The organism is Duganella sp. S19_KUP01_CR8, assembly GCF_036688705.1.
Lineage (GTDB): Bacteria > Pseudomonadota > Gammaproteobacteria > Burkholderiales > Burkholderiaceae_D > Rugamonas.
Window position 1 is genome coordinate 112,297 of sequence record NZ_JAQQPR010000010.1, and the last position, 90,264, is coordinate 202,560.

The 90,264-nt window shown below is 64.2% G+C and carries 63 protein-coding genes, 4 tRNA genes and 2 riboswitches (1 of these 69 only partly in view); of the genes, 46 read left to right on the top strand and 21 right to left on the bottom strand.

Going from position 1 to position 90,264, the window contains the following annotated elements:
* Window positions 1–337, bottom strand: the 5' portion of a protein-coding gene (locus V6M89_RS12430) for an LpxL/LpxP family acyltransferase (RefSeq protein WP_332853461.1). It extends 542 nt beyond the left edge of the window; only the first 337 of its 879 coding nucleotides appear in the window; its start codon is at window positions 335–337; its stop codon lies beyond the left edge, outside the window.
* Window positions 334–1,197 carry a lysophospholipid acyltransferase family protein gene (locus V6M89_RS12435; RefSeq protein ID WP_332853462.1) on the bottom strand — a complete coding sequence of 288 codons (864 nt, stop codon included), beginning with the start codon at window positions 1,195–1,197 and terminating at the stop codon, window positions 334–336. The genes V6M89_RS12430 and V6M89_RS12435 overlap by 4 nt, the downstream gene beginning before the upstream one ends.
* Before the next feature lie 195 nt (window positions 1,198–1,392).
* On the opposite strand from V6M89_RS12435, the gene metK reads away from it, so the two are divergent.
* Window positions 1,393–2,559, top strand: coding sequence for a methionine adenosyltransferase (gene metK, locus V6M89_RS12440; RefSeq protein WP_116993739.1), 1,167 nt, complete (start codon window positions 1,393–1,395; stop codon window positions 2,557–2,559).
* A 147-nt stretch (window positions 2,560–2,706) separates the two neighbouring features.
* On the opposite strand, the gene V6M89_RS12445 is transcribed toward metK, so the two are convergent.
* On the bottom strand, window positions 2,707–3,225 hold the full coding sequence (locus tag V6M89_RS12445) for a hypothetical protein (RefSeq protein WP_332853463.1): 519 nt from the start codon (window positions 3,223–3,225) through the stop codon (window positions 2,707–2,709).
* Window positions 3,226–3,333: 108 nt separating this feature from the next.
* A riboswitch (S-adenosyl-L-homocysteine riboswitch) is annotated at window positions 3,334–3,402 on the top strand.
* 28 nt (window positions 3,403–3,430) lie between these two features.
* Between V6M89_RS12445 and ahcY the strand changes: the two genes are divergently transcribed.
* From ahcY to metF, 3 genes are all read left to right on the top strand, one after another.
* Window positions 3,431–4,858: an adenosylhomocysteinase gene (gene ahcY, locus V6M89_RS12450; RefSeq protein WP_332853464.1), complete on the top strand. Its 1,428-nt coding sequence runs from the start codon at window positions 3,431–3,433 to the stop codon at window positions 4,856–4,858.
* A gap of 108 nt (window positions 4,859–4,966) precedes the next feature.
* A complete protein-coding gene (locus V6M89_RS12455) occupies window positions 4,967–5,317 on the top strand; it encodes a phage holin family protein (RefSeq protein WP_026334838.1) in 351 nt (116 codons plus the stop codon).
* A complete protein-coding gene (metF, locus tag V6M89_RS12460) occupies window positions 5,310–6,140 on the top strand; it encodes a methylenetetrahydrofolate reductase [NAD(P)H] (RefSeq protein WP_332853465.1) in 831 nt (276 codons plus the stop codon). The genes V6M89_RS12455 and metF overlap by 8 nt, the downstream gene beginning before the upstream one ends.
* Here the strand turns inward: metF and V6M89_RS12465 are convergent.
* A complete protein-coding gene (locus V6M89_RS12465; RefSeq protein ID WP_332853466.1) occupies window positions 6,109–6,615 on the bottom strand; it encodes a 5-formyltetrahydrofolate cyclo-ligase in 507 nt (168 codons plus the stop codon). The two genes, metF and V6M89_RS12465, sit on opposite strands and share 32 nt — an antisense overlap.
* 194 nt (window positions 6,616–6,809) lie before the next feature.
* Here V6M89_RS12465 and V6M89_RS12470 point away from each other — a divergent pair, with 194 nt between their 5' ends.
* From V6M89_RS12470 to dsbD, 11 genes are all read left to right on the top strand, one after another.
* The gene (locus tag V6M89_RS12470; RefSeq protein ID WP_332853467.1) at window positions 6,810–8,735 is read left to right on the top strand and encodes a lytic transglycosylase domain-containing protein; all 1,926 of its coding nucleotides are present in this window, start codon (window positions 6,810–6,812) and stop codon (window positions 8,733–8,735) included.
* 26 nt (window positions 8,736–8,761) lie between these two features.
* Window positions 8,762–9,478 carry a glutathione S-transferase family protein gene (locus V6M89_RS12475; RefSeq protein ID WP_332853468.1) on the top strand — a complete coding sequence of 239 codons (717 nt, stop codon included), beginning with the start codon at window positions 8,762–8,764 and terminating at the stop codon, window positions 9,476–9,478.
* Window positions 9,479–9,483: 5 nt separating this feature from the next.
* A complete protein-coding gene (locus V6M89_RS12480) occupies window positions 9,484–10,755 on the top strand; it encodes a multifunctional CCA addition/repair protein (protein WP_332853469.1) in 1,272 nt (423 codons plus the stop codon).
* Window positions 10,752–11,429, top strand: coding sequence for a GNAT family N-acetyltransferase (locus tag V6M89_RS12485; RefSeq protein WP_332853470.1), 678 nt, complete (start codon window positions 10,752–10,754; stop codon window positions 11,427–11,429). The genes V6M89_RS12480 and V6M89_RS12485 overlap by 4 nt, the downstream gene beginning before the upstream one ends.
* Window positions 11,430–11,516: 87 nt before the next feature.
* Window positions 11,517–11,861 carry a JDVT-CTERM system glutamic-type intramembrane protease MrtJ gene (gene mrtJ / locus V6M89_RS12490; RefSeq protein ID WP_332853471.1) on the top strand — a complete coding sequence of 115 codons (345 nt, stop codon included), beginning with the start codon at window positions 11,517–11,519 and terminating at the stop codon, window positions 11,859–11,861.
* A 21-nt stretch (window positions 11,862–11,882) separates the two neighbouring features.
* Window positions 11,883–14,024: a choice-of-anchor D domain-containing protein gene (locus V6M89_RS12495; RefSeq protein ID WP_332853472.1), complete on the top strand. Its 2,142-nt coding sequence runs from the start codon at window positions 11,883–11,885 to the stop codon at window positions 14,022–14,024.
* A 1-nt stretch (window position 14,025) separates the two neighbouring features.
* Window positions 14,026–14,520, top strand: a complete 495-nt coding sequence (locus tag V6M89_RS12500; protein WP_332853473.1) for a TlpA family protein disulfide reductase — start codon at window positions 14,026–14,028, stop codon at window positions 14,518–14,520.
* The gene (locus V6M89_RS12505) at window positions 14,517–14,732 is read left to right on the top strand and encodes a DUF4266 domain-containing protein (protein WP_116993748.1); all 216 of its coding nucleotides are present in this window, start codon (window positions 14,517–14,519) and stop codon (window positions 14,730–14,732) included. The genes V6M89_RS12500 and V6M89_RS12505 overlap by 4 nt, the downstream gene beginning before the upstream one ends.
* Before the next feature lie 8 nt (window positions 14,733–14,740).
* Complete coding sequence (locus tag V6M89_RS12510) at window positions 14,741–15,883, top strand: DUF3570 domain-containing protein (protein ID WP_332853474.1); 1,143 nt, start codon at window positions 14,741–14,743, stop codon at window positions 15,881–15,883.
* Window positions 15,884–15,890: 7 nt separating this feature from the next.
* Window positions 15,891–16,787 carry an FAD:protein FMN transferase gene (locus V6M89_RS12515; RefSeq protein WP_332853475.1) on the top strand — a complete coding sequence of 299 codons (897 nt, stop codon included), beginning with the start codon at window positions 15,891–15,893 and terminating at the stop codon, window positions 16,785–16,787.
* Between the two features lie 11 nt (window positions 16,788–16,798).
* Complete coding sequence (dsbD, locus tag V6M89_RS12520) at window positions 16,799–18,631, top strand: protein-disulfide reductase DsbD (RefSeq protein WP_332853476.1); 1,833 nt, start codon at window positions 16,799–16,801, stop codon at window positions 18,629–18,631.
* Between the two features lie 11 nt (window positions 18,632–18,642).
* On the opposite strand, the gene V6M89_RS12525 is transcribed toward dsbD, so the two are convergent.
* Window positions 18,643–19,164, bottom strand: a complete 522-nt coding sequence (locus tag V6M89_RS12525) for an Lrp/AsnC family transcriptional regulator (RefSeq protein WP_008444048.1) — start codon at window positions 19,162–19,164, stop codon at window positions 18,643–18,645.
* A gap of 126 nt (window positions 19,165–19,290) precedes the next feature.
* On the opposite strand from V6M89_RS12525, the gene hppD reads away from it, so the two are divergent.
* The 3 genes from hppD (at window position 19,291) to V6M89_RS12540 (ending at window position 27,142) form a co-directional block, all read left to right on the top strand.
* A complete protein-coding gene (gene hppD / locus V6M89_RS12530; RefSeq protein WP_116993752.1) occupies window positions 19,291–20,403 on the top strand; it encodes a 4-hydroxyphenylpyruvate dioxygenase in 1,113 nt (370 codons plus the stop codon).
* A 328-nt stretch (window positions 20,404–20,731) separates the two neighbouring features.
* Window positions 20,732–24,301: an indolepyruvate ferredoxin oxidoreductase family protein gene (locus V6M89_RS12535; RefSeq protein ID WP_332853477.1), complete on the top strand. Its 3,570-nt coding sequence runs from the start codon at window positions 20,732–20,734 to the stop codon at window positions 24,299–24,301.
* Between the two features lie 144 nt (window positions 24,302–24,445).
* Window positions 24,446–27,142: a TonB-dependent receptor domain-containing protein gene (locus tag V6M89_RS12540; protein WP_332853478.1), complete on the top strand. Its 2,697-nt coding sequence runs from the start codon at window positions 24,446–24,448 to the stop codon at window positions 27,140–27,142.
* Here V6M89_RS12540 and V6M89_RS12545 read toward each other — a convergent pair.
* Together V6M89_RS12545 and V6M89_RS12550 are read right to left on the bottom strand one after the other, a co-directional pair.
* On the bottom strand, window positions 27,139–27,399 hold the full coding sequence (locus V6M89_RS12545; protein WP_332853479.1) for a hypothetical protein: 261 nt from the start codon (window positions 27,397–27,399) through the stop codon (window positions 27,139–27,141). The genes V6M89_RS12540 and V6M89_RS12545 overlap by 4 nt on opposite strands.
* A gap of 89 nt (window positions 27,400–27,488) precedes the next feature.
* Window positions 27,489–28,712, bottom strand: a complete 1,224-nt coding sequence (locus V6M89_RS12550; RefSeq protein WP_332853480.1) for an MFS transporter — start codon at window positions 28,710–28,712, stop codon at window positions 27,489–27,491.
* A 111-nt stretch (window positions 28,713–28,823) separates the two neighbouring features.
* On the opposite strand from V6M89_RS12550, the gene V6M89_RS12555 reads away from it, so the two are divergent.
* From V6M89_RS12555 to V6M89_RS12565, 3 genes are all read left to right on the top strand, one after another.
* Window positions 28,824–29,735, top strand: a complete 912-nt coding sequence (locus V6M89_RS12555) for a LysR family transcriptional regulator (RefSeq protein WP_332853481.1) — start codon at window positions 28,824–28,826, stop codon at window positions 29,733–29,735.
* A 60-nt stretch (window positions 29,736–29,795) separates the two neighbouring features.
* A complete protein-coding gene (locus V6M89_RS12560) occupies window positions 29,796–31,331 on the top strand; it encodes a S41 family peptidase (RefSeq protein WP_332853482.1) in 1,536 nt (511 codons plus the stop codon).
* 87 nt (window positions 31,332–31,418) lie between these two features.
* Window positions 31,419–33,200: a M14 family metallopeptidase gene (locus V6M89_RS12565; protein ID WP_332853483.1), complete on the top strand. Its 1,782-nt coding sequence runs from the start codon at window positions 31,419–31,421 to the stop codon at window positions 33,198–33,200.
* Between the two features lie 38 nt (window positions 33,201–33,238).
* On the opposite strand, the gene ttcA is transcribed toward V6M89_RS12565, so the two are convergent.
* Genes ttcA through V6M89_RS12580 form a run of 3 tightly spaced genes read right to left on the bottom strand, consistent with a single transcriptional unit; the run spans window position 33,239 to window position 35,380 of the window.
* Window positions 33,239–34,162, bottom strand: coding sequence for a tRNA 2-thiocytidine(32) synthetase TtcA (gene ttcA, locus V6M89_RS12570; protein WP_332853484.1), 924 nt, complete (start codon window positions 34,160–34,162; stop codon window positions 33,239–33,241).
* The gene (locus tag V6M89_RS12575; RefSeq protein ID WP_332853485.1) at window positions 34,159–34,560 is read right to left on the bottom strand and encodes a dihydroneopterin aldolase; all 402 of its coding nucleotides are present in this window, start codon (window positions 34,558–34,560) and stop codon (window positions 34,159–34,161) included. Before V6M89_RS12575 ends, ttcA begins: the two co-directional genes overlap by 4 nt.
* A 31-nt stretch (window positions 34,561–34,591) precedes the next feature.
* Window positions 34,592–35,380 (bottom strand): SDR family oxidoreductase, encoded by a 789-nt coding sequence (locus V6M89_RS12580; protein WP_332853486.1) that lies wholly within the window; start codon window positions 35,378–35,380, stop codon window positions 34,592–34,594.
* Window positions 35,381–35,510: 130 nt separating this feature from the next.
* On the opposite strand from V6M89_RS12580, the gene V6M89_RS12585 reads away from it, so the two are divergent.
* Both V6M89_RS12585 and V6M89_RS12590 read left to right on the top strand, forming a co-directional pair.
* Window positions 35,511–36,662 (top strand): class I SAM-dependent methyltransferase, encoded by a 1,152-nt coding sequence (locus V6M89_RS12585; protein WP_332853487.1) that lies wholly within the window; start codon window positions 35,511–35,513, stop codon window positions 36,660–36,662.
* 123 nt (window positions 36,663–36,785) lie between these two features.
* Window positions 36,786–37,802, top strand: coding sequence for a J domain-containing protein (locus V6M89_RS12590; protein ID WP_332853488.1), 1,017 nt, complete (start codon window positions 36,786–36,788; stop codon window positions 37,800–37,802).
* 6 nt (window positions 37,803–37,808) lie between these two features.
* Here the strand turns inward: V6M89_RS12590 and V6M89_RS12595 are convergent, their stop codons facing one another.
* Together V6M89_RS12595 and V6M89_RS12600 are read right to left on the bottom strand one after the other, a co-directional pair.
* Entirely contained in the window at window positions 37,809–39,527 is a 1,719-nt protein-coding gene (locus tag V6M89_RS12595) for a methyl-accepting chemotaxis protein (RefSeq protein WP_332853489.1), read from the bottom strand.
* Window positions 39,528–39,548: 21 nt separating this feature from the next.
* A complete protein-coding gene (locus V6M89_RS12600) occupies window positions 39,549–40,031 on the bottom strand; it encodes a chemotaxis protein CheW (protein ID WP_332853490.1) in 483 nt (160 codons plus the stop codon).
* Window positions 40,032–40,270: 239 nt separating this feature from the next.
* Between V6M89_RS12600 and V6M89_RS12605 the strand changes: the two genes are divergently transcribed.
* Both V6M89_RS12605 and V6M89_RS12610 read left to right on the top strand, forming a co-directional pair.
* Window positions 40,271–41,854 carry a DUF3369 domain-containing protein gene (locus V6M89_RS12605; protein WP_332853491.1) on the top strand — a complete coding sequence of 528 codons (1,584 nt, stop codon included), beginning with the start codon at window positions 40,271–40,273 and terminating at the stop codon, window positions 41,852–41,854.
* A 43-nt stretch (window positions 41,855–41,897) separates the two neighbouring features.
* A complete protein-coding gene (locus V6M89_RS12610) occupies window positions 41,898–43,430 on the top strand; it encodes an HDOD domain-containing protein (protein WP_332853492.1) in 1,533 nt (510 codons plus the stop codon).
* Window positions 43,431–43,512: 82 nt separating this feature from the next.
* On the opposite strand, the gene V6M89_RS12615 is transcribed toward V6M89_RS12610, so the two are convergent.
* Window positions 43,513–46,773, bottom strand: a complete 3,261-nt coding sequence (locus V6M89_RS12615; RefSeq protein WP_332853493.1) for an EAL domain-containing protein — start codon at window positions 46,771–46,773, stop codon at window positions 43,513–43,515.
* A 206-nt stretch (window positions 46,774–46,979) separates the two neighbouring features.
* On the opposite strand from V6M89_RS12615, the gene V6M89_RS12620 reads away from it, so the two are divergent.
* The 14 genes from V6M89_RS12620 (at window position 46,980) to V6M89_RS12685 (ending at window position 61,953) form a co-directional block, all read left to right on the top strand.
* A tRNA-Tyr gene (locus V6M89_RS12620) sits at window positions 46,980–47,063 on the top strand.
* 57 nt (window positions 47,064–47,120) lie between these two features.
* A tRNA-Gly gene (locus V6M89_RS12625) sits at window positions 47,121–47,194 on the top strand.
* A 29-nt stretch (window positions 47,195–47,223) separates the two neighbouring features.
* Window positions 47,224–47,298 (top strand) — tRNA-Thr (locus tag V6M89_RS12630).
* 108 nt (window positions 47,299–47,406) lie between these two features.
* Entirely contained in the window at window positions 47,407–48,597 is a 1,191-nt protein-coding gene (gene tuf, locus V6M89_RS12635; RefSeq protein ID WP_020704295.1) for an elongation factor Tu, read from the top strand.
* Window positions 48,598–48,663: 66 nt separating this feature from the next.
* Window positions 48,664–48,739: transfer RNA gene (locus tag V6M89_RS12640), tRNA-Trp, on the top strand.
* A 36-nt stretch (window positions 48,740–48,775) separates the two neighbouring features.
* On the top strand, window positions 48,776–49,159 hold the full coding sequence (gene secE, locus V6M89_RS12645) for a preprotein translocase subunit SecE (RefSeq protein ID WP_008444107.1): 384 nt from the start codon (window positions 48,776–48,778) through the stop codon (window positions 49,157–49,159).
* On the top strand, window positions 49,159–49,773 hold the full coding sequence (gene nusG / locus V6M89_RS12650; protein ID WP_332853494.1) for a transcription termination/antitermination protein NusG: 615 nt from the start codon (window positions 49,159–49,161) through the stop codon (window positions 49,771–49,773). The genes secE and nusG overlap by 1 nt, the downstream gene beginning before the upstream one ends.
* Window positions 49,774–49,894: 121 nt before the next feature.
* Complete coding sequence (rplK, locus tag V6M89_RS12655; RefSeq protein WP_008444110.1) at window positions 49,895–50,326, top strand: 50S ribosomal protein L11; 432 nt, start codon at window positions 49,895–49,897, stop codon at window positions 50,324–50,326.
* A 2-nt stretch (window positions 50,327–50,328) separates the two neighbouring features.
* Window positions 50,329–51,024: a 50S ribosomal protein L1 gene (rplA, locus tag V6M89_RS12660; protein WP_020704298.1), complete on the top strand. Its 696-nt coding sequence runs from the start codon at window positions 50,329–50,331 to the stop codon at window positions 51,022–51,024.
* Window positions 51,025–51,279: 255 nt separating this feature from the next.
* Window positions 51,280–51,819: a 50S ribosomal protein L10 gene (gene rplJ / locus V6M89_RS12665; protein ID WP_217943558.1), complete on the top strand. Its 540-nt coding sequence runs from the start codon at window positions 51,280–51,282 to the stop codon at window positions 51,817–51,819.
* 92 nt (window positions 51,820–51,911) lie between these two features.
* Complete coding sequence (gene rplL / locus V6M89_RS12670; RefSeq protein WP_116993689.1) at window positions 51,912–52,283, top strand: 50S ribosomal protein L7/L12; 372 nt, start codon at window positions 51,912–51,914, stop codon at window positions 52,281–52,283.
* A 269-nt stretch (window positions 52,284–52,552) separates the two neighbouring features.
* Window positions 52,553–56,659 carry a DNA-directed RNA polymerase subunit beta gene (gene rpoB, locus V6M89_RS12675; RefSeq protein WP_116993680.1) on the top strand — a complete coding sequence of 1,369 codons (4,107 nt, stop codon included), beginning with the start codon at window positions 52,553–52,555 and terminating at the stop codon, window positions 56,657–56,659.
* Window positions 56,660–56,730: 71 nt separating this feature from the next.
* Window positions 56,731–60,963, top strand: a complete 4,233-nt coding sequence (gene rpoC / locus V6M89_RS12680; protein WP_332853495.1) for a DNA-directed RNA polymerase subunit beta' — start codon at window positions 56,731–56,733, stop codon at window positions 60,961–60,963.
* 381 nt (window positions 60,964–61,344) lie between these two features.
* A complete protein-coding gene (locus V6M89_RS12685; protein WP_117012696.1) occupies window positions 61,345–61,953 on the top strand; it encodes an ArsR family transcriptional regulator in 609 nt (202 codons plus the stop codon).
* Window positions 61,954–61,961: 8 nt separating this feature from the next.
* Here V6M89_RS12685 and V6M89_RS12690 read toward each other — a convergent pair whose 3' ends face one another.
* A complete protein-coding gene (locus tag V6M89_RS12690) occupies window positions 61,962–63,368 on the bottom strand; it encodes a sensor histidine kinase (RefSeq protein WP_332853496.1) in 1,407 nt (468 codons plus the stop codon).
* A 122-nt stretch (window positions 63,369–63,490) separates the two neighbouring features.
* Between V6M89_RS12690 and V6M89_RS12695 the strand changes: the two genes are divergently transcribed.
* Window positions 63,491–64,024: an acyl-CoA thioesterase gene (locus V6M89_RS12695; protein ID WP_332853497.1), complete on the top strand. Its 534-nt coding sequence runs from the start codon at window positions 63,491–63,493 to the stop codon at window positions 64,022–64,024.
* Between the two features lie 38 nt (window positions 64,025–64,062).
* Here V6M89_RS12695 and V6M89_RS12700 read toward each other — a convergent pair whose 3' ends face one another.
* The 3 genes from V6M89_RS12700 to V6M89_RS12710 form a co-directional block, all read right to left on the bottom strand.
* A complete protein-coding gene (locus tag V6M89_RS12700) occupies window positions 64,063–65,880 on the bottom strand; it encodes a DUF885 domain-containing protein (protein WP_332853498.1) in 1,818 nt (605 codons plus the stop codon).
* A gap of 232 nt (window positions 65,881–66,112) precedes the next feature.
* Window positions 66,113–67,276, bottom strand: coding sequence for an HPP family protein (locus V6M89_RS12705; protein ID WP_332853499.1), 1,164 nt, complete (start codon window positions 67,274–67,276; stop codon window positions 66,113–66,115).
* 62 nt (window positions 67,277–67,338) lie between these two features.
* On the bottom strand, window positions 67,339–67,815 hold the full coding sequence (locus tag V6M89_RS12710) for an Lrp/AsnC family transcriptional regulator (protein ID WP_332853500.1): 477 nt from the start codon (window positions 67,813–67,815) through the stop codon (window positions 67,339–67,341).
* Between the two features lie 135 nt (window positions 67,816–67,950).
* Between V6M89_RS12710 and V6M89_RS12715 the strand changes: the two genes are divergently transcribed.
* Window positions 67,951–69,996 carry an aminotransferase class V-fold PLP-dependent enzyme gene (locus V6M89_RS12715; protein WP_332853501.1) on the top strand — a complete coding sequence of 682 codons (2,046 nt, stop codon included), beginning with the start codon at window positions 67,951–67,953 and terminating at the stop codon, window positions 69,994–69,996.
* A 62-nt stretch (window positions 69,997–70,058) separates the two neighbouring features.
* On the opposite strand, the gene V6M89_RS12720 is transcribed toward V6M89_RS12715, so the two are convergent.
* Window positions 70,059–71,951 (bottom strand): right-handed parallel beta-helix repeat-containing protein, encoded by a 1,893-nt coding sequence (locus V6M89_RS12720; RefSeq protein ID WP_332853502.1) that lies wholly within the window; start codon window positions 71,949–71,951, stop codon window positions 70,059–70,061.
* A 218-nt stretch (window positions 71,952–72,169) separates the two neighbouring features.
* Here V6M89_RS12720 and V6M89_RS12725 point away from each other — a divergent pair, with 218 nt between their 5' ends.
* Together V6M89_RS12725 and V6M89_RS12730 are read left to right on the top strand one after the other, a co-directional pair.
* Entirely contained in the window at window positions 72,170–80,830 is an 8,661-nt protein-coding gene (locus V6M89_RS12725) for a GH36-type glycosyl hydrolase domain-containing protein (protein ID WP_332853503.1), read from the top strand.
* Window positions 80,831–81,044: 214 nt separating this feature from the next.
* On the top strand, window positions 81,045–83,207 hold the full coding sequence (locus V6M89_RS12730; protein WP_332853504.1) for a CehA/McbA family metallohydrolase: 2,163 nt from the start codon (window positions 81,045–81,047) through the stop codon (window positions 83,205–83,207).
* 6 nt (window positions 83,208–83,213) lie between these two features.
* Here the strand turns inward: V6M89_RS12730 and V6M89_RS12735 are convergent, their stop codons facing one another.
* The gene (locus V6M89_RS12735; RefSeq protein WP_332853505.1) at window positions 83,214–83,456 is read right to left on the bottom strand and encodes a PEP-CTERM sorting domain-containing protein; all 243 of its coding nucleotides are present in this window, start codon (window positions 83,454–83,456) and stop codon (window positions 83,214–83,216) included.
* A 107-nt stretch (window positions 83,457–83,563) separates the two neighbouring features.
* Window positions 83,564–84,139 carry a TMEM165/GDT1 family protein gene (locus V6M89_RS12740; protein ID WP_332853506.1) on the bottom strand — a complete coding sequence of 192 codons (576 nt, stop codon included), beginning with the start codon at window positions 84,137–84,139 and terminating at the stop codon, window positions 83,564–83,566.
* A 21-nt stretch (window positions 84,140–84,160) separates the two neighbouring features.
* Window positions 84,161–84,333: riboswitch (yybP-ykoY riboswitch) on the bottom strand.
* 90 nt (window positions 84,334–84,423) lie between these two features.
* Between V6M89_RS12740 and V6M89_RS12745 the strand changes: the two genes are divergently transcribed.
* Window positions 84,424–86,268, top strand: coding sequence for a M1 family metallopeptidase (locus V6M89_RS12745; protein WP_332853507.1), 1,845 nt, complete (start codon window positions 84,424–84,426; stop codon window positions 86,266–86,268).
* 2 nt (window positions 86,269–86,270) lie between these two features.
* Window positions 86,271–87,869 (top strand): serine hydrolase, encoded by a 1,599-nt coding sequence (locus tag V6M89_RS12750; RefSeq protein ID WP_332853508.1) that lies wholly within the window; start codon window positions 86,271–86,273, stop codon window positions 87,867–87,869.
* A gap of 25 nt (window positions 87,870–87,894) precedes the next feature.
* On the opposite strand, the gene V6M89_RS12755 is transcribed toward V6M89_RS12750, so the two are convergent.
* On the bottom strand, window positions 87,895–89,634 hold the full coding sequence (locus V6M89_RS12755) for a GGDEF domain-containing protein (RefSeq protein WP_332853509.1): 1,740 nt from the start codon (window positions 89,632–89,634) through the stop codon (window positions 87,895–87,897).
* 201 nt (window positions 89,635–89,835) lie between these two features.
* Between V6M89_RS12755 and panD the strand changes: the two genes are divergently transcribed.
* Entirely contained in the window at window positions 89,836–90,192 is a 357-nt protein-coding gene (panD, locus tag V6M89_RS12760; protein WP_116993687.1) for an aspartate 1-decarboxylase, read from the top strand.
* Window positions 90,193–90,264 lie beyond the last annotated feature (72 nt).

Sequence of the window (90,264 nt, forward strand, 5' to 3'; positions counted from 1 at the left end):
GCGGGCATAGCAGGATGGTCGGCTTGGACGTCATTTCCTCCACCGGCACCGGGCCCGGCTCGATTGTGATCAGGCGCCGCAGTCTTTCCTCCGAGGCCCACCACAGGACGCCGCGCTCCCACACGCTGCGCGAATACGCCTGGAAGTGGCGGCGGGCGATGCCGGTGCGCTCGGCTTCGCTCAGCTCCGGCATGCACAGGCGCAGATTGGTCAGCGTGATATGGCGGCGCGAGCGCATCACCACGAACAGCAGGCTGCCGACGGCGTCGCCGAAACGGCCCAGCACCGGCAGCGGCAGCCAGTGCAGCAGCCACATGATTCCTAACAGCAGTTTCATGCCGGTTCTCCCGTGGAGGGGGCCGAACCCGGTGCATCGATGCCGGCCGGCACCTTGTAGCGGTTGTAGCTCCAGAAATACTGGGTCGGGCTGCGCGCGATCAGGCGCTCCATCGCGTGGTTGATGGCCTGCGCCTGCTCGGCGGCGCTGCCGTCCAGGGTGCCGTCGAAGGGCACGAAGCGGATCACATAGCCTTTGCCGCCCGGCAGGCGTTCGGCGTAGGTGACGATGATGGTGGCGTCGCCCAGCTGCGCCAGCTTGGCCGGCAAGGTCATGGTGTAGGCGGCGCGGCCGAAGAAGCTGGCCCACACGCCTTCGCCTTCCTGCGGCACCTGGTCCGGCAGCAGGCCGATCGGCTTGCCTTTCTTGAGGCACTTGGCCAGCATGCGCACGCCGGACATATTGGCCGGCGCCAGCAACAGGTTGTCGCGCGCGCGGGCGCCTTCGATCAGCGGTTTGAGCGCTGCTTTCTTAGGCGGACGGTACATCACCATCAGCTCGGTGCGCAGCGCGATTTCCTGCGCGACGATTTCAAAGCAGCCCAGGTGCGGGGTCAGGAACACGATGCCGCGGCCGGCGTCCAGCTCGGCCTGGACGATGGCCCAGTTCTCGTCGGTGGCGTGGCGCGATACGCGCTCCGGCCTGGCGCACCAGATGAAGGGCAGCTCGACGATGCTCTTGCCCGCTTCGGCGATGGCGGCCGACAGGTGCTGGGAATAGCCGGCCTGCGCCATGTTGTCGCGCATGCGGCGGCGATAGGAAGGCGAGCTCAGGTAGACCAGCCAGCCCAGCGCGGCGCCCATTGCGTGTAGAAATGGCAACGGGAAGATTGAGAGAAATCGAAAAATTGGTACAAGCATGAGTAATTCGTCTAATAGAAGGGTATCTTGGCTTCTGTTGCTCTGCCAAAATTTTTTAAGAAGCGTAAAATAACACGTATGGAGTATCCGCTGAGTTAACAGACAACTTGCGAAGCGGAATATAAATATCGCTAAAGCGTCGCAAGCCGTATTGGTTAGCGACAAAACATTCTTAACCAGTATCAGGAGCTTGCGATGTCTAACGATTATCTTTTCACTTCCGAATCCGTCTCGGAAGGCCACCCGGACAAGGTCGCCGACCAAATTTCCGACGCGATTCTGGACGCCATCCTGGCCCAGGACCCGAAGGCCCGCGTTGCCGCAGAAACCCTGTGCAACACCGGCCTGGTGGTGCTGGCCGGCGAGATCACCACGTTCGCCAACGTTGATTATATTCAAGTTGCGCGCGAAACCATCAAACGCATCGGCTACGACAATACCGACTACGGCATCGACTACAAGGGTTGCGCCGTGCTGGTGGCCTACGACAAGCAGTCGCCGGACATCGCCCAGGGCGTGGACGAAGGCGCGGGGATTGATCTGGATCAAGGCGCCGGCGACCAGGGCCTGATGTTCGGCTACGCCTGCGACGAAACCGCGGAACTGATGCCAGCCGCGATCCACTACGCGCACCGCCTGGTCGAGCGCCAGTCGCAGCTGCGCAAGGACGGTCGCCTGCCTTGGCTGCGTCCGGATGCCAAATCGCAAGTCACGCTGCGCTACGTCAACGGCCGCCCGGTCTCGGTCGACACCGTCGTGCTGTCCACCCAGCACGCGCCGGAAATGCAGCACAAGCAGATTGAAGAAGCGGTGATCGAAGAGATCATCAAGCAGGTGCTGCCGCGCGAGTGGCTGGTCGACACCAAATACCTGGTCAACCCGACCGGCCGCTTCGTCATCGGCGGTCCTCAGGGCGATTGCGGCCTGACCGGCCGCAAGATCATCGTCGACACCTACGGCGGCGCCAGCCCGCACGGCGGCGGCGCGTTCTCCGGCAAGGATCCTACCAAAGTGGACCGTTCGGCCGCCTACGCCGCCCGCTACGTGGCCAAGAACGTGGTGGCCGCAGGCCTGGCGCGCCAGTGCCAGGTGCAGGTCAGCTACGCCATCGGCGTGGCGCGTCCGATCAACATCACGGTCTACACCGAAGGCACGGGCGTGATCCCGGACGACAAGATCGCCGCGCTGGTGATGGAGCACTTCGACCTGCGTCCGAAAGGCATCGTGCAGATGCTGGACCTGCTGCGTCCGATCTACGCCAAGACCGCCGCCTACGGCCACTTCGGCCGCGAAGAGCCGGAATTCACGTGGGAACGCACCGACAAGGCCGCGATCCTGCGCGCCGCAGCCGGCCTGAAGTAATCGCCGTCCGCTGAATCAAAACGCCCCGGCCTGCGCCTGCAGCCGGGGCGTTTTGTCATTTGGGCCGCAGCGGCGGCGGCGGCGGCGGATTCGGTGGCAGATACTTACGGCGGAAGTCATCGTTATTCATGCTCTTTCCTTTCCCTGTCAGCGTGGCGTGGCGTCCAGCATGGCGTTGAGCCGTTGCTGAGTTTTAACGCGCAGCGCGTGCGTCAACAGCAAATCGTACGGCAGCTTGGTGTATTCAATGCCGTACTTGTCCAGCGATCCCAGTAATTTTTTCTCGAATTCAGCGGTCGAAAAGTCGGTGTTGATCTTCATCCGAACAATCAGGCTGGAGATATTGACGGCCAACGCCGACATCCCAACCGCCGACGTCGCATGTCGCTTGAGTTTGTCCGCGACGGACAGTTGCTTGGATACGATGGCGAGCAGCGTACTCGCCGACGTAAACAGCGGCCATAGAAAAGTATAGTCGCTGTTCTTCCAGAATACGAGGCCGGCCAGCGCGCCGCCACCGGATGAGATCGCCACGGCGATTTTGCTGATGCTGTCCAGCCATGTCCAGCGCGCCAGCAGCGCCTTCTCGATTTCCTCGGCATACCGTGTGTTGTAAAGCAAGGCATGGGTTTCATTCCAGATTGCATCGCGTGGGTCGAGTGGCATGGCGTGCTCCGGGCAAAAGTTCACTATAGGCTGTCTGTATATGGTCTATTTGCGCAGGCTCAAAGTAGAATTTCTTGTGCCTGTCATACGCAACGGTGCTAAAATGCGCCTTCCGAGGAGCGTTGCGACGAATCATGAATTCGCCAGGCTCGGAGTCCCAAACCGCGCTCACGTTACTTTTTTCAACACATGAAAGGAGGGCGTGATGAACGCCGTACTCAAATCCGCACAAGACTTCCTGGTCGCCGACATCTCCCTGGCCGCCTGGGGCGACAAAGAAATCAAGATTGCCGAAACCGAAATGCCTGGCCTGATGGCCATCCGTGAGGAATTCGCCGCTACGCAACCGCTGAAGGGCGCGCGCATCACCGGTTCGCTGCACATGACCATCCAGACCGCCGTGCTGATCCAGACGCTGGAAGCGTTGGGCGCCAAGGTCCGCTGGGCATCGTGCAACATCTACTCGACCCAGGACCACGCCGCCGCCGCCATCGCCGCCGCCGGCACCCCGGTGTTCGCCATCAAGGGCGAAACCCTGGACGAATACTGGGACTACACCCACCGCATCTTCGAATGGCCAGCCGACGCTTCGGGCAACGCGGTTTACTCGAACATGATCCTCGACGACGGCGGCGACGCCACGCTGCTGCTGCATCTGGGCGCGCGCGCTGAAAAAGATCTGTCGGTGCTGGCCAACCCAGGCTCCGAAGAAGAGATCTGCCTGTTCAACGCCATCAAGACCCACCTGGCGATCGACCCGCTGTGGTACTCCAAGCGTCTGCCGCAAATCCTGGGCGTGACCGAGGAAACCACCACCGGCGTGCACCGCCTGTACCAGATGCACAAAGAAGGCAAGCTGGCCTTCCCTGCGATCAACGTCAACGACTCCGTCACCAAGTCCAAGTTCGACAACCTGTACGGTTGCCGCGAATCGCTGGTCGACGGCATCAAGCGCGCCACCGACGTGATGATCGCCGGTAAGGTCGCCGTGATCGCCGGTTACGGTGACGTCGGCAAGGGCTCGGCGCAAGCCATGCGCGCGCTGTCGGCGCAGGTTTGGGTCACCGAAATCGATCCGATCTGCGCACTGCAGGCGGCGATGGAAGGCTACCGCGTCGTCACCATGGACTACGCTGCGGAACACGGCGACATCTTCGTCACCTGCACCGGCAACTATCACATCCTGACCGAGAAGCACATGCTGGCCATGAAGGACCAGGCCATCGTCTGCAACATCGGCCACTTCGACAACGAGATCGATGTCGCCGCGCTGAAGAAGTACACCTGGGACAACATCAAGCCGCAAGTCGACCACGTGATCTTCCCGTCGGGTAAACGCATCATCCTGCTGGCCGAAGGCCGCCTGGTCAACCTGGGTTGCGGCACCGGCCATCCGTCGTATGTGATGTCGTCGTCGTTCGCCAACCAGACCATCGCCCAGATCGAGCTGTTCGCCAACACCGACAAGTATCCGGTCGGCGTGTACGTGCTGCCTAAGCACCTGGACGAGAAAGTGGCGCGCCTGCAGTTGAAGAAACTGAACGCGCAGCTGACCGTGCTGACCGAAGAGCAAGCGTCGTACATCGGCGTGTCGCAGGCCGGCCCGTACAAGCCAGACCACTACCGTTACTAAAACCGTTGTCGTCCCCGCGAAAGCGGGGATCCATGCTGAGCGTCCAAATCCGGCGTTCTATGGACTCCCGCCTGCGCGGGAGCGACGCATCTTGCAGCGAGTTCACTTATGCGTTTGGTCCTTACCTGGTTAATCAATGCAATTGCCTTGCTGGCAGTTCCCTACCTGATGCATTCCGTCGATGTCACAAGCATAGGCGCAGCCCTCGTCGCGGCTCTTGTACTGGGCCTGGTCAATACGCTGATACGCCCCGTGCTGTTGTTGCTGACGCTGCCCGTGACCGTGGTGTCGCTGGGCCTGTTCATCTTCATCATCAACGGCTTCATGTTCTGGCTGGTCGCCCAATGGGTGGACGGCTTCCACGTCGACAGCTTCGCTTCGGCGATCGGTGGCGCACTGTTGTACAGCGTGATTTCCTGGGCCCTGTCTACCTTACTTTTGAAGAAGTCAGATGGCTAATCATAATTTCAGTATCGAGTTCTTTCCGCCCAAGACGGCGGAGGGGGCGGAAAAGCTGCGCGTCACGCGCGCCAAGCTGTCCGAGCTCAAACCCAAATATTTTTCCGTGACCTTCGGCGCCGGCGGCAGCACGCAGCGCGGCACGCTCGACACCGTGGTGGAAATCCTCGCCGCCGGTGAAGACGCCGCGCCGCACCTGTCCTGCGTCGGCGGCACGCGCGAATCGATCCGCGAGATCCTCACGGAATTCAAGGCCCACAACATCAAGCGCATCGTCGCGCTGCGCGGCGACCTGCCGAGCGGCTACGGCGCGGCCGGCGAGTTCCGCTACGCGAACGAGCTGGTGGAGTTCATCCGCCAGGAGACCGGCGAATGGTTCCACATCGAAGTGGCGGCCTATCCGGAAGTGCACCCGCAGGCCAAGTCGCCGCAGGACGACCTGCTGGCGTTCGAGCGCAAAGTGAAGGCCGGCGCCAATGCCGCCATCACCCAGTACTTCTACAACGCCGACGCCTATTTCCAGTTCGTCGAGCAGACCCGCAAGCTTGGCATCGACGTGCCCATCGTGGCCGGCATCATGCCGATCACGAACTACACGCAGCTGATGCGCTTCTCGGACATGTGCGGCGCCGAGATCCCGCGCTGGGTGCGATTGAAGCTGGCCAGCTTCGGCGACGACAGCGCCTCGATCAAGGCCTTCGGCCTGGACGTGGTGACGGCGCTGTGCGAACGCCTGCTGGCGGGCGGCGCGCCCGGCCTGCACTTCTACAGCATGAACCAGGCCGCGGCGACTACCGCGTTGTGGCAGCGTCTAGTTCCGTGATAATGCGGTCCAGCGCCACATCGTGACCGTCGCTGTCGAACTGTATCTGCAGGCACTGGTAGGCTATTCCCAGTGTCTGCGGACGCGGTGAGCGCGCCAGCGTGCGGTCGTAGAAGCCGCCGCCATATCCCAGCCGGTAGCCCTGCGGATTAAACCCCAGGCACGGCACCAGCAGCGCCGGCGGATACGCCGCCTGCAAGCGCAGGTCGGCCGGCACCGCCACCCCCATCGCATCCTTGACCATCGCCTCGCCGATGCGCCATTCGGCAAACTCCAGCGCCGCATGTTTTTCCACCACCACCGGCAGCAGCAGCTTCGCGCCCAGGCGCGCCAGCTCCACGTAGGCCGCCTGCAGGTCCGGCTCGTCGCGCAGCGGCCAGTACACGCCCAGCGCCGCCGGCTGCGCCGCCTTCCACCAGGCGATCACCTGCGCGCCGATCGCATCGTCCCACGCGGCGCGCGTGGCGGCGTCCACAGCACGCCGCGCAGTCAACAATTGCTTGCGTAAATCGGCCTTTTGCGGGGCTGGCGGGACTGGTGGTGCAGTCGTGGCGCGTGGTATTCTAGGGTCGCTGGTCATAGGTTCAGATTTTCAAGACTTTAGAGAGTTGCACATTGATTTCCGCTTTAAAATGGATTGCCGGCGCCGCCGCCTTTGCCGCAGTGGCCATGAGCTCCCTGGCCCACGCCGACGACATTGGCGATGACGGCCGCAGGGCGGACGATTCCTTCCTGCTGCTGCGCGACGCCGTGCGCCAGGACGATGCATCCAAGGCCGATTTCTACGCCGCCCGCCTGGGCGATTATTCCATTCCGTCTTACGTCGATTATTATCGGCTGAAACCGCGCCTGAAGGATGCTTCGCAAGCGGAAATCCGCGATTTCATGAAGCGCTACGAAGGCCAGGCCATCGTCGACCGCCTGCGCAACGACTGGCTGCTGGAGCTGGGCCGCAAGCGCGACTGGGCCACCTTCGACGAACAGCTGCCGCTGTTCGTGCTGAACGACGATACCCAGGTCAAATGCTACGCGCTGCAATCGCGCGCGCTCAAGGGCCAGAAGGTGGCGGGCGAAGCGCGCGAGCTGCTCACCGCGCCGAACGGCTACGGCGAACCGTGCGCGGGCCTGATCGCCACGCTGTACGGGGCCGGCCAGTTCAATATCGACGACCTGTACGCGCAGCTGCGCCTGTCCGGCGAGTACAACGCCACCGGCCAGGCGCGCCGCATCGTCGCGCTGTTGGACGGGAACGAGAAGAAGGCCGTGCAGGCGGTCGACCTGCCGGCCATCGCGCTGGCCAAGGGCGTGGGCAACGGCCGCGTCGAACACGAAATCTACATCGTCGCCATCGGCCGCATGGCCAAGACCAGCACCAAGCTGGCGGTGCTGGCGCTGAACAAGGCCGCGTCCAAACTGACCCCGCAGGAACAGCAGGAAGCCTGGGCCGCGGTGGCGCTGCAATCGTCGTATTCGCTGTCGCAGGAAACCACCGAGTACTGGCAGAAATCGAACGGCGCCGCGCTGTCGATCGACCAGATCCAGTGGAAGACCCGCATCGCGCTGCGCAACGGCGACTGGAAGCAGGTGGAGAAGAACATCCGCAGCATGCCGTCCGCGCTGCGCGCCGATCCGGCCTGGGTCTACTGGCTGGGCCGCGCGCTGATGGCGCAGGCGGGTTCCATCCAGGCGACGGGCGAAGCGATGCAGCTGTTCCGCAGCATCTCGGACCAGCCCAACTTCTACGGCCAGCTGGCGCTGGAGGAAACCGGCAAGCTGATTACCATTCCGCTGCCAGGCCTGCCGATCGCCCAGTCCGAGATCGTGCCGATCGCCGCCAATCCCAACTTCCAGCGCGCCATCAAGTTCTTCAGCATGCGCCTGCGCTTTGAAGGAACGCGTGAGTGGAACTGGGGCCTGCGCAGCCTGAGCGAACGCGAACACCTGGCCGCCGCCGAATTCGCGCGCCAGAACAATATCCTCGACCGCATGGTCAACACCTCGGACCGCACCCGCATCCAGGTCGACTACACGCAACGCTTCCCGTCGCCGCACATCGACATCATGCACCCGACCACGCAGACGCTGGGCCTGGACAAGGCCTGGGTGTACGGCCTGATACGGCAAGAGTCGCGCTTCATCATGGACGCGCAATCGCATGTCGGCGCCTCGGGCCTGATGCAGGTGATGCCGTCCACCGGCCGCTGGGTGGCCAAGAAGATCGGCCTGACCGACTTCGCGCAGGACATGCTGAGCGACGTGCGCACCAACATCCTGCTGGGCGCGAACTACCTGAACATGGTGCTTGGGAATATGGACGGCTCGCAGGTGCTGGCCACCGCCGCCTACAACGCCGGGCCGGGCCGCCTGCGTTCGTGGCGTTCGACCTTGACCAAGCCGATGGACAGCGCGGTCTTCATCGAGTCGATTCCGTTCGTCGAAACCCGCACCTACGTCAAGAACGTGATGTCGAACACCACCTACTACGCGGCCTTGTTCGAAGGCCGCCCGCAATCGTTGAAGGCGCGCCTGGGCAACGTCGCGCCGAGAGGCTACACCGAACAGGAACAGCAGGAGTCGAGCTTCGGCTCGCGCTGACAACTACAACCACCTTTGGACGCATCATGCAGACCACTCAACTTGATCCCAGCCTGTCGCAATCCCTGGCCGCCGCGCGCGAGCCGGGCCTGACGCTCATCATCGGCAACAAGAACTATTCGTCGTGGTCGATGCGTCCGTGGGTGGCGATGACCGCCTTCGGCATCCCGTTCCAGGAAGTGCGCGTGCTGCTGGACCAGGACGACACCGCCAACCGCATCTGCGGCTACTCGGCCAGCGGCCGCGTGCCGGTGCTGCTGGCCGGCGAGATGACGATCTGGGACAGCCTGGCGATCTGCGAATACCTCGCCGAGCAATTCCAGGAGCTGCACCTGTGGCCGCAGGACGTGGCCGCGCGCGCGATGGCGCGTTCGGTGTGCGCCGAGATGCACGCCGGCTTTGCCGACCTGCGCACCTCGATGTCGATGAACATCCGCGCCAGCTATCCGGGCAAGGGCCGCACCAACGGCACCCAGGCCGACATCGGCCGCATCAGCGAAATCTGGGAAGAGTGCCTGTCGCGCTTCGGCCACCACCAGTTCCTGTTCGGCGATTTCTCGATCGCCGACGCCTACTACGCGCCGGTCGTCATGCGCTTCCGTACCTACGGCGTGTCGCTGGCGCCGGCGCTGGACGCCTACTGCCAGCGCGTGCTGGCCCATCCCGCCGTGGCCCGCTGGGTCGAGGAAGCGATGGCCGAAACCGAAACGGCGCCCAAGCACGACGCCGAAATGCCGGACTGACGACTATGCGGATTTATGTAGTCGGCGGCGCCGTGCGCGATGAATTGCTGGGCCTGCCGGTCAAGGACCACGATCACGTCGTCGTCGGCGCCACGCCGGACGACATGCTGGCCAAGGGCTTTCGCCCGGTCGGCAAGGACTTCCCGGTGTTCCTGCACCCGAAGACGCAGGAAGAATATGCGCTGGCCCGCACCGAGCGCAAGACCGCCCCGGGCTACAAGGGCTTTGTGTTCCACACCTCGCCCGACGTCACGCTGGAAGACGACCTGGTACGCCGCGACCTGACCATCAACGCCATCGCCCGCGCCGACGACGGCACGCTGACCGACCCATATGGCGGCCGGCGCGACCTGGAGCGGCGCATCTTCCGCCACGTATCCGAAGCGTTTGCCGAAGACCCCGTGCGTATCCTGCGCGTGGCCCGTTTCGCCGCGCGCTTCAGCGACTTCCGCGTGGCGCCGGAAACCAATGCGCTGATGCGGCAGATGGTGGAGCAGGGCGAAGTCGATGCGCTGGTGCCGGAACGCGTGTGGCAGGAACTGTCGCGCGGCCTGATGGAAGACAAGCCTTCGCGCATGCTGGAAGTGCTGCGCGATTGCGGCGCGCTGGCGCGCATCCTGCCGGAGCTGGACGTGTTGTGGGGCGTGCCGCAGCCGGAGAAATGGCATCCCGAGATCGATACCGGCGTCCACATGCTGCAAGTGATCGACTGCGCGGCGGAGGCGGGCCACGAACTCGCCACGCGCTTCGCCTGCCTGATGCACGACCTGGGAAAGGGCGCGACGCCTCCCGAGAACTGGCCCGCGCACCATGGCCACGAAGGCCTGGGCGTCAAGCTGGTGGAGCAGGTGTGCAAACGGCTGAAGGTGCCGACCGAATGCCGCGACCTGGCCGTGATGACGGCGCGCGAACACGGCAACGTCGGCCGCGCCCTGCAGCTGCGGCCCAACACCATCGTCACCCTGCTGGAGCGCTGCGACGCCTTCCGCAAGCCGGCGCGCTTCTCGCAGATGCTGCTGGCGACCGAATGCGATTCGCGCGGCCGCATCGGCCCAAGCGCCAGCTTCCGCGATGCGCCGTTCCCGCAACTGGCGCACCTGGAGACGGCGCTGGCCGCCGCGCGCGGCGTCAACGCCGGTGAAATCGCGCAAGGCTGTACCGCCAACCCGCAACGCATCCCGGAACTGGTGCACCGCGCGCGCGTGACGGCGGTGAAAGTGGCGCTGCGTGCCGCCGATGCCGACGACGAGGACGAAGCGGGCATGCCGATCATATGAGCTCGATCGACCTTTTCCAGAATCCGCTGCGCCGCTGGGGCAAGCACAAAGACGGAAAACGCCGTCCGACGGTTCTGGTCAAGGAGCTGCGCGAACGCGATCGGCGGCGCATGGTCAAGCACTTCCTCGGCCTTGAGGACAGCGACCGCCTGCTGCGCTTCGGCACCGTGCTGCCGGACGAGCAGGTGGCGAGCTACGTCAACCGCATCGACTTTTCGCGCGACATGGTGTTCGGCGTGTACAACCGGGTGTTCAAGCTGGTGGCGGTGGGCCACCTGGCGTTCGCGCCGCGCGATGAATCGAGGAGCGCCGTCACCGACAAGGAGCGGGTGGCGGAATTCGGCGTGTCGGTCAGCCGCTCGGCGCGCGGCATGGGCATGGGCACCAAGTTGTTCGAGCGCGCCGCCATCCACTGCCGCAACAACGATGTCGACACGCTGTACATGCACTGCCTGTCGTCCAACAAGACCATGATGCACATCGCGAAAAAAGCCGGCATGGAAATCCATCGCGACCATGGCGAAGCGGACGCCTACCTGAAACTGCTGCCGGCCAATCCGGCCAGCATGCTGCAAGAAGCGCTGGACGAGCAATTCGCCACGCTGGACTACACCCTCAAAGCCAACAAGCGCATCGCCGCCAAATGGTTCGACCGCCTGCTCGGCCGAAAATAAATCTCTCCCCGTTAGAACCTTTGCTGATCGGCCGGGTATGAACGGTCGGACAAGATACGCAACCGGCAGCAAAACCAACCAAATTCCGTGTCGTCGATTACTCATTTTTGCAGCACGCAGTTGCAGGCGCCGGACTTCGCCGTCTGCCTTCGCTTGCTGCTGCTCTCGCCCGCGCTGGAAGAGTGTGTGGTCAGGGCCGGGCTGCAGGAGTGGCTGACGCGCCAGCAGCCGTTGGCGAAGGCGGGGCCCGTGCTGGTGTCGACGGCGGTTTTCGGCTTGCTGCATATGGGCTCCGGCTGGCAGCACGCGCTGGCGGTGCTGGCGCCGGGACTGGCGCTGGCGCTGCTCTACCAGCGCAGCCGAAGCTGGACCTGGTGCGCGCTGGCGCACAGCGGCATGAATGCCTTTGCGATCTCTGTCTGCGGCTTTTAAATCAATCTTCAGGAGAGTGTCATGACAGGCTTGTTAGCAAAGGTATTCCGGCTGCGGTGGACTGCGGTCCTGCTGGTCGGTGTGATGGGGCAGGGCGCCTATGCGGCAGATGCCTTGAACGGCAAGAGCCTGTATCTGAACGGGCCGGTGTCCGGCGGCGCTTCGTGCGCCACCTGCCACAGCTCCACGCCGGCGAATAACGTCAACGGCATCCTGGCGGCGGCCAACCAGCCGTCCGTGATCCAGAACGCCATCGCCACCAACAAGGGTGGCATGGGTAGCCTGTACAACGGAAAATTCAGCGCGACGGAGCTGGCCGATTTGGCGGCCTTTATCGGCAATCCGAACGTGGTGGCCGCGCCGGCAGCCTCGCTGGCGCCGGCCAGCCTGACCTTCAGCGGCACCAGCATCGGCCAGACGGCCGGACCGCTGGCCGCCACCTTGAGCAATACCGGCAACGCCACGCTCAATATCGGCAACATCTCCATCGCCGGCGCGGCAGCGGGCGACTTCAGTGTCGCCGGCGGCAGCTGCGCCAATGGCGGCGCCGTCGCGGCGGGCGCCAGCTGCACCGTGCAAGCCAGCTTCAAGCCGACGGCGGCAGGCGCGCGCGCGGCCTCGCTGACCATCACGCACAACGCCACCGGCGGCAGCAGCAGCGTCGCGCTCAGCGGCACCGGCAACGCCACGCCGCAGGCCACCATCGCCCTGTCTGCGGCCAGCGTCAATTTCGGCACGCTGCTGACGGGCACTCCTTCCGCCGTGTCGACCATCACCGTCAGTAACAGCGGCCAGGCCGCGCTGACCTTCAGCTCCATTGCGCTGGGCGGCGCCAATGCCGGTATCTTCACGCTGGGCGGCAGCTGCGCGGTCGCCACACCGGTGCCTGCGGGCGGCAGCTGCACGGTGACGCTGCAAGCGCTGCCGGTTGCAGCCGGCGCCTTCTCCGCCAGCCTGACGCTGGCCTCCAACGCATCCAACGGCAACGCCACGGTTGGCCTGTCCGGCAGCGCCGCCACGCCGGCGCCGGCATTGACGGCCACGCCGTCGGCCATCGCCTTCGGCACGCAGACCATCGGCGCCGCCGCAGTGGCGCAGACGGTCACGCTGGCCAACACCGGCAACGTCGCCATCGGTTTGAACAACATCGGCTTGACTGGATCGGGCGCGGCCAGCTTCAGCCTGGGCGGCAGCGATTGCGGCGCCAGCCTGGCGGTGGGCGCCAGCTGCGCAGTGCCGGTGCGCTTTGCACCGACGGCGGAAGGCGCGGTCACGGCGGCGCTGGCGGTGAGCTCGAATGCGGCTGCGCTGCAAGTCGGCATCACCGGGACCGGCACCAAGCAGGCCACGGCGACGCCGCTGCTGTCCGAAGCCGGTCCGATTGTCTTCGCCGATACGCAAGTCGGCAGCAGCGCGGCGGTTCATACGACCACGTTGTCCAACAGCGGCAACGCCTCGTTGAGCATCGCCACGCTGACGCTGGGCGGCAACCAGCCGGGCGACTTCGTCCTCGGCGGCAGCTGCGTCGCCAGCGCCACCGTTGCTCCGGGCGCCAGCTGCACGCTGACCACCGCGTTCAAGCCTGTCGCCGCCGGCGCCCGCAGCGCCGACCTGCTGCTGGTGACGGACGGCGGTGCGCAGTTCCACCTGGCGTTGAAGGGCAACGGCGTGGCCGTCGTCATCACCGCGCCGACGCTGACGATAGCGCCGCAGAGCTTCGACTTCGGCGCCGTCGTCATCGGCAGCGCCGCGCCGACGCGTCGCTTCACGCTGACCAATAGCGGCGCCGCCGCCGTCACGCTGGCCAGCGCCGCCTACACCGGCCCGTTCGCCGCCGTGGCGGACAGCACTGGTTGCGCGGCCTTCCCGGTCACGCTGGCGCCGGGCGCCTCGTGCGACCTGGTGGTGGGCTACACGCCGGTCAACGCCGGCAGCAGCAGCGGCAGCGTGGTGATACAGGCCGGCGTCGCCGGCAGCAGCTGGACCATCGCGCTGAGCGGCCAGGGTACGGCGGCGGCAAGCAACGCCGCGCCGACTAACAAAGGCGGCGGCGGTTGCTCGGCCTCGGACGATGTCAACGACCCGATGATGGTGTTCCTGATCGTCGCGGCGGCCATCGCCATCGGCTGGCGCCGTCGCCAATCGAAACGCATCGGAGGCTGACATGAAACCGATATCGATCGCCATGCTGCTGGCCGCCGCGCTGGGCGCGGCCCAGGCCTGGGCACTGGAGAAGGGCGTGGCCGCGCCGCAGTTCGACCTGCAAGGGGTGGACGGCGCGGTGAAACTGGCCAGGCTGCAGGGCAAGGTGGTGTACGTGGACTTCTGGGCTTCGTGGTGTGGCCCGTGCCGCCAGTCCTTCCCGTGGATGAACGAGATGCAGGCCAAGTATGGCGCCAAGGGCTTGCAGATCGTCGGCGTCAACGTCGACGCCAACAGCGCCGATGCGCGCCAGTTCTTGACGACGACGCCGGCGCGCTTCGCCATCGGCTTCGATCCGCAGGGCGCCACGCCGCGCAGCTACGGCATCAAGGGCATGCCGAGCAGCGTGTTGATTGGGCCGGACGGCAAGGTGTTGCTGGAGCACTCCGGCTTCCGTGACACCGACCGCGCCGAGTTGGAAAGCAAAATCCAGAACGCATTGGGAGCCGTAAAATGAAATCGCTACTGTTGATCGCGCTGGCGGCCGGCCTGTCCGGCTGCGCCTCGCTGGGCAATGTGCAGCCTTGGGAAAAGGGCACGCTGGCGCGCACCGAGATGACCTTCGGCGACGGCCATATGTTCACACGCTTCGACGACCATATCTACACCAGCCGCGAGGCCTCGTCCGGCGGCGCCGGTGTGGGTGGCGGCGGTTGCGGCTGCAATTGAGGACCACCATGACGAGTAAAGAAGACCAAGCATCGGGACGCGGCCTGGCCGCCTCCATCATGACGGCGGCGCTGATGCTGCCCGGCGTGCAGGCGCATGCCGAAACGCCGCCGGCCAACGGCAACATCACGCTGGGCTATTTGAACTACAAGGACAGCCAGTCCGGCCTGGACCGCGTCACCGTGCACTCGCCGTCGGTGGCTATCACGGCGCCGGTGGCCGGTGTGTGGAGCATCGGCGCCTCGCTGGTGTCGGACGATGTGTCGGGCGCTTCGCCGCGCTACCACACGGCCATATCGGGCGCCTCGCACATGCAGGACCACCGCACGGCGGGCGACGCTTCGGCCACGCGCTACTTCGAGCGAGGCAGCGTGACCGTCGGCGCGGCGTATTCGACCGAGCACGATTACGTGTCGCGCGCACTGTCGCTGCAAGGTAGCCTGGAGAGCGAGAACAAGAACACCACGTGGACCGTCGGCCTTGGCCACTCGGACGATCGCATCGATCCCGTCAACAAGATTGTCACTAACGAGAAGAAGCGCACCAGCAGTCTGCTGCTGGGCGTGACGCAGGTGCTGACGGCCAACGACATCGCCCAGCTGACGCTGACGCACAGCGAAGGCGAGGGCTATTTCTCCGATCCGTACAAGGCGCTGGACAACCGGCCGCGCAGCCGCAACGAGAGCACGCTGCTGGCGCGCTGGAATCACCACCTGGCGTCGACCGGCGGCACCAGCCGGCTGTCCTACCGCTACTACCGCGACAGCTTCGGCGTGCGCGGACATACGCTGGGGGCCGAATATGTGCAGCCGCTGCCGCAGGGCTGGACCGTGACGCCGGAGGTGCGGCTGTATTCGCAGAGTGCGGCCAGCTTCTACTACGATCCGCTCTACGACGCGAAACTGGGCGCGCCGTTCCCGCCGGGGTACAACGGCAGCGGCTACATGTCGGCCGACCAGCGCCTGTCCGGCTTCGGCGCGGTGACGTTGGGCCTGAAGGTCAGCAAGCAGCTGGACAAGTTGTGGTCCATCGATGTGAAAGCGTCGGTGTACCAACAGCGCGGCAGCTGGCGCCTGTTCCACCAAGGCAGTCCTGGCCTGGATACGTTGCGGGCGCAGACGATACAGATAGCGATCAACCGGCAATGGTAGACGCCAAATGGTAGACGCAATCCACCGCACCACGTTCCAGGCCATGGCCAGCCGCTGCGAGTTGCGGTTCGCCGCGCCGGACGCGCAGTCGGCGGCGCTGCTGGCGCAGCAGGCCATGGACGAGGTGCTGCGGATCGAAACCAAGTACTCGCGCTATCGGCCGGACAGCATCGTCTCGCGCATCAATGCGGCGGCGGGCAAGGAGGCGGTGCGCTGCGACAGCGAGACCATGTCGCTGATGGGTTATGCGGCGGCGCTGCACGGCGTCAGCGAGGGGCTGTTCGACATCACCTCCGGCGTGCTGCGGCGGGCCTGGGATTTTCGCCAGCCCAAGGTGCCGCGCAAGGAGGTGCTGGAACCCTTGCTGGCGCTGGTCGGCTGGGACAAGGTGGATTGCGGTGCGGAGGAGGTGGCGCTGCGCCAGGCCGGCATGGAGATCGATTTCGGCGGCTTCGGCAAGGAGTATGCGGCGGACCGCGCGGCGGCGCTGCTGGCCGATGCGGGCGTCAGGCATGGCTATGTGAACCTGGGCGGCGACATGCGTTTCATTGGACCGCGCCTGAACGGGCGGCCGTGGAGCATCGGTATCCAGGACCCACGCGATCCGGACAGCGTGATCGCGAGCATACCGGTCAGCACCGGGTCGCTGGCCACCAGCGGCGATTACGAGCGCTACTTCGAGCTCGATGGGCGGCGCTACTGCCACATCCTCGACCCGCGCGATGGCATGCCGGTGCGGTATTGGCGCTCGGTCAGCGTGCTGGCGCCGATGGCGATCGCCGCCGGCAGCTGCTCGACCATCGCGATGCTGAAGCAGCAGGATGGCTTGAATTTTTTGAATGCGTCGGACATGGGGTATCTGGCCGTGAACGATCAGGGACAGATGCTGTTCAGGGATGTTTGAATAGGATGGAAATGATGAACAATTGGATGACGCGTTTGATGGCGCTGCTGGTGGCGGTGATCGCGCTGGCGACCGGTGCGCGAGCGGATGATTTCCTGGAGCCGGATCGGGCGTTCCAGCTGAAGGGTGAGCTGGTCGACGCGCACACGCTGCGGTTGTCGTGGGCGATCGCGCCGGGGTATCACTTGTACCGCGACCGTTTGAGTTTCAAAGCGGACGGCACGCAGCTGGAAGCGCCGGCGCTGCCGGCAGGGCTGCGCAAGTTCGACACCAACTTCAACAAGGAGATGGAGACTTACCAGGACAGCCTGGTGGTCAAGCTGCCGGTGACAGCGACGGCGGCGTTCACGCTGCAAGTGGGCTATCAGGGCTGCGCGGACGCGGGGCTGTGCTATTCGCCGGCGACGCAGAGCTATCGCGTCGATCCGTCGGCGCCGGGCAAGCTGGTGGCGGTCGATGCGCCGCCGGCCAGCGCTGCGGCCCCCGTCACCGCCTCCGGCGCCACGCCGGCGGCGGCGGCCACCGCGCCGGCCCACGAGGACGACAGCTCGCTCGCCCAGCGCACGCTGCAAAGCGGCAGCGCATGGCGTATCGGCCTGGCCTTCCTTGCCTTCGGCCTGCTGCTGTCGTTCACGCCGTGCGTGCTGCCGATGGTGCCCATCCTGTCTTCGATCATCGTGGGCGAGGGCGCGGTGTCGCGCGGCCGTGGCTTCACGCTGGCGCTGGCGTATTGCCTGGGCATGGCGCTGGTCTACACCTCGCTCGGCGTGGCTGCCGGCCTGGCGGGCGAAGGGCTGGCCGGCGCGCTGCAAAAGCCATGGGTGCTGCTGACGTTCGGCGCGTTGCTGGTCGGCCTGGCCTTGTCGATGTTCGACGTCTACCAGCTGCAGCTGCCGAGCGCCCTGCAAAGCCGCTTGAGCGCCACCAGCGGCAATATGGGCGGCGGCCGCTTCGCCGGCGTGTTCGTCATGGGCGCCTTGTCGGCCCTGATCGTCGGCCCGTGCGTGGCTGGCCCGCTGGCCGGTGCGCTGCTCTACATCAGCCAGACGCGCAACGTCTGGACCGGCGGCTGGGCCTTGTTCTCGATGGCGGTCGGCATGAGCGTGCCGCTGCTGCTGACCGGGATCTCGGCCGGCAGCCTGTTGCCGCGCGCCGGCGCCTGGATGAACGGTGTGAAGAAAATCTTCGGCCTGCTGCTGATCGCGGTGGCGATCTGGATGATCACGCCGGTGTTCCCTGTGACGGTGATGATGGCTTTGTGGGGCATGTTCGCGTTGTTGTGCGCCGTGTTCCTGCATGTGCTGGAGCCGCTGCCCGCCGGCGCCAAGTCCGGCTTGGGCGCCTATGTCGGCAAGACGCTGGGACTGGCGTTCCTGGTCGGCGGTTTGTTTGAACTGGCGGGCGCCGCCAGCGCCGGCCGCGACGTGCTGCAACCGCTGGGCCACCTGAGCCTCGCCCGCGCGGAAGGCGCCGCGCCGGCCGGCGATGAAATCCGCTTCAGCCGCATCAAGACCGTGGCCGAACTGGATCAGGTGCTGGCGTCGAGCACCACGCCGGTGATGCTGGACTTCTACGCCGACTGGTGCGTGTCCTGCAAGGAGATGGAGCGCTTCACCTTCTCCAAGCCAGCCGTCAGCGGCAAGTTGAAGCAGGTGCGTTTAATACAGGTGGATGTCACCGCCAACAGCGCCGACGACAAGGCCCTGATGAAGCGCTTCGGCCTGTTCGGCCCTCCGGGCATCATTTTGTTCAACGGCGGCAAGGAGATCCCCAACAGCCGCGTGATCGGCTTCCTGGCGCCCGAACCCTTCGTCCAGCACCTGAGCCGCCACCTCACTTCCTGAGCCGCTCGGCGTTATACCAGCGGCAGCGCGGTGGTGTCCTTGATGCGTTGCAGGGCGAACGAGGATTTCACGTCCAGCACCGCAGGGTGGCGCAGCAGCGTCGCCATCATGAAGCGCGAGAAGTGGTCCATGTCTTCCACGTGCACCCGCAGCAGGTAGTCCATCTCGCCCGTCATCGCATAGCAGGCCACCACTTCCGGCCACTGCTCCACCGACACCGCGAAATCCGCGCGCGGCGATACCGGCGCGTTCGGCGCGCCCAGCGCGCGGGCGTTGCTGTGCGCCGCCGCTTCGCTGTGCTTCTCCAGCCGCACGTTGACGTAGGCCAGCAGTCCCAGGCCGATCTTGTCCGGGTCCAGCAGCGCCACATATTGACGGATCACGCCCGCCTCTTCCAGCCGCTTGATGCGGCGCAGGCAGGGCGACGGCGACAGGGCCACCAGCTCCGCCACGTCCTGGTTCGACAACCGGCCGTCGGCCTGCAAAATTGACAAAATTTTACGGTCGGTTTTGTCCAGCGCAATTTTGGTCATAAATACCTCAAAAATTCATAGTTCAGGCAATATTATTGCGCAGAACCGCGATGCGTGGGAATTGTTTGCAATTTAATGCTGGGGCAGCGGGTCTATACTGTGCGCTATTCAAAGAAGGAGACTCGCATGAAATTTACGCCTTGGGACAACCCGATGGGTACCGATGGTTTTGAGTTTGTCGAATACGCCGCACCCGATCCAAAAGCTCTGGGCGCGCTGTTCGAGAGCATGGGTTTTACCGCTATCGCCCGTCACCGCCATAAGGATGTGACCCTGTATCGCCAGGGCGACATCAATTTCCTGATCAACGCCGAGCAGGACTCCTTCGCCCAGCGCTTCGCCCGCCACCACGGCCCGTCCGTGTGCGCCATCGCGATCCGCGTGCAGGATTCCGCGTTCGCCTACAAGCGCGCGCTGGAGCAGGGCGCCTGGGGTTTCGATAACAAGAACGGCCCGATGGAGCTGAACATCCCCGCCATCAAGGGCGTGGGCGATTCGCTGATCTACCTGGTCGACCGCTGGCGCGGCAAGAACGGCGGCGAGCAAGGCTCGATCGGCGACATCAGCATCTACGACGTCGACTTCGTCGCCATCCCGGGCGCGGTCGCCAATCCGGTCGGCCATGGCCTTACCTATATCGACCACCTGACCAACAACGTCCATCGCGGCCGCATGAAGGAATGGGCGGACTTCTACGAGAAGATGTTCAACTTCCGCGAAGTGCGCTACTTCGACATCGAAGGCAAGCTGACCGGCCTGAAGTCGAAGGCCATGACGTCGCCATGCGGCAAAGTGCGCATCCCGATCAATGAATCGTCGGACGACAAGTCGCAGATCGCCGAATACCTGGACGAGTACCACGGCGAAGGCATCCAGCACATCGCGCTGGGCACCGACGACATCTACTCGTCCGTCGAAGGCATGAAGAAAACCGGCATCGCCTTCCAGGACACGATCGAGACCTACTATGAACTGGTCAACCGCCGCCTGCCGAACCACGGCGAGCGCCTGGAAGACCTGCGCCGCCTGCGCATCCTGATCGACGGCCATAGCAACGACACCGAACGCGAACTGCTGCTGCAGATCTTCAGCCAGAACGTCATCGGTCCGATCTTCTTCGAGATCATCCAGCGCAAGGGCGACCAGGGCTTCGGCGAGGGTAACTTCCGCGCGCTGTTCGAATCGATCGAGCTGGATCAGATCAAGCGCGGCGTGCTGAAGGATCCTAGCGCCGCATAAGGAACTAGTGGACTGTAACGCTTAAATCGGTAGCGCCTGCCGCGCAGGCAACGCGCATGGCGGCGTTGCAAATGCTCGCGATAGCTCGCTATCGCTGCGCTTTGCGCCTTGCCCTGCACGCCGCCTGCGCGTCCTTCGCTCCCAATTTAAGCGTTACAGTCCACTGGGTGTAAAGCCGGCAGTCCCGCACAGAACGGGGCACAGGCCTGTGGTACCCTATAAAAAACCACATTTTTCCGCTCCGTCGTCTCCACAAGAGCCGGCGGATCGCGCGCTAAAGGGCCAATCCGGCCCTGTAGCGCATGGCTTAAAGAATAATGGAGACACAATGAACGCACCTCACAAGGGCTCGCAACTGGAGCCGGGCACGCACTCGGACAACGAAATTTCACTAGACGACAAGTGGACGCTGGAACGCGGCCGGGCCTTCATGACCGGCACCCAGGCCCTGATCCGTCTACCGATGATGCAGCGCGAACGGGACCTGAAGGCAGGCCTGAACACCGCCGGCTACATCACCGGCTATCGCGGTTCCCCGGTCACCAGCGTCGACATGACGGCGATGAAGGCCAAGAAGTACCTGGACGCGCACCACGTCAAGTTCCATCCGGGGATGAACGAAGACCTGGCCGCCACCGCGGTCTGGGGCACCCAGCAAACCAATCTTTTCCAGGACGCCAAATACGACGGCGTCTTCTCCATGTGGTACGGCAAAGGCCCCGGCGTCGACCGCTGCGGCGACGTCTTCAAGCATGCCAACAACGCCGGCTCCGCCAAGAACGGCGGCGTGCTGGTGCTGGCCGGCGACGACCATGCGGCCAAGTCCTCGTCCACCGCCCACCAGTCGGACCACATCCTCAACGCCTGCGGCATCCCGGTGCTGTATCCGTCGTCGGTGCAGGAATACATCGACTACGGCCTGCACGCCTGGGCCATGAGCCGTTACACCGGCCTGTGGGTATCGATGAAGTGCGTCACCGACATCATCGAATCCGGCGCCGTGGTGGACTTCGACCCGGACCGCGTCAAGATCGAACTGCCGACCGACTTCGAGCTGCCAGCCGGCGGCCTGAATATCCGCTGGCCGGACACCGTGCTCGATATGGAAGTGCGGATGAACAGCTACAAGTGGTACGCCGCACTGGCCTACTGCCGCGCGAATAAGCTGAACAAAATTATCTGGGACTCGCCGAAGCCGAAGATCGGCATCATCACCGCCGGCAAATCCTACCTGGACACGCGCCAGGCGCTGGCCGACCTGGGCATCGACGAGCAGGCCGCCGCCGACATCGGCATCCGCCTGTACAAGATCGGCATGACCTGGCCGCTGGAAGCGGACGGCGTGCACGAATTCGCCAAGGGCCTGGACGAGATCCTGGTGGTCGAAGAGAAGCGCCAGATCCTCGAATACGCGCTGAAGGAAGAGCTGTACAACCTGCCGGATGGCGAGCGTCCGCGCGTGGTCGGCAAGTTCGACGACACCGGCGAGTGGAGCAACAAGGGCAAGACCGGCCACGGCGACTGGCTGCTGCCAGCCACCTATGAGCTGAACCCGGCGCAGATCGCGCGCGCCATCGCCTCGCGCATCGCCCACTACTGCGCCGGCCATCCGGTCGTGCAGCGCGTGCAGGAGCGCGTGGCCTTCCTGGAAGCGAAGGAACTGGCGCTGAAAACGCTGTCGGTCAAACCGAATCCGCAGACCGACCGCACGCCGTTCTTCTGCTCCGGCTGCCCGCACAACTCGTCGACCAAGGTGCCGGAAGGCTCGCGCGCGCTGGCCGGCATCGGTTGCCACTACATGGTGCTGTGGATGGACCGCGAAACCTCGACCTTCACCCATATGGGCGCGGAGGGCGTGACCTGGGTAGGCCAGGCGCCGTTCACCAACGAGAAGCACGTCTTCACCAACCTGGGCGACGGCACCTACTTCCACTCCGGGATACTGGCGATCCGCGCGGCGGTGGCGGCCAAGGTCAACATCACCTACAAGATCCTGTTCAACGACGCCGTCGCCATGACCGGCGGCCAGGCCTTCGACGGTCCGCTGGACCCTGGCATGATCTCGCGCCAGATCGCCGCCGAAGGCGTCACGCCGATCATCGTCGTCACTGACGAACCGGAAAAATACCCGGCCGATTACAAATGGGCGGAAGGCGTCACCGTGCGCCATCGCAGCGAGTTGATGGACGTGCAGCGCGAACTGCGCGACAAGCCGGGCGTCTCGGCCATGATCTACGACCAGACCTGCGCCTCCGAGAAGCGTCGCCGCCGGAAGCGCAACGAGTACCCGGATCCGGCCAAGCGCGCGGTCATCAACGAAGCCGTCTGCGAAGGCTGCGGCGACTGCTCGGTGCAGTCCAACTGCCTGTCGGTGGAACCGCTGGAGACGGAACTGGGCCGCAAGCGCCAGATCAACCAGTCGTCCTGCAACAAGGACTTCTCGTGCACCACCGGTTTCTGCCCGAGCTTTGTGACGGTGGAAGGCGGGGCGCTGAAGAAGCCGAAGAAGGCCGCCGTGGGTGAAGGTCCTCAGGCCGTGCTGCCTACGCCTGTGCTGCCGTCGACGGAAACGCCGTACGGCATCCTGATCACCGGCATCGGCGGCACCGGCGTGGTAACGGTCGGCCAGATCCTGGCGGTCGCGGCTCACGTCGAAGGCAAGGGCGCCATCGTGCTGGACATGAGCGGACTGGCCCAGAAGGGCGGCCCGGTGATGTCGCACGTGCGCCTGGCGGACAAGCAGTCCGACCTGCACTCGACCCGCGTCGGCACCGGCAGCGCCGACCTGGTGGTGGGCTGCGACCTGATCGTCACCGCCTCGCGCGACGCCCTGTCGCGCATGGGCGAAGGCCGCACGCACGCGATGATCAACTCGACCGGCTCGTCGACGGCGGCGTTTGTGAAGAATCCGGACTGGCAGTTCCCGGACGCTTCCTCGCGCGGCGAAATCGTCAAGGCCTGCGGCAATGAGCTGGTGGACTTCGTCGACGCCGGCCAGATCGCCACCGCGCTGATGGGCGACTCGATCGCCACCAATATGTTCATGCTGGGTTATGCGTTCCAGAAGGGCCATGTGCCGCTGAGCGAAGCATCGCTGATCAAGGCGATCGAGCTCAATGGCGTGTCGGTGGGCTTCAACAAATCGGCCTTCAACTGGGGACGCACCGCCGCCCACGACCTGGCTTCCGTGACCAAGCTGACCACGCCGGCCAAGGTGATCGAGTTCAAACGCATCCAGACGCTGGACGACGTCGTCGCCCGCCGCGTGGAGCTGCTGACCGCCTACCAGGATGCGGATTATGCTAAACAGTATAAATCGTTCATCGACCAGGTCCGCGCGGAAGAGGCCAAGCTGGGCAAGACCACCCGCCTGAGCGAAGCCGTGGCGCGCTACTTCTACAAGCTGATGGCGTACAAGGACGAGTATGAAGTCGCGCGCCTGTACACCGACGGTGCATTCCAGCAGAAGATCGCCGGCATGTTCGAAGGCGACATCAAGCTGAAGTTCCACCTGGCGCCGCCGCTGCTGGCCAAGCACGATGCCGAAGGCCACCTGATCAAGCAGGAATTCGGCCCTTGGATGATGAAGGCGTTCGGCTTGCTGGCCAAGTTCAAAGGCCTGCGTGGCTCGAAGCTGGACATCTTCGGCTACACGGCGGAGCGCAAGATGGAACGCGCGCTGATCGGCGAGTACCGCGACACCGTGACCTCGCTGCTGCCGAAGCTGACGGCGGAGAACCTGTCGCAGGCGGTGGCCATCGCCAGCATCCCTGAAGACATCCGCGGCTACGGCCACGTGAAGGAGCGTCACTTCAAGGCGGCCAAGCAGAAGGAAGCGGCCTTGCTGGCGGCCTTCGGCAAACCGGCATCGTCCGACGCGGCGCCGCACGCAGCCTGAGTTTGACGGGCACCTGAAAAGCCGAGGCTAGTCCTCGGCTTTTTTTTGCACCAAAATAATGCATAAGTAAGGAAGAAATCATTCGTTCAGCTTTGATCCGTGGCTTGATAAGGTGGCATCCTTTTCTTACCCCGGATCATCTCAATGAAAACAAAATTTGAATTGAAGCCGCTGGCGGCGGGCGCTATCGCGCTGCTGTGCGGCGCTGCCGACCCTGCGCTGGCGCAGGAGGCGGCCGCAGTCACCGCTGCGCCGCCTGCCGTCGTCGTCACCGGCTCGCGCATTCCGCGCGCCAGCCTGGAAGGACCTTCCGCCGTCACCGTCATCACCGGCGAGGACATCACCAAGCAAGGCTACAAGAACGTCTTCGATGCGCTCAGCAACCTGACGCAGAACAGCGGCTTCACCCAAGGCGCCGACTTCGGCAACACCTTCACGCCGTCGGCCAACACCATCAGCCTGCGCGGCCTCGGGCCCAATCACACGCTGGTGCTGCTCAACGGCCGGCGCCTGGCGGACTTCCCGATAGCCTACGAAGGCACGGTCAACTTCACCAACCTGGCCAACATCCCGTCGAGCGTGGTGGACCACATCGAGATCCTCAGCGGCGGCGCTTCCGCCGTCTACGGCTCGGACGCGATCGCCGGCGTGGTCAACATCATCCTGAAGAAAAAGGCCAGTGGCCTGGACGTCAATCTCAAGGCCGGCGGCACCACGCGCGGCGGCGGCGGCGACCAGCGCCTGCAGCTGACCGGCGGCGACAGCTACGGCAAGCTCAATACGCTGTTCAGCGCCGAATTCCTGGAACGCGATCCGCTGTGGAGCCGCGAGCGCGAATTCATGAGCGCCAAGGTGGGCGTGGCGCCGACTCCTCTGCTGTGGCGCAAGAACGTCGACACCGGCAAGTACATCGATCCGGGCGACACCTGCGCCAAGCTGGGCGACCTGTTCGGCGGCAGCACCGTCAAGTACACCGCCAAGGCGGGCAGCTACTGCGCCAGCCCGAAAGTGGCGCCGACCTACTGGACCACGCAGACCAAAAACAGCAGCCAGAACCTGTTCGGCAGCGCCAACTACGAGCTGTCGCCTTCCACCACCTTGTTCGCCGAGGCGCTGTATGGCCAGAACCGCAGCGCCAACAACACGCGCGGTCCGTCGTGGACCTCGGTGGCGACCGCCGACACCTATTTCTGGAACCAGAACACCAAGACCAACGAGGCCTGGAACCGCTACATCTCGCCGGAGGAAATCGGCGGCGTGCAGCGCTACAACCGCAGCTGGGATGACCAGGCCGCGTCGCTGTCGTTCGGCGCCAAGGGCGCGATCCCCGGCACCAGCTGGCAGTACGAGGCCGGCTACACGGCCTCGCTGTACAAGAGCGAGAGCCATACGCCGCGCGCGCTGGCCAACATCGACAGCTTCTTCCTCGGCCCCAAACTGGGTGTGGACGCGGACGGCGTACCGATCTACGCGCCCGATCCGGCGCGCCTGAGCAAGCGCCTGACGCCGGCGGAATTCGACAGCATCACCGGCACTGCGGTCAGCAACGACAAATCGTGGACCAACACCGTCAGCCTCAGCGCCAACGGCGAGGTGTTCAACTTGCCGGCCGGTCCGGTCAAGCTGGCGACGGTGGCGGAGCTGGGCAAGCAGGGCTTCTCGAACACGCCGGACCCGCGCATCAACCAGGGCTACTTCAACACGGTAACGCCGTCCGACGTGACGGCCGGCACCCGCAAGCGCTATGCGCTGGGCGTGGAGGCGAATGTGCCGCTGCTGGAGAAACTCGACGCCACCGTGGCCACCCGCTATGACCGCTACAGTTTCGCCGGCCGCAGCGACGGCAAGCTGGCCTACAACGCCGGCCTGGAATGGCGCCCGGCCACGCGGCTGCTGCTGCGCGCGAACCATGCCACCAGCTTCCGCGCGCCGGACATGAACTACATCTACAAGGCGCGCGGCACCGGCTACTACTCGTCGACCACCGACTACTACCGCTGCGCCAAGGCCGGCCAGCCGGTCGACACCTGCGAGTTCGCCAACGTATCGCCGGGGTCGAACTACGTGCAGTCCGGCAGCAAGGACCTGCGCTCGGAAAAAGGCCGTTCCTCTGGCTTGGGCGCGGTGTGGTCGCCGAGCGCCAGCTTCGATGTGTCGCTGGACTACTGGAACATCAAGATCGACGACCTGGTCACCAACCTGAGCGCCGACAAGCTGCTGCGCGACGAATCGAATTGCCGCATCGGCGGCGACCTGACCTCGCCGACCTGCGCCGACGCCATCGCCCGCATCGTCCGCAATCCGCTGACGGCCTTGAACAAGCCGGGCGAGATCAAGGAAATCCTGGTCAACCCGATCAACGCGGCGTCGACCAGCGTCAGCGGGATCGACGTCAGCGCCAAGCACGTGCTGCGCACCCAGGCTTACGGCGTGTGGATTTCGAAGGTCAATTATTCGAAGACGCTGAGCGCCAAGTCGCGCCAGTTCTCCGGCGACGAGCTGCGGGACGACCGCGAAGACCTGGGCAACTCCGACTGGCGCGACAAGCTCAATGCCAGCCTGACCTGGAACCAGGGCGACTGGTCGAACACGCTGTTCCTGCAGCGCTACGGCAAGGTGCCCAACGGGGGCGGCACCGCCTTCCTGTCGCCGACCACGCTGGCCAACGCCAGCGTCGTGTATCGCCTGAACCAGCGCACCACGGTGTCGGTGGCGGTCAACAACCTGTTCAACAAGGTCAAGCCCGACACCAGCGGCGGCTGGCCGTACTACCCGGTGGGTAACTACAACCCGACCGGCCGCCAGGGCTGGGTCGAGCTGAACTACCACTTCGGTTCCTAAGCCGGCCGGCGCTGCGCGACCAGTTCGCGCAGCGCCGGATCGCTGATCTCGAATACATCGAACATGCCCAGTGCCGCCATCGCCGGCACCGCATCGACGATGTCGGCCCGCGCTTCGTCGCGGGCTTTTTCCGTGCTGTCCGCCGCCTGCAAGGTGCGGGCATTGGCCAGGAAGGCGCCGACGGTGCCCTTCCTGACGGTGACGCCGTTGAATTCTCCGGTGTTGACGTGGTCCGGCAGTATGTCCTGTGCTCGCATGATGCAATCTCCTTCGTGGTTGATGAGGACTCCATCTTGCCAGCCGCGGCGTGGCCTGACTTGCGCTGAGAGGCCATAATATGTCGCATTCAGGCCAGGGCCTTGTCGCGCGCCGCCGCGTGGCCGGCATACTCGGTCAGCCAGTACAGCAGCGCCAGGCCGGGGAAGGCCATGCCGGTCAACAGCGCCGCGTGCCAGCCGTGGGTGGCGTACATCCAGCCGCCCAGCGCCGAACCGAGCGCGCCGCCGGCGAAGAACAGCGCGAAGTACACGCCATTCAGGCGGCTGCGCACTTCCGCGCCCAGCGTGAAGATGGCGCGCTGGCCCAGCACCAGGTTGGCCGCCACGCCCATGTCCAGCACGATCGACGCAATCACCAGGATCGCCAGCGCCAGGTTGCGCAGTTCCGGAACCTGCGGCGCCAGCAGCGGCAGCGCAAAACCGATCACGCCCAGCACCAGCGCGGCGGCGGTCGCCATCAGCGTGTGGCCGGCGTCGGCCAGGCGGCCGGCGATCGGCGAGGCCACGGCGCCCGCCATGCCGACCAGCGCGAACACCGCGATGCCGGTCTGCGACAGGTGGAACTGCGGGCCGGCCAGCATCAGCGGGGTGACGGTCCAGAACAGGCTGAAGGCGCCGAACAGGCCGGCGTGATAGGCGGCGCGGCGGCGCAGCAGCGGCGTGCGCAGGAACAGCTGCCACAGGGACGCCATCAGCGCCGGATAGGCGATCTGCGCGGCCGGCGCGCGCAGCGGCAGTTTGGCGCGCAGCACCAGCGCCACCGCCAGCACCACCACGGCGGCGCCGCCGAACACCACATGCCAGTTGCTGGCGTCGGCGATCAGGCTGGCGGCGGGACGGGCCAGCATGATCCCCAGCAGCAGGCCGCTGACCACCTTGCCGACCGTGTGGCCGCGCGTCTCCTCTTTCGACAGATGGGCGGCGAACGGCACGATGATCTGCGCCGCCACCGAACCCAGGCCGATGCCCAGCGCGGCGGTCAGGAACATCCAGGCGCTGGTGCTGAGCGCGGCCAGCACCAGCATGGCGGCGGTGAACAGCAGGCCGGTGACGATCAGGCGGCGGTTCTCCAGCAGGTCGCCCAGCGGCACCACGAACAGCAGGCCGAGGGTGTAGCCGATCTGCGTCAGCGTGACGATCAGGCCGGCCGCCTGCGGCGACAGCCCGGTGGCGGCGCTGATCGGGCCGACCAGGGTTTGCGCGTAGTACAGGTTGGCGACGATCAGGCCGGTCGCGGCGGCCAGCAGCAACACCATGCCGGGGCTGATGTCGTCTTGTGCGGGATTGCTCATGTTGACTCCTGGGGTAAATGGTTCAGTGGGTATGGGCAGAGTCTAGACAAAAGCCAGGCAAAGATAATCAGGGCATAATGCACCTATACTTTTCATATTAAGTGAACAATCGTGGACAGACTGAAGGCCATGCAGACCTTTGTGCGGATCGTCGAGGCCAACAGCTTCACCAAGGCCGCCGAAACGCTGGACCTGCCGCGCGCCGCGCTGACGGCGACGCTGAAAAACCTGGAAGCCTTCCTCGGCGTGCAGCTGCTGCAGCGGACCACGCGCCGCCTGTCGCTCACGCCCGACGGCGCCGACTACTTCCAGAAGTGCCTGGAGATCCTGCAGGCGGTGGAGGATGCGGAAAGCGGCTTTCGCGGCCAGCACGCGATTCGACCCAAAGGCAAGTTGCGCATCGAGCTGCCGGGCGCCGTCGGCCGCCATCTGGTGATACCGCATATCGGCGGCTTCTGCCGCGATTATCCGGACATCGAGCTGGTGGTCAGCCTGGCCGAGCGCATGGCCGACCTGACGCAGGAGGGCATCGATTGCGCACTGCGGGTGGGCGCGCTGCCGGATTCGGCGATGATCGGCCGGCGCCTCGGCGACATGCAGTTCCTCACTTGCGCGTCGCCGGCCTACCTGGCGCGCCACGGCGTGCCGCGCACGCCGCGGGACTTGGGCCAGCACCGCGGTGTGATGCATTTTTCCGGCCGCACCGGCCGCCCCTTCGAGTGGGACTATCTGGTCGGCGGCCGCGTGTTCGTGGCCGAACCGGTCGCCGTGATCGCCGTCACCGATCCGGACGCCTACATCGCCTGCGCCTTGCAGGATATGGGCCTGATCCAGGCCGCGCGCTACCAGGTGCGTCCTCACTTGGCCAGTGGCGCGCTGGTCGAGGTGCTGGCCGACACGCTGCCGGCGCCGATGCCGATGTCGCTGGTCTATCCGCAGGGACGCATGGCGTCGCCCCGCGTGCGCGCCTTCGCCGAGTGGATGGCGGGTCTGTTCCGGGACAACCCGGACCTGCGGAATTAATTTGTAAGCAATCTGTAATCGCCGCGGCGGCGGCGGTTTTGCCGACTATAATCTGCGGCGATGAAACTGACCAAGACACTCGCTTCCTGCTCCGCCATGCTGGTGCTGCTGGCCGCATGCGGCGGCGACAGCGCCCCCGTGCCCACGCCCACGCCGCCTCCTGACCCCACGCCAACGCCTACGCCGACGCCAGTCTATGCCGATGCGGCGCCCGGCAGTTCGTCGGCGTTGGAGAACCGTTGTGAAGTCATGCATCCCGGGCATATCCAGAACCTGCCGGGAACGCAGGCCGACGAGAAGGGCTTCCTGCGCGCCGTCACCGAAGAGACCTACTTGTGGAACAGCGAAGTGCCGGCGCTGAACGCCACCGAATTCCCCTCCACGCTGGCCTGGTTCAATGCCTTGAAGACGCCGCTGCTGACCGCCTCCGGCCACCCCAAGGACCGCTTCCACTTCACCTATCCCACCGAGACCTGGGAAGCGTTGAACAGCGGCGTCGAGCTGGGTTACGGGCTGACCTGGTCCGTCGGGCTCACCAAGGCGCCGCGTTCCTGGCGCGTGGCGATCGTGGACGCCGGGTCGCCCGCCGCCGTCGCCGGTGTGCGCCGTGGCGACGCGCTGATCATGATCGACGGCGCCGACTTCATCAACAGCAACGATACCGACGCGGTGGCGCGCTTCAACGCGGCCTTGTATCCCGCCCAAGCCGGCGACCGCCATACGCTGACCTTCTGGCGCGACGGCGCCTCGTTCGACGCCGTCATGGCGGCGAGCCAGGTTTCGGTCGCCTCGGTGCAGAACACGCGGGTGATCGATACGCCGGCCGGCAAGGTCGGCTACCTGACCTTCAATACCCACAATTCGCCGGCGGAACGGCAGCTGTACCAGGCGATCGGCACGCTGCAGGCAGCCGGCGTCGCCGATCTGGTGCTGGACTTGCGCTACAACGGCGGCGGGCTGTTGTCCATCGCCAGCGAGTTGGCCTACATGATTGCCGGGCCGGCCGCCACCGATGGAAAAATCTTCCTGAAGTACAGCACCAACGGCCGCCTGAGCCCCGGCCGCCCCCTGTCCTTCACCACGAAGATGACGGAAGTCAGCGTCCAGCATCCGCTGCCGGTGGTGACGCCGCTGCCGCATCTGGACCTGAAGCGGGTGACCATACTCGCCGGCCCCGGCACCTGCTCGGCCAGCGAGGCGCTGATCAATGGCCTGCGCGGTATTGACATCGACGTGACGCTGGTCGGCGGCCAGACCTGCGGCAAACCCTACGCATTCATCCCGATCGCCAACTGCGGCACCACCTATTTCATGGTGCAGTACAAGAGCGTCAACCAGAAGGGGCAGTCGGACTTCGAAGAAGGCTTCGCGCCAAGCTGCGCCACCGCCGACGATCTTGGCCGGGCGCTGGGCGATCCGGCCGAGGGGATGCTGGCGCAAGCCCTGCGCCTGCGCAGTGGACAGGCCTGCGCCAGTCCGGCATTGGCGGCGACGGCGTTGCGCCAGGGCGGCAGCGCCGCCCGTGCGCCGGCGCGGCCGGAGGTGATGACACGTTTGCCGCCGAAGGAAATCGCCATCGTCCCGGCCGATCGATAGGTCCGGTGCGCCGGCGCGCAAAGCCGACTATAATTTTCGACACGACCGATGCCTGCCAGCGCATCGGCGCTTTCTGGAGCCTTGCTGATGATACGTCCCGCACTACTGCTCGCCCTTGCCGCCGCCGCTCCGCTGGCCGGCGCCGCCGCCAATTCCGCCTCCGCCGCTTCGTCGCTGACGACGATTTCCGAACGCTCCGGCTTCCAGAACACCGGCCGCTACGACGAAGTCGTCGACCTGTGCGGGCGCTTCCAGAAAGCGTATCCGAAACAGGTGCGCTGCTTTGAATTCGGCCGCACGCCGGAAGGCCGTCCGATGCTGGCGCTGGCCGTCTCGCGCACCGGCGCGCTGAGCGCCGAACAGGCGAAGAAGCGCGGCGTGCCGGTGCTGCTGGTGCAGGGCGGCATCCACGCCGGCGAAATCGACGGCAAGGACGCCGGCTTCCTGGCGCTGCGCGAGGCGCTGGAGAACCAGGCCGCGCCGGGCGCGCTGGACAAGCAGGTGCTGTTGTTCGTCCCGGTGTTCAACGTCGACGGCCATGAGCGCTTCGGCAAATGGAACCGCCCCAACCAGCGCGGCCCGGTGGAAATGGGCTGGCGCACCACGGCGCAGAACTACAACCTGAACCGCGACTACGTCAAAGCCGACGCGCCGGAAATGCAGGCCATGCTGGCGCTGGTGAACGCCTGGGATCCGCTGGCCTATATCGACCTGCACGTCACCGACGGCGCCAAGTTCCAGCCCGACGTCTCGATCCAGGTCGAGCCGGTGCACGGCGGCGACGAGGAGTTGAAGCGGGCCGGCCTGGCGCTGCAAACGGCGGTGATCGCCGACCTGAAGGCGCAGGGTTCCGATCCCAAGCCGTACTACATTTCGTTCGCGACCGACGACGACCCGAGCTCCGGCTTCGTCGACAGCATGGCGACGGCGCGCTTCTCGTCCGGCTATTTCCCGATGCGTAACCGCTTCGCGATGCTGGTCGAAACCCACTCGTGGAAGGACTACCCGACCCGCGTGCGCATCACCCGCAACACCATCGTCTCGCTGCTGTCGCAGGTCGCCGCCCACGGCAAGGAATGGCAGAAGATGGCGCAGGAAGCCGACGTGCGCGCCGCCGCCATGGCCGGCGCCGATTTCCCGATCAGCTACCGCACCACCTTCAACGCCAAGACCATCGAGTTCCCCGGCTACGAGTACACGCGCACCTATTCGGAAGTGTCGGGCGGGCTGATGACGCATTACGACGAGACCAAGCCGCAGACCTGGACCCTGCCGCTGCGCGACGAAGTGGTGCCGGACCTGAAGATCGCCGCGCCCAAGGGCGGCTACCTGGTGCCGCTGGCCGATGCGGCCCGCGTCGGCGCCAAGCTGAAACTGCACGGCATCGCCTTCAAGGTGGTGGCGGCGGACCTGATGTCGGCCGAAGTGGAGACCTTCCGCGCGACCAAGACCAAATTCGGCGCGCAGTCGTTCGAGGGCCGTCAATCGCTGGCGGTGGAAGGCGACTGGGGACGCGAGCGCCGCAGCGTGGCGAAGGGCGCGCTGTTCGTGCCGATCGCGCAGCCGAAGGCGCGCCTGGTGATGACGATGCTGGAGCCGCGCGGCGCCGATTCGCTGCTGGCCTGGGGCGAATTCAACAACGCCTTCGAGCGCAAGGAGTACATGGAGGAGTATGTGGCGGAGGACGTGGCGCGCGACCAGCTGGAAGCCGATCCGGCGCTGCGCGCCGAGTTCCAGAAAAAGCTCGACGGCGACGCGGAGTTCAACAAGAGCCAGGCCAAGCGGCTGGAGTTCTTCGCGCGCCGCCACGCATCGTGGGATGAGCGCTACAACCTTTACCCTGTGATGCGCACGGCGCTGAAGTACTAGTTGCCAGGACCGCCGCCAGCGGTGCTGGCGGCTGCCGTTCAGCCCTGTTGCAGCGGGATGATGCCGGGCACGGTGGTCGGCGTCGAACACGGTTCTTCGTCGAAGGCGATGTCGCCCAGCGGATTGGCCTGGCCGTCGGCCTTGATGTCCTTGAAGCCGAACAGGTCGCGGTCCATCAGGTGCGACGGCACCACCGTCGACAGCGACGAGAAGATGCTCTCCACGCGGCCGGGGAATTTCTTTTCCCATTCGCGCATCAGGCCCTTGATCTGCTTGCGCTGCAGGTTCTCCTGCGAGCCGCACAGGTCGCACGGGATGATGGGGAAGCCTTTGACCGCGGCATAGCGCTCGCTGTCTTCTTCCTTCACGTAGGCCATCGGGCGGATCACCATGTGCTTGCCGTCGTCGGACACCAGCTTGGCCGGCATGCCTTTGAGCTTCCCGCCGAAGAACATATTCAGGAAGAAGGTCTCGAGGATGTCGTCGCGGTGGTGGCCCAGCGCGATCTTGTTGCAGCCCAGTTCATCGGCCACGCGGTACAGGATGCCGCGGCGCAGGCGCGAGCACAGCGAGCAGGTGGTCTTGCCTTCCGGGATCAGGCGCTTGACGATGCTGTAGGTGTCCTGGTTCTCGATGTGGAACGGGATACCCAGTTCTTTCAGGTAGGCCGGCAGGATGTGGTCGGGGAAGTTGGGCTGCTTCTGGTCCAGGTTGACGGCGATGATCTCGAAGTTGATCGGCGCGCGTTCGCGCAGCGTCATCAGGATGTCCAGCAGCGCGTAGCTGTCCTTGCCGCCGGACAGGCAGACCATGACCTTGTCGCCGTCTTCGATCATGTTGAAATCGCCGATGGCCTGGCCCACCAGGCGGCACAGGCGCTTGTGCAGCTTGTTGTTCTCCAGCGCGATCTTCTCGGCCGACTTGCCGGTAGCTGCGGCTACGTTGTCGAGTACTGCGTTCATACGGTTTCCTTCTTGATCTTGAATACTTCCACGCCCACGCCTTCGCAGTCCGGGTAGACGTCCGGCTTCATGGTCGATACGCGGGCCGCGCGCACGCGCGGATGTTCCAGCATGGCGCTGACGATGTCGTCGCACAGGCTTTCCTGCAGATGGACGTGGCCGCGCGCCATCAGCTTGGCGATCGAGTCGCGCATGAAGTCGTAGTCCACCACTTCTTCCAGCTGGTCCTTGACCGGGGTCGAGACGGCCAGCGGGATGTACAGGTCGACGTTGATCAGCAAGCGCTGCTCGCCCTTCTTCTCGAACTCATAGACGCCGATGTTGATCAGCACTTCGTAATTGCGCAGGAACAGGCGGCGGCAGTCGTTCAGTTGCGGGTGGATCAGGGCGGACAGCATAGGATTACCTTTTCTCGATTGTATTCAGTATTTATTTGGCCAAAAACATCACGTCGCGCGGCAGCGGCATCAGGTGCTGGCCGCCGTCGACCAGCAGGGTGGTGCCGGTCAGCGCGCGCGCCGTGGCAGCGTAGACCACGCTGTCGGCGATATCTTCCGGGGTGCTGGAGCGGCCCAGCGGGGTTTGCCGGTGCGCTTGGGCGAAGCCGGCTTCGGTCTGGTCGCCGGACACCATGGTGATGCCGGGCGCGATGCCGACCACCCGCACCGCCGGCGCCAGCTGCTGCGCCAGCATGGTGGTGGCGGCATGCAGCGCCGCCTTGGACAGGGTGTACGACAAAAAATCAGGATTGAGATTGTACAGTTTTTGGTCGAGCAGGTTGATGACGACCCCCTGTTCGCCAGCAGCCAGGGCCGCGTGCAGCGCCTGCGCCAGGATCACCGGCGCGGCGACGTTGGCGCGCATGTGGGCGTCCAGCCGGTCGGCGGTGAAGTCGGCGGCGCTGTCGTAGTCGAACAGCGAGGCGTTGTTGACCACGCAGCGCAGCGCGCCCAGCGCGGCCACCGCCTGCGGCAGCAGCGCGCGCACGGCCGCTTCGTCGGCCAGGTCGCAGGGCAGGGCGACGGCGCGTCGGCCCAGCGCCTCGATCGCGGCGACCACTTCGCGCGCCTCGGCTTCGGACGCGCGGTAGTGCACCGCCACGTCCCAGCCGGCGCGCGCCAGTCCGAGCGCGATGGCGCGGCCGATGCGGCGGCCCGCGCCGGTGACGAGCGCCACTGGCGCGGCGGAGGTGGATGAATTGTGCTGTGCTGTCGTCATGGTTATTTGAGAAAACGTGTCGTTCCCGCGCAGGCGGGAACCCATACTCAGCATGGATTCCCGCCTGCGCGGGAAGGACGTTACATCTGTTATTGGCGGCCCGGCGCGCCGATTCGCTACAATGCCGGTTATGTCCCTACCTGTACCTTCCAGTGACGCGCTGGCCGCGTCCCACGCCCTGTCGCACCTGATCGCCGCCGAAATCTCGCGCAACGACGGTGCCATCTCCTTCGCCCGCTATATGGAACTGGCGCTGTACGCCCCCGATCTGGGCTACTACAGCGGCGGCTCCGCCAAACTAGGCAAAGATGGCGATTTTACAACCGCGCCCGAACTCACGCCGCTGTTCGGCGCGGCGGTGGCGCAGGCCGCAGCCGCTATTATCGCCCAAAGCGCGCCGCAGATCCTCGAATTCGGCGCCGGCACCGGCAAGCTGGCCTTCGACATCCTGACCGAGATGGCCGTCGCCGGGGTGGCGATCGAGCGTTATTTCATCGTCGAGCTGTCCGGCGAACTGCGCGCGCGCCAGCAGGAAAAGTTGCGCGATTTCCCCAACGTGCAGTGGCTCGATGAATTCCCCGACGCCTTCGACGGCGTGGTGGTCGGCAACGAGGTGCTCGACGCGATGCCGGTCCAGCTGGTCACCAAGCACCCGCAAGGCTGGCAGGAATTGCAGGTGACGGTGCGCGACGGCCGCTTCGATTATCTGGAAACGCCGGCCGGCGCCGAACTGCAGGCGCAGATCGACCTGCAAATCCAGGAGCACGACAGCCTGCCGGTCGGCTACGTGACCGAGGTGCACGGCGTGGCCTGCGGCTTCATGGCGACGCTGGCGCGCATGCTGCGCAACGGCCGCGCCAACGCCGCCTTCCTGTTCGACTACGGCTTTCCGGCGCACGAGTACTACCTGGGCCAGCGCGCCACCGGCACGCTGATGTGCCACTACCGCCATCACTCGCACCCGGACCCGTTCTATTATCCGGGCTTGCAGGACATTACCGCCCACGTCGACTTCACGGCGATGGCGCTGGCGGCGCAGGAGGCGGGCGCCGAGGTGCTGGCCTACCTGAACCAGGCCGGCTTCCTGATCGGCGCCGGCGCCGGCGACCTGTTGCTGCGCACCGATCCGTCCGACGCGCTGCGCTATCTGCCGCAGGCCAAGGCCCTGCAAAAGCTGTTGTCGCCGGCGGAGATGGGGGAATTGTTCAAGGTGCTGGTGATCGGCAAGAACGTTGTCTTGCCGGACGCCATAGCCGCCCAGGACCGCAGCCACCGCCTGTAGATTAAATGTTACAGTGATCAAAACAGCAAGGCTAATCCGTGCTTGATCGCTGAGCCGCTGAGTCGCGGCGCGCCAGATCGGCTATGATGAATGACGCGCGCTCGCCGGACAATTATTGGAACGATGGCAAAGATACACACTCACTATGACAACCTGAAAGTGTCGCGCATGGCGCCTCAGGAAGTCATACGTGCCGCCTACAAGGCGCTCAGTCAAAAATACCATCCGGACAAAAATCCGGGGGATGAGAAGGCTGCGCGCATCATGGCCATCCTCAACAGCGCCTACGACACCTTGTCCGACGCCCAGCGCCGCAAGGAACACGACGAATGGATCGCCGCCGAGGAGTGGGAGATCGAGTGGCTGGAGAGCACCCGCCACGAGGACGGCCATGGCCATCGCGGCGACAAGCATCGCCACGACGCGCCGGACCGGGCCTGGAGCCCGGAGACGGTCGACGACGCCCCGCGATCACGCCGTCCGGCCGCCTGGAAATGGTGGGCCGGCCTGGCGGCCAGCCTGGTGCTGGGCTGGGTGGGCGGCATGACCATGGTGGCCGAACCGCAGCTGCTGTCGTCCGCGCTGGCGGCGGCCTTGGGCAGCAAGGCCGACAACGGCAACGCGCGCGCACAGGCCCGCGCCGCCGCGCGTGATCCCAAGGCCGAGATGCGCGAGGCCTGGGCCGGCAACCAGCCTTATTATCCGGAAGCGAACAGCAGCCGGCCGGCGCCGATCAAGGTGCAGGCGCTGTCGCAGGTGATACTGCCGAATGCGGTCGCCGATTGCGACAGCGAGACCCAGACCCTGGTGGCGCCCAACGGCGAGCCGTGGCCGACGCAGTCCGGCTACATGACCGGTTTCCCGGTCGCCAACCGCGGCGACGACATGCAGCTGATGCTCGACAATGCGGGCAACGCCTCGGCGGTGTTCATCAAGATCTACGATACCGAGCGCCGCTCGAACGTGCGCTACGCCTACGTGCAGGCGCACGACAAGCTGGTGGTCGACAAGCTCGCCAACGGCAAGTACGAGATCCGCTACCAGAACCTGGACGTGGGCGCCAACCAGAGCGGCTGCTCGCCGGCCAGCCGCACGGCGGCGGCCAGCACGGCGCCACCGGCGCCGCCGGTCAGCAATTAAACTGCGCTAGAACTCTTCCCACTCCGAATTCATATCCGCCTTGGGCTTGGCCGCTGCTGTCGCGGCCGGCTTTGCGGCAGGATTTGCTGCGGCCTTGGGCGCCTGCTTGGCTGCGGCCTGGACGGGCGCTCTGGCGACGGCCCGACGGGCCACCGCGGCCGGCGCCGCCACCGCATAGCTGTCGTCGAGCTTGAACACGCTGACCGAGGCCGACAGCGTGGCCGCCTCGTCCTGCATGCTTTGCGCGGCGGCGGCGGCCTGTTCGACCAGCGCGGCGTTCTGCTGCGTCATCTCGTCCATCTGCGAGATGGCCTCGTTGACCTGCTCGATGCCCATGCTCTGTTCCTGGCTGGCCGAGGTGATCTCGGCCATGATGTCGGCCACCTGCTGCACCGAGGTGACGATCAGGCCCATGGTCTGGCCGGCCTCGTCGACCACGGCGCTGCCGCCGTCGACCTTTTCCACCGAATCGTCGATCAGCACCTTGATTTCCTTGGCCGCCGTGGCCGAGCGCTGCGCCAGGCTGCGCACTTCCGACGCCACCACCGCGAAACCGCGTCCCTGTTCGCCGGCGCGCGCCGCTTCCACCGCCGCGTTCAGGGCCAGGATATTGGTCTGGAACGCGATGCCGTCGATCACGCCGATGATGTCGACGATCTTGCTGGAGCTGGCCTTGATCGACCCCATGGTGTCGACCACCTGGGCCACCAGCTGGCCGCCGCGCGTGGCCACCGACGACGCCGAGATCACCAGCTGGTTGGCCTGGCGGGCGTTGTCGGCGTTCTGCTTGACGGTGGAGGTCAGCTCCTCCATGGTGCTGGCGGTCTGCTCCAGCGAGCTGGCCTGCGATTCGGTGCGTCCCGACAGGTCCATATTGCCGGTGGCGATTTCGCCCGAAGCCTGGTTGATGGTGGAGGTGCTGCGCCGCACCTCGTGCACGGTGCGCGCCAGGCTGGTGTTCATGTGCTGCAGCGCGGCCAGCAGCTCGCCGGTTTCGTCGCTGGCGCGCACGTCGATGCTGGTGCTGAGGTCACCGGCCGCCACCGATTTGGCGATCGCCACCGCCTCCTCCAGCGGGCCGGTGATCGAGGCCGTGATCCACACCGCCAGCGCGCCCGAGACGATCAGCGCCACCACCCCCAGCACGATCATCATGGTGCGCGAAAAGTCGATGTGGCCGGTGGCGACCTTGCCGCCGCCCTCGATGTCGCTCTTCTGCTGCTTGACCATGGCGCCGGTCAGCTCTTCCAGCGTGTCCAGCGCGGGGAAGGTTTCGCGGTTCATCAGCTCGGCCGCCTTGTCGCGCTCGTCCGCCTCGACCAGGTCGGCCACCTTCAGGAAGGAGGTGTTGTAGCTGGCGCGCGCCGCCTGGATCCTGGCCAGCAGCGCCTTCTCGTCGGGCGTTTCGGTCAGCTGGCCCAGCGTGGCCAGCGCGGCGTCGATGGCTTTCTTGTCCAGGTCTATCCGTTCGTAGCTCTTGGCGCGCTGCGCCTTGTCGCTGATGACGAACAGGGCCAGCACGCGGCGCGCATCCTCGCGCGCGGCGGCGTCGATGGTGGCGGCGGCCGAGGCGCTCGGCCAGTCGCGTTCGACGATGTCCCTGGCGCTCTGGCCGACCGCGCCGAAGCGGCCGATGGCGGTGACGATCATGATCAGCATCAGCAGCAGCACCAGGCCGAAGCCGGCGCCGAGCCGGGTCTTGATTTTATAGTCGGTCAAATTCATGGAGGTTCCGTCTTGATAGGGTCAGTTGGCGGCGGTGGCGACGTCGGTCAGGCCCATCTCGGCGCTCGACATCAGCTTGTCGATATCGACCAGGATCAGCATGCGCTCGTCGATGGTGCCCAGGCCGATGATGTAGTCGGAATTGAAGGCGGTGCCCATCTCCGGCGCCGGCTTGAGCTGGTCGGGCGTGAGGGTGGTGACGTCCGAGACCGAATCGACCACCATGCCGACCACGCGGCCGCCGATGTTGAGGATGATGACCACGGTGAACTGGTCGTACACCGGCTCGCCCAGCTTGAACTTGATGCGCATGTCGACCACCGGGATGATGATGCCGCGCAGGTTGATCACGCCCTTGATGAACTCCGGCGCGTTGGCGATGCGGGTGACCACCTCGTAGCCGCGGATCTCCTGCACCTTGAGGATGTCGATGCCGTATTCCTCGGCGCCGAGGGTGAAGGCGAGGAACTCCCTGCCGGCGATGTCCGATGCGTTTTCTTGCATGATTATGGTCCTTGAAATATTGATCTGACCGCGATACGCCTTGGTCGGCGTACGCGCCGCAATCCTTACAATGACGGCGCTAGCGTATCAGAGTCGGACCGCGATGACGAGCGCGGAAAAGCCGTGCATGGGCGAAAAACGCACGCCTGTTGCTATCAATTTCGAAGGGGGTTGTCACAGGGGGGGAATCTGATTATGCTAGGACCAAGACAGCCACGGGCCCAGCCCCAGGAGATGTGATGACAGATTCCACCGCCGCAGACGACAACTGGCTGATCCAGGAGGACGAGGAACCAGCTCCGGTTGACGGCACGGGGTCGCCGGACCAGCGCCTGTGGCGGGTGCTGATCGTCGACGACGACGTCGACGTCCACGCGGTCACGCGGCTGGCGCTGCGCAACGTCTCCTTCAAGGGGCGCGAGCTGGAACTGTTTTCCGCCTACAGCGGCCGCGAAGCCTACGACTTCCTGCGCGACACGCCGGACATCGCGCTGGTGCTGCTGGACGTGGTGATGGAAACCGACGACGCCGGCCTGCTGCTGGCGCGCCGCATCCGCGAGGAGCTGCACAACGCCATCGTGCGGGTGGTGCTGCGCACCGGCCAGCCGGGCCAGGCGCCCGAGCAGCGCGTGATCATCGAATACGACATCAACGACTACAAGGCCAAGACCGAGCTGACCACGCAGAAGCTGTTCACCACGGTGATCTCGGCGCTGCGCGCGTACGAAAGCCTGAACATGTTGGAGCGCAGCCGCATCGGCCTGGGCAAGATCCTGGCCGGCGCCACCAATCTGTACCAGATCCACTCGCTGCGCGAATTCGCCTCCGGCGTGCTGAACCAGGTGAGCGCCATCCTCGACGTCGGCGCCGACGGCGTGCTGTGCCTGATGCAGGGCGACACCGGCGTCACCAGCGTGGTGGCGGCCACCGGCAGCTATGCCGCATTGAGCGACTCGGAGCTGATGCCGACCGCCCATCCGCTGTGGCCGACCATCGCCAAGGCCTTCGCCGAAAAGAAAAGCCAGTTCGACCATCCGGCCAATGTGTTGTTCATCCACACGCAGGAAAACCGCGAGGTGGCGATTTCGGTCACGCCGCCGTGGCCGCTGGCGCAGATCCAGCGCGACCTGCTGGAGGTGTTCTGCCAGCGCATCGCGGCCGCGTTCGACAACCTGTACATGTTCGGCCAGCTGCGCAAGGCGCAGGAGGCCACCGTGGTGGCGCTGGCCGACCTGGCCGAGTTCCGCGACAGCGGCACCGGCGGCCATGTGCGGCGGGTGCAGATGCTGTCGACCTCGTTGGCCCAGCGGCTGGCCGGGCGCGGCGTGTATGGCGACGAGCTGACGCCGCAGCTGCTCGACATGATAGGCCTGGCCAGCATCCTGCACGATGTCGGCAAGGTCGCCACGCCGGACCACATCCTGCTCAAGCCGGGCATCCACACGCCGGAGGAGCGGGCCGAGATGCAGACCCACGCGGCGGTCGGCCGCACCATCCTGGAGCGCGCCGCCAACATGGTCGACGGCGTCAGCTACCTGACCTACGGCGCCGAGATCGCTGGCGGCCACCACGAGCATTACGACGGCAACGGCTATCCGAACCAGCTGGTGGGCAAGGACATCCCGATTTCCGCGCGCATCGTCGCCGTGGTGGACGTGTTCGACTCGCTGCTGCACGAGCGGCCGTACAAGGACCCGTGGCCGCACACCGAAGTGATGACCTATATCACCGACCGCGCCGGCAAGCAGTTCGATCCCGAGGTCGTGGCCGCGCTGCTGGACCTGATCGAGCGCGATCCGACCATCGGCCACACGCCGGACTAGGCTGCGCCCGCCGCGGGCGGATAGCTTCACGCCAGGATATGCCATGCCTTCGACCCCGCTCCCGTCCGACAGCGAACTGCGCCCCGTGCGCGGGGCGCTGCTGAAAAAGCTCAGCGGCGACGAGGGCATGTTCGCGCTGGGCGCGTCGGTGGCGCGGGTGGTGCAGATGGCCGACTCCGACGACCAGGGCACGCAAAACCTGGCCTACTACGTGCTGTCGGACGTGGCGCTGACGCAGAAGGTGCTGCGGCTGGCCAATACGCCGACCTACCGCGCCGCCGGCGGCACCGCCGTCACCACCATCTCGCGCGCGATTTCCCTGCTCGGCTTCGACAACGTCAAGACCACGGCGATGGCCATGCTGCTGGTCGACACGCTGGCCAACAGCAAGCACGCGCACAGCGTGCGGCTGGAACTGGAGGCGGCGCTGTGCGCCAGCCTGGTGGGACGCGAGATGGCGCGCCTGAGCATCTACCAGGGCGCCGAGGAGGCGGCCATCGGCGCGCTGTTCAAGAACATCGGCGCGCTGGTGGTGGCCTCGCACGAGCATGGGCTGTTCCGCGAGATCGGCCTGCTGACGGCGGCCGGCAAACTGACCCAGGCGCAGGCCGCGCTGCAGGTGCTGGGCTGCAGCTACGACAGCCTGTCGGCCGCCATCCTCAACGAATGGAAGATCCCGGACGTGATCGTGCGCTCGCTGGCGCCGCTGCCGCCGGGCGTTTGCAAGCCGGCCGCCAGCCGCCAGGAGTGGATGCGGCAGGTGGTGGCGTTCAGCATGGAGACGGCGCGGCTGCTGGCGCGCCGCCAGCGCGCCGACAGCGTCGAGGGCAGGGGGCTGGAGCAGCGCTACGGCGCCGCGCTCAATCTCGACCAGGCGCGCTTGACGCAGCTGTTCGCCACCGTGTCGCGCGACATGGACAGTTTGCTGGAGAGTTTGCAGATGGGCGCGCAGGCCGATCCCGACGACGGCGCGCCCGGCCTGCCCAGCGTGCTGGCGCAGGCGGCGATGGGGGCGGAGGCGGCGCCGCAGGGCAACCATCTGAGCGGCAAGCCGTACAACGCCCGCGAGCTGTTGCTGGCCGGGGTGCAGGAGGTGACGCAGATGCGCGCCGGCGGCCACGGCAAGGTCAACGACATCATCCAGGCGGTGCTGGAGACGCTGTACCGCGGCATGGGCTTCCGCTTCGCCACCGTTTGTCTGAAGGACATGCGCAGCGGCCAGTACCGGGCGCGGGTGGCGTTCGGCGAGCGCTATGTGGAGCGCCAGGCCGGCTTTGTGTTCCCCACCGCCAGCGGCGACGACCTGTTCCACCTGGCGATGCAGAACAACGCCGACCTGATGATCGCCGACGCCAGCGCGCCGAAGATCCGCGCGCTGCTGCCGGAATGGCACCGCCGCCTGCTGCCCGACGCCCGCAGCTTCATCGTGCTGCCGCTGGTGGTCAATTCAGTCCAGCTGGGCCTGTTCTACGCGGACCGCGCGCTGCCGGCGCCGGAGGGCGTGCCGCCCGACGAAACTTCGCTGATCCGCGCCCTCAAGGGCCAGGTGCTGGTGGCGCTGACCCCCGGCCCATGAACCGTCGTCCCCGCGCAGGCGGGGATCCATGCCGAGCCTGATCGGATGCGGCGTATGGATTCCCGCCTGCGCGGGAATGACGTTATGCTGCGATGGCGGCGTACTCGCTGCGCACCATGGCCTCGAACTGCGCCACCGGCATCGGCCGCGCGAACAGATAACCCTGCGCCTCGTCGCATTGCTTGGCGCTGAGGAAGTCGCGCTGGGCCTGGGTCTCGACGCCCTCGGCCACCACGCCCAGCCCCAGCGAGTGGGCCAGCGCGATGGTGGCGGCGACGATCACGGCGTCGTTCGGATCGCTCTCGATATCCTTGACGAAGCCGCGGTCGATCTTGATGCGGTCGATCTCGAACAGCTTCAGGTAGCTCAGCGAGGAATAGCCGGTGCCGAAATCGTCGATCGCCACCTTGAAGCCGCGCGAGCGCAATTCGATCAGCAGCGCGCGGCTGCGTTCCGGGTCCTGCATCGCCGCCGATTCGGTGATCTCCAGCTCCAGCAGGGCCGGGTCGATGCCGTGGGCGTCGACCAGCCGGTCCAGCTGCGGCAGCAGGCCGGCGCCGTGGCACTGGCGCGCCGACAGGTTGACCGCCAGCCGCAGGTGCGCCAGCCCCGGCGCGCGCCAGGAGGCCAGCAGGCGGCTGGCGCGCTGCAGCACCCAGTCGCCCAGCGGCAGGATCAGGCCCGATTCCTCGGCGATCGGGATGAAGCGGTCCGGCCCCACCATGCCCAGCTCCGGATGGTGCCAGCGCAGCAGCGCCTCGGCGCCGATGATGCGGCCGGACGCCAGCTCGACCTGCGGTTGCAGGTACAGCTCGAATTCGTTCTGCTCCAGCGCCTGCCACAGGCGGTTCTCCAGCATCAGGCGCTCGTGGGTGGCGCTGTTCATCTCGGCCGAGAAGAACTGGAAGTTGCCGCGGCCCTCGCTCTTGGCGGCGTACATGGCGGTGTCGGCGTGGCGCAGCAGGGTGCTGCCGTCCTCGCCGTCGGACGGGAACATGGCGACGCCGACGCTGGCGCCGCTGTGCACCGTCTTGCCTTGCAGGTGGTAGGGCGCGCCCAGCGATTCGACGATGCGCACCGCGATGTTGGACGCTTCGTCCGGCGTCACGCTGCCGGAGGTGACGACGATGAATTCGTCGCCGCCCAGGCGGGCGATGGTGTCGACCTCGCGCAGCAGTTCCTGCAGGCGCTGGGCGACGGCGATCAGCAGCAGGTCGCCGGTCTGGTGGCCGTGGGTGTCGTTGATCTTCTTGAAGTGGTCGAGGTCGATGAACAGCACCGCCGCCGCGCCGCCGCTGCGGCGGGTCTGCGCCAGCAACTGGTCCAGCCGCAGGTTCAGCGACAGGCGGTTGTCGAGGCCGGTCAGGGTGTCGTGGTGGGCCAGGCGGTGGATGCGTTCCTGCGCCAGCTGCTGCGCCGTCAGGTCGTGCAGGATGGCGACGAACAGGTGCTCGTCCGGCAGCTCCACTTCGCTGACCGACATCGCCAGCGGGAATTCGTTGCCGTCGCTGCGCCAGCCGGTCAGTTCGTATTCGTGGGTGACGCCGCAGGCGATCATGCGCAGCAGGCCGGCCGCGTCGAGGCCGGCGGCGTCGCCGACGCCGACCGGGATCAGGCGGTCCAGCGGCAGCTTGGTCATGTTCTCCGGCGCGTAGCCGAACAGGCGGCCGGCGGCGGCGTTGGCCGACATCAGCAGGCCGTCGCCGTCGATGGTGAGGATGGCGTCGGCCGCCTTGTTGAGGATGGCCTGCAGGCGCGCCTCGCGTTCGCGCAGGCGCGCCGTGCTGTCCTTGACCTGGGCCTGGATGCGCGCGCGTTCGCCGCTGATCAGCATCATCAGCGTGCCCAACAGGCCGGTCAGCAGCAGGCCGCAGGTCAGCACGGTCCAGCTTTGCCAGCCGCGCTGCTGCTGCAGGTAGGCCGGGGTCGGCGCCAGGGTCAGTTCGTAGATGCGGCCGCCGAAGTGCAGCTGGCGCTGGAAGTCGCCCGGCTCCGGCGCCCGTTGCAGGCTGTCGCGCACCACGCGGCGTGGGCCGTCGTCGTCCATGTCCTCGAAGCGTATCAGGAAGTGGCCGAACTCGGAGCGCTTGAGCGCCTGGTCCAGGTAGGCGTCGAACTGCATCGAGATCAGCAGCGAGCCGATGGCCTGGTGGCGATTGTTGTTGGGGTAGACAGTTTGCAGCAATAGCAAGCCGGAGCTGGCCTGCGTGCGTATCAGTTGCAGCGGCGCGGTGGCGGTCGGCTGGCCGGACTGGATGGCGCGCTCCAGCGCGGTGCGGCGCTGCGGATCGGACAGGAAGTCCAGGCCCTGGTAGACGCGGCTTTCGGCCGGCTCGATGTAGGTGGCGACGAAGTAGCGCTGGCGCTGCGCTGCGGCGGCGAGGTCGCCGTCGGCGTTGCGCTGGCGGATTTCGAAGCCCGGCGCGATCTGGGCGCGGCCCCAGGTTTCGAAGGCGGCGCGCTCGTCGCCGGCCACCGGCGTCAGCCAGGCCATCGACAGCAGCTCGGGGCGCTGGTCGAGGTAGCCGTGCGCCAGGTTGCCGAAGTCCTCGGCGCTGAGCGTGCGGCGCGGGTCGTTGAGGGCCTTGGCCATCGCATAGATGAAGCGTTCGTGCTCGCTGAACTGCGCCTGCAGCAGGTCGCCGGTCTGCTGCGCCTTGAGGCGGAACGCCTGCAGCTGCTGGTTGTTCTCCCAGCGGTCGGCCTGCAGGTAGATGGCGATGAAGGCCGCCGCCGACAGTACCAGCGGCAGGCCGACCAGCAGGCGGCGGCGCGACCACAGCGCGCGCGGGCGGCCGATGACGATCCAGGTCAGCGGCGCCGCCAGCAGGATGCCGATGGTGTCGCCCATCCACCAGGCCAGCCAGTCGAGGATGAGGGTGTCCCAGCGCAGGATGCCGAGCAGGCCCATGCCGCTCAGCGAGACGGTGCTGCTGATGACGGTGACGCCGGCCGCCAGCAGGATGAAGCGCACCACGTCGCGGCCGGAGCCGATGGCGGGATCGATGTAGCGGCGGAACAGGGTGCTGCCGGCCCAGGCTTGCAGCGAGGCGCCCAGCGCCGCGAAGCAGGCGCCGGCCAGCGCGGTGGCGCTGATGCCGCCGGGGCTGAGGAAGGGATAGATCAGGTTGACCGTCAGCGAGCCCAGCGCCACGGCCGGCAGCAGGCGGGCGCCGCCGATCACGCAGCAGGCCAGCGCCAGGCCGGCCGGCAGGAAGATCGGCGAGGCGTAGCCGGGCGGCAGCGCCAGCAGCAGGCCGAGACGGCCGGCGACGAAGTAACAGGCCAACAGGCCCAGATTGGCCAGCACCAGGCTGCGCAAACTACCGCTACGGTTGTTCAACTGCGGGGCTCCAGGTCTCAGTATCGTGGGCCGATTGTATAGGAATTCGTTGAACCTAAAAACAACACTTGCACATTTGCAGTTGGTGCAGTTAAAATCTCGCCCCGAAGCAGACAGTTCATCTTCACAGCGCGAATAGAGCAGTAAAAAACGCGGTGCGGGGTTGACAGGTCAAAGAAGTTGCTTCATACTCTGCGGTTCCTCGCGGAGGGGTGGCCGAGTGGTTAAAGGCGACAGACTGTAAATCTGTTCTTTCGAGTACGCTGGTTCGAATCCAGCCCCCTCCACCAAGTTTTTGCAAAAAGACTGGGTAACGCAAGTAGATGAAGAAGAATTGAACAATCCTCGCGGGTGTAGCTCAATGGTAGAGCAGAAGCCTTCCAAGCTTACGACGAGGGTTCGATTCCCTTCACCCGCTCCAGCTTGTTGCAATGCAGTAGTACCCCATAAGCCCTTTTAGCTCAGTGGTAGAGCACTCCCTTGGTAAGGGAGAGGCCACGTGTTCAATCCACGTAAAGGGCACCAGAATTCGCAGTATCCCGCAGTACCGCAGCATATAAATACATACGCAGCACTATCAAAGACAGTCGGGCGCACGCCCAGGCAATCACACCAAATCGTTAGGAGTCTAAAATGGCAAAAGAGAAATTCGAGCGGACCAAGCCGCACGTTAACGTCGGCACCATCGGCCACGTCGACCACGGCAAGACCACCCTGACCGCTGCGATCGCTACTGTTCTGTCGAAGAAATTCGGCGGCGAAGCTAAAGCATACGACCAGATCGATGCTGCTCCAGAAGAAAAAGCACGCGGCATTACCATCAACACCGCGCACGTCGAGTACGAAACCGCTACCCGTCACTACGCTCACGTTGATTGCCCAGGCCACGCCGACTACATCAAAAACATGATTACCGGTGCAGCGCAGATGGATGGCGCGATCCTGGTTTGCTCCGCAGCCGACGGCCCAATGCCACAGACCCGCGAGCACATCCTGCTGGCCCGTCAAGTTGGCGTTCCATACATCGTCGTGTTCCTGAACAAGTGCGATCTGGTCGATGACGAAGAGCTGCTGGAACTGGTTGAAATGGAAGTTCGCGAGTTGTTGTCGAAGTACGAATTCCCAGGCGACGACCTGCCTATCATCAAAGGTTCGGCACGTAAAGCGCTGGACGGCGACACCGGTCCTCTGGGCGAAGTAGCCATCATGGCTCTGGCTGACGCACTGGACAGCTACATCCCTACGCCGGAGCGCGCAGTGGACGGCGCCTTCCTGATGCCAGTGGAAGACGTGTTCTCGATCTCGGGTCGCGGTACCGTTGTGACCGGTCGTATCGAGCGCGGCATCATCAAAGTCGGCGAAGAGATCGAAATCGTTGGTATCACCGACACCGTCAAAACCATCTGCACCGGCGTGGAAATGTTCCGCAAACTGCTGGACCAGGGTATGGCTGGCGACAACGTCGGTCTGCTGCTGCGCGGCACCAAGCGTGAAGACGTACAGCGTGGTCAAGTTCTGGCGAAGCCAGGCTCGATCAAGCCGCACAACCACTTCACCGGCGAGATCTATGTTCTGTCGAAAGACGAAGGCGGCCGTCATACTCCGTTCTTCAACAACTATCGTCCACAGTTCTACTTCCGTACGACTGACGTGACCGGTTCGATCGAACTGCCAGCGGACAAAGAAATGGTTATGCCAGGCGATAACGTGTCGATCACCGTCAAGCTGATCAACCCGATCGCGATGGAAGAAGGTCTGCGCTTCGCAATCCGCGAAGGTGGCCGTACCGTTGGTGCAGGTGTTGTAGCGAAGATCATCGCTTAAGGAATACTGGTCGTACCACCAGGGGCGTCTCTGGTGGTATAATCGATATCCTTTGTAGTTTTACGTAGGGACGTAGCTCAATTGGCAGAGCGTCGGTCTCCAAAACCGAAGGTTGGGGGTTCGATGCCCTCCGTCCCTGCCACCGTTTTCAGGTGCAGGGCACCGAAAGTAAATATAAATGTCAAATCAATCCGTGCAGACCGTCAGCACGTCGAATGACAAGATTAAGGTTGCTCTGGCAATAGCCGTTGCAATCGCAGGTGTGGTCGGGTTTTATTACCTGTCAGACAAACCAGCTCTCGTACGCGCAGGCGCACTTGTAGCTGGTTTGGCTTTTGCCGTTCTGCTCTTGTGGACCTCGACGACTGGCCGTGAATTCCTGAATTTCGCCAAAGAAGCCGTACGCGAAACGAAAAAGGTCGTCTGGCCTACTCGTCGCGAAGCTACCCAGATCACGGGCATCGTGTTTGCCTTCGTGCTGGTGATGGCGCTGTTCCTGTGGGGCACGGACAAGACACTTGAGTTCCTGTTGTACGACGTCATTCTGGGTATACGAAAATAATGAGCGAAAATGTGCAAGACGACGTGCCGGGCGAAGCTCCGGCACAAGATGCTGGCGCAGCGCCTATCAGCGTACCAGTCAGCAACAAGCGCTGGTATGTTGTACACGCGTATTCCGGCATGGAAAAAAGCGTCCAGCGCGCACTGACGGAGCGCGTCGAGCGCGCCGGCATGCAGGACCAGTTCGGCCAGATCCTGGTGCCGACCGAAGAAGTTGTCGAAGTCAAGAACGGTCAAAAGTCCGTCACCGAGCGTCGTTTCTTCCCAGGTTACGTCCTGGTTGAGATGGAAATGACCGACGAAACGTGGCACCTGGTGAAAAACACCAATAAGGTAACCGGCTTCATCGGCGGCAAATCGAACAAGCCGACCCCGATTCCAGCGCGCGAGATCGACAAGATCATGCAGCAGATGCAAGAGGGTGTCGAGAAGCCACGGCCGAAAGTGCTGTACGAAGTGGGCGAGCAAGTCCGCATCAAGGATGGACCGTTCACCGATTTCAACGGCAATGTCGAAGAAGTCAATTACGAGAAATCCAAAGTGCGCGTGTCGGTCACCATCTTCGGCCGCGCTACTCCGGTGGAACTTGAGTTCGGCCAGGTCGAAAAAGTATAAGCAGCACCGTTCGCCAGAACGGGCGACGGTGTAAAAACCCGACAAATCTGGCAAAGAGGAGCCCCGCCCTGCAAATGCGCATGGTGGGGCGCTACTACTCATATCCAAGATAGGAGCCATCATGGCAAAGAAAATCATTGGTTTTATCAAGCTGCAAGTACCAGCTGGTAAAGCAAACCCATCCCCACCGATCGGTCCAGCTCTGGGTCAACGCGGTCTGAACATCATGGAATTCTGCAAAGCGTTCAACGCGCAGACCCAAGGTATGGAACCAGGCATGCCGATCCCGGTCGTGATCACCGCGTTCGCTGACAAGTCCTTCACCTTCGTGATGAAGACGCCTCCAGCAACCTTCCTGATCAAGAAGCACTCGGGCGTTGTCAAAGGTTCGCCGAAGCCACATACCGACAAAGTCGGTAAGCTGACCCGCGCTCAAGCTGAAGAAATCGCTAAATTGAAAACCCCTGATCTGACCGCTGCCGACCTGGATGCTGCTGTACGCACCATCGCTGGTTCCGCACGTTCGATGGGCATCACGGTGGAAGGTCTGTAATCATGGCAAAACTGTCCAAACGCGCTAAAGCTATCAAAGCCAAAGTTGATAGCACCAAGTCCTACGCATTCGACAACGCAGTCGCTCTGATCAAAGAACTGGCTACCGCCAAGTTCAATGAATCGATCGACGTGTCGGTACAACTGGGCGTGGATCCTAAGAAGTCGGATCAAGTCGTTCGCGGTTCCGTCGTGCTGCCAGCTGGCACCGGCAAGACCGTTCGCGTTGCTGTGTTCGCTTCGGGCGAAAAAGCTGAGCAGGCTAAAGCCGCCGGCGCCGACGTTGTTGGTATGGAAGACCTGGCCGAGCGCGTCAAAGCCGGCGACATGCCTTTCGATATCGTCATCGCTTCGCCAGACACCATGCGTATCGTTGGTACCCTGGGTCAGATCCTGGGCCCACGTGGCCTGATGCCTAACCCGAAAGTCGGCACCGTAACCCCTGACGTCGCTACCGCCGTGAAAAACGCGAAAGCCGGTCAAGTTCAGTACCGTACCGACAAAGCCGGTATCATCCACGCGACCATCGGCCGCAAATCGTTCGCTGATGCAGATCTGAAGAGCAACCTGGTTGCCCTGATCGACGCACTGAACAAAGCTAAGCCAGCTACCAGCAAGGGTGTCTACCTGCGCAAGGTATCGCTGTCGTCGACCATGGGCGCTGGCGTCCGTGTCGACCAGGCTACCCTGGCTGCCTAAGTTTTAAAAAATTAAGTCCCCGCGCCGCAAAGCGCAGGGCAGTTCTTTGGGCTGGTCGTTTCTTCGGGAACGGCCAGGCAATCAAAGACCGTTGGGCCGGATGCATCAGGTAGGCAACTGGTTAATTGAATTTTTCACCCAACGCAGATGGTGTACCCGATCAAGTTTCGTAGTCCATTGGACTCCTAAACCTCGGACGCCGTTGTTCGAACCGATGGCAGGCAGTTTGCCCGTCATCATTTAAGGAGGTTGACCGTGGGTCTCAATCTGAATGACAAAAAGGCCGTCGTCGCCGAAGTTTCCGCAAAAGTAGCAACTGCGCAAACTATCGTCGTGGCCGAATATCGTGGCATCCAGGTTGCTCACTTGACGCAACTTCGTGCCAAAGCGCGCGCTCAAGGCGTGTACCTGCGAGTGTTGAAAAACACCCTCGCTCGTCGCTCCGTCGAAGGCACGCAGTTCGCCAACCTGGCAGACAGCATGACCGGTCCGTTGATCTACTCGATCTCGGACGATGCCGTTGCAGCAGCTAAAGTCATCGCTGACTTCGCTAAAACCAACGACAAACTGGTCATCACCGCAGGTAACTACGCAGGCAAGCAGCTGGATAAAGCAGCTGTTGCAGCGTTGGCGAGCATTCCTAGCCGTGAAGTTCTCATCTCGCAGTTGTTGGGCGTTATGCTGGCTCCGGTGTCGGGCTTTGCACGTGGTCTGGCTGCTCTGGCAGCGAAAAAATCCGAAGGTGCTCCAGCTGTTGCCGAAGTGGCCGCAGAAGAAGCCCCAGCAGCAGCCTAATAGCTGCTGCGTTCCGGCCTGAGGGCCGGGCCGATCTTTTCTCAAGTACCAATCTGATGTATTAACGAATCAAAAAATTATTGGAGTTTCAAATGGCAATTAGCAAAGACGACATCCTGAACGCAGTTAGCGAAATGTCCGTAATGGACCTGAACGACCTGGTCAAAGCTTTCGAAGAAAAATTCGGCGTTTCGGCCGCTGCAATGGCTGCTCCAGCAGCTGGCGGCGCTGCTGCTGCGGTTGCTGAAGAGCAAACCGAATTCAACGTTGTTCTGACCGAAGTCGGCGCGAACAAAGTTGGCGTAATTAAAGCAGTTCGCGAAATCACCGGTCTGGGCCTGAAAGAAGCCAAAGACGTGGTTGATGGCGCTCCTAAGACCGTTAAAGAAGCCCTGTCGAAAGCTGACGCTGAAGCCGCTAAGAAAAAGCTGGAAGAAGCTGGCGCCAAGGCCGACCTGAAGTAATCAAGTTGTACGGCGGCTAGTTAGTTAGCGCCACGAGCCAAAGCTGCGGATTTCCCTTGTTAAAGGGGGAAATCCGGCTTTGGCTCCTTTGTCGTCCTCGTCGTATTTGTAGCGTTTGTCCGACGCCGCAGTTTTATCGAATCAGCTGGAAATGGTAGAAGTTTCAGGTTTCGTCTGTGTGACATGCAGCCGATCTTGTTGCTGAAGTGGCTAATTTTGCACTGGCAAAACCTGAATTTTTTATCCTTTCTGTCACTCACGGAGTGTCCATGCACTACTCATTTACTGAGAAGAAACGCATTCGCAAATCATTCGCGAAGCGCGCCAACGTTCACCACGTTCCGTTCCTGCTGGCTACCCAGCTCGAGTCCTACCATAGTTTCTTGCAAGAAGACGTAGCACCGTCGACACGCAAGAACGACGGCCTGCAGTCGGCCTTTACCTCGATATTCCCTATCGTTTCGCACAATGGCTTTGCGCGTCTCGAATTCCTGTCGTATGTCCTGGGCGACCCCGCCTTCGACGTCAAGGAATGCCAACTGCGCGGCCTGACCTTCGCGTCGCCGCTGCGCGCCAAGGTGCGTCTGGTGATCCTGGACAAGGAATCGCCGACCAAGCCGGTCGTCAAAGAGATGAAGGAACAGGAAGTCTACATGGGCGAACTGCCCCTGATGACCACCACCGGTTCGTTCGTCATCAATGGTACCGAGCGCGTTATCGTTTCGCAGCTGCATCGCTCCCCTGGTGTGTTCTTTGAACACGACCGCGGCAAGACCCACTCGTCCGGCAAACTGCTGTTCTCCGCGCGTATCATTCCTTACCGCGGTTCGTGGCTGGACTTCGAGTTCGACCCGAAAGACATCCTGTTCTTCCGCGTCGACCGCCGCCGCAAGATGCCGGTGACGATACTGCTGAAAGCAATCGGCATGTCGCACGAGCAGATCCTGGCGAACTTCTTCGTGTTCGACAATTTCAACCTGCGCTCCGAAGGCGCGGAAATGGAATTCGTCGCCGAACGCCTGCGTGGCGAAGTCGCACGTTTCGACATCGTCAACAAGGAAGGCAAGACGCTGGTCCTGAAGGACAAGCGTATCAACGCCAAGCACGTGCGCGATATCGAATCGAACGGCATCAAGCACATCTCGGTACCGGAAGACTACCTGCTGGGCCGCGTGCTGGCCAAGAACATCGTCGATCCTGAGACCGGCGAAGTCGTCGCGTCCGCCAACGATGAGCTGACCGAAGACGTGTTGGGTCGCCTGCGCGAAGCCAACATCTCCGAAATCCAGACCTTGTACACCAACGACCTGGATCAGGGCGCGTACATTTCGCAAACCCTGCGCATCGACGACACCGCCGACCAGATGGCCGCCCGTGTCGCTATCTACCGCATGATGCGTCCTGGCGAACCGCCAACCGAAGACTCGGTGGAAGCGCTGTTCAACGGCCTGTTCTACAGCGCCGACCGTTACGACCTGTCGGCCGTGGGCCGCATGAAGTTCAACCGCCGCATCGGCCGCGATGAACTGACCGGCGCCATGACGCTGTCGAACGAAGACGTGCTGGCCGTGATCAAGATCCTGGTGGAACTGCGCAATGGCCGCGGCGAAGTCGACGATATCGATCACCTGGGTAACCGTCGCGTACGTTGCGTCGGCGAACTGGCCGAGAACCAGTTCCGCGCCGGCCTGGTGCGCGTTGAGCGCGCCGTCAAGGAACGCCTCGGCCAAGCCGAAGCGGACAACCTGATGCCGCACGACCTGATCAACTCGAAGCCGATCTCGGCCGCAATCCGCGAGTTCTTCGGTTCGTCCCAGCTGTCGCAGTTTATGGACCAGACCAATCCGCTGTCGGAAATCACGCACAAACGCCGTGTATCCGCTCTGGGACCTGGCGGTCTGACCCGCGAACGCGCAGGCTTCGAAGTCCGCGACGTGCACCCGACCCACTACGGCCGCGTGTGCCCGATCGAAACGCCTGAGGGCCCGAACATCGGTCTGATCAACTCGCTGGCGCTGTACGCCCGCCTGAATGAATACGGCTTCCTGGAAACCCCATACCGCAAGGTGGAAGGCTCCAAGATCACCGACCAGATCGACTACCTGTCCGCCATCGAAGAAGGCCGCTACATCATCGCCCAGGCGAATGCGACCATCGACAAGAGCGGCATGCTGAGCGACGAGCTGGTCTCGGCCCGTGAAGCCGGCGAAACCATCCTGGTATCCCCAGAGCGCATCCAGTACATGGACGTGGCGCCGGGCCAGATCGTTTCGGTCGCAGCGTCGCTGATTCCGTTCCTGGAACACGATGATGCGAACCGCGCATTGATGGGTGCCAACATGCAGCGTCAGGCAGTTCCTTGCCTGCGCCCGGAAAAAGCACTGGTCGGTACCGGTATCGAACGCACCGTGGCAGTCGACTCGGGTACCACCGTGCAAGCTCTGCGCGGCGGTATCGTCGACTACATCGATGCGGGCCGTGTCGTGATTCGCGTGAACGATGACGAAGCAACCGCCGGCGAAGTCGGTGTCGACATCTACAACCTGATCAAGTACACCCGTTCGAACCAGAACACCAACATCAACCAGCGTCCTATCGTCAAGGTAGGCGACCGTGTGGCCAAGCGCGACGTGATCGCCGACGGCGCATCGACCGACCTGGGTGAATTGGCTCTGGGCCAGAACATGACCGTGGCCTTCATGCCATGGAATGGTCTGAACTTCGAAGATTCGATCCTGATCTCGGAAAACGTCGTCAAGGACGACCGCTACACCTCGATTCACATCGAAGAGCTGTCCGTCGTTGCACGCGATACCAAGCTGGGCGCGGAAGAAATCACCCGCGACATCTCGAACCTGGCTGAGAACCAGCTGGCTCGTCTGGATGAGTCCGGTATCGTCTACATCGGCGCGGAAGTGCAGGCAGGCGACACCCTGGTCGGCAAGGTAACGCCTAAAGGCGAAACCCAGCTGACCCCGGAAGAAAAGCTGCTGCGCGCGATCTTCGGCGAAAAAGCATCGGACGTCAAAGACACCTCGCTGCGCGTGCCATCGGGCATGATCGGCACCGTGATCGACGTCCAGGTCTTCACCCGTGAAGGCATCGTTCGCGACAAGCGCGCGCAACAGATCATCGACGATGAACTGAAGCGTTTCCGCCTGGACCTGAACGACCAGATGCGTATCGTTGAAGGCGATGCCTTCCAGCGCCTGGAAAAAATGCTGATCGGCCAAGTCGTCAACGGCGGTCCGAAGAAGCTGGCCAAAGGCGCCAAGATCACCAAGGAATACCTGGCGGATCTGGACAAGTACCACTGGTTCGACATCCGTCCATCGGAAGACGCATCGGCTACCGCGCTGGAAGCGATCAAGGAATCGATCAACGAGAAGCGCCACCAGTTCGACCTGGCCTTCGAAGAGAAGCGCAAGAAGCTGACCCAGGGCGATGAACTGCAACCTGGCGTGCAGAAGATGGTCAAAGTGTATCTGGCCGTTAAACGCCGCCTGCAGTCGGGCGACAAGATGGCGGGTCGCCACGGTAACAAGGGTGTGGTTTCCCGTATCGTGCCGGTGGAAGACATGCCATACATGGCCGACGGTACGCCGGCCGACGTGGTGCTGAATCCGCTGGGTGTTCCTTCCCGTATGAACGTGGGTCAGATTCTCGAGACCCACCTGGGTTGGGCAGCCAAGGGCCTGGGTATCCGTATCGGCGAAATGCTGGCGGTGCACACCAAAGCCGAAGAGATGCGCAAGTATCTGACCGTGATCTACAACGAAAACGGCCGTCCGGAAGACCTGGACCAGTTCGACGACGAAGAGATCATGAAGCTGGCGAACAACCTGAAGAAGGGTGTTCCGTTCGCTACTCCGGTGTTCGACGGCGCGCACGAATCGGAAATCCGCCGCATGCTGGACCTGGCTTACCCGGACGACATCGCTCACAAGCTGGGCATGACGCCGTCGAAGAATCAGGTCACGATGTACGACGGCCGCACCGGCGAAGCGTTCGAGCGCAAGGTCACCGTTGGCGTGATGCACATGCTGAAACTGCACCACTTGGTCGACGACAAGATGCACGCGCGTTCGACCGGTCCGTACTCGCTGGTAACGCAGCAGCCACTGGGCGGTAAAGCCCAGTTCGGCGGCCAGCGCTTCGGTGAGATGGAGGTGTGGGCACTGGAAGCATACGGCGCATCGTATGTGCTGCAAGAGATGTTGACCGTTAAGTCGGATGACGTGAACGGCCGTACCAAAGTGTACGAAAACCTGGTCAAAGGTGACCACGTGATCGACGCCGGTATGCCTGAATCGTTCAACGTGCTGGTGAAAGAGATCCGTTCCCTGGGTATCGATATCGACCTGGAACGCAACTAACACTCGCACGGGCCCCGCCGGTCGTTGCCGGCGGGGCAGTTTAAAGAATTCATCACTACCTGGAGTGATACATGAAAGCACTGCTCGATCTATTCAAGCAAGTACAGACGAACGAGACTTTTGACGCGATCAAAATCGGTCTCGCTTCGCCTGAAAAAATCCGTTCGTGGTCCTACGGCGAAGTTAAAAAGCCGGAAACCATCAACTATCGTACCTTCAAGCCTGAGCGCGACGGTCTGTTCTGCGCCAAGATCTTTGGCCCGATCAAGGACTACGAATGCCTGTGCGGTAAGTACAAGCGCCTGAAACACCGCGGCGTGATCTGCGAAAAGTGCGGCGTCGAAGTCACGCTGGCCAAGGTGCGCCGCGAGCGCATGGGCCACATCGAGCTGGCTTCGCCTACCGCCCACATCTGGTTCCTGAAGTCGCTGCCATCCCGTCTGGGCATGGTGCTGGACATGACCCTGCGGGACATCGAACGCGTGCTGTACTTCGAAGCATACGTGGTGACCGATCCAGGCATGACCCCGCTGAAAAAATGCCAGATCATGTCGGAAGACGACTACGCCGCCAAGTACGAAGAGTACGGCGACGACTTCACCGCCTTCATGGGCGCTGAGGGTATCCGCGAACTGCTGCGCTCGATCGACATCCACCGCGATGCCGAAACCCTGCGCGTGGAACTGAAGGAATCGAAGTCCGAAGCCAAGATCAAGAAATACGCCAAGCGCCTGAAAGTGCTGGAAGCGTTCCAGCGTTCGGGCATCAAGCCTGAGTGGATGATCATGGAAGTGCTGCCGGTGCTGCCGCCGGAACTGCGTCCGCTGGTACCGCTGGATGGTGGCCGCTTCGCGACCTCGGATCTGAACGATCTGTATCGCCGCGTCATCAACCGTAACAACCGTCTGAAACGCCTGATGGAGCTGCGCGCTCCAGAGATCATCACGCGCAACGAAAAGCGCATGCTGCAAGAAGCGGTCGATTCGCTGCTGGACAACGGCCGTCGCGGTAAAGCGATGACCGGCGCCAACAAGCGTCCGCTGAAATCGCTGGCTGAGATGATCAAGGGTAAGGGCGGCCGCTTCCGTCAGAACTTGCTGGGTAAGCGCGTCGACTACTCGGGCCGTTCGGTCATCGTGGTGGGTCCGCAGCTGAAACTGCACCAGTGCGGCCTGCCGAAGCTGATGGCTCTGGAACTGTTCAAGCCGTTCATCTTCAACAAGCTGGAACTGATGGGCTTGGCTACCACGATCAAGGCCGCTAAAAAGCTGGTCGAGATTCAAGAGCCGGTCGTCTGGGACATCCTGGAAGACGTGATCCGCGAACACCCGATCATGCTGAACCGTGCGCCTACGCTGCACCGTCTGGGTATCCAGGCTTTCGAGCCGGTCCTGATTGAAGGCAAGGCGATCCAACTGCACCCACTGGTCTGCGCCGCATTCAACGCCGACTTCGACGGTGACCAGATGGCAGTTCACGTTCCGCTGTCGATCGAAGCACAGATGGAAGCCCGCACCCTGATGCTGGCTTCGAACAACATCCTGTTCCCTTCGAACGGCGAACCGTCGATCGTTCCTTCGCAGGATATCGTGCTGGGTCTGTACTACGCGACCCGCGAAGCGATCAACGCCAAGAACGAAGGTATGCTGTTCCAGGACGTGTCGGAAGTCATTCGTGCCTACGACAACAAGGAAGTGGAACTGACCACCCGCATCACCGTACGTATCGTCGAGCATCCTAAGGATCCAGTGACGGGCGAATTCGTCCGCACCGTGACCCGTTACGAGACCACGATCGGCCGCGCGATCCTGTCGGAAATCCTGCCGAAAGGCCTGCCATTCTCCGTGCTGAACCGCGCGCTGAAGAAGAAAGAGATTTCCAAGCTGATCAACACGTCCTTCCGTAAGTGCGGCCTGCGCGCGACGGTGGTGTTTGCTGACCAACTGATGCAGTCGGGCTTCCGCCTGGCGACCCGCGCCGGTATTTCGATCTGCGTGGACGACATGCTGGTACCGCCTCAAAAAGTGACCCTGATTTCGGCCGCAGAATCCGAAGTCAAGCAGATCGAGCAGCAGTACGCTTCGGGTCTGGTCACCGCCGGCGAACGTTACAACAAGGTGGTCGACATCTGGGGCAAGACCTCGGACGAAGTCGGCAAGGCCATGATGGACCAACTGAAAGTGGAAGACGTCATCAAGCGTGACGGCACCAAGTCCACCCAGGAATCCTTCAACGCGATTTACATGATGGCCGACTCCGGCGCCCGCGGTTCCGCGGCGCAGATTCGCCAGCTGGCAGGTATGCGTGGTCTGATGGCGAAACCGGATGGTTCGATTATCGAAACGCCGATTACCGCGAACTTCCGCGAAGGCCTGAACGTGTTGCAGTACTTCATCTCGACCCACGGCGCTCGTAAAGGTCTGGCGGATACGGCACTGAAAACCGCGAACTCGGGTTACCTGACCCGTCGTCTGGTCGACGTGACCCAGGATCTGGTCGTCATCGAAGATGATTGCGGCACGACCAACGGCACGCTGATGAAGGCGATGGTCGAAGGCGGTGAAGTGATCGAAGCGCTGCGCGACCGTATCCTCGGCCGCGTGGTGGTCAACGACGTCGTCAATCCGGAAACCCAGGCTACGCTGTACGAAGCCGGTACCCTGATGGACGAAGACATGGTTGAAGAGATCGAGCGTCTGTCGATCGACGAAGTCAAGGTCCGTACCCCGCTGACTTGCGACACGCGCTTCGGCCTGTGCGCCAAGTGCTACGGTCGCGATCTGGGCCGCGGCATGCTGGTCAACTCCGGCGAAGCCGTCGGTGTGGTCGCAGCGCAGTCGATCGGTGAACCAGGTACCCAGCTGACCATGCGTACCTTCCACATCGGTGGTGCGGCGTCGCGTGCGGCAGTGGCATCGTCGGTGGAAGCGAAGTCGAACGGTACCATCCGCTTCACCTCGACCATGCGTTACGTCACCAACGGCAAGGGCGCGCAAATCGTCATTTCCCGTTCGGGCGAAGTGCTGATTACCGACGACCACGGCCGTGAGCGTGAGCGTCACAAGGTGCCGTACGGCGCGACCCTGATCGTCAAAGACGGTCTGGTGATCAAGGCCGGTACGGCCCTGGCAACCTGGGATCCGCTGACCCGTCCGATCATTACCGAGTACGCCGGTGTGGTGCGTTTCGAGAACGTCGAAGAAGGCGTGACCGTGGCCCGCCAGGTGGACGAAGTGACCGGTCTGTCGACCCTGGTGGTAATCGATGCCAAGCGTCGCGGTTCGCTGACCAAGACCCTGCGTCCACAGGTCAAGCTGCTGAACGAAGAAGGCCACGAAGTCAAGATCGCCGGCACCGAACACGCCGTGGCGATCGGCTTCCAGGTTGGCGCGCTGATCATGGTGAAAGATGGCCAGGCAGTGACCGTTGGTGAAGTGCTGGCACGTATCCCGACCGAATCGCAGAAGACTCGCGATATTACCGGTGGTCTGCCGCGCGTTGCCGAGCTGTTCGAAGCACGTTCGCCTAAAGACGCAGGTATGCTGGCGGAAGTGACCGGTACTGTTGCCTTCGGTAAAGAAACCAAGGGTAAGCAGCGTCTGGAAATCACGGACATGGACGGCAACAAGCACGAGTTCCTGATCACCAAGGACAAGCAAGTGCTGGTCCACGACGGCCAGGTAGTGAACAAAGGCGAGATGATTGTCGACGGCCCGGCCGATCCACAAGACATTCTGCGTCTGCTGGGTATCGAAGCGCTGGCGCGTTACATCGTTGACGAAGTGCAGGACGTGTACCGTCTGCAGGGCGTGAAGATTAACGACAAGCACATTGAAGTGATTGTGCGTCAGATGCTGCGTCGCGTTCAGATCGTTAATGCCGGCGACACCAACTACATCGTTGGCGAGCAGGTTGAGCGTTCGGAACTGCTGGATGAAAACGACAAAGTCAATGCAGAGAATAAGATCCCTGCAACTTACGAAAACGTTCTGCTGGGTATTACCAAGGCATCGCTGTCGACCGATTCGTTTATCTCGGCCGCATCGTTCCAGGAAACCACCCGCGTTCTGACCGAAGCCGCAATCATGGGCAAGCGCGATGGTCTGCGTGGTCTGAAAGAGAACGTCATCGTTGGTCGTCTGATTCCAGGCGGCACCGGTCTGGCATTCCACCGCGCTCGCAAAGAGAAAGAGGCTTGGGAAGTGGAAGAGCGTCAAGCTCTGCTGCTGGCCGAGAAAGCCTCGATGTCCAGCGGCGATGTGGAAATCACCGAAACGGTTACTCCACACGACGGCGAAGCGTAATTCAGCTTTTAGCCCCGTAAATAAAAACGGCACCTTCGGGTGCCGTTTTTTTTATTGGTGTTGCGATTAAGAATTTCAGTCGCCGATAACTAAATGACTTTTAATCGCATGCCGCCGTGCGTTTAAATCATTCGCCGTATTCAATCCAATATCGGTAAAGAGAATGGGTAATCAGCATCTATTCGTGGCTTATGACGCCCGCTAGCCGGTTTAATATGTCATGCCCTTGAATCTCAGGTGGCGCAAGCATGCGCTATCGCTGCGCCGAGCCTTGGCCACTGGCCGGACGTGCAGGCCCTTCTGGTAGTCCGATGCAAGTAAGCCAGGAAACGCTACGTTAAACATGCCAGAGAGTAGTGCGTTCATGCTAAGATTTGGCTCATGATCGCTCAAGCACTCTTCACCCCTGCCCAGCAAAAGCTGCTGGGCTTGCTATTTGTACGTGTCAATCAAGGCTTCCACTTGAACGAGATCATGCGCCTGACGGGTTTGGGCAGCGCCTCGGCCCAGCGGGAGCTCAAACGGCTGCATGAGTCGGGCGTTATCGTGTCCGAACGCATCGGCAATGTGCGCCGCTTTAAGCCCAACAAGGAATGCATCGTATTCGGGGAGTTAAGCAACCTGGTCAAGAAAACCTTCGGCCTGGTGAGCGTGTTGAATTCGGCGCTGGCGCCGTTGCAACACGTGCTGAATGTGGCTTTTGTTTATGGCGCCACGGCCAAGGAACACGAGGGCATGGACACGCCCGTGGAATTAATGCTGATCGGTGATAACACCAGCTACGGCGAACTATTATCCCGCCTGCCGGTCGCCGAACGTTTATTGCGCCGTAAAATCAATCCGAATCTGTATTCGATCCCGGACTTTAAGCGCCGCCTGCGCGAGCAGCAGCCTTTTATTCTCCAGGTATTGCGGGAGCAGAAGATATACGTATTGGGCGATGAAACCGATCTGGAGAAAATCAGCGGCGAAGAAGTCGCGGTGAATTAATCCGTGAATTAATCCATTACCCGCTCGGCATTCCATATCTTCTTTTGCGGAAATAATACAGAAAACCGGGTATAACGTCCCGCCTGCGATTCGCAATGTATCTTGCCGCCGAATGCAGTAATCACGCGCTGGCAGAATGCCAATCCCATACCCGTACCGCCGCCATTATGCCGAGTGCTATAAAACGGTTCAAATACATGCGGCAGTACATCAACCGGTATTCCCGCGCCGGTATCCGTCACCAGTAATTGCTTGCTATTCCCTTGGGTGAAGAAAGCAATCTCCACTTCCCCCCGTCCCGCCGATTTAATCGCATGCAATGCGTTTTTAAACAGGTTATATAAAACGTAGACCAGCAATACGTCCGAGCCAAAGAAGGTGAAATCCTCGGCCGCCTTCACCACCACCTTGTCGCGCATCGAGCTTTCAAATGGATAACAGGCCAGGGCTTCGTCGACGCATTTCTTGATTGAATGGTTGGCGAAGTCGTTGCGGTTCAAGGTGCCGGCGCGGGCCGAGGCCAGCATCATGTCCACGATGAAATTGGAGCGGCTGATTTCCGCTTCAATGTGCTGGGTCAGCTTGCTCAGGTAATTGAGTTGTGCGGGTTGCAAGGTTGGCTCGATCAGCTTGTTTTCCAGCGCGCACTGGTATCCGGCCAGCAAGTCCGGCAGGCATTTGGCCAGCACCCGCGACTGGTTGCGGATGGTCGCCAGCGGCGTGCGCATTTCGTGGGCGATGGTGGCGGCCACCTCCATCGGGTCCGCCAGCAGGTTGTGCCGCACCATCGCCTGGGCGATCAGGCCCAGGCTGGTCGCCACGAACAGCACGCCCGGCGGGTAGAACTGCACGCCGTAGTTGCACAGATAGTCGACCGAGGCGAAGAAATAGATCAGCAGGCTGACCAGACAGTAGCGCAGCCGGCTTTTCTCGGTCGAGACGGCCAGTTGCTGGCGCCGGTAGAGCAGCCACAGCCCACGCCCCACCACCACGCCGGTCTGCAGCAGGTGCAGCGGGTGCAGCGGCCCTGCCTTGGGGTAGTAACCGAAGAAATAAGGGTAGAGGCCGGCAATCAGCCAGTCCGTGCTCAGCATGACCACCCCCAGCAAGCCGGCGACCACATAGGACAGGTCCACCCAGCGGCGCTCGCTGCGCTGGGCCGTCAATTCGGTGATGAAGTGGTACAGCGTGGTCGGCAGGAACAGGATGAGCAGGTAGCCCAGCTTGGCCAGCGCCAGCGCCTCGTGCGGGTCGTGGATCTGGAACAACACGGCCCAGGTGAATTGCCAGCAGAAGGTGGTCGCGCACAGCAGGAAAAACGTCAGGCTGATCCGGCTTACCCCGCGCGAATGCAGCACGTAAGCGCCGTAGCACAGGAATAGCAGGGAGACCACGGCGGGCAATAGGGAATGCATGCGCTCTTTCCAACGGACTTTGGATGGGTAGCCCGCAGTATTGCGCGTGTTGATCTAGCTCGCTTGACTATCGAATAACTATTTGCGCCAGATCAAACATGTGCGGGACAAACCCGCTTTAAGTGTTTCTGTCCGCATTGCGGGCAGCGTCCCGCCTGCGGGCAGGGGCGCTCCAACTCATCTCAAAGGGGAACTCCATGCTGCTGCACGCCACCGAAAATGAACAATCCAAAATCTCCGCCGCGACCGCCGTCAACGCCAAGCAGACTTTTACGCACGCCTTGACGATCTACCTGAAGGACTCCAACGCCTACGGCAACACCTATTTCGCGCGTTACTTCGAATGGCAGGGTATTTGCCGTGAAAAGTGGTTCTTCGACTGCATTTCGCGCGATATGCTGCAAAACGAGGGCGTGTTCATCACCAAGCACGCGGAGCAGGACTACTTGCAGGAAACTGTTCCATTTCAGGAGGTGCGTTGCGAGTTGAACGCATATGACGTAAAAAAGTGTTCATTTTGGCTGGAGTTCCGATTTTATGCCGACGGCAAACAGGTCTCCGTCGGGCGCCAGCAGATCGTCTTTGCCAACCACGCCAAGCAGATCACGGCTTTGCCCGAACTGGTGATCGCCCGTATCAAGCGCTACGCCAAGTAACACAATGAAGGCGGGCCGTTGCGGCCCGCCTGGTCAGACTATTGTTGCGAGGCGATCCAGCGGTCGACCTTTTCCTCCAGCAGCGCCAGCGGCAGGGTGCCGTCGCCCAGCACCACCGCGTGGAACTTCGGCAGGCTGAACTTGTCGCCCAGCGCCTTGGCCGCGCGCTGGCGCAGTTCGACGATCTTCAGCGAGCCGATCTTGTAGCCCAGTGCCTGGCCCGGCCAAGCCATGTAGCGCTCGGTCTCGGTCTTGGCGGAGTTGTCATAGCCCAGCGTGTCGTGCATGTACTGGATGCTTTGCTCGCGGGTCCAGCCTTGCGCGTGCATGCCGGTGTCGACCACCAGGCGGGTGGCGCGCAGCAGTTCGTCGTTCAGGTGGCCGAAGTACTGGGCCGGATCGTCGAACAGGCCCATCTCCTTGCCCAGTGTTTCCGCATACAGCGCCCAGCCCTCGGTATAGGCGTTGTTGCCGCCATATTTGCGGAAGTTAGGCAGGTTCAGTTCCTGCATCAGCGCGATGTGGAAGTGGTGGCCGGGCTTGCCTTCGTGCAGGAACAGCGTGGTCATGCCGGTGTTGCCGTACTTGGCGGGATCGTTGACCACCGACCAGAACACGCCGGGACGCGAGCCGTCGCCGGCCGGCGCGGTGTAGTGGTCGGAGGCGGTGGCGCGGCTCAGCTCAGGCTCGAGGCGCAAGTCCAGCTTGGCTTTCGGCAGCAGCGTGAACATCTGCGGCAGCTTGGTGTCCAGCACGTCGTTGAGTTGGTGATACACGGCCTGGACTTCCTGCTCGGTCTTGAACGGATAGAACTTCGGCTGCGCCGCCACCCATACCGGCAGGCCCGACGCCGGACCGGTGTAGCCCAGCTTGGGGCCCAGCACTTCGAACTGGGCCTGGATGCGCGCGACTTCTTTCAAGCCGATGGCGTGGATTTCGTCGGGTTTAAGCGACGTTGTGGTGGCGCCGGCGACACGCGCCTGGTACCAGGCGGCGCCGTCCGGCAGCGCGCCCAGGCCGGTCGAGCTGCGGCAGGCCGGCACGTATTCTTTTTCCAGGAAGGTCGCCAGGCGGGCCAGCGCCGGCATCACTTTGTCGCCGACGGTCTTGCGGTAGGCGGCGCTCAGGCGCGCCTTGTCGGCGGCGGAAAAGGCGGCCGGCAGCTTGGTGATCGGCGTGTAGAAGATATTGCTTTCCGGCGTGGCGCTGACCAGCTTCTGGAACTGCGGCAAGCCCGACTCCATGATGGCCTTGGGCTCGGTGATGCCTTGCTTGATGCCGGCGCGCATATTGGCGATGGCCTGGTCTATCCAGGCCGGCAACTGGCTGATGCGGTGCAGGTAGGCGTCGTATTCCTTGACGGTGCCGATCGGCTGCGAAGCTTCGCCGCCGGCGTAGTTGGCCAGGGTGACGGGCACGCTGTCCATCTGGTTGATCGGCAGCAGGTGCTCGGGGAAGCGCTCCATCGCCAGCAACTGGTCCAGCTCGTAGACCAGGATGTCGTAGTTGATGCGGTCCTTGTTATCCAGCTGTGCGCGCTGGATCGCTTTCAGGCGGGTGGCGAACTGGCGATACAGCTTGAACTGCCGGGCGCGCTTGGCCGGGGCAATGCTCAGGCCCAGTTGGTCGTCGTAACGGTTGTCGCCGTTTTCGGTGGCGCCCAGCGGCTCGAAGCGGGCGGTGGCGTCGTAGTACTGGTCGGCGATCGCCAGCAGTGCCTTGTGCGCGGGTGCGGCGCTGACTTGCGGCACGGCGGCGGCCGGCGCGGCGGCATTGGACGCCAGCGGCGCGAACGCCAGCATCACGGCGGCGGCGAGCGGGGCAAAAGCGGCATAGGTGTTGCGGCGACGCGTCATAGTTCTTCCTCAAGATGTCACAAAATTGGCGCCTAGCATAAGCCATTGCGGGGCGGCGCTGGGACAATTTTTGTATCGGCGATACATTGTTCTTTTGAGGAAATTTTAGATCCGGATTTGCAAATATAATTGTGCAACGCACATTTAAACCGGAGTATGCTGGAGACCAGTAAGAACTCAAGAATAACAAAGCAGTACAGCCTGGCCGCTACCTTCGGGTGGCGGTTTTTTTTTAGGCCGCCGCTTCCGCAAAGCGGCTCTCGTACAGCGCCGCCACCAGGTCCGATTGGGTGATGATGCCGGCGAAGCGCAGCTCCTCGTCGACGATGGGGATGTGGTGGAAGCCGGAATCGGCCATCAGCGGCACCAGGTCGACGATCGGCGTGTCCAGCCGCGCGGTGGTTGGATGCTGGCTCATGATCTGGCCGACCACTTCAGCCTTTTCGGTGTGGGTTACGCCGCTTTTGCGCAAAAATCGCTGCAGTTGCTGACGGATGCCGCGATAGTCGTCCAGTCCGCCGTGCTCGAGGAAATCCGTCTGCGTGACGATGCCGATCACCCGCCGCGCGCGGTTGAGCACCGGCAGCGCCGCCACGCGGTGGGTGCGCATCTGCTGCCAGGCTTCTTCCAGGCTGGTGCCGAATTCGGCGCTGACGATGTCGCGCGACATGATGTCGGCGCAGCTGATGATGCCGAAGCGGCGCTGGTAGGCGCGCTGCTCGGTTTGCATGAACAGCGACTCCAGGTCGTCGCGGCTGATGTCGAGCACCTGGTTGTACTGCTTCAGCACGGCGTCCAGGTCTTCCGGCTTGAAGCCCAGCCGCACGGTCGGCACCGCGTCCTTGGTGGCGTGCGGATTCGGATGTGCGCTTAGCTGCGCATGGGGGTAGCGGCGTCCGGTCAGGTTGTTGTACAGCATCGCCATCAGCGCCAGCAGCGTGGTGTCGGCCAGCACCGTCACCAGCGGGAAGGCGAAGCCGGCCGCGTGGATCGCCGGCCCGCCGATCACCGCCGTCAGCGCCACCGCGCCGCCGGGCGGATGCAGGCAGCGCAGCGCGAACATGGCGGCGATCGCGGTGCTGGCGGCCAGCGCGCACAGCAGCGGCATGGGCAGGATGTCGCCGAACAGGCGCATGCAGAGCACGCCCATCAGTCCGCTGACGACATTGCCGCCGATGGCGGCCCAGGGCTGGGCCAGCGGACTGGCCGGCAGCGCGAACAACAGTACCGAGGAGGCGCCTATCGGCGCCACCAGGAAGATGGCGCCGGGCGACAGGGTGAGGCCGAGCAGGGCGGTCAGCAGCAGGCCGAACAGGGCGCCGCCGGCGGCGCGCAATTGTTCGCGGCGGCTGGCGGTGGTGGGGCTGGGCAGCCAGCGGTCGAGGAATGCACGCATGGGCTTAATCAAGTATTTGATATGGGACAATGATTATCCCATGCTCAGCCCGCCGCCGCACTCTATTGGTGCGACACCAGCTCCAGCGGCAGGGCCGTGGTGATCTTGATCTGCTCCATCGAAAACGCCGACGACACCCCGCTCAGCTGGGCGGACTTGATTAACTTCTTGTAAAACCGGTCATATCCTTCGATATCGCTCGTCACCACCTTCAGCAGGTAATCGATGTCGCCGCTCATGCGGTGGAATTCCTGCACTTCCGGCAAGGCGATCACGGCGGCGGCAAAGCGCGCCAGCCATTTGTCGTCGTGCTGGCTGGTGCGCACGCTGACGAACACCGTCACCGGCAAGCCCACCTTGCGGCGGTTGACGATGGCCACGCGGCTTTCGATATAGCCTTCCTCTTCCAGCCGCCGCACCCGCTTCCAGCACGGCGTGGAGGACAGGCCGATCCGCTCGCTGAGCTGGGCGATCGACAGCGTGCCGTCGCCCTGCAATGCCGACAAAATTGCATAATCATAGCGATCAAGTTCGTTCATTCTATTTTTCCTCGAAGTGCAGCATGAAAATGCTATATGGAGTGCGTAACAGGAGTATTTTAGTACATATATTTCGCCGCCACTGAGTAAGCTATAGGTATCGATACATAGGTACTAAACACAGGCACTACTATCATGACGACCGAAATCTACCTCGATGGCAACGCCACCACCGCCGTGCTGCCGGCCGCCATCGCCGCCGCGGCCGACGCCATGGGCCAGCGCTACGGCAATCCCAGCAGCAGCCACGGCACCGGCCTGAAGGCCAAGGTCTTGCTGGACCAGACCCGCGCCTGCGCGGCGCGCCTGCTGGGCGTGGGCGATGGCCGTCTGATGTTCAACAGCGGCGCCACCGAAGGGATCCAGACGGCGGTGCTGTCGGCGCTGGTGGCGCTGCGCGAACGCCGCGAGCGCGGCGAGGCCATCGGCAGCCTGCTGGTCTACGGCGCGACCGAACACAAGGCCGTGCCGGAAAGCCTGGCGCACTGGAACCGCCTGCTGGGCCTGAACCTGACTTTGCAAAAACTGCCGGTCGACCAGGATGGCGCGCACGACCTGGCGCTGTTGCGCGAACTGGCGCCGCGCGCCGCGCTGGTGTGCACCATGGCCGCCAACAATGAAACCGGCATCGTCACCAACCTGGCCGCGATCGAAGTGCTGCTGGCCGAGACCGGCAGCGCCGCCTACTGGCTGGTGGACTGCGTGCAGGCGCTGGGCAAGCTGGACCTGGACCTGGCAAGCACCCGCATCGACTACGCGCCGTTCTCCGGCCACAAGCTGTACGCGCCCAAGGGCATAGGCATGCTGTACGTGCGCGCCGGCGCGCCGTTCACGCCGCTGATCATGGGCGGCGGCCAGGAAGGCGGCCAGCGCTCCGGCACCGAGAACATGGCCGGCATCGCCGCGCTGGGCGCGGTGTTGTCCGCGCTGGAACGCGGCGACACCTTCCGCAGCCATCACCAGCTGGCCAGCTTCCGCGCCCGCCTGGCCGAGAGCCTGCGCGCCGCCTTGCCCGGCGTGGTGTTCAACAATCCTTTCGACAAATCGCTGCCGACCACGCTGAACTTTTCCGTGCCCGGCCTGTCGAGCCGCGAACTGATGGACGTGTTCGATGCGGCCCAGGTGCGCGTCAGCTCCGGCAGCGCCTGCTCGGCCGCCAAGGCCGCGCCCAGCTACGTGCTGGACGCCATGCACGCGCCGCTGTGGCGCAGCGCCGGCGCGATCCGCATGTCCTTCGGTCCGCTGGCCGACGAAGCCACCATCAACGACGCCTGTCGTCGCATCGAGCGCTGCGGCGCCGCGCTGCGCGCCAGCTGCCTGATCCCGTCCGAACGCACCGCCGTGCCGCACGACGGCTTGCTGCAACTGGGCGTCGAAGGCGCGTGCAGCTGGATGGTGCTGGACGCCGCCAGCCGCAGCTGCATCGTCATCGATCCCTTGCCGGAAATGACGACGCGTATCGAATCCTATGTGCGCTGCCAGAACTACCAGGTGCAAGCCATCGTCAGCACCTCCCTTGACACCGACCGCAGCATGCTGATCAGTGCGCTGGGCCGCCACGTCGACAGCCACGCCGCCACCGATGCCTATGGCTGGCCGGCCGCCGCCCACGCCATCCAGCTCGGCACGCAGACCTTGCTCAGCGTGAGCGACGGCGCAGCGCGCCACTACCTGCTGGGCGAGGCCGTCGATGCGGCGCTGCCGCCGCAGGCGGTGCGCTTCGTCTTCAGCGCCCGGCCCGCCGTGGAAGCGCTGCGTCCGCTGACCTGCGCGCAGACGCTGCTGTGTCCGACGCGCGACGAGCACAACCAGTTCTGCGTCGGCATGGCGGCGCCGGCAGCGACCGCGGCGCCAGCAGCGCTGCAACTCGACAGCGCCGCGCTCGACGCCTTCCTGCAAGCCCATCCCGATGCCGAGCTGGTCGATGTGCGCGAGCCTTACGAGTTCGCCGCCACCATCACACCCGGCGCCGCCGGCCGCAGCGCCCGCAGCGTGCCGCTGAGCCGTCTGGCCGAGCACGCCAGCAGCTGGCTGCACGCTGAACAGATCCCGCTGGTGTTCTTCTGCCGCAGCGGCAACCGCAGCCTGAAGGCTGCGCAGCTGCTGCGCCGCCTCGGACACGGCCAGGCCTACAGCCTCGGCGGCGGATTGGCGCTGGCGCCGCTGGCGCACGCCGCCTAGGCTACACAGCCGTTCAAGTTTTCTTCCTTTACAAGGCCGCGCAAGCGGCCTTTTTTTTGCTCTTAAATCGAGGGCGGAACGTAGCCCTTCGCCGCGCAGGGGCCGGCCGGATTCGGCACCAGGATGCCCGATGGACCGGCGACCAATTGCGGGTCGACGTACATGGATGTCGCCGCTCCGGGCAGCACCGATACCAGCCCGGCGGCGGTTGAATAGCTGGTCGCGCCGGTTTCGTCGCCGGCCCGAAGTAGCAATGCGCCAGCCGCCGGATAGTAGCAATTCCCGCTTAAGTCGATTTGCGTATATCCGTTCCACTTGGTGTTCAGATGGATGAAGTAATTCACCGCTCCGTAAAAAATATTATTGATCATGTGAATGTTGGTCATGGGCGCAGGGGATCGATACATCAGCAAATCGCTGCCATCTTGCACAGGGCGCTGGGTATGGCTCCAGCCGGTGCCCACATGCAGACAGGTGTTGTGCGCGAATGTCAGGTCTTTGGTGGTGGATTCGCCGACCACGTCCGGGCGATTCCATAGCTCGAAGCATTGCTCCGAACTTTCCACCAGATTGTTCAGGAAGTGCACGTTGGACACGACGATCTTTGGGCCTATGCCTTGGGACGTTAGCGCTGTATCGAAAGCTTGCGAAATGCGGTTGTTGCTCACCGTGACATCTGCGGCGTTACTCCACAGCTCGATGCCGTTGCCAAGGCGAGTCTGGTTCTGCCATTGGGCGCCGCCCATGTAGGCGATATCCAGGTTATCAATCAGCACGCGCTGGACATCGCTGGTCTGTACGCCGTGCAAAGCGCCATAGCGCAAGTCCAGGTCGCGAACTTCAACGTCGGTCTGTTTTGCGATGGTCACCAGGTTGCGCTTCATCGCAGCTTCGATACGAGTATGAGTGGAGGCGGGGTTGTGCGTCGCATACAGTTTGACCACCTTGGCGACCGGGTCGTACCAGTACTGACCATCGGCGATCAAATCGGCTTCATTCCACACCCGGGTGGCGACCGACTGCTCATCATCAAAAATCAGATTGCCGACCTCTGCAACGAGACGCTTCTGCTCGTCGCAGCCGGTAACGCTGGCGCTATCGATATACAGTGCTTGGTCCGCCACCGCGGACGCGCCAAGGCGAAAGACAGCCCGTACGCTGCTGTCGGTCGCCGTGCCCCTGAAATAGAGTTCGTATTTTCCCCAGGCGGTTCCGATATTAACGTTATTGAAGTCGAGCTGGTCAGCCATCGACGCGTAGCTCACACTCTGCCACAGCTTGAAATTGTACCAGGCGACCGACATCGGGATAGTGGCCCGGGCGGCAAACGAGAGCTTGTAGCAGGCGCCGTTCGTCACCGGGAAGACATTGGTGTACAGATCGATGCTGCCGGCCACCGTGCTGGTGCCGTTCATACTGATTTTCAGGCTGTTGGGATTGGGGGCGGAAATCGAGCTGGCGGGGAAGACATCGTTGGGTTCCAGACTGGTCCCGGCGATTTTGCTGGAGAATGTCCAGCGCGTGGGCAAGGCCGGGCCGTCGAAGTTTGGATCGGTCAGTAGTTGCGGGCCCACCGGCGCGACTTGAGACGTCCAGATATTCAAGCCGGTTTGTGCCCAGTCGGCTGGATCGCTCAACGAGGCCGAGCCAAGCAAACGCGGCTTGACTCCCGCGCCATAGGCGCCATAGCGCACCGCGCCGCCACCTTGCGTGCCGCCCTTGGTCACCAGCCCTCCCCGCCACGTGCCACCGCGCTTGAACGACACGGTGTCGCCGGGCGCCAGCGTGGCGCCGTTCACCTTGCTCAGGCTGGCCCACGGCGCCGATATGGACGTGCCGGCGTTGTTGTCCGAGCCGCCGAGATTGTCGACGTAATAGTCCGTCGCGTACGCAGTGGCGCTGCAGGCCCATGCCAGCCAGCAGGCGGCCACTAATCGCTTGGATGTGCGTGTCATGTCGTTCCTCATAGTTGCTTGGAGATTGCCGAGACAGCATACAGGGGTGGAAATAATTAATCAATTTGCATGTAAAAAAGATAGTTTTTGCCATGGCGCCCCGATATGTTCGCCACCGTACAGTGGCGTGGCGTGCGCCCCCGTAGGATGCCTAGGCAGATAATTTCCCATTCGCAGAATCAAAACGAGGTACACCGTTGAACAAGCCCGCCCCCCTCATGCCCGACCTTACGCTGGGCTTCCGCGAATCTCCTTCAGGCTCGCTGTTGGCCGACGCCGACGACGAAGACCTGCCGCTGCGCGCCGAACTCTTCAGCGCGGCCCAGATGGCCGCGCACGGCAAGACGCTGGCCACGCATCACGTACTGAGCAAGCGCGGCGGCCGCGACCGCCTGCTGGCGCGCCTGACCGAAAACGCCGCCGTCATCGACGCCACCTGCGACGAGCTGACCGCCGCCGTCAAGGCCGGCCGCCAGATCACGCCCGCCTCCGAATGGCTGCTGGACAACTTCTACCTGATCGAAGACCAGATCCGCATCGCCCGCCGCCACCTGCCCAAGGACTACAGCAAGCAGCTGCCGCGCCTGGGCCAGGGCGCGCCGGAAGGCACGCCGCGGGTCTACAAGATCGCGCTGGAAATCATCTCGCATGGCGACGGCCGCGTCGATCCCGAATCGCTGTGCCGCTTTGTCGACGCCTACCAGGAAGTGGCCAGCCTCAAGCTGGGCGAGCTGTGGGCCATCCCCATCATGCTGCGCCTGGCGCTGATCGAGAACCTGCGGCGCGTGGCCGCGCGCGTGGCCGACAACCGCAGCCACCGCGACCTGGCCAACAGCTGGGCCGACCAGATGACCGAGGTCGCCGAAAAAAATCCCAGCGGCCTGATACTGATGGTGGCCGACATGGCGCGTTCCAATCCGCCCATCAGCAGCGCCTTCGTGGCCGAACTGGCGCGCCGCCTGCAAGGACAAAGCCCGGCGCTGACCCTGGCGCTGTCGTGGATCACGCACCGCCTGGCCGAAACCGACCAGACCATCGAGCAGCAGATCCAGGCCGAGATCCAGCAGCAGGCGGCGGAGCAGGTCTCCATCGCCAACAGCATCGGCAGCCTGCGCTTCCTCGGCACCATGGACTGGCAGGAGTTCGTCGAGACCATGAGCGTGGTCGAACAAACCTTGCGCCAGGACCCGGCCGCGGTCTACGGCCGCATGGAATTCGCCACCCGCGACCAGTACCGCCATGCGATTGAAAAAATCGCCAAGCGCTCGCGCTACTCGGAACTCGAAGTGGCGCAGCAAGCCTTGCAGCTGGCGCAGGCCCACTTTGACGGCGGCGACGCCCGCCACGGCCACGTGGGTTTCTACCTGATCGGCGGCGGCCTGGCCGCGCTGGAAAAGCAGACCGGCATGCGTCGGCCGTGGCTGGAGGCCTTGCAGCAAACCTCGCGCGCCTCGCCGCTGACCTCCTACCTGGGCGCCATCGCCGCCATCGCGCTGGTGTCGACCGCGCTGCTGCTGGAACGCGCTTCGCACAACGGCGTTAATGGCGCGGTGATCGTGCTGCTCGGCGTGCTGGCGCTGCTGGGCAGCAGCCAGCTGGCACTGAGCCTGGTGAACTGGGTCGCCACGCTGGTGACCCGTCCCAACCCGCTGCCGCGCATGGATTTCAAGGACGGCGTGCCGCCCGACGCGCGCGCCATCGTGGTGGTGCCGACGCTGGTCTACAGCCAGCAGAACATCGCCGACCTGTGCGAGCAGCTGGAAGTGCGCTTCCTGGCCAACCGCGATCCCAACCTGAAGTTCTGCCTGTTGACCGACTTCGCCGACGCCGCCACCGAAACCCTGCCGGCCGACGCGGCGTTGGTGGAGCAGATGCATCGCTGCATCGGACAACTGAACCGCAAATACGCCACTCACCCGAACGGTGATCCGGCCTCGCCGTTCCTGCTGCTGCACCGGCCGCGCCGCTGGAATCCGCAGGAAGGCGTGTGGATGGGCGACGAGCGCAAACGCGGCAAGCTGCAGGAGCTGAACCGCTACCTGCGCGGCGGCGCGCGCGACAAGTTCAGCGTGGTGGTGGGCGACACCGGCGAGCTGGAAGGCATCAAGTACGTCATCACGCTCGACACCGACACCCAGCTGCCGCGCGACGCCGCGGCGCAGTTCATCGCCACCATGCAGCACCCGCTGAACCAGGCGCGCATCGACAGCGCGCGCGGCCGCGTGGTGGAAGGCTACGGCATCCTGCAACCGCGCGTGACGGTCAGCCTGCCGAGCGAGAACGCCTCGCTGTACGAAAAACTGTGCGGCGGCGAGCCGGGCATCGATCCCTACACCCGCACCGTCTCCGACGTCTACCAGGACGTGTTCTTCGAAGGCTCCTTCATCGGCAAGGGCATCTACGATGTCGACGTGTTCGAGCAGGTGCTGGGCAACCGCCTGCCGGACAACCGCATCCTCAGCCACGACCTGCTGGAAGGCTGCTACCTGCGCGCCGGCCTGCTGAGCGACGCCCAGTTGTACGAAGCCTATCCGGCCCGCTACAGCGATGACGTCAGCCGCCGCCAGCGCTGGATCCGCGGCGACTGGCAGCTGGCCTCGTGGGTGTTCGGCCGCGTGCCGGCCCCGAACCGCAAGCGCGAACGCAATCCGCTGTCGCTGCTGTCGCGCTGGAAGCTGTTCGACAACCTGCGCCGCAGCCTGACCGCGCCGGCGCTGGTGCTGTCGCTGATCACCGCCTGGCGCTGGCTGCCCGACCCGTGGGTCTGGACCGCCGCCGTGCTGGCGGTGATCTTCGTGCCGCCTGTCGTCAGCACCCTGCACGACCTGCTGCGCCGTCCCGAGGACACCCTGTGGAGCCAGCACATACGGGCCGCGCTGCGGCGCGGCGGCATGCAGTTCGCGCACGCCATCCTGATGCTGGTGTTCCTGCCCTACGAGGCGTACTTCAGCCTGGACGCCATCCTGCGCAGCGCCTGGCGCATGCTGGTCTCGCACAAGCACCTGCTGGAGTGGCGCGCCTCGGCGCTGTCGCGCGCGGCGGAAGGCGCGGCCGGCGTCTGGCGCACCATGTGGGTGTCGCCGGTGCTGGCGCTGTTCGTCGGCGGCGCGCTGTGGGGCTGGCGGCCGGTCAGCCTGGCGCCGGCCGCGCTGTTCCTGCTGGCGTGGCTGGTGGCGCCGGCCGTGGCGGAGCGGATCAGCCGCCCGATCGCGCGCCGCCACGCCCAGCTGACGCCGGAGCAAAACCGCTTCCTGCACCAGCTGGCGCGCCGCACCTGGGCCTATTTCGACCGCTACGTCGGCCCGGACGACAACTGGCTGCCGCCCGATAACATGCAGGAGCATCCGGCGCACGTGGTGGCGCACCGCACCTCGCCCACCAACATCGGCATGGCGCTGCTGGCCAACCTGAGCGCCAGCGATTTCGGCTACATCACCGTCGGCCAGATGATGGCGCGCACCGCCAGCACGCTGGCGACGATGGACCAGCTGGAACGCCACCAGGGCCACTTCTACAACTGGTACGACACGCAGACGCTCAAGCCGCTGCACCCGATCTACATCTCCACCGTCGACAGCGGCAACCTGGCCGGCCACCTGCTCACCCTGCAGGCCGGCCTGACCGGCCTGTACGACCAGCCGATACTGGGACCGCAAACGGTGGAGGGCATCGTCGCCACCTGCCGCGTGCTGCAGGAGTCGCTGGAGGGCGCCGCCGAAACGGAGCAGCTGGATGCCTTGCTGGCGGCCCTGGGGCCCGCGCCGGACGCCGGCAACCTGCAACAACTGCACGCCTGGCTGAACCGCGTGAGCGCCGCCGCCGCCGAATTCCAGGCGCCGGCCGACGCGCACGGCGAAGCGGCCATGTGGTTCGCCTCGCTGACGCAGCAATGTCTGGCCGCGCTGGCGGAACTGGCGCTGCTGGCGCCGTGGGTCAGCCTGCCGGCGGACGCTGTGTTCGACACCAGCCTGGCCCGCGTGCCGACGCTGCGCGAACTGGCCGCCATGATCAACCAGACCGACGCCGTGCTGGCCAACGACCTGGCCCCGGCCGAGCGCGATCGCCAGCTGCTGCTGGCCGGCATGTGCGCGCAGGGCGCCGCCGCCGCGCACGAGCGCATGCGCGAACTGGCCGACCTGGCGCAGCGCTGCGGCGCCTACGCCCTGATGGAATATGGCTTCCTGTACAACCCCACCACCAGCCTGCTGGCCATCGGCTACAACGTCACCGAGCGCCGTCTCGACGCCAGCTACTACGACCTGCTGGCGTCCGAAGTGCGGCTGGCCAGCTTCGTCGCCATCGCCCAGGGACAGCTGCCGCAGGAGCACTGGTTCGCGCTGGGCCGCCAGCTGTGCATCGTCGCCGGCAAGCCGGTGCTGCTGTCGTGGAGCGGCTCGATGTTCGAGTACCTGATGCCGTTGCTGGTGATGCCCAACTATCCGAGCACCTTGCTCGACCACACCTACAACGCGGTGATCGACGCCCAGATCGACTACGGCAAGCGCCGCAACGTGCCTTGGGGGATCTCCGAATCCGGCTACAACACCGTCGACGCCAGCCTCAATTACCAGTACCGCGCGTTTGGCGTGCCTGGCCTGGGCCTGAAGCGCGGCCTGGCCGACGACCTGGTGATCGCGCCTTACGCCACCATGCTGGGCCTGATGGTGCAGCCGGAAGCGTCCTGCCTCAACCTGCAGAAGATGGCGGGGCTGGGCTATATGGGCCGCTACGGTTTCTTCGAAGCGGTCGACTACACCAGCTCGCGCCTGCCGCGCGGCCAGACGGCGGCGGTGATCCGCTCCTTCATGGTCCACCACCAGGGCATGGGACTGCTGGCGCTGAGCTACCTGCTGCACGACCGGCCGATGCAGCGCCGCTTCGAATCCGATCCGCTGCTGCAATCGACGCTGCTGGTGCTGCAGGAGCGCAGCCCGCAGGCCGGCGCCTTCTACTCCAACACCAGCGAGCTGGCGTCGATCCGCTCCAGCGCGCCGGAGCAGGCCATGCCGATGCGCGTGCTGGCCCAGCACAGCACACCTGTGCCGGAAACCCAGCTGCTGTCCAACGGCCGCTATCACGTCATGGTCACCAACGCCGGCGGCAGCTACAGCCGCTGGAAGGACCTGGCCGTGACGCGCTGGCGCGAAGACAGCACCCGCGATAACTGGGGCAACTTCTGCTACGTGCGCGACCTGGACGACGGCAAGTTCTGGTCCACCACCTATCAACCGACGCTGGTCGAGCCGCGCAAGCATGAGGTGATCTTCTCCGAAGGCCGCGCCGAGTTCCGCCGCTCCGACCGCAACATCGACCTGTACACGGAAATCGTGGTCTCGCCGGAAGACGACATCGAACTGCGCCGCACCCGCATCACCAACAAGTCCGACCGCGAGCGCACCATCGAAGTGACCAGCTTTGCCGAAGTGGTGATGACGCCGGCCGCCGCCGACGCCGCCCACCCGGCCTTCAGCAAACTGTTTGTGCAGACCGAGATCCTGCGCGACGAAAACGCCATCCTGTGCACCCGCCGTCCGCGCGGCCCGGCCGACGCCACGCCGTGGCTGATGCACTCGATGATGGTGCACGACGCCGCCGTGACGGGCGTCTCGTTCGAGACCGACCGCTCGCGCTTCATCGGTCGCGGCAACACCGCCGCCGCGCCGCAGGCGATGCTGAGCGAAGAGGCATTGAGCGGCAGCGAAGGCTCGGTGCTTGATCCGGTGGTGGCGATCCGCTACACCATCACGCTCAAGCCGGACCAGACGGCCATCGTCGACATCGTCACCGGCATGACCGAGCAGCGCGACGCCGCGCTGCACCTGATCGACAAATACCAGGACCGCCACCTGGCCGACCGCGTGTTCGAACTGGCGTGGACCCACAGCCAGGTGGTGCTGCGCCAGCTCAACGCCAGCGAAGCGGACGCCCAGCTGTACGGCCGCCTGGCCAACTCGGTGATCTACCCGAACGCCGCGCTGCGCGCCGACGCCGGCACGCTGATCAAGAACCAGCGCGGCCAGTCCGGCCTGTGGGCGTACGCGATTTCCGGCGACCTGCCGATCGTGCTGTTGCAGATCAAAGACCCGGCCAACATCGAACTGGCGCGCCAGATGGTGCAGGCGCACGCCTACTGGCGCCTGAAAGGGCTGGTGGTCGACCTGGTGATCTGGTACGAGGACCAGTCGGGCTACCGCCAGCTGCTGCATGAGCAGATCATGGGCCTGATCGCCTCCGGCATCGACGCCCAGGCGATCGACCGGCCGGGCGGCATCTTCGTGCGCCTGGCCGACCAGATCGCCAACGAGGACCGCATCCTGCTGCAGTCGGTGGCGCGCGCGATACTCAGCGACAGCCGTGGCACGCTGGCCGAGCAGATCAAGCGTCCCGGCCCGCCGGCCATGCGCATGCCGCCGCTGATGGTGGACAACCGCGGCGAGTATGCGGACGCCGGCCCGGTCACGCCGGCCGTGCGCCAGCTGATAATGGAAAACGGCATCGGCGGCTTCACGCCGGACGGCCGCGAATACGTCATCACCACCAGCGAGGCCCAGCGCACGCCGGCGCCGTGGTCCAACGTGCTGGCCAATCCGCAGTTCGGCAGCGTGATCTCGGAAAGCGGCCAGGCCTACACCTGGCACGAGAACGCCCACGAGTTCCGCCTGACGCCGTGGCACAACGACCCGGTCAGCGATGGCAGCGGCGAGGCCTTCTACCTGCGCGATGAACAGAGCGGCCAGTTCTGGTCGCCGACCGCCTTGCCGGCGCGCGGCAACGGCAGCTACGTCACGCGCCACGGCTTCGGCTACAGCGTGTTCGAACACAGCGAGAGCGGCATCGCCACCGAGATGACCACCTTCGTCGCCACCGACGCGCCGATCAAGTACACCGTGCTCAAAGTGCGCAACGACTCGCTGGTGACGCGCCGCCTGTCGGCCACCGGCTATGTCGAGTGGGTGCTGGGCGACATGCGTTCCAAATCCGGCATGCACATCGTCACCGAGGCCGATCCGGTCAGCGGCGCGCTGTTCGCCAAGAACGCCTACAACACCGAGTTTACCGGCCGTGTCGCCTTCTTCAATTGCGACGCCACGCTGCGCACCTACACCGGCGACCGCAGCGAATTCCTGGGCCGTAACGGCACGCTGGCGGCGCCGGTGGCGATGCGCCGCTCCCGCCTGTCCGGCAAGATCGGCGCGGGGCTGGATGCCTGCGCCGCGATCCAGGTGCCGTTCGACCTGCTGCCCGGCCAGGAGCGCGAGATCATCTTCGTGCTGGGCGTGGCCGGCCGCCGCAACGCCGACGCCAGCAGCCTGGCGCAGAAGCACCGCAGCGCCGGCGCCGCGCACGAGGCGCTGGCCGCCGTGCACGCGCATTGGGACCAGACCCTGGGCGCGGTGCGCATCGACACGCCGGAACCGGAGCTGGACCTGCTGGCCAACGGCTGGCTGATGTACCAGACCATCGCCTGCCGCATGTGGGCGCGCAGCGGCTACTACCAGTCCGGCGGCGCCTTCGGCTTCCGCGACCAGTTGCAGGACGCGATGGCGACCATCCACACCCAACCGCAGCTGCTGCGCGACCAGCTGCTGCTGTGCGCCGCCCACCAGTTCCTGGAAGGCGACGTGCAGCACTGGTGGCATCCGCCTTCCGATCGCGGCGTGCGCACCCACTGCTCGGACGATTACCTGTGGCTGCCGCTGGGCGCCTGGCGCTACGTCATCGCCACCGGCGACGTCGGCGTGCTGGGCGAAAGCGTGCCTTACCTGGAGGGCCGCGCCGTCAAGCCGGAGGAAGATTCCTATTACGACCTGCCGAGCCGCTCCAGCCAGAGCGGCACGCTGTACGAGCACTGCGTGCGCGCCGTCCGCAACGGCCTGCGCTTCGGCGTGCACGGCCTGCCGCTGATCGGCTCCTGCGACTGGAACGACGGCATGGACAAGGTGGGCGAGCATGGCAAGGGCGAGAGCGTGTGGCTGGCCTTCTTCCTGTGCGAGGTGTTGCAGCGCTTTGCCGAAGTGGCGGAGCTGATGCAGGATAAGGACTTCGCCACCGAGTGCCGCGGTGAAGCCAGGAAGCTGGCCGCCAACGTCGAGCACAACGCCTGGGACGGCGAGTGGTACCGCCGCGCCTATTTCGACGACGGCACGCCGCTCGGTTCGCACACCAACGAGGAATGCCAGATCGATTCGATCTCGCAGAGCTGGGGCGTGCTGTCCGGCGCCGCCGATCCGGTGCGGGTGCGCGGCGCGATGGAGCAGGTCAACCAGCGCCTGGTGCGGCGCGATTCAGGAATCATCCAGCTGCTCGATCCGCCGTTCGACAAGTCCGGTCCGAATCCTGGCTACATCCGTGGCTACGTGCCCGGCGTGCGCGAGAACGGCGGCCAGTACACGCATGCCGCCATCTGGACCGCGATGGCCTTCGCCCGCCTGGGCGAGACCGAGCGCGCCTGGGAACTGGCGCGCATGATCAACCCGGTGCAGCATGGCGGCACGCCGGAAGGCATGGCGCGCTACAAGGTCGAGCCCTATGTGGTCACGGCCGACGTCTACGCCGTCGCGCCGCACGTGGGCCGTGGCGGCTGGAGCTGGTACACCGGTTCCTCCGGCTGGATGTACCGGCTGATACTGGAATCGCTGCTCGGCCTGACCCGCACCGCGACCCAGTTGACGATGGCGCCGCGCATGCCGCCCGAGTGGGACCACTTCACGCTGACCTATCGCTACGGCGCCGCTTCGTACGTGATCCGCGTGATGAAGTCGGCGGAAACCGGCGCGCCGATCATGACGATAGACGGCGTGCGCCAGCTCGGCATGGCGATCGACTTGAGCGATACCGCCAGCATCCATAAGGTCGAACTGTTCATGCCAGCCGCGTAAAATTCTTAACAGAGTGTCCCATTCTGGACATTTTCATCATCGTTACAACGGCGCGGAAAATTAACTCCGCGCCGTTGTCGCGTGCGCCCCCAAGCGCCACCGCATTTATTCAAAAGACCTCTGAATAGCCAAGTAAATTCGAATTGGTTCGTCATCTTCCTGTCATGCATAGTTGCCAGAATTTTGGATCCCCAACCGCAGAGAGAAAGAAGTGATGAACAAATCTAAGATGCTGTCCCGGCTCGCGATGATGTTGATTTTGTCTTCCGGCGTCATTGGCGCGGTCCACGCGTCCAAGGCCGATCACCATGAGTTCGAGGCCACGCTGCACGCGCCGTTCGCCGCCGACGGCGCCGACCAGGAGCGGCCGGAAGCCCGTACCTTCAAGCTGGCCTTCGACTTCCCCTTGCTGGAGCGCGAGCAGGACGTGCAATGGCGGCTGGAGCTGGTCAGCCCCGACGGCGTGGTCGTGCAGCAGTGGCAGGGCGTGCAGCGCATCGCCGGCCGGCCGGTCGATGTCAGCATCGCATGGGACGGCCGCGCCGACGGCTTGATCCTGACCGACGGCGTCTACCTGGCGCGCATGCAGGCCGTCACCGGCGGCGAGACGGTCGAACAAAGCTGGGAGATCTCGGTGGGCCACAATCCGGCGCAGGCCATGCCGGCCTTCAAGGCGCTGCCGACATCGGCCACGCCGGTGCGTTCTGCCACGCGCGCGAATGGCCGCGTGGTGCAGGGAGCCGTCGCCGCGACCGCGTCGCTGCCGTACACCGTCTACCTCGGCAACCTGCACAGCCAGACCAACCACAGCGACGGCGGCGGCCCGCTGGGCAGCTGCACCGGCGCGCAGGCGCCGCAAAGCGCGGCGCTGGGACCGGCCGACGCCTACCAGTACGCGATGAACAAGGGCCTCGATTTCCTGATGGCCTCCGAGCACAATCACATGTTCGACGGCTCCGACAGCACCAACGCCTCGGCCGATCCGGCCGTCGCCAAGGCGCTGTTCCAGTCCGGCCTCACCGCCGCCGCCAACTTCAACAGCGCGCACGCCGGCTTCCTCGGCATGTATGGGCTGGAGTGGGGCGTGATCAACAACGGCGGCCATATGAACATCTTCAACACCACCGAGCTGCTGGGGTGGGAGAGCAACGGCAGCGGCCAGCTGATCGCCGACACGCTGACGCCGAAGAACGACTACGCCACGCTGTACACGCTGATGCGCCAGCGCGGCTACGTGGGCCAGTTCAACCATCCCGAATCGTCGGGCCAGTTCCTGGTCAACGGCACCGCGCTGGGCTACACCGCCGACGGCGACCAGGCGATGGCGCTGTGCGAAGTGCTCAACACCTCGGCCTTCTCGACCAACACCAGCGAGACCGAGACCGGCCGCAGCACCTACGAAGGCGCCTGCAACAAGGCGCTGGAGGCGGGCTTCCACGTCGCCTTCTCCACCGACCAGGATAACCACTGCGCCAACTGGGGCGCGTCCTACACCAACCGCACCGGCGTGCTGCTGCCGACCGGCACCTCGCTGACCTCCGCCAGCATGATCGCCGCCATCAAGGCGCGCCGCGTGTTCGCCACCATGGACAAGACCTCGCAACTGATCCTGACCGCCAACGGCCACGTGATGGGCGAACGCTTCACCAACAGCGGTTCGCTGAACCTGGTCGCCAACTTCGCCAGCAGCAGCGGCAAGACGGTATCGACGGTGAAGATGTACGAGGGTGTCCCCGGCCGCAACGGCACGGTGACGCAGCTGTCGGCCACCGCCAGCACCACCATCACGCCGGCCGTGGGCGAGCACTTCTACTACGCCAAGATCACCCAGAACGACGGCAACATCCTGTGGTCGGCGCCGGTGTGGGTCACGCAGACCACCGGTGGCGGCGGCACCACGCCGCCGGCGGCCACGCAGCTGATCGTCAACGGCGGCTTTGAATCGGGCGCCTCGTCATGGACCGCGACGTCCGGCGTCATCAGCTCCGATTCGAGCCAGGCCGCGCATGGCGGTACTTTCAAGGCCTGGCTGGACGGCTACGGCAGCGCCCACACCGATACGCTGTACCAGACCGTGACGATACCGGCCGACGCCACCAGCGCCACGCTGGCGTTCTGGCTCAAGGTGGTGTCCAGCGAGACCACCACCACCACCGCCTACGACACGCTCAAGGTGCAGGTACGCAGCAGCGCCAACGCGGTGTTGGCGACGCTGGCGACGTATTCGAATCTGAACAAGGGCAGCACGTATGTGCAGAAGAGTTTCGACCTGTCGGCCTACAAAGGGCAGACGGTGAGGATTTACTTCGAGGGTGTGGAGGGCTCGACGGTATCGACGGCGTTCCTGATCGACGACGTCACGCTGAACGTGCAGTAAGCTCGCTTACTTGGTCCACGGCTGTTCGCGCTTCTTGCCGGTGCGCGCGAACAGCAGCAGCACCGCTATCCCGAGCAGCATCAGCTTGTAGCTCACCGGTTCCGGCACCGACGCCATATTGGTTTTGGCTGCCGGCTTGATCGTCTTGACGGTGCTGGTGGCCTGTGCGGCCACCGGCGCCGTCTCGGCGGCGTATGCCTGACCGCTCAACGCGGAGGCGCTCAATACCAGCGCCGCTATCGTGCTCATCAATCGCATTCCTTGCCCCCGCAATAATCAAGTGACAAGTATAATAGATTGTTAATTCCCTTGCCTCCGTGCGCTAACACACGGAGTGGCGCAAATAATCCTTGACCTTACAAGCCGAGGCTGGAGCCTGCACCCAGCAGCGTGGCCACGCCCAATACGGCGAACACCAGCGCGGCGATGCCATGCACCAGTTTGAGCGAGACCCGGTTGGCGATCCGGTCGCCCAGGTAGACCGCCGGCACGTTGGCCAGCATCATGCCGAAGGTGGTGCCGCACACCACCGCCACCAGGCTGTCGTAGCGGGCCGCCAGCGCCACCGTGGCCACCTGTGTCTTGTCGCCCATCTCGGCGACGAAGAAAGCGATCAGCGTGGTCAGGAACACGCCGTACTTCGCCAGCGGCATGTCGTCCTCGTCGATCTTGTCCGGCACCAGCGTCCACGCGGCCATCGCCAGGAAGGACAGGCCCAGCACCCAGCGCAGGATATCGGGTCCCAGCAGGCTGGTGATCCAGGCGCCGACGGCGGCGGCGAACGCGTGGTTGGCGATGGTGGCGACAAAGATCGCGGCGACGATGGGCAGCGGGCGGCGGAACCTGGCGGCCAGGCAGAAGGCGAGCAATTGGGTCTTGTCGCCGATTTCAGCGAGGGCGACGATGCCGGTAGAGACGAGGAAGGCTTCCATGGGTTTGAATGTAGTACGCGGGCCGGAACGATTAACCAATGATCCAGGCGCGACTCCGGCCCATCATGGCCGCACCTCGATCATGGTCTCGTCAAGTTTTTCAACCACCTGCACCACGGTCTGCGGACCGATTATGTTGACACAGGTTCTTGCGCCGGGGAGGCGCAAGCCGACTACTCCCCACTTACGGCCCGAATGATAGCATAGGATCGCTGATGTACACATCGCCGATACATGGCTATGCTATTCTGCTTCGCGCTTCGGACCACATTGAAAAGACCACCATGCCTATCAAAAAAACCCTGTCCGCGTTCGTCCTGTCGGCCCTGACGATGCTGGGCGCCGCCCACGCCGATCCGCTGAGCTACGCGCGCTACGACCAGGTGCGCACCAGCGACCTGTATCTGGACCTGAAGGCCGACTTTGGCCACAAGACGCTGGCCGGCTACGCCGAACTGACGCTGAACTGGATCGACAAGTCGGCCCGCACGCTGGTGCTGGACACGAACGAACTCAATATCGCCAAGGTGCAGGTGCTGAATCCGAACGGCCGCTGGAGCGCCGCCTCCTTCATGCTGGACAAGCCCGACGCCGAAAAGGGCAGGGCGCTGCGCATCGCGCTGCCGTTCCAGCCGCAGAAGGTGCGCGTGTACTACCGCACCGCGCCGTCGGCCGCCGCGCTGCAATGGATGTCGCCGCAGCAGACCATGTCCGGCAAGCGTCCGTTCATGTTCAGCCAGTCCGAGGAAATCAACGCCCGCTCGTGGGCGCCGGTGCAGGATACGCCGGCGGTGCGCTTCACCTACAGCGCCCGCATCGAGGCGCCAACCGGCATGCGGGTGGTGATGAGCGCCGAGAACGACCAGCAATCGACCGGCGCCGGCGGCTGGAAATTCAAGATGGCGCAGCCGATTCCGTCCTACCTGCTGGCGATCGCCATCGGCGAGATCGACGTGCGCAACCTCGGTCCGCGCTCCGCCGTCTACGCCGAGCCGGCGCGCATCGAGGCCGCCGCCTACGAGCTGGCCGACACCGAGAAGATGATCAACGCCGCCGAAGGCCTGTATGGCCCGTACCGGTGGGAGCGCTACGACATGATCGTGCTGCCGCCGTCGTTCCCGATCGGCGGCATGGAAAATCCGCGCCTGACTTTCCTCACGCCGACCATGATCGCCGGCGACCGCAGCCTGGTCGACCTGATCGCGCATGAACTGGCGCACTCGTGGTCCGGCAACCTGGTGACCAACGCCTCGTGGAAGCACTTCTGGCTCAACGAGGGCTTCACCACCTACGTCACCACCCGCATCGTCGAGAAGCTGTACGGCGAGGAAGTGGCGGAGATGAACCTGCAAGTGGAGCAGGAAGAGGCGATGGCTTCGCTGCCTTCGATCCCGGCGGCCAAGCAGGCCTTGGTCACGCGCGACGCCGACACCAGCTCCGCCAGCTACACCGACAGCGGCCTGGTTTATCCGAAAGGAGCGTGGCTGCTGCGGACCCTGGAGCAGCGCGCCGGCCGCGAGATCTTCGATCCCTTCCTGCGCGGCTGGTTCGACCAGCACGCGTTCAAGTCCGCCACCACCGACGAATTCGTGGTCTACCTGAAAAAGAACCTGCTGGACGCGCATCCTGAAGTGATGGCGCCGGCGGAGCTGGACGAGTGGCTGTACGGCGCCGGCATTCCGGCCAGCGCCAAGCACGCGGCCTCGCCACGCCTGGCCGCGCTGGATGCGCAGCGCACGGCATGGCTGAAGGGCGAGCTGCCGACCAAGGACTTGAACGGCAAGAACTGGATCGCGCTGGAGTGGATGCACTTCCTGAACGATATCGACGGCAAGGCCAACGCCACGCAGCTGCGGGAGCTGGACCAGGCGTTCGCGCTGGGCAAGAGCGGCAACAACGAAATCGCCTACCGCTTCTACCTGGCGTCGATCAGGGCCGGCTACAACGTGCGCGAACCGCTCACCACCTTCCTGATGAGCGTGGGCCGCCAGAAGTTCGTGGTGCCGCTGTACACCGCGCTGCTGAAAAACCCGTCCGACAAGGAATGGGCCAAGTCGGTCTACGCCAAGGCGCGCGAGCACTATCATCCGGTCACCCAGGGATCGGTCGACAAACAATTTAAAAAATAACGATGCTGAAAATCCCCCGTACTTTTTGCCGCGCTTCCACTGCCGCACTGCTGGTGCTGGCGGTGTCCGTCCCGGCGCTGGCCGCCGCGCCGGCCTACAACCTCGATGCCGACGTCAACCAGGCGCTGAAGACCTTCGACGTCCCCGGCATGGCGATCGCCATCGTCAAGGACGGCAAGGTCATCGCCGCCAACGGCTACGGCGTGCGCAAGCTGGGCGACCCGACGCCGGTGGACGGCAAGACGCTGTTCGAAGTCGCCTCCAACTCCAAGGCCTTCACCGCCGCCGCGCTGGCGATGCTGGTCGACGAGGGCAAGCTCGCCTGGGACGATCCGGTCACCAAGCACCTGCCGGACTTCCAGATGTTCGACTCCTACGTCACCGGCGCGATGACGGTGCGCGACCTGCTGACGCACCGCAGCGGCCTCGGTCTGGGCGCGGGCGACCTGCTGTGGTGGCCGACCACCAATTTCAGCACCGACGAAATCATCGCGCGGCTGCGCTACGTGAAGCCGGCCACCAGCTTCCGCAACAGCTACGCCTACGACAACCTGCTCTACATCGTGGCCGGCAAGATCATCGCCGCCAAGGCCGGCAAGCCGTGGGGCGCGGCGATCCAGGAACGCATCCTGGCGCCGCTGGCCATGAACGGCACCAAGACCAGCGTGGCCGACATGCTGGCCACGTCCGACTACTCGGCGCCGCACAGCAAGATCAACGACAAGGCGGCGGTGGTCAAGCCGATGCCGGTGGAGAACGCGGTGGGCGCGGTCGGCATCAACACCAACGCCGAAGACATCGCGCGCTGGATGACGATGCTGCTGGGTGGCGGCAAGCTGGAAAACGGCACGCAGCTGATCAGCGCCAAGCAGCTGGCCGAGTTGTGGTCCGAGCAGACGCCGATGCGCATCCGCGAACCGAAACCTGCGCTGGCCGCGACCAAGCCCAACTTCTCGGCCTATGGCCTGGGCTTCAGCCTGCGCGACTACAAGGGCCGCAAGATCGCCATGCACGGCGGCGCGCTGCAGGGCTTTTATTCGACGGTGCTGATGGTGCCGGAAGAGAAGCTGGGCATCGCCATCCTGACCAACGCCGAGAACAGCCCGGCGATGGCGTCGCTGTACTGGCGCATCCTGGACCAGTACCTGAACGTGCCGGCCAGCGACTGGATCAAGCTGTACGCCGACCAGGAAGCGGCGGCGCACCGGGAAGAGCTGGAGCGCCAGGGCAAGGAGGTCGGCGCGCGCACCGCCAAGTCGTCGCCTTCGCTGCCGCTGGCGTCCTACGACGGCGAATATGAAGACCCGTGGTACGGCAAGGTGACGATACGCGCGGAGGGCAAGAAGCGCATCATGAGCTTCACCCGCACGCCGGACCTGACGGGGGAGCTGGAGCACTTCCAGCACGACACCTTCATCGTCCGCTGGAAGGAGCGCAACTTCAACGCCGACGCCTACGTGACGTTCGCGCTGAACCCGGACGCCAGCATCGAGCGCATGAAGATGGCGCCGGTTTCGATGGAGACCGACTTCAGCTACGACTTCCGCGACCTGAATTTCACGCCGGTGAAGCCGTCCAAGTCCGACCAGGCCGCGAAGTAGGCGCGAAGCAGGCTCGCGGTAAGCTTTATATTTGGCGCTCGACCCGGTTGCGGCCATTGTGCTTGGCGCGGTACAGCGCCAGGTCGGCGGCGTGGAACAGGTCGTCGAGCGCCGCGTGCGGGCCGTGCGCCACGGCCACGCCGAAGCTGGCCGTCACCCGCAGGATGTGGCCGTCGGACAGCGTCAGCGGCTCCCGTTCGATCGCCGCCCGCAGCCGCTCGGCCAGCGCGCCCGCCGCCTCCATCCCGCAGCAGGCGGGCATCACCACGAATTCCTCGCCGCCGTAGCGCGCCACGATCTCGCCGTCGCGCAGGCTGTCGCGCACCACCTCGGCGATGCGTATCAACACCTGGTCGCCGGCGTCGTGGCCGTAGGAGTCGTTGACCGACTTGAAGTGGTCGACGTCGAACAGGATCACCGCCAGCGATTCATTGCGCTCGCTGGCGCCGCGCAGGCGCAGGTTGCCGGCCGCCGTGAAGGCGCGCCGGTTCAGGATGCCCGTCAGGTAATCGGTGTCGGCGCGCACCTTGAGTTCCTCGATCAGGTGCAGCCGTTCCTGCTCCAGCCGCTGGCGGTCCATGCTGTTGGCGCGCAGCGTCGCCAGCGCGCGCAGCATGTCGCCGATTTCGTCGTCGCGGCGGGCGCCGCTGGGCGGCAGCGAGAAGTCGCCGTTGCCCAGCCGGACCACCGCGCGCGTGGCGCGCAGCAGCGGCACCACCACCCGCCGCCGCAGGATCAGCAACAGCAAGGTCAGCGCCAGCAGGATGGCGGCGCCCACCAGCAGGGCCAGCATCAGTTCGCGCCGCGCGGCCTGGAAGTCGCGCAGCGCCTGCGCCTGCGCTTCCTGCAGCAGCACGTCGCGCAGCGCCAGGATGGGCGCCATGCAGGGCACGTAGCGTTGCGCGAACTGGCCGGTGTCCATGCCGTAGGCGCGGCCCGCGCGGCTGGCCTGTTCGACCTCGGCCACCAGTTGCTGGCCGGCGTCGAAATACACTTGGTCCATGCGCGCCACCGCCGCCAGCACGCGCGGCTCGGTGTCGATGTCGCCGCTGGGGATCTTGATCAGCTGGCGCAGCTGCTCGATGCGGCCGCGCAGGAATTGCAGGCGTTGGTGGTCGCTCTCGGTCAGCGGCCGGGCGGACGCCAGCGGCACCGTCAGCGCCGAGCCGAGGCGGCCGGCAAACTCGCGCAGTTCGACCGTCAGGCGGGCCTTGGCCAGGATGCGGCCGATGCGGGGATAGACTTGTTCCGAGGCGCGCGTGTAGCCGGTCACCGCGTCCAGCGCCAGCGGCACCAGCCGGAACATGCGTTCGACGGCGGCGGTCAGCCGTTCCGGCGTGCGCTGGGCCGGCGGCAGCGCGGCCAGCTGGTCCACCGTCTGGCGGGCCGCGGCCAGCGCCTCGTACAGCGAGGCCAGCGGCGCCGGCGGCAGGGCGCCGGTCAGCGCGGCGGGCACCGGCTCGGCGGCCAGTTCGCGCCGCAGCTGCGCCAGCGCCTGGTCGGTGTCGGCGCGCGCGCGCAGCAGCCGTGCCTGGTAGATCGGATCGGCCGGCACATGGTCGCCCAGCACGGCGTTGACCGGACCGCGTTCGAAGGAGAGTTTTTCTGCGGCGATCATGGCGCGCTGCATCAGTTGCAGCGTGTGGTGGCCGCTGCCCGCGGCGCGGTAGTGCTCCCACTCGCCCCACAGCAGCCGCCCCAGCATGCCGCACACCAGCACCGCCAGCACGGCGCCGGTGAGGGCGAATAATCGGGTTAATCTCATTGCTGCCAACCTGCATTCCTATTTGCTAGCTGGCAATATGCCATAAAGCATGGCGGCTGTGGTTGTTGGGGCGGTGGCGGCGGCGCGAAATGAGACGCGGTGGGCCGCTAATGGTAGGATGGCGCCCTCGCGTCACGGCAGGGCTGTTTGTTTTGATGCAAAGCTTAAATTTTTAATAATTGAGGGATGAAGAAGATGTCTATGCAACGAGTTATGCTGCGTTCCAAGCTGCACCGTGTGACGGTCACGCAGGCGGATTTGAATTACGAGGGTTCCTGCGGTATCGACCAGGATTTGCTGGACGCGGCCGATATCTGGGTCAACGAGAAGATTGAGCTGTACAACGTGAACAATGGCGAGCGTTTCGCCACCTACGCGATTCCTGGCCTGCGCGGCACCGGCGAGATTTCGCTGAACGGCGCCGCCGCCCGCCGTGCCCAGCTGGGCGACCTGCTGATCATCTGCACCTACGCGCCGATGAGCGAAGACCAGGCCCGCGACTACAAGCCGAAGGTCGTGTTCGTCGACGACAAGAACAAGATCAAAGGCATGAAATAAGTTGTAAAAACCCGGGGTCAGGTCCCCCATTTTGTCACGAACTGAACCGTAGCAGCGGCTACGGTTCAGTTC

What these genes read in the sequence shown, in the direction of transcription:
- V6M89_RS12435 (WP_332853462.1), bottom strand. Translation starts at nt 1,197, where the DNA reads ATGCTTGTACCAATTTTTCGATTTCTCTCAATCTTCCCGTTGCCATTT.
- metK (WP_116993739.1), top strand. Translation starts at nt 1,393, where the DNA reads ATGTCTAACGATTATCTTTTCACTTCCGAATCCGTCTCGGAAGGCCAC.
- V6M89_RS12445 (WP_332853463.1), bottom strand. Translation starts at nt 3,225, where the DNA reads ATGCCACTCGACCCACGCGATGCAATCTGGAATGAAACCCATGCCTTG.
- ahcY (WP_332853464.1), top strand. Translation starts at nt 3,431, where the DNA reads ATGAACGCCGTACTCAAATCCGCACAAGACTTCCTGGTCGCCGACATC.
- V6M89_RS12455 (WP_026334838.1), top strand. Translation starts at nt 4,967, where the DNA reads ATGCGTTTGGTCCTTACCTGGTTAATCAATGCAATTGCCTTGCTGGCA.
- metF (WP_332853465.1), top strand. Translation starts at nt 5,310, where the DNA reads ATGGCTAATCATAATTTCAGTATCGAGTTCTTTCCGCCCAAGACGGCG.
- V6M89_RS12470 (WP_332853467.1), top strand. Translation starts at nt 6,810, where the DNA reads ATGAGCTCCCTGGCCCACGCCGACGACATTGGCGATGACGGCCGCAGG.
- V6M89_RS12475 (WP_332853468.1), top strand. Translation starts at nt 8,762, where the DNA reads ATGCAGACCACTCAACTTGATCCCAGCCTGTCGCAATCCCTGGCCGCC.
- V6M89_RS12480 (WP_332853469.1), top strand. Translation starts at nt 9,484, where the DNA reads ATGCGGATTTATGTAGTCGGCGGCGCCGTGCGCGATGAATTGCTGGGC.
- V6M89_RS12485 (WP_332853470.1), top strand. Translation starts at nt 10,752, where the DNA reads ATGAGCTCGATCGACCTTTTCCAGAATCCGCTGCGCCGCTGGGGCAAG.
- V6M89_RS12495 (WP_332853472.1), top strand. Translation starts at nt 11,883, where the DNA reads ATGACAGGCTTGTTAGCAAAGGTATTCCGGCTGCGGTGGACTGCGGTC.
- V6M89_RS12500 (WP_332853473.1), top strand. Translation starts at nt 14,026, where the DNA reads ATGAAACCGATATCGATCGCCATGCTGCTGGCCGCCGCGCTGGGCGCG.
- V6M89_RS12505 (WP_116993748.1), top strand. Translation starts at nt 14,517, where the DNA reads ATGAAATCGCTACTGTTGATCGCGCTGGCGGCCGGCCTGTCCGGCTGC.
- V6M89_RS12510 (WP_332853474.1), top strand. Translation starts at nt 14,741, where the DNA reads ATGACGAGTAAAGAAGACCAAGCATCGGGACGCGGCCTGGCCGCCTCC.
- V6M89_RS12515 (WP_332853475.1), top strand. Translation starts at nt 15,891, where the DNA reads ATGGTAGACGCAATCCACCGCACCACGTTCCAGGCCATGGCCAGCCGC.
- dsbD (WP_332853476.1), top strand. Translation starts at nt 16,799, where the DNA reads ATGATGAACAATTGGATGACGCGTTTGATGGCGCTGCTGGTGGCGGTG.
- V6M89_RS12525 (WP_008444048.1), bottom strand. Translation starts at nt 19,164, where the DNA reads ATGACCAAAATTGCGCTGGACAAAACCGACCGTAAAATTTTGTCAATT.
- hppD (WP_116993752.1), top strand. Translation starts at nt 19,291, where the DNA reads ATGAAATTTACGCCTTGGGACAACCCGATGGGTACCGATGGTTTTGAG.
- V6M89_RS12535 (WP_332853477.1), top strand. Translation starts at nt 20,732, where the DNA reads ATGAACGCACCTCACAAGGGCTCGCAACTGGAGCCGGGCACGCACTCG.
- V6M89_RS12540 (WP_332853478.1), top strand. Translation starts at nt 24,446, where the DNA reads ATGAAAACAAAATTTGAATTGAAGCCGCTGGCGGCGGGCGCTATCGCG.
- V6M89_RS12545 (WP_332853479.1), bottom strand. Translation starts at nt 27,399, where the DNA reads ATGCGAGCACAGGACATACTGCCGGACCACGTCAACACCGGAGAATTC.
- V6M89_RS12550 (WP_332853480.1), bottom strand. Translation starts at nt 28,712, where the DNA reads ATGAGCAATCCCGCACAAGACGACATCAGCCCCGGCATGGTGTTGCTG.
- V6M89_RS12560 (WP_332853482.1), top strand. Translation starts at nt 29,796, where the DNA reads ATGAAACTGACCAAGACACTCGCTTCCTGCTCCGCCATGCTGGTGCTG.
- V6M89_RS12565 (WP_332853483.1), top strand. Translation starts at nt 31,419, where the DNA reads ATGATACGTCCCGCACTACTGCTCGCCCTTGCCGCCGCCGCTCCGCTG.
- ttcA (WP_332853484.1), bottom strand. Translation starts at nt 34,162, where the DNA reads ATGAACGCAGTACTCGACAACGTAGCCGCAGCTACCGGCAAGTCGGCC.
- V6M89_RS12575 (WP_332853485.1), bottom strand. Translation starts at nt 34,560, where the DNA reads ATGCTGTCCGCCCTGATCCACCCGCAACTGAACGACTGCCGCCGCCTG.
- V6M89_RS12580 (WP_332853486.1), bottom strand. Translation starts at nt 35,380, where the DNA reads ATGACGACAGCACAGCACAATTCATCCACCTCCGCCGCGCCAGTGGCG.
- V6M89_RS12585 (WP_332853487.1), top strand. Translation starts at nt 35,511, where the DNA reads ATGTCCCTACCTGTACCTTCCAGTGACGCGCTGGCCGCGTCCCACGCC.
- V6M89_RS12590 (WP_332853488.1), top strand. Translation starts at nt 36,786, where the DNA reads ATGGCAAAGATACACACTCACTATGACAACCTGAAAGTGTCGCGCATG.
- V6M89_RS12595 (WP_332853489.1), bottom strand. Translation starts at nt 39,527, where the DNA reads ATGAATTTGACCGACTATAAAATCAAGACCCGGCTCGGCGCCGGCTTC.
- V6M89_RS12600 (WP_332853490.1), bottom strand. Translation starts at nt 40,031, where the DNA reads ATGCAAGAAAACGCATCGGACATCGCCGGCAGGGAGTTCCTCGCCTTC.
- V6M89_RS12605 (WP_332853491.1), top strand. Translation starts at nt 40,271, where the DNA reads ATGACAGATTCCACCGCCGCAGACGACAACTGGCTGATCCAGGAGGAC.
- V6M89_RS12610 (WP_332853492.1), top strand. Translation starts at nt 41,898, where the DNA reads ATGCCTTCGACCCCGCTCCCGTCCGACAGCGAACTGCGCCCCGTGCGC.
- tuf (WP_020704295.1), top strand. Translation starts at nt 47,407, where the DNA reads ATGGCAAAAGAGAAATTCGAGCGGACCAAGCCGCACGTTAACGTCGGC.
- secE (WP_008444107.1), top strand. Translation starts at nt 48,776, where the DNA reads ATGTCAAATCAATCCGTGCAGACCGTCAGCACGTCGAATGACAAGATT.
- nusG (WP_332853494.1), top strand. Translation starts at nt 49,159, where the DNA reads ATGAGCGAAAATGTGCAAGACGACGTGCCGGGCGAAGCTCCGGCACAA.
- rplK (WP_008444110.1), top strand. Translation starts at nt 49,895, where the DNA reads ATGGCAAAGAAAATCATTGGTTTTATCAAGCTGCAAGTACCAGCTGGT.
- rplA (WP_020704298.1), top strand. Translation starts at nt 50,329, where the DNA reads ATGGCAAAACTGTCCAAACGCGCTAAAGCTATCAAAGCCAAAGTTGAT.
- rplL (WP_116993689.1), top strand. Translation starts at nt 51,912, where the DNA reads ATGGCAATTAGCAAAGACGACATCCTGAACGCAGTTAGCGAAATGTCC.
- rpoB (WP_116993680.1), top strand. Translation starts at nt 52,553, where the DNA reads ATGCACTACTCATTTACTGAGAAGAAACGCATTCGCAAATCATTCGCG.
- rpoC (WP_332853495.1), top strand. Translation starts at nt 56,731, where the DNA reads ATGAAAGCACTGCTCGATCTATTCAAGCAAGTACAGACGAACGAGACT.
- V6M89_RS12685 (WP_117012696.1), top strand. Translation starts at nt 61,345, where the DNA reads ATGATCGCTCAAGCACTCTTCACCCCTGCCCAGCAAAAGCTGCTGGGC.
- V6M89_RS12690 (WP_332853496.1), bottom strand. Translation starts at nt 63,368, where the DNA reads ATGCATTCCCTATTGCCCGCCGTGGTCTCCCTGCTATTCCTGTGCTAC.
- V6M89_RS12700 (WP_332853498.1), bottom strand. Translation starts at nt 65,880, where the DNA reads ATGACGCGTCGCCGCAACACCTATGCCGCTTTTGCCCCGCTCGCCGCC.
- V6M89_RS12705 (WP_332853499.1), bottom strand. Translation starts at nt 67,276, where the DNA reads ATGCGTGCATTCCTCGACCGCTGGCTGCCCAGCCCCACCACCGCCAGC.
- V6M89_RS12710 (WP_332853500.1), bottom strand. Translation starts at nt 67,815, where the DNA reads ATGAACGAACTTGATCGCTATGATTATGCAATTTTGTCGGCATTGCAG.
- V6M89_RS12715 (WP_332853501.1), top strand. Translation starts at nt 67,951, where the DNA reads ATGACGACCGAAATCTACCTCGATGGCAACGCCACCACCGCCGTGCTG.
- V6M89_RS12720 (WP_332853502.1), bottom strand. Translation starts at nt 71,951, where the DNA reads ATGACACGCACATCCAAGCGATTAGTGGCCGCCTGCTGGCTGGCATGG.
- V6M89_RS12725 (WP_332853503.1), top strand. Translation starts at nt 72,170, where the DNA reads ATGCCCGACCTTACGCTGGGCTTCCGCGAATCTCCTTCAGGCTCGCTG.
- V6M89_RS12730 (WP_332853504.1), top strand. Translation starts at nt 81,045, where the DNA reads ATGAACAAATCTAAGATGCTGTCCCGGCTCGCGATGATGTTGATTTTG.
- V6M89_RS12735 (WP_332853505.1), bottom strand. Translation starts at nt 83,456, where the DNA reads ATGAGCACGATAGCGGCGCTGGTATTGAGCGCCTCCGCGTTGAGCGGT.
- V6M89_RS12740 (WP_332853506.1), bottom strand. Translation starts at nt 84,139, where the DNA reads ATGGAAGCCTTCCTCGTCTCTACCGGCATCGTCGCCCTCGCTGAAATC.
- V6M89_RS12745 (WP_332853507.1), top strand. Translation starts at nt 84,424, where the DNA reads ATGCCTATCAAAAAAACCCTGTCCGCGTTCGTCCTGTCGGCCCTGACG.
- V6M89_RS12750 (WP_332853508.1), top strand. Translation starts at nt 86,271, where the DNA reads ATGCTGAAAATCCCCCGTACTTTTTGCCGCGCTTCCACTGCCGCACTG.
- V6M89_RS12755 (WP_332853509.1), bottom strand. Translation starts at nt 89,634, where the DNA reads ATGAGATTAACCCGATTATTCGCCCTCACCGGCGCCGTGCTGGCGGTG.
- panD (WP_116993687.1), top strand. Translation starts at nt 89,836, where the DNA reads ATGCAACGAGTTATGCTGCGTTCCAAGCTGCACCGTGTGACGGTCACG.